Annotated in this window: 90 protein-coding genes, 1 tRNA gene and 1 pseudogene (2 of these 92 running past the window's edge); 33 read left to right on the top strand and 59 right to left on the bottom strand. The window is 53.8% G+C overall.

Annotation, left to right across the window (positions count from 1 at the left end):
• The 4 genes from KCG39_RS00955 to KCG39_RS00940 form a co-directional block, all read left to right on the top strand.
• Positions 1-395, top strand: partial view of a DNA-binding protein gene (locus KCG39_RS00955; RefSeq protein WP_211811514.1) — the 3' portion only. 274 nt of this gene lie to the left of the window's left edge; the window shows 395 of its 669 coding nt (coding positions 275-669); its start codon lies beyond the left edge, outside the window; its stop codon occupies positions 393-395.
• A gap of 85 nt (positions 396-480) precedes the next feature.
• Positions 481-960, top strand: a complete 480-nt coding sequence (locus tag KCG39_RS00950; RefSeq protein WP_211811513.1) for a DUF4756 family protein — start codon at positions 481-483, stop codon at positions 958-960.
• Between the two features lie 159 nt (positions 961-1,119).
• The gene (locus KCG39_RS00945) at positions 1,120-1,524 is read left to right on the top strand and encodes an H-NS family histone-like protein (protein ID WP_211811512.1); all 405 of its coding nucleotides are present in this window, start codon (positions 1,120-1,122) and stop codon (positions 1,522-1,524) included.
• A 106-nt stretch (positions 1,525-1,630) separates the two neighbouring features.
• On the top strand, positions 1,631-2,029 hold the full coding sequence (locus KCG39_RS00940; protein WP_227499128.1) for a hypothetical protein: 399 nt from the start codon (positions 1,631-1,633) through the stop codon (positions 2,027-2,029).
• Between the two features lie 49 nt (positions 2,030-2,078).
• Here the strand turns inward: KCG39_RS00940 and KCG39_RS00935 are convergent, their stop codons facing one another.
• The 9 genes from KCG39_RS00935 to KCG39_RS00895 form a co-directional block, all read right to left on the bottom strand.
• The gene (locus KCG39_RS00935; RefSeq protein ID WP_211811511.1) at positions 2,079-3,206 is read right to left on the bottom strand and encodes an SEL1-like repeat protein; all 1,128 of its coding nucleotides are present in this window, start codon (positions 3,204-3,206) and stop codon (positions 2,079-2,081) included.
• Between the two features lie 46 nt (positions 3,207-3,252).
• Entirely contained in the window at positions 3,253-3,603 is a 351-nt protein-coding gene (locus KCG39_RS00930; RefSeq protein ID WP_211811510.1) for a DUF6404 family protein, read from the bottom strand.
• A gap of 108 nt (positions 3,604-3,711) precedes the next feature.
• Entirely contained in the window at positions 3,712-3,954 is a 243-nt protein-coding gene (locus tag KCG39_RS00925; protein WP_211811509.1) for an H-NS family histone-like protein, read from the bottom strand.
• Positions 3,955-4,054: 100 nt separating this feature from the next.
• Positions 4,055-4,351 carry a hypothetical protein gene (locus KCG39_RS00920; RefSeq protein WP_211811508.1) on the bottom strand — a complete coding sequence of 99 codons (297 nt, stop codon included), beginning with the start codon at positions 4,349-4,351 and terminating at the stop codon, positions 4,055-4,057.
• Positions 4,352-4,403: 52 nt separating this feature from the next.
• A complete protein-coding gene (locus tag KCG39_RS27965; RefSeq protein WP_211811507.1) occupies positions 4,404-4,694 on the bottom strand; it encodes a hypothetical protein in 291 nt (96 codons plus the stop codon).
• 79 nt (positions 4,695-4,773) lie between these two features.
• Positions 4,774-4,980, bottom strand: a complete 207-nt coding sequence (locus tag KCG39_RS00910; protein WP_047057312.1) for a helix-turn-helix transcriptional regulator — start codon at positions 4,978-4,980, stop codon at positions 4,774-4,776.
• A 207-nt stretch (positions 4,981-5,187) separates the two neighbouring features.
• Complete coding sequence (locus KCG39_RS00905) at positions 5,188-6,033, bottom strand: DUF6387 family protein (protein WP_211811506.1); 846 nt, start codon at positions 6,031-6,033, stop codon at positions 5,188-5,190.
• A 348-nt stretch (positions 6,034-6,381) separates the two neighbouring features.
• Positions 6,382-6,469, bottom strand: a tRNA-Ser gene (locus KCG39_RS00900).
• A 141-nt stretch (positions 6,470-6,610) separates the two neighbouring features.
• Positions 6,611-8,239, bottom strand: a complete 1,629-nt coding sequence (locus tag KCG39_RS00895; protein WP_087828862.1) for an ABC transporter substrate-binding protein — start codon at positions 8,237-8,239, stop codon at positions 6,611-6,613.
• Between the two features lie 267 nt (positions 8,240-8,506).
• Here KCG39_RS00895 and yccA point away from each other — a divergent pair, with 267 nt between their 5' ends.
• The gene (gene yccA / locus KCG39_RS00890; RefSeq protein ID WP_004100829.1) at positions 8,507-9,166 is read left to right on the top strand and encodes an FtsH protease modulator YccA; all 660 of its coding nucleotides are present in this window, start codon (positions 8,507-8,509) and stop codon (positions 9,164-9,166) included.
• Positions 9,167-9,255: 89 nt separating this feature from the next.
• On the top strand, positions 9,256-9,585 hold the full coding sequence (gene tusE, locus KCG39_RS00885; RefSeq protein ID WP_004131058.1) for a sulfurtransferase TusE: 330 nt from the start codon (positions 9,256-9,258) through the stop codon (positions 9,583-9,585).
• Here the strand turns inward: tusE and yccX are convergent.
• From yccX to KCG39_RS00870, 3 genes are read right to left on the bottom strand one after another with little or no spacing between them, the layout of a single operon-like run.
• Positions 9,582-9,863 (bottom strand): acylphosphatase, encoded by a 282-nt coding sequence (gene yccX / locus KCG39_RS00880; RefSeq protein WP_004131057.1) that lies wholly within the window; start codon positions 9,861-9,863, stop codon positions 9,582-9,584. The genes tusE and yccX overlap by 4 nt on opposite strands.
• 51 nt (positions 9,864-9,914) lie before the next feature.
• Positions 9,915-10,703, bottom strand: coding sequence for a helix-turn-helix transcriptional regulator (locus tag KCG39_RS00875; RefSeq protein WP_004131056.1), 789 nt, complete (start codon positions 10,701-10,703; stop codon positions 9,915-9,917).
• 15 nt (positions 10,704-10,718) lie between these two features.
• Positions 10,719-11,273, bottom strand: coding sequence for a YbhB/YbcL family Raf kinase inhibitor-like protein (locus KCG39_RS00870; protein ID WP_004131055.1), 555 nt, complete (start codon positions 11,271-11,273; stop codon positions 10,719-10,721).
• A 191-nt stretch (positions 11,274-11,464) separates the two neighbouring features.
• Between KCG39_RS00870 and rlmI the strand changes: the two genes are divergently transcribed.
• Both rlmI and hspQ read left to right on the top strand, forming a co-directional pair.
• Positions 11,465-12,667, top strand: coding sequence for a 23S rRNA (cytosine(1962)-C(5))-methyltransferase RlmI (rlmI, locus tag KCG39_RS00865; RefSeq protein WP_123828294.1), 1,203 nt, complete (start codon positions 11,465-11,467; stop codon positions 12,665-12,667).
• A gap of 60 nt (positions 12,668-12,727) precedes the next feature.
• Positions 12,728-13,045 (top strand): heat shock protein HspQ, encoded by a 318-nt coding sequence (gene hspQ / locus KCG39_RS00860; RefSeq protein WP_004131053.1) that lies wholly within the window; start codon positions 12,728-12,730, stop codon positions 13,043-13,045.
• 35 nt (positions 13,046-13,080) lie between these two features.
• Here hspQ and KCG39_RS00855 read toward each other — a convergent pair whose 3' ends face one another.
• From KCG39_RS00855 to KCG39_RS00825, 7 genes are all read right to left on the bottom strand, one after another.
• Positions 13,081-14,013: a peptidase gene (locus tag KCG39_RS00855; protein WP_087828864.1), complete on the bottom strand. Its 933-nt coding sequence runs from the start codon at positions 14,011-14,013 to the stop codon at positions 13,081-13,083.
• A gap of 42 nt (positions 14,014-14,055) precedes the next feature.
• The gene (locus KCG39_RS00850) at positions 14,056-17,199 is read right to left on the bottom strand and encodes a glycosyltransferase (RefSeq protein ID WP_211811505.1); all 3,144 of its coding nucleotides are present in this window, start codon (positions 17,197-17,199) and stop codon (positions 14,056-14,058) included.
• 197 nt (positions 17,200-17,396) lie between these two features.
• Complete coding sequence (locus KCG39_RS00845) at positions 17,397-18,602, bottom strand: beta-barrel domain-containing protein (protein ID WP_049114989.1); 1,206 nt, start codon at positions 18,600-18,602, stop codon at positions 17,397-17,399.
• A complete protein-coding gene (locus KCG39_RS00840) occupies positions 18,599-20,746 on the bottom strand; it encodes a type I secretion system permease/ATPase (protein ID WP_004131041.1) in 2,148 nt (715 codons plus the stop codon). Before KCG39_RS00840 ends, KCG39_RS00845 begins: the two co-directional genes overlap by 4 nt.
• On the bottom strand, positions 20,743-22,179 hold the full coding sequence (locus KCG39_RS00835) for a TolC family outer membrane protein (RefSeq protein WP_004131040.1): 1,437 nt from the start codon (positions 22,177-22,179) through the stop codon (positions 20,743-20,745). The genes KCG39_RS00840 and KCG39_RS00835 overlap by 4 nt, the downstream gene beginning before the upstream one ends.
• 170 nt (positions 22,180-22,349) lie before the next feature.
• Positions 22,350-33,539, bottom strand: coding sequence for a BapA/Bap/LapF family prefix-like domain-containing protein (locus KCG39_RS00830; RefSeq protein ID WP_211811504.1), 11,190 nt, complete (start codon positions 33,537-33,539; stop codon positions 22,350-22,352).
• A 602-nt stretch (positions 33,540-34,141) separates the two neighbouring features.
• Complete coding sequence (locus KCG39_RS00825; RefSeq protein ID WP_004131030.1) at positions 34,142-34,555, bottom strand: CoA-binding protein; 414 nt, start codon at positions 34,553-34,555, stop codon at positions 34,142-34,144.
• Between the two features lie 154 nt (positions 34,556-34,709).
• Between KCG39_RS00825 and mgsA the strand changes: the two genes are divergently transcribed.
• Positions 34,710-35,168, top strand: coding sequence for a methylglyoxal synthase (mgsA, locus tag KCG39_RS00820; protein WP_024360052.1), 459 nt, complete (start codon positions 34,710-34,712; stop codon positions 35,166-35,168).
• A gap of 28 nt (positions 35,169-35,196) precedes the next feature.
• On the opposite strand, the gene helD is transcribed toward mgsA, so the two are convergent.
• Positions 35,197-37,251, bottom strand: a complete 2,055-nt coding sequence (helD, locus tag KCG39_RS00815) for a DNA helicase IV (protein ID WP_049112827.1) — start codon at positions 37,249-37,251, stop codon at positions 35,197-35,199.
• A gap of 122 nt (positions 37,252-37,373) precedes the next feature.
• Here helD and KCG39_RS00810 point away from each other — a divergent pair, with 122 nt between their 5' ends.
• Together KCG39_RS00810 and yccS are read left to right on the top strand one after the other, a co-directional pair.
• Complete coding sequence (locus tag KCG39_RS00810; RefSeq protein ID WP_004871560.1) at positions 37,374-37,820, top strand: YccF domain-containing protein; 447 nt, start codon at positions 37,374-37,376, stop codon at positions 37,818-37,820.
• A 17-nt stretch (positions 37,821-37,837) separates the two neighbouring features.
• Positions 37,838-39,973, top strand: a complete 2,136-nt coding sequence (yccS, locus tag KCG39_RS00805) for a YccS family putative transporter (RefSeq protein WP_142467762.1) — start codon at positions 37,838-37,840, stop codon at positions 39,971-39,973.
• On the opposite strand, the gene KCG39_RS00800 is transcribed toward yccS, so the two are convergent.
• Positions 39,961-40,584 carry a TfoX/Sxy family DNA transformation protein gene (locus KCG39_RS00800; RefSeq protein ID WP_049112818.1) on the bottom strand — a complete coding sequence of 208 codons (624 nt, stop codon included), beginning with the start codon at positions 40,582-40,584 and terminating at the stop codon, positions 39,961-39,963. The genes yccS and KCG39_RS00800 overlap by 13 nt on opposite strands.
• A gap of 462 nt (positions 40,585-41,046) precedes the next feature.
• Here KCG39_RS00800 and sulA point away from each other — a divergent pair, with 462 nt between their 5' ends.
• Together sulA and ompA are read left to right on the top strand one after the other, a co-directional pair.
• The gene (sulA, locus tag KCG39_RS00795) at positions 41,047-41,556 is read left to right on the top strand and encodes an SOS-induced cell division inhibitor SulA (protein ID WP_049112816.1); all 510 of its coding nucleotides are present in this window, start codon (positions 41,047-41,049) and stop codon (positions 41,554-41,556) included.
• A gap of 353 nt (positions 41,557-41,909) precedes the next feature.
• Entirely contained in the window at positions 41,910-42,980 is a 1,071-nt protein-coding gene (ompA, locus tag KCG39_RS00790; RefSeq protein ID WP_004131016.1) for a porin OmpA, read from the top strand.
• A gap of 94 nt (positions 42,981-43,074) precedes the next feature.
• Here the strand turns inward: ompA and matP are convergent, their stop codons facing one another.
• A complete protein-coding gene (gene matP / locus KCG39_RS00785; RefSeq protein ID WP_004131014.1) occupies positions 43,075-43,527 on the bottom strand; it encodes a macrodomain Ter protein MatP in 453 nt (150 codons plus the stop codon).
• Positions 43,528-43,712: 185 nt separating this feature from the next.
• Between matP and KCG39_RS00780 the strand changes: the two genes are divergently transcribed.
• Together KCG39_RS00780 and fabA are read left to right on the top strand one after the other, a co-directional pair.
• Entirely contained in the window at positions 43,713-45,470 is a 1,758-nt protein-coding gene (locus KCG39_RS00780; protein ID WP_139529739.1) for an AAA family ATPase, read from the top strand.
• 69 nt (positions 45,471-45,539) lie between these two features.
• Entirely contained in the window at positions 45,540-46,058 is a 519-nt protein-coding gene (fabA, locus tag KCG39_RS00775) for a bifunctional 3-hydroxydecanoyl-ACP dehydratase/trans-2-decenoyl-ACP isomerase (protein ID WP_004131011.1), read from the top strand.
• A gap of 66 nt (positions 46,059-46,124) precedes the next feature.
• Here fabA and rmf read toward each other — a convergent pair whose 3' ends face one another.
• The 6 genes from rmf to rlmKL all read right to left on the bottom strand — a co-directional run bounded on the left by rmf (position 46,125) and on the right by rlmKL (position 54,046).
• Positions 46,125-46,292, bottom strand: coding sequence for a ribosome modulation factor (gene rmf / locus KCG39_RS00770; RefSeq protein ID WP_004871568.1), 168 nt, complete (start codon positions 46,290-46,292; stop codon positions 46,125-46,127).
• Positions 46,293-46,547: 255 nt separating this feature from the next.
• Positions 46,548-47,111 (bottom strand): membrane integrity-associated transporter subunit PqiC, encoded by a 564-nt coding sequence (pqiC, locus tag KCG39_RS00765; RefSeq protein ID WP_004131009.1) that lies wholly within the window; start codon positions 47,109-47,111, stop codon positions 46,548-46,550.
• Positions 47,111-48,748 carry an intermembrane transport protein PqiB gene (gene pqiB / locus KCG39_RS00760; protein WP_004131007.1) on the bottom strand — a complete coding sequence of 546 codons (1,638 nt, stop codon included), beginning with the start codon at positions 48,746-48,748 and terminating at the stop codon, positions 47,111-47,113. Before pqiB ends, pqiC begins: the two co-directional genes overlap by 1 nt.
• Entirely contained in the window at positions 48,738-50,006 is a 1,269-nt protein-coding gene (gene pqiA, locus KCG39_RS00755; RefSeq protein WP_004131006.1) for a membrane integrity-associated transporter subunit PqiA, read from the bottom strand. Before pqiA ends, pqiB begins: the two co-directional genes overlap by 11 nt.
• 14 nt (positions 50,007-50,020) lie before the next feature.
• Positions 50,021-51,928: an ABC transporter ATP-binding protein gene (locus KCG39_RS00750; RefSeq protein WP_004131004.1), complete on the bottom strand. Its 1,908-nt coding sequence runs from the start codon at positions 51,926-51,928 to the stop codon at positions 50,021-50,023.
• A gap of 12 nt (positions 51,929-51,940) precedes the next feature.
• The gene (gene rlmKL, locus KCG39_RS00745) at positions 51,941-54,046 is read right to left on the bottom strand and encodes a bifunctional 23S rRNA (guanine(2069)-N(7))-methyltransferase RlmK/23S rRNA (guanine(2445)-N(2))-methyltransferase RlmL (protein WP_004131002.1); all 2,106 of its coding nucleotides are present in this window, start codon (positions 54,044-54,046) and stop codon (positions 51,941-51,943) included.
• Positions 54,047-54,144: 98 nt separating this feature from the next.
• Between rlmKL and KCG39_RS00740 the strand changes: the two genes are divergently transcribed.
• Positions 54,145-55,254 (top strand): YcbX family protein, encoded by a 1,110-nt coding sequence (locus KCG39_RS00740; protein ID WP_142467763.1) that lies wholly within the window; start codon positions 54,145-54,147, stop codon positions 55,252-55,254.
• Here the strand turns inward: KCG39_RS00740 and zapC are convergent.
• Positions 55,251-55,793: a cell division protein ZapC gene (gene zapC / locus KCG39_RS00735; protein WP_004130998.1), complete on the bottom strand. Its 543-nt coding sequence runs from the start codon at positions 55,791-55,793 to the stop codon at positions 55,251-55,253. The two genes, KCG39_RS00740 and zapC, sit on opposite strands and share 4 nt — an antisense overlap.
• A 168-nt stretch (positions 55,794-55,961) precedes the next feature.
• Complete coding sequence (gene pyrD / locus KCG39_RS00730; protein WP_004130996.1) at positions 55,962-56,972, bottom strand: quinone-dependent dihydroorotate dehydrogenase; 1,011 nt, start codon at positions 56,970-56,972, stop codon at positions 55,962-55,964.
• Positions 56,973-57,220: 248 nt separating this feature from the next.
• Here pyrD and ssuE point away from each other — a divergent pair, with 248 nt between their 5' ends.
• From ssuE to ssuB, 3 genes are read left to right on the top strand one after another with little or no spacing between them, the layout of a single operon-like run.
• Complete coding sequence (gene ssuE, locus KCG39_RS00725) at positions 57,221-57,796, top strand: NADPH-dependent FMN reductase (protein ID WP_004130992.1); 576 nt, start codon at positions 57,221-57,223, stop codon at positions 57,794-57,796.
• A 57-nt stretch (positions 57,797-57,853) separates the two neighbouring features.
• Positions 57,854-58,645 (top strand): aliphatic sulfonate ABC transporter permease SsuC, encoded by a 792-nt coding sequence (gene ssuC, locus KCG39_RS00720; RefSeq protein WP_004130990.1) that lies wholly within the window; start codon positions 57,854-57,856, stop codon positions 58,643-58,645.
• Entirely contained in the window at positions 58,642-59,415 is a 774-nt protein-coding gene (gene ssuB / locus KCG39_RS00715) for an aliphatic sulfonates ABC transporter ATP-binding protein (protein WP_004130988.1), read from the top strand. Before ssuC ends, ssuB begins: the two co-directional genes overlap by 4 nt.
• 66 nt (positions 59,416-59,481) lie before the next feature.
• Here ssuB and pepN read toward each other — a convergent pair whose 3' ends face one another.
• Positions 59,482-62,097, bottom strand: coding sequence for an aminopeptidase N (gene pepN / locus KCG39_RS00710; protein ID WP_004130986.1), 2,616 nt, complete (start codon positions 62,095-62,097; stop codon positions 59,482-59,484).
• 328 nt (positions 62,098-62,425) lie between these two features.
• On the opposite strand from pepN, the gene pncB reads away from it, so the two are divergent.
• From pncB to KCG39_RS00690, 4 genes are all read left to right on the top strand, one after another.
• Positions 62,426-63,628 (top strand): nicotinate phosphoribosyltransferase, encoded by a 1,203-nt coding sequence (gene pncB / locus KCG39_RS00705; RefSeq protein WP_004130976.1) that lies wholly within the window; start codon positions 62,426-62,428, stop codon positions 63,626-63,628.
• Positions 63,629-63,931: 303 nt separating this feature from the next.
• On the top strand, positions 63,932-65,332 hold the full coding sequence (gene asnS, locus KCG39_RS00700) for an asparagine--tRNA ligase (RefSeq protein WP_004130975.1): 1,401 nt from the start codon (positions 63,932-63,934) through the stop codon (positions 65,330-65,332).
• 591 nt (positions 65,333-65,923) lie between these two features.
• The gene (locus KCG39_RS00695) at positions 65,924-67,009 is read left to right on the top strand and encodes a porin (RefSeq protein WP_004130973.1); all 1,086 of its coding nucleotides are present in this window, start codon (positions 65,924-65,926) and stop codon (positions 67,007-67,009) included.
• Positions 67,010-67,196: 187 nt separating this feature from the next.
• Positions 67,197-68,387 (top strand): amino acid aminotransferase, encoded by a 1,191-nt coding sequence (locus KCG39_RS00690; RefSeq protein WP_004130971.1) that lies wholly within the window; start codon positions 67,197-67,199, stop codon positions 68,385-68,387.
• 59 nt (positions 68,388-68,446) lie between these two features.
• On the opposite strand, the gene KCG39_RS00685 is transcribed toward KCG39_RS00690, so the two are convergent.
• The 7 genes from KCG39_RS00685 to cmoM all read right to left on the bottom strand — a co-directional run bounded on the left by KCG39_RS00685 (position 68,447) and on the right by cmoM (position 79,170).
• A complete protein-coding gene (locus tag KCG39_RS00685; protein WP_142467764.1) occupies positions 68,447-69,094 on the bottom strand; it encodes an MBL fold metallo-hydrolase in 648 nt (215 codons plus the stop codon).
• A gap of 13 nt (positions 69,095-69,107) precedes the next feature.
• A complete protein-coding gene (mepK, locus tag KCG39_RS00680; RefSeq protein ID WP_004130967.1) occupies positions 69,108-69,659 on the bottom strand; it encodes a peptidoglycan L,D-endopeptidase MepK in 552 nt (183 codons plus the stop codon).
• Positions 69,660-69,955: 296 nt separating this feature from the next.
• Entirely contained in the window at positions 69,956-71,749 is a 1,794-nt protein-coding gene (gene ldtD, locus KCG39_RS00675) for a L,D-transpeptidase (RefSeq protein WP_004130965.1), read from the bottom strand.
• 182 nt (positions 71,750-71,931) lie between these two features.
• Positions 71,932-76,380 carry a chromosome partition protein MukB gene (mukB, locus tag KCG39_RS00670; RefSeq protein WP_142467765.1) on the bottom strand — a complete coding sequence of 1,483 codons (4,449 nt, stop codon included), beginning with the start codon at positions 76,378-76,380 and terminating at the stop codon, positions 71,932-71,934.
• The gene (gene mukE, locus KCG39_RS00665) at positions 76,380-77,084 is read right to left on the bottom strand and encodes a chromosome partition protein MukE (protein WP_004100725.1); all 705 of its coding nucleotides are present in this window, start codon (positions 77,082-77,084) and stop codon (positions 76,380-76,382) included. Before mukE ends, mukB begins: the two co-directional genes overlap by 1 nt.
• Complete coding sequence (gene mukF, locus KCG39_RS00660; protein WP_004130959.1) at positions 77,065-78,387, bottom strand: chromosome partition protein MukF; 1,323 nt, start codon at positions 78,385-78,387, stop codon at positions 77,065-77,067. The genes mukE and mukF overlap by 20 nt, the downstream gene beginning before the upstream one ends.
• A 3-nt stretch (positions 78,388-78,390) precedes the next feature.
• Positions 78,391-79,170, bottom strand: coding sequence for a tRNA uridine 5-oxyacetic acid(34) methyltransferase CmoM (gene cmoM / locus KCG39_RS00655; protein ID WP_004130957.1), 780 nt, complete (start codon positions 79,168-79,170; stop codon positions 78,391-78,393).
• A 121-nt stretch (positions 79,171-79,291) separates the two neighbouring features.
• Between cmoM and elyC the strand changes: the two genes are divergently transcribed.
• Positions 79,292-80,071, top strand: a complete 780-nt coding sequence (elyC, locus tag KCG39_RS00650; RefSeq protein ID WP_142467766.1) for an envelope biogenesis factor ElyC — start codon at positions 79,292-79,294, stop codon at positions 80,069-80,071.
• Here elyC and KCG39_RS00645 read toward each other — a convergent pair.
• From KCG39_RS00645 to KCG39_RS00580, 14 genes and pseudogenes are all read right to left on the bottom strand, one after another.
• Complete coding sequence (locus KCG39_RS00645) at positions 80,048-80,941, bottom strand: YcbJ family phosphotransferase (RefSeq protein WP_004130954.1); 894 nt, start codon at positions 80,939-80,941, stop codon at positions 80,048-80,050. The two genes, elyC and KCG39_RS00645, sit on opposite strands and share 24 nt — an antisense overlap.
• Before the next feature lie 141 nt (positions 80,942-81,082).
• Positions 81,083-81,829, bottom strand: coding sequence for a 3-deoxy-manno-octulosonate cytidylyltransferase (kdsB, locus tag KCG39_RS00640; RefSeq protein WP_004130953.1), 747 nt, complete (start codon positions 81,827-81,829; stop codon positions 81,083-81,085).
• A complete protein-coding gene (ycaR, locus tag KCG39_RS00635; protein ID WP_004130952.1) occupies positions 81,826-82,008 on the bottom strand; it encodes a protein YcaR in 183 nt (60 codons plus the stop codon). Before ycaR ends, kdsB begins: the two co-directional genes overlap by 4 nt.
• Before the next feature lie 52 nt (positions 82,009-82,060).
• On the bottom strand, positions 82,061-83,290 hold the full coding sequence (locus tag KCG39_RS00630; protein ID WP_004130951.1) for a winged helix-turn-helix domain-containing protein: 1,230 nt from the start codon (positions 83,288-83,290) through the stop codon (positions 82,061-82,063).
• Between the two features lie 46 nt (positions 83,291-83,336).
• A complete protein-coding gene (gene lpxK / locus KCG39_RS00625) occupies positions 83,337-84,317 on the bottom strand; it encodes a tetraacyldisaccharide 4'-kinase (protein WP_004130950.1) in 981 nt (326 codons plus the stop codon).
• Positions 84,314-86,062, bottom strand: coding sequence for a lipid A ABC transporter ATP-binding protein/permease MsbA (gene msbA, locus KCG39_RS00620; RefSeq protein WP_004130949.1), 1,749 nt, complete (start codon positions 86,060-86,062; stop codon positions 84,314-84,316). The genes lpxK and msbA overlap by 4 nt, the downstream gene beginning before the upstream one ends.
• A 45-nt stretch (positions 86,063-86,107) precedes the next feature.
• Positions 86,108-88,362: pseudogene (locus KCG39_RS00615) on the bottom strand (ComEC family protein).
• A 215-nt stretch (positions 88,363-88,577) separates the two neighbouring features.
• Positions 88,578-88,865, bottom strand: a complete 288-nt coding sequence (gene ihfB, locus KCG39_RS00610) for an integration host factor subunit beta (protein WP_004100704.1) — start codon at positions 88,863-88,865, stop codon at positions 88,578-88,580.
• A gap of 150 nt (positions 88,866-89,015) precedes the next feature.
• Positions 89,016-90,689, bottom strand: coding sequence for a 30S ribosomal protein S1 (gene rpsA / locus KCG39_RS00605; RefSeq protein WP_004100702.1), 1,674 nt, complete (start codon positions 90,687-90,689; stop codon positions 89,016-89,018).
• Between the two features lie 137 nt (positions 90,690-90,826).
• Positions 90,827-91,510 (bottom strand): (d)CMP kinase, encoded by a 684-nt coding sequence (gene cmk / locus KCG39_RS00600; RefSeq protein WP_004130946.1) that lies wholly within the window; start codon positions 91,508-91,510, stop codon positions 90,827-90,829.
• A gap of 171 nt (positions 91,511-91,681) precedes the next feature.
• Positions 91,682-92,449: a metalloprotease LoiP gene (gene loiP / locus KCG39_RS00595; RefSeq protein ID WP_004130944.1), complete on the bottom strand. Its 768-nt coding sequence runs from the start codon at positions 92,447-92,449 to the stop codon at positions 91,682-91,684.
• Between the two features lie 146 nt (positions 92,450-92,595).
• Positions 92,596-93,879 carry a 3-phosphoshikimate 1-carboxyvinyltransferase gene (gene aroA, locus KCG39_RS00590; protein WP_004130942.1) on the bottom strand — a complete coding sequence of 428 codons (1,284 nt, stop codon included), beginning with the start codon at positions 93,877-93,879 and terminating at the stop codon, positions 92,596-92,598.
• 72 nt (positions 93,880-93,951) lie between these two features.
• Positions 93,952-95,040, bottom strand: coding sequence for a 3-phosphoserine/phosphohydroxythreonine transaminase (gene serC, locus KCG39_RS00585; RefSeq protein ID WP_004130941.1), 1,089 nt, complete (start codon positions 95,038-95,040; stop codon positions 93,952-93,954).
• A gap of 186 nt (positions 95,041-95,226) precedes the next feature.
• Entirely contained in the window at positions 95,227-95,919 is a 693-nt protein-coding gene (locus KCG39_RS00580) for a DUF421 domain-containing protein (RefSeq protein ID WP_004130939.1), read from the bottom strand.
• A gap of 114 nt (positions 95,920-96,033) precedes the next feature.
• On the opposite strand from KCG39_RS00580, the gene ycaO reads away from it, so the two are divergent.
• The 4 genes from ycaO (at position 96,034) to pflA (ending at position 102,316) form a co-directional block, all read left to right on the top strand.
• On the top strand, positions 96,034-97,794 hold the full coding sequence (gene ycaO / locus KCG39_RS00575; RefSeq protein ID WP_087830093.1) for a 30S ribosomal protein S12 methylthiotransferase accessory factor YcaO: 1,761 nt from the start codon (positions 96,034-96,036) through the stop codon (positions 97,792-97,794).
• Positions 97,795-98,180: 386 nt separating this feature from the next.
• Positions 98,181-99,038, top strand: coding sequence for a formate transporter FocA (focA, locus tag KCG39_RS00570; protein ID WP_004849465.1), 858 nt, complete (start codon positions 98,181-98,183; stop codon positions 99,036-99,038).
• Positions 99,039-99,089: 51 nt separating this feature from the next.
• The gene (pflB, locus tag KCG39_RS00565) at positions 99,090-101,372 is read left to right on the top strand and encodes a formate C-acetyltransferase (RefSeq protein ID WP_004130933.1); all 2,283 of its coding nucleotides are present in this window, start codon (positions 99,090-99,092) and stop codon (positions 101,370-101,372) included.
• 203 nt (positions 101,373-101,575) lie between these two features.
• On the top strand, positions 101,576-102,316 hold the full coding sequence (pflA, locus tag KCG39_RS00560; RefSeq protein WP_004871674.1) for a pyruvate formate lyase 1-activating protein: 741 nt from the start codon (positions 101,576-101,578) through the stop codon (positions 102,314-102,316).
• A gap of 54 nt (positions 102,317-102,370) precedes the next feature.
• Here the strand turns inward: pflA and KCG39_RS00555 are convergent, their stop codons facing one another.
• The gene (locus KCG39_RS00555; RefSeq protein ID WP_142467769.1) at positions 102,371-103,228 is read right to left on the bottom strand and encodes a MurR/RpiR family transcriptional regulator; all 858 of its coding nucleotides are present in this window, start codon (positions 103,226-103,228) and stop codon (positions 102,371-102,373) included.
• Between the two features lie 122 nt (positions 103,229-103,350).
• On the opposite strand from KCG39_RS00555, the gene KCG39_RS00550 reads away from it, so the two are divergent.
• Genes KCG39_RS00550 through KCG39_RS00530 form a run of 5 tightly spaced genes read left to right on the top strand, consistent with a single transcriptional unit; the run spans position 103,351 to position 107,110 of the window.
• Positions 103,351-103,626, top strand: coding sequence for a PTS sugar transporter subunit IIB (locus KCG39_RS00550; protein ID WP_004100672.1), 276 nt, complete (start codon positions 103,351-103,353; stop codon positions 103,624-103,626).
• A 17-nt stretch (positions 103,627-103,643) separates the two neighbouring features.
• Positions 103,644-104,909 (top strand): PTS ascorbate transporter subunit IIC, encoded by a 1,266-nt coding sequence (locus KCG39_RS00545; RefSeq protein ID WP_004130928.1) that lies wholly within the window; start codon positions 103,644-103,646, stop codon positions 104,907-104,909.
• Positions 104,910-104,921: 12 nt separating this feature from the next.
• Positions 104,922-105,719 (top strand): transketolase, encoded by a 798-nt coding sequence (locus KCG39_RS00540; RefSeq protein WP_142467770.1) that lies wholly within the window; start codon positions 104,922-104,924, stop codon positions 105,717-105,719.
• Positions 105,719-106,630 (top strand): transketolase family protein, encoded by a 912-nt coding sequence (locus KCG39_RS00535; protein ID WP_004130924.1) that lies wholly within the window; start codon positions 105,719-105,721, stop codon positions 106,628-106,630. The genes KCG39_RS00540 and KCG39_RS00535 overlap by 1 nt, the downstream gene beginning before the upstream one ends.
• Positions 106,631-106,672: 42 nt before the next feature.
• Positions 106,673-107,110 carry a PTS sugar transporter subunit IIA gene (locus KCG39_RS00530; protein ID WP_004130923.1) on the top strand — a complete coding sequence of 146 codons (438 nt, stop codon included), beginning with the start codon at positions 106,673-106,675 and terminating at the stop codon, positions 107,108-107,110.
• A 42-nt stretch (positions 107,111-107,152) separates the two neighbouring features.
• Here the strand turns inward: KCG39_RS00530 and KCG39_RS00525 are convergent, their stop codons facing one another.
• The 6 genes from KCG39_RS00525 to rarA form a co-directional block, all read right to left on the bottom strand.
• Entirely contained in the window at positions 107,153-108,301 is a 1,149-nt protein-coding gene (locus KCG39_RS00525) for an MFS transporter (RefSeq protein WP_004130922.1), read from the bottom strand.
• Between the two features lie 273 nt (positions 108,302-108,574).
• The gene (locus tag KCG39_RS00520) at positions 108,575-109,438 is read right to left on the bottom strand and encodes a dimethyl sulfoxide reductase anchor subunit family protein (protein ID WP_049113363.1); all 864 of its coding nucleotides are present in this window, start codon (positions 109,436-109,438) and stop codon (positions 108,575-108,577) included.
• Position 109,439: 1 nt separating this feature from the next.
• Entirely contained in the window at positions 109,440-110,057 is a 618-nt protein-coding gene (locus KCG39_RS00515) for a DMSO/selenate family reductase complex B subunit (protein WP_004130920.1), read from the bottom strand.
• A 10-nt stretch (positions 110,058-110,067) separates the two neighbouring features.
• Positions 110,068-112,506 (bottom strand): dimethylsulfoxide reductase subunit A, encoded by a 2,439-nt coding sequence (gene dmsA / locus KCG39_RS00510; protein ID WP_139529727.1) that lies wholly within the window; start codon positions 112,504-112,506, stop codon positions 110,068-110,070.
• 200 nt (positions 112,507-112,706) lie between these two features.
• Positions 112,707-113,999: a serine--tRNA ligase gene (serS, locus tag KCG39_RS00505; protein ID WP_004130915.1), complete on the bottom strand. Its 1,293-nt coding sequence runs from the start codon at positions 113,997-113,999 to the stop codon at positions 112,707-112,709.
• Positions 114,000-114,089: 90 nt separating this feature from the next.
• A protein-coding gene (gene rarA, locus KCG39_RS00500) for a replication-associated recombination protein RarA (RefSeq protein WP_004130913.1) crosses the window boundary here: on the bottom strand, positions 114,090-115,343 show its 3' portion. Its footprint extends 90 nt past the window's final position; 1,254 of the gene's 1,344 nt are visible here — the last part of the coding sequence; its start codon lies off the right edge, out of view; its stop codon occupies positions 114,090-114,092.

Below are 115,343 nucleotides of genomic sequence, written 5' to 3'. Positions count from 1 at the left end.
TAAATATCATGGAGTTTGGAAACTGCTTTCATATCTCACAAGCAAAGCTATGCCGAGATTTAGATATTAAAAAATCAAATATGTCTCTTGTCTTTAAAAAGCTCAAAAAGAAAGGGATCATTATTGATAAAGACGGAGACCTTTTTATGAACTCCAACATATTTCTTAAGGGACAAGCACATTCTATCAATGCTAAACAACGACCTAATGTCAAAAAGGCACAGGGATTTGTTGTTGATGAGAAAGGAAGGTTTGAGAACGTTTATACTTTTCGTTCAGATACTGATGAAAGCAATAATATGGACAGAAATAGTGAACCATCTACGGATGGTGAAGATTTGAAACAAAAGACCCCTGAGAAGATGCCCAAATACCTATTTGAAAAGACAGAATAATCGATAAAATATTTCACTGTAATTTGACACTTACACTACATTTCGTAATATAAATATATCCACTATTTTATTAACGAGGTCTTATATGAGAAAAGTAAAAACAGACAACAGTGATTTAATCGAATACGTAAATACAGTCAAAGAACTAAAAAATCATATTACGATTGAAGAATACAGAAATGAATATCGTAGACTACGCTCTGATGATATTCCTTTGATTAAAGCTCAGAAATTTAAGTCTGAACATACTGAACTTCGCAGACTGGATAAAAAGAGAGAATCCCTTATTGAATGTTTTATTGATGAATTAAATCCTATCAGTAGTTCAAAAGCTAACACATCTGCGAAATCATCAGGTAATTTTGATCTATTTAACGAACGTGTATTATACCGTAAGGCCATTTCAGAAAAGAGTGATGAAGAAATAATATCCCTAATCATAAAACAGCGTACAGAAGCCGCCGTTGAGTCCCAGCGTTCCATAGAACAAAGTCTTGAGCAACTCTCTCACATCTCGTCAGAGTTCGAGCCATCAAGCCAAAAGCGCAGGAAGATGTCTCTTTAAAACTGGCCTATGCTATTTAGTGTAAAATGAGATTTATTGTATTGCTTAAGCGATAATATTTACTATATTATTTACTGACAGTTATGCTTTTGGCTGTTCAAAAACATTATATACATTGACCTCATTAATCACCCCTTTTAAAACACCGGATAACATACTATGAGTGAAGCTCTCAAGGCACTGAACAATATTCGTACACTTCGCGCACATGCTCGTGAAACAGATCTGGCAACTCTGGAAGAGATGCTGGAAAAACTCTCCGCTGTCGTTGAAGATCGTCGTGAGGAAGAAAGTGCTGTCCGTAAAGAACAAGAAGAACGTCAGGCTAAGCTGGAAGCCTTCCGTCAGAAACTGTTAGAAGATGGTATTGACCCGGCGGAACTCCTTGCTGCTGTTGGCTCATCTCAGCCTAAAGCCAAATCGACACGCGCTCCTCGCCCTGCTAAATATAAATATACAGATGAAAACGGCAACGAGCAGACTTGGACAGGTCAAGGCCGCACTCCTAAAGCAATAGCTGCTGCTATTGAGTCTGGTAAAGCACTGGAAGACTTCACGCTCTGATCACAGTAAAACCGTCAATCTAATTTGGCGGTTTTAAACCCAAGCGTCTTACGCTCTACCTTAGACGCTTCCACTGAAAAACCTACGATTAGAACGGTATCGTAATGTGGATCAGCATTTACTGTTTCACGCTACTAAGGTTAAGAATGTGACGTTTAGATACTACCTCAGACATTGTTTATGGAGTTTAGTCGGTTGCGGATACTTGGTTTACAACATCCTGACTGATTTGTCTAATGGGCAAATATATCCTTCTTATGTTCCTTATATGCCTTATGTCGCAGCCTACCTTACTATTGGTGCTGTAGCATATCCATTTGCATATTACGCTTTAGAAAAATCAGCGCACAAAATAATGTCAAAAAAATCTTGGGAAGAGCATTTCAGTGATATTGGTTCATCAAGAAGTTTATTCTTGTTCGTTTATATGTTCTGTATAATATTTGTTGCTCCTCTCCTCACACTATATTTTTGGATATCAAAAAAGGATCAAAATAAATTATAAAGCTAAAATTAAACTTAGTTATGACAAAAAATCCCCCTATAAAACCATTTCAGTTATTTTCATAACGTTCGCAACCTTCCTTATGCCCATTCTTACATGCCAGCCCAAACCAAGTTCTTGCTTGTTTCAGATTTATACTTCCCCCTTGACCAAGCTCATTCATAACGCCAAGATCGAACTGTGCCTGCGCATCGTTTTGAGCAGCAGCCTTTTCATACCAAGCCCTCGCCTGATGAAAGTCCTGCCCAACCCCTTCACCATTTTCGTATATTACGCCAAGGTTATATTGGGCATCAACATGACCTTCCCCAGCTGCTTTTTCGAACCATTCCTTAGCCTTTCGATAGCTCTGAGTTACGCCCTGACCGTAGTAATAGATCTGACCTAAATTATATTGAGCATTCAGCTGATTTTGAGACGCGGCTTTTTCAAACCATTCTCTGGCTTGCTGAAAGTTTTGATTAACTCCCTCACCTTTGTAATAGAGCATACCAAGATTAAACTGAGCATTGGCGAAATTTTGTTCTGCTGCTTTCTCATACCAGTCTTTTGCCTGCTGATAGTCCTGCTCTACACCATTAGCATTGGCATACAGAATTCCAAGGGCGAACTGCGCATCAGGGCTATTTTGAGCTGCAGCCTTTTCATACCAGCTTTTGGCCTGACTATAATCTTGTTCTACCCCGTTACCCTTTGCGTATAGAACAGCGAGATTGACCTGAGCATGCTCATCATTTTGAGCAGCAGCTTTTTCATACCACATCTTTGCCTGTTGGTAGTCTTGGCCTACCCCGAGACCATCGTCATACATCTCTCCAAGCAAAAATTGCGCATCAACATCATTTTGATCCGATGCTTTTTCATACAAAGATTTGGCCTGTTGATAATCCTGATTTACCCCGAGACCATTTGCATACATCAAACCGAGTTTAACCTGCGCACGCGGATCATTTTGGGCAGTGGCTTTTTCATACCAAATCTTTGCCTGCTGATAATCGACATCCAGTATTTCTCCATATAAATACATGAGACCCAACGCATACTGAGCTTCTACATCTCCGTTTTCACCTGCTGATTTCAACCTAGAAAGCGTAGAATCCCTGTCACTGACAGCAGCATAAACGATCGCAAGAAGGATAATAAATCCCGCTATTAACCAATATTTCATTTTTCCCATGTCACACCCAGTCCATTTAAAGGCTATATAGCCACTACAGAGATCTTTACTCCAGACTATCCCAGTCAGGCAGATTGTTAACTACCTTTCGCCACCAATGATACGCAGCCATAAGAACACCAAAGCAAATACCTGCGACTATGCTTGAGACAAATGCAACGCCCGGTTGCATACCACTGTCCTTCCATGAATAAAACCACATACAAATCCCCCATGCCGGACCAAACCAACCTCCCATCAGTAAGGTTATTTGCCAGAACGAGGCAAAAGGCAACGGTGGGATCTTGAGGCCAGCTTTCCATGCGAGGCGTAGCAAAGGAGGCGCATAGTTACTACGCCACATTTTCTTGCTTTCCATGATGGCAATGGCATGTTCCTTTTTAGCTTCAAAGCTCATACAGTTCCCTCCAGATTCACCTTCGCTCACCTATCTATCGACAAAAAAACACAATAGACAATAATGATTATCATTTTCATATAATTATGTCAAAAATATCTTTAATAGTCATACCCTTAAATCTTCTGGCGAAACTCGGTCACACGCCATTTTCTCAAGCAATCTTTGTGCTCTTTTCATTTTCAACTTACGTGCTTTTTTCTCACCTATTTCCTGATAGTATTCTTCCCGGCGCTCCGCAACGACTTTACGGAACTTCTTCAAAAGCTGTTCAAGTGTTTTCATATCTGTTGTTGCGGCTTCTGCTTGGATTTTTTTATACATATACATCACATGAAATTCATCAATCATTTTTGGCTCCTTAGATAGAGTATGTTTTCACTATCATTTTTAGCTTTCAAATCAGGTTTGTTATCAGCCCCATGAAGGGGCTGATAGACGTCAGAACACATCAACATATTGATTCTGCCAGAACAGTGTAATGCATTTTGGCTAATGCCTGCTTAACCTCTTTAAAGTCCACCTCAGACAGTTTTCCAGCAGCGTTCTTTTTCCATGCTTTTTTCAGAAGATGCTTCTCCGCATTTCTCATAGCCAGATCGATTAGTTTACAGACAAACTCATGGTCCATTACATGCGTTATAATCATATTACTGGTCGTTTTATCCTTTGAGTTAAAAAGCTCCGCATAGATATGCAAAGACACAACATAAAATATTTCAGTAGATTTATTTTTAAATGTATTCATTTTTATTTCCTCTTTAGTTTAATATTAAAATAGCCAAATGCTTATAGCACCATCAGCGGTATACACACTGATAGACAATCCAAAGCCGACGAAGATGCTGTTTTACTTTCACATAGTTAACACTCCCGGAGATCCGTTCCGCTTTTTGTTCGCCTTCATCCCCATAAAAACGGACTTTTGTTTTCTCGATAATATTTTCAATCACTTCGTTCATATCCTCCTTATTTTTCAGAAAATGGTAGGAATGCACTGACTGGTTTCGTAGTCGTTTATTCATATAATGGTTATACAAACATTCGGCTTCACTAATAAACTGCTCTGTCGTATTAAGTTCTATTTTCATATATCGCCTTTTTATTGTTTAAGATAATAAGAGTCCCTGAGCGAAAAACATCTATTCGCCCGGAAACAGTATTTATATTTTATGCTGCGTTCTGACGTGAGTTCCGAATAGTGGTTTCAATCCATTCATCTATCTCACTCTCGACAAAAGCTACACACCTTGGACCTATTTTTACCCTGTCTGGAAAGTTCCCTTCCTTAATACGCTCATATAAGGTAGTGCGACTGAATCCTACCCGATTAAGCACTTCAGGCACCCGAATAAATCGTTTAATATTATTTTTCATTGTCTGTCCTCTGTTGTTTTACGTAATCTCGATGAGATTTCGTTTTTCTCTATGTTGTTTCGACGAGAACAATAATAGCGAATTCGCTTATGACGTTTTAGGGGCGTTCATAAAAGAGTTTTATGAAAAAATCGAAGGGAGGTGAACGGAAAGAGGTTCGTTAAGGCTGGATGCGATCACGTTCGCTCACGGCGAACGTAACCCTTTTTACTTGGCTGCTTTTTTCTTCTTCTTATCATCCTCAACATGCTTATCAACCGGTGAGTCTTTTAAGTGATTGTTTTGCATGATGTAATCTTCAAGCGATTTTAGATAGCTTTCATCAGTCAGAAAAGCCATTGCCAGCGGGTAGTCCGTTGCCTTTAGCATTCCTTCGTCACGATCGTTATCGCTGTCTTCGTGAAGCAGCGAAGAAATCAGTGAAAGCGGGATTTTGACGCCATTGTCTTCACCCCAGAAAATCAGGTCCATCATCGGGATAAGACGATATTCAATAATTTTTCTGAACGTGCTTTTACCAAAACGATACTCCCGTTCCGCAGGAGCTTTCATCTTTAGCTGCCTCTTCCATTGGGGGATTAGCACTTTCAGATGTTCAATGATCTCTTCAGTTGATGCCTCTTCCAGATGAATATCAACAGTGATACGTGAAAGGTTTTTCAGCGATGTCTCTTTTAGATACTCAGACAGAAATTCGGATTCGCTTAACGCGGAAAGCTCAGGAGTGGCTTCGGTTAATGCTAGCGTTTTCGCATAAAATTGCGCATGGCTTCGTGTCGTAGGATTTACTGCGTAGGTTCTGGCAAGCTCATGTCCAAGGGTCGCGGTATCACCACTGAAAAAGATTTCGCCTCTCAAAATTTTATAGCGGTAGTCATCCAGCAATAATCGATTAAAGGTCGGGATGGTATTCCGGCTCAACAACATCCTGTAGGCCAAGATACGCCGCTCAATCTCCACATAAAACTGTTGAAGGCTTAGCTTCTCTATCGCCTCATAGCGCTCAACATCAAACCATGCTTCCAGTGCTTTCCTGATTTCACTTCTTTTCATCCATCCTCCTGCAATCCATTACGCTCTTTTTAGCTGTTTTAACCGACAGAACAATCGGTTGTCCAGTAAACCATTAGCGCAACACGTTTGGGCTACAGGCATGTAGCTTGACCTGCTCAAAGTATGTTAGAGGACTTAACGCTGAGAGGATTGTTCCCTGATTTCTTCACAGAGCACGGTTCGAAATGGATTTGCCCTCATCCGAAAGATGAGTATCTGAAAGGATTTTTAGTGAGAAAGGACGGATTTTAGATGTAAAAAAAGCCCGTATAAACGGGCTTTTTTTGTACCACTTTATGCACCATAAAATCAAAACCATGTCTTAAGTTATTGATTTTATTACAAATTTGGCGGAAGCGTAGAGATTCGAACTCTAGAACCCTTTCGGGTCGCCGGTTTTCAAGACCGGTGCCTTCAACCGCTCGGCCACGCTTCCAATGAGGCGCACTATAAACACCTCTGTTCCGGCTGTAAAGCACCAATTTATTCAACTGCCTTAAAATTAAACAAAAACTCGTTATTCGTCTGAAATTCAGGCAGTTTGCGCAGATTTTCAGCGCAAACTGCCCTCTGCGGGTTAATGTTTTTTGATATACATATCTTTGCTGTAGTAATACCCCAGCTTATCCGGCGTAAATCCGCCTACCCATGGCTTGACCAGATGGGTGCGCACATAGTGGTAGACCGGAATCGCCGGGACATCCTGCCCTAACAAATCCTCCGCCTGCTGGTAGAACTTGCCCCGCGCCATCGTGTCAGAAGCTTTTGCCGCATTGCGCAGCGCCTCATCGTAGGCCGGGTTGCTGTATTGGCTGGTATTTTCACTGTCGCCGGTGCGGAAGTTGTTGAGAAACGTCGCTGCATCGTCGTAGTCAGCGATCCACGCGTAGCGCACGGCGTCAAAATTATGCGTATGCATGGTGTCGAGCATGGTCTTCCACTCCTGGTTTTGCAGCTTCGCCTCCACGCCAAGATTCTTTTTCCACATCGAGCTGGCGGCTATGGCAATTCGCTGGTGAGATTCGGATGTGTTATAGAGCAGATTAAAGACCAGCGGGTGTGACTCGTTATACCCGGCCTCGCTCAGCAGCTTTTTCGCCTCGGCGATACGCTTATCGCGCGGCCAGTTGGCGTACTCGGGATTGTGCAGCTCTACCCCGCCGATGTCAGGCTGGCTGATAAGCCAGGCCGGACGCTGTCCCTGCCCCAGCACCTTCTCCGCGATAATGTCTTTATCGAGAGCCATATTGAGCGCCCGTCGTACGCGGGAGTCGTTAAACGGCGGCCGGGTGGTGTTGAATTCGTAATAGTAGGTGGCCAGCTGCGGTGAAACATCCAGCTGATCGCCCATGGTTTTTTTGAGCTGGGCAAACTGATTAATCGGCACCGTATACACGATGTCGATCTCTCCCGCCTTATAGCGGTTGACGTCGGCGGTTTCAGAACTTATCGGCAGGTAGGTCACCTTATTGATGACCGTATGCGCGTTATCCCAGTAGCGCGGATTGCGCTCGGCCACAATGCGCTCATTCACCACCCACTGCGACAGCTTATAGGGCCCGCTGGTCACCATATGCTCCGGTTTGGTCCACTTGTCGCCGTAGCGCGATATCAGCACTTTATCGAGCGGAACCAGAGACGGGTGCGCCAACATCGCCAAAAACGCGGCATTCGGCTGAGTTAAGGTCACCACAAGGGTGGCATCATCCAGCGCCTTGACGCCCAGCGTCTCGGGCGCTTTTTTGCCCTGCGCTATCTCTGCGCCGTTGACGATATGCATATTGCCGGGGTAGCTCGCGTAAGGGGACGCAGTAAGCGGCGACACCAGACGCTGCCAGCTCCAGACGATATCCTGCGCCGTAATCGCCGTACCGTCGGACCAGGTCACTCCGGGGCGCAGGTGGAACGTCCAGACGGTGTTGTCTTTATTCTCCCACTTCTCCGCCAGCCGGGGCTCAATCTCTCCTGTTGGCGATACGCTGACCAGCCCCTCGAAAAGATCGCTGATAATGTTGTTTTCAACGTCGCTTTCCACTTTATGCGGATCCAGCGATGACGGCTCGCTGCCGTTATTTCTGACCAGCTCCTGCTTCTCGGCCAGCACCGTTCCCGGCGGCACCTGAGCGGCCAGCGTCGGAATAGCCATGGAGAACAGGCCGATGGTCAGTAGTACGCGTGTGATGTGATTATATTTTTGTGATTTCATATCCCTTGCCTTTGTTACGCTTCGTTTGTACCCTCTCCAGAGTTAGCCGCAGAATGGATATAACGCAATATTTTTCAGTGAGTTATCAGATTTCGATCTGACTTCCGAAGGCGAACAAACAAACATACTGTGTATTTTTGTTTTTCTGGAATTAAATGCTGCATTCAGCCCGTAGCCCTTGAGTAAAGATGGGTAAAAGCACTATGGCTTCGGCCTTGATTTTTTTATGCTTCGTTATTAATTACATCTGTCATAAGAGAGTGACTCATGGATCGTATCATTACATCGTCGCGTGACCGTTCATCGCTGCTTAGCACGCACAAAGTTCTGCGGAACACCTATTTCCTGCTTAGCCTGACGCTGGCATTTTCGGCCATTACGGCGACGGCCAGCACCGTGTTGATGCTGCCTTCTCCGGGTCTGATTCTGACGCTGGTCGGTATGTACGGCCTGATGTTCCTGACCTATAAAACGGCGAATAAGCCAACGGGTATCATTTCCGCGTTCGCCTTTACCGGTTTTCTGGGCTATATCCTGGGGCCAATGCTTAACGCCTACCTGTCTGCGGGCATGGGAGACTTGATCGGCCTGGCGCTGGGCGGTACCGCACTGGTGTTCTTCTGCTGCTCGGCCTACGTGCTGACCACCCGTAAAGATATGTCCTTCCTCGGCGGCATGCTGATGGCGGGCGTGGTGGTCGTGCTGATCGGTATGGTCGCCAACATTTTCCTGCAGCTGCCGGCCCTACATCTGGCCATCAGCGCGGTGTTTATCCTGATTTCTTCAGGCGCGATTCTGTTTGAGACCAGCAATATCATCCGCGGCGGTGAAACCAACTACATCCGCGCGACCGTTAGCCTGTACGTCTCGCTGTACAACATCTTCGTCAGCCTGCTGAGCATCCTTGGCTTCGCCAGCAGAGACTAATTCTCTCCCCCGGTTGTTCTGAGGCCCCGCTTATGCGGGGCCTTATTTTTTGCTACACTGCCGCCATTTTCAGCGGTATGTGAAGAATCATGTTTATCTTTGACGGTAATGAAATAGAGACCGATAGCGAAGGCTATCTGAAGGACACAACCCAGTGGAACGAAGCGATGGCGGCCGTTATCGCCGAGCAGGAGGGCATCAGCCTTTCCGTTGAACACTGGGAAGTGGTGCGCTTTGTGCGCGACTTTTATCTGGAATTCAACACCTCACCGGCGATTCGTATGCTGGTGAAGGCGATGGCGAACAAGTTCGGCGAAGAAAAAGGCAACAGCCGCTATCTCTACCGCCTGTTTCCGAAAGGCCCGGCTAAGCAGGCGACAAAAATCGCCGGTCTGCCCAAGCCGGTAAAGTGCATCTAATACAAAATGGCGAATTTTTGCCACTCTCTGGTGGGCTGATGGGGCTCGGTCAGAACCCTGTCAACTCGCGCGCTGCGCGGCCCGCCGGCTTTCAGCCAGGCGATAAGCTTCTCCACCTGTTCAGCCTCTCCGCAGGCCAGCACTTCCACGCCGCCGTCGTCGAGATTGCGTGCGTATCCGGTTAATCCAAGCTGCAGCGCCTCGCGCTGGGTCGAATAGCGAAACCCGACGCCCTGAACGGAGCCGTATACCCACGCCATCGTGCAAACCGTTGCCATATTCTCTCTCCTTTCCGGACAATGACTCACTACAGAGGATAGCAAATTCCGTCAGCGTACATGCTTAGGTAATAATCCATAGTGCTGGCGAAAACGGGCGCTAAAGCGCGAGCCTGACAGGTAGCCGCTGCTTTGCGCAATGTCGCCAATAGGTCGCGACGTCGACTGTAATTGCCCCAGCGCGTAGGCCATACGGACCTCTTCCACGATCTGGCGGAAACTGCGGGACTCCAGCTGCAAACGGCGGCGCAGCGTCGACTCCCCCAGAAACAGCATCTTAGCCACTTTCGCTACGCTCCACGCATCGCCAGGCGACAGCATAATAATTTGCCTGACCTGGCCGGTTATGTCTTCGCGCCGTTCGTTGAGCAGCGGTCCGGCGTATCCGGCCTGATACAGCGCCAGCAGCAGTCCCATTGCCTGATGATGCTGCAGTTCGCCGCTGAGCCCCTCCCGTACCGCCTGCAGCACGCTTTGCCACATAAACGACAGTTCCGCCCCCAGCGGCGCGCAAAGCGACGTCAGGCGGCCAGCCTGCGGTTCGCTCATATAGCGATTCTTAAAATCCGCCAGCAGTTCCGGAGTTAATGAGAGCAGATCGGAGCAAAACAGTCCGTTTTCCGGCTGATTAATCACCTCGAGCTCAACCTCGGCGGGCAAAATAATCAGCTGCTGCGGCGTTGCCAGCATCTCGCTGACGCCCTGTACAATCACTTTGCTGCCGCGGTTTACCCGGCAGATCGCAGGTGAGAACAGCGTGACGCGGTGCAATTTGCATAATCGTCGGGTGGTAATTTCCGCCGCCGTTAACGCGTTATGGTGAAAATTGATGTTCCGCATCAGGCTGCCCTTATTTTATCTTCCGGCCATCGCCGTTATCTGCGCGCTGGCGATGGCATGGCTATGCAACATAAAACCGACTAACGCCCCGCTGGCGTCGCCATCAATGGGCAGCGTCGGGGTATCCAGCGCCCATACCGTAAAGCGGTAGCGATGCGGTTTATCCCCGGCCGGCGGACACGCACCGCCAAAGCCCGCATAGCCAAAGTCATTGCGCCCCTGTACCGCCCCGGCAGGCAGTTTAGCGTTATTTTTGTCTCCGGCGCCAGCGGCTATGCTTGTCACCTGTTGGGCAATATTCACCACCGTCCAGTGCCACCAGCCGCTCCCGGTCGGCGCATCAGGATCGTAAGCGGTCACCGCGAAACTGCGGGTCCCTGCCGGGGCATTTTGCCAGGCGATTTGCGGTGAGATATTGCCGCCGGTGCAGCCAAAACCGCCAAACCAGTGCGTCTGCGCCAGCGTCTGGCCGTCGCGCATATCCGCGCTGCTGACGCTAAACGGCGCGGCAATCGCCGTTCCACTTATCATGACCATTATCGCGGCAGCGAATTTCAATCCTGTTTTCATCGTATTTTCCTCCGTCAGGTGAGGAAATACTGTAAGATCCCGGCGTGATTTTTATTGTGCCAAAGCGCCTGCGTTTTGTGCCGAAACGCTCACCTGTCGATACCGGTGGAATGGTGCTTGCCTCAGCCACTTGTGCTAACCTACGCGCCATTTTTTCGGTGCCGACATTCCCGTTGCTTAAAGGTAGCCCCATGACAGACTCCATTTTCCCCCGCTTAGTGTTAACCAAAGGACGCGAGAAATCCCTGCTGCGTCGCCATCCGTGGATTTTCTCCGGCGCCGTCGCCCGGATGGAAGGTAAAGCCCGTTCAGGTGAGACCATCGATATCGTTGATTCGCAGGGAAAATGGCTGGCCCGCGGCGCCTATTCGCCGTCTTCGCAGATCCGCGCCCGCGTCTGGAGCTTCGATCGCGATGAAGCCATTGATAACGCCTTTTTTGAGCGTCGTCTTCAGCAGGCGCAAACCTGGCGCGAGTGGCTGGCGGCACGCGACGGGCTTGATAGCTATCGCCTGATAGCCGGTGAATCCGACGGTCTGCCGGGCGTGACCATCGACCGTTTTGGCGACTTTTTTGTTCTGCAGCTGCTGAGCGCCGGTGCCGAATACCAGCGGGCGTCGATTGTTAGCGCGCTGCAAACGCTGTTCCCGAACTGCGCTATCTACGATCGTAGCGACGTTGCGGTGCGTAAAAAAGAGGGGCTGGAGCTGGCGCAGGGGCCGGTTGTCGGCGAGCTGCCGCCTGCCCTGCTGCCGATTACCGAGCACGGTATGCAGCTGCTGGTAGACATTCAGGGCGGCCATAAAACCGGCTATTACCTTGACCAGCGCGACAGCCGTCTGGCGACGCGTCGCTACGTCGCCGATAAGCGCGTGCTGAACTGCTTCTCCTATACCGGCGGTTTTGCCATCTCCGCGCTGATGGGCGGCTGCCGCCAGGTTGTCAGCGTTGATACCTCCCAGGAGGCGCTGGACGTCGCCAGACAGAACGTTGAGCTGAATAAGCTGGATCTGTCAAAAGCGGAGTTCATCCGCGACGACGTCTTCAAGCTGCTGCGTAAATATCGCGACGCCGGGGAAAAGTTCGATGTTATCGTAATGGATCCGCCGAAGTTTGTGGAAAATAAAAGCCAGCTGATGGGCGCCTGCCGCGGCTATAAGGACATCAACATGCTGGCGCTTCAGCTGTTGAATCCCGGCGGCGTACTGCTGACCTTCTCCTGTTCCGGCCTGATGACTACCGATTTATTTCAGAAAATCGTTGCCGATGCCGCCCTGGATGCCGGACGTGATGTACAATTTATAGAACAGTTCCGCCAGGCTGCCGATCATCCGGTGATAGCAACCTACCCGGAAGGGCTGTATCTGAAAGGGTTTGCTTGCCGCATCATGTAACTTGAAAAATGGAGAATCGGCCCGCATATAGCAGGTAATCATGTCTCCCGGGAGGTGCTTATGATAGCCAGCAAATTCGGTATCGGCCAACAAGTTCGCCACACGCTTCTGGGCTACCTGGGCGTGATCGTCGATGTCGATCCAGAGTACTCGCTCACGGAGCCGGAAGAGGACGAGATCGCCGCTAACGACGAACTGCGTCTTGCGCCCTGGTATCACGTGGTGATGGAGGACGATGATGGCCAGCCGATTCACACTTATCTTGCAGAAGCGCAGCTAAGCAGCGAGCCCAGCGACGAACACCCTGAACAACCTTCAATGGATGAGCTGGCGAGAACGATCCGTCAGCAGCTCCAGGCTCCAAGGCTGCGTAACTGATCTAAAAACCCGCGCTGCGGGTTTTTTATTGCCTGTCATTTTATTACGGTATCTGCCAGGGCCTGGCAAATCAGACTGTTGAACTGTCCGTCACGCTGCTGTTTCTCAGTCCAGCGGGTATTAGCCAGCTTCATTTCGCGGGAAATACCTGCACTGCTTTGCGCTAACTGTTGAAAAAATGGCCGCAGCATCTCTCCCCCTGGCAGCGACTGGAGTTTAAACACCGGGCTGCCATCAACATAGCGATATGCCAGCACCTTATTCGGCAAGATTATCGCCGGGAAAGCGTGCTGTGCGTAGCTAGCCCAGAAGGCCGCCGCATTATAGCCACGAGAAAAGTTACTCTCGCAAGCAGGAAGTTCAGCTGACGGCGCGATTCTTTTCTCAGCGGGTCTGAAGGCATTTTCCATCCAGCGCGCCATACCCTCCAGGTACCATTTCTGTTTAAAAACCGCGTAACCATACTGGTATAAATGGAATAATTCATGGGCTGGCGTAACGTTGCGCGCGGGTTGCAGCCCGGCGTTGAGGACAATTTTTAAGCCGCAGGGCAGCGCCGTTCCATCGCTCATCGTTTCTGCCGCCACGCGATCGAAGGCCAGGCCATGACCTTTAGGTAGCGCCAGCAGATAGAGGTTAATCTGTCGGGCCTGGGCATAAATTTTCTGCCGTAGCGGCGAGCGCAGGCCCAGCAGCGAGGTGTAGAGATATTGCGCTGCCTGTAGCTGACGACCAATATCTTTTATGACGTCCGGCACGCCATCGCCGGTACTATCCTGCGGATATCGCAGGGCATCTTTGCCCTGCAGGCTGTAGTAAATGTGAAAGTCATCCACCACGTGCGTTTTTTCCAGGCGGTGCTCATGAAGCAGGGAGCCGGGAACGCAGCGCGAAACCTGCACGACATCGCTGGCCAACAGCGGCGAACTGCAGCAGGACGCCAGCAGCAGCGTGATGACTCGCCTCATCGCCGCTCCAGGGGGCCGGGCAAAGGGAAAAGGCGCTGATGGTTATCCAACCTTAGCCGCCTGATGACGCTTTTTTTCCAGCCCGCTCGCCTGCTCCGTTCCGGTATCCAGCAGACGTTCGCTTGCCTGCCGCCACGCCGCCCAGCGTCCGGCGATCGCGCTGGCGTAGTAACGTTGCGCGTTGCGCAGCGCGGCCTGCTGCATACTTTGCTGTAGCGTCTGGTCGGAGATGACCTTGATCATCGCCGCCGCCAGCGCGTCCTCATCGCCGCATGGCACCAGAATTCCCGCCTGCCGGTCCTGCAGGATGTCGCGCGGGCCATATTTAATGGCGAAGCTAATTAACGGCGTACCGTATGCCATCGCCTCGACGGCGGAAATGGACTGCCCCTCCTGAGTCGAACAAAGCACCGTGCAGCAGGCCGTCTTGTGTGCCAGCGCGATGTCGGAGGTGAAACCGTTGATATGGATCGCATGCTCCAGCCCCCACTCCGCCACCTGCGCGCTTAAGCCGCGCCGCAGCGGCCCTACCCCATAAGTGTGCAGCTGCGCGTCAGGGATCGCCTTCACGACCTGACGAAACGCGCTCAGCAGTAAAGCGTGCTGTTTCTCTTCCGAGTAGCGCGCCAGGTAAATGACCGTTTGCGAAGGCGTCTTCTGCGGATTCGCCGGTATAGCGCCGTTATCAAGATGGTTGGGGATCACCGCCATCCGGGCGGCCGGAAATCCCTCCTGCTGCAGGTCCTGCCACTGTTCATCAGTCAGGACAATCAGCTGGTCTACGAGTTCCGGCTGTTCCAGGATATGCCGGTATGAGCTTTTCAGCGCCCCGTTAGACAACTGATGATGGGAGTGAATAATCGCGCTCAGCGTGCATGCCATACGCTGGGCGGGCCGTGAGCAGACGAAGCTTTTCCACGTTTTATTTTTATCGACGATAAAGTGCCAGCGCCCTTTTTCCGCCAGCCGGGTTTCCAGCATCCACGCATAAAACGCCTCTTCCTGAGCAAAGCGTTTGACCTCCCCTCCCGCCAGAGCGATTTCAAGATGGCTTAGCTGCACGTTGCCTTTTTTTTCGTCAAAGCTTTTGCGCAGCAGAATATTGCCGGCGCGATCAATATAGTCTTCGATGATTCTCCCCTGCGGACGCAGCAGGAAGTTGTGTTTACCCACCGGTAGATCCGCGGTGGGATTCACGGCATGCCTGAGCTCGATATTGCCCACCAGCGGCGCCAGCGCAGAGATCGCATTCATCTCAAGACAATCGCTTAGCCACGCATACAGGTTATAAACCGGCACCTCTTCGGGCAGTGCGCCGCGGGCTTTCAGCGCCTTAACCGCCGTGGAGAGTTCGGGATTCCACGTCGCGGTAATCAGCCAGGGTACGGTGCCCAGATGTTCGGTGAACAGCTTCGCCCTGCGCATGGCCGCCACCTCAATACCGTTGCCGACGTCACGCAGAGTCTCCAGCAGAAACACGGGGGTCGCGCTATTCGCCGGCGGCGCGTCGTCCTGCTGGAGCGGCGGCTTTTTTGCCGCTAAATGGTATTTCTGGTAGGCGATAAAGCCGGAAAGATAGTGCTCGACGTCATCGATTCGCACGCGGTAGCTGTGATGGCGAATAAAGAAGCTGTTGACGATCCGCGCGGGATTTTTAAAGAACATCGCCAGCTCGGGCCAGAAAAAGCCGTTCAGCAGATAGCGGGCGCGGGTCTCCAGCGCCTGCCAGAACTTCTGCTGGTCAAAATCCGCCAGCAGATGGCGATGCTCGGGCGAGGCGTCCAGGCGGGTCACCATTTCAGACGCCGCCATCATTAATTCCAGCAGCGTGGGATAGGTGGTGACGCGATGCAGCACGAAATCAAGATGATCGCGCACGTTGTTCAGGCCAAAGCGAAAGTACTTCTCTTGCGGGCGAAAGCGGGTTAATTCATTCACGCAGTAGCTCAGCCAGTGGTCGTGATGCTGCCAGTGTTTATTTTTAATGAAATAGGCGAAGGCTTTTTCCACCATCTCCAGCCACTGCGGCGCGTTGGTCAGGCCGTACAGGCGCATCAGGGCAAAAGCCGCTTCGCCATCGTAATAAATGATGCGGAATTTGGCTTTTAGCGACAGATCGCGGCTATTTAATACATGAACAAACTGGCCGCTGAGCGGATCCTGCATAAAGGCAATGCCGGTCGCCAACTGCGCCATCAGCGGCAGATATTGCCGGTCTCCGGTCGTTTCGGTGTATTTCACCAGCGCCAGGATGCTGACGGCGTTGCCGCCGAGCTTGATCTCATCGCCCACGTCGCAGAGAAACGCCGCCTCGCGGCCATCGTCCAGCGTCCGTACTTCAATCAGCGTGTTAACCAGGTACGCAATCGCGCGGTCTATCGCCTGACGAACCGACGACTGACGCGTCGCCTCCCAGCCCTCGATCAGCGAATAGGTCGAGCTGGCATGGCGCAGCGCGTTATAGGAGCGGACCGGACGATCGAAACAGGGAAACCAGCCATAATGGTAGAGGCCATCTTGCTTTACCTGACGGGCCAGATAATCGGTGCCTTTTTTAATCACCTCGGCGAGGCACTCGTCCTGCCACTCTTCCCCAATGACGCGATAGCCGGAACCCCGTCCGGTATGTTCAATCACTTTTGTCCCAAAACGATCGCAGAAGACGCCCTGGGTTTTAAAACGCCAGAGCGGCTGCTGCGGATCTTGCGGCCAGCTCAGCGTCTGCTTAAACCGCCGCTGGGCATAGTTTTCCAGATTGACGCTATTCGGCGCCACGACGCCGTTATCCCCGTCGTAGAGCAGCGCGTTACCGGTAATTTCCTCCTCAAGCATTGCGCAATTAAACTGCGGATCAAACGCAAGGCCAAAGCGAAAATAGTTACGCTTGGTGACCATGAATTTTTCGTTGAGGGATTGCCAGCTGAGCTTTTCAACGCTGTCCACGACGTCAATCCGTAACCACTGCGGTTCGCTGTCCTGTTTTTTACGCCACTCCTGTAGCGCTCTGGCCCCTGCCAGCCACGCGAGATCGAAGCTGGTTCCGCTGGAGATATGAGTATGCGCGCGTGATTTTCCATCGCTGACGCTAAAGAAAATGACCCATGCCGGATAGTCAGAGGGCAATACGGTGGATTTTAATTTTTTCGCCTGAAAGCAGGCTTGTTGCAGTAAGTCACTTAGCGCCATCTTTCCCTCTCCGTTTATTCAAGAATGCGTTGAATGTTTAAAAATTATTATCAGAGACTGCAAACAAACCGGTTTTAGATATTGCGGCGATGTCTCTGCCCGGCACACTCCCCGGAGGCGGCGCTCGACGCGTCTTGTCCGGGCTACCGGACCGCAAACGGCGGTGACCCGTAGCCAATAAGGAGCTCGCACATTGATTAACGTTCCCTTAATGCTTCTTTTGCCCGATTAAACGGTTTGACCAGATAATCCATGACCGTTTTTTCCCCGGTCTTAATATCAACGGTGGCAATCATTCCCGGGCCGATTAAAAAGCGCTTACCGCTTTTATTTTCCAGGTAATCGTAGTCAGTACGAATAAACACCCGATAGTAGTAAATATCGGGTTTAGCTTCGTCCTGGGTCGTATCCGGCGATATGGTTTCCACCACGCCGTTAAGCGCGCCATAGATGGCATAATCATAGGCGGTAATTTTCACCAGCGCCTGCTGGTCAGGATGAATAAAAGCGATATCGCGCGGTGAAATCCGCGCTTCAATTAATAATCGGCCATCTACCGGAACAATTTCCATCAGCTCGCCGTTCGGCGCAATAACCCCACCAATGGTGTTGACCTTGATATTTTTTACGATCCCCTGAACCGGCGAGCGAACGGTTAAGCGCGTGACCGAATCGGCGCGGCCTTTAATCACTTCCGCCAGGCTGGCCACGTCGGCATTGGCTTTTGACAGCTGTTCACGTGCGTCAACAAAATAGCGGGTATTAAGATCAATCTTTTTAAAGCTAATATCCGCGACCTGTTGGCGAAGACGTAGCACTTCAACATTGCTCGCCGCTCCGGTTTTCGCCAGCCTTTCGGTGATGGCCAGTTCGCTATTGACCAGTTTTAGCGATTCATCCAGTTGGCGCGTCGATTTGCTCAACTGCTCCTTGCGGCTATGGTAGAGGCGAGTCTCTTCGGCCAGCAGCGCGGGCCAGGCTTTCAGGGAGTCGGGAAACGCCAGCGGCTGATTGTTGACTTCGGCAGTTAAACGAATGCTCGCCGCCAGCGAGGCGCGATATTTCGCCTGGCTTTCGCCGACATTAGATTCGCTGCGGGTGGGGTCGAGACGGGCCACGACCTGTCCGGCTTGTACCTTGCTGCCTTCCCGTACGTTCAGCTCGGTTAAAATACCTCCGTCGAGGGTTTGTATCACCTGCTCGCGGGAGCTGGGGATCACTTTCCCGGTGCCCGTTGAGACTTCGTCCAGTACCGCGAACCATGCCCAGACGCCGCCCACCAGCAGCATCACGGTCAGCAGGAGAATCAGCCGTCGCGATTTTACGATCTGCGCTTCGTCTTGTTCGCTCTCCGGCAGCAGCGCCACCGGGTCATTGTCGGCCAGCAGGGGAAATTTACTCATATATTCACCACCTGGCCGCGGGCTTTCTCTTGTTCAAAGACCGTCGCTTTGGGTTTATCCAGCGCCAGCTGCCCGTCCTGGATAACCAGGATCCGATCAACGATATTGAGCACCGCCGCTTTGTGCGTGGCGATAATCATCGTTCTCTCACCGGCCCACTGCGCCAGCTGTTCCACAAAAGCTTTTTCCGTTCGCTCGTCGAAAAACGAGGTCGGTTCATCGAGCAGGATAATGTTCGGATCGCGCAGCAGCGTTCTGGCCAGCAGCAGCGACTGCCGCTGGCCGCCTGACAGCCCCAGTCCGCCTTCCATAACGACGTGTTCAAGACCAAGGGGCAGTTTGCGCACGAACTCCAGCGCGCCGCACAGGGTAAGCACCGAGAAAATTTCATCATCCGTCGCCGCCGGACGCCCGAGGATCAGGTTCTCGCGCAGGGTGCCGTGAAACAGCCGTGCTTCCTGGGTCAGCAAGGTGGCGTTGCGGCGAATATCCGCGAGGTCGATCTGCGGCAGGCTTAAATCATCCAGCCGCAGCTCGCCGGAGACCAGCTCGATGTTGCCCATCATCGCCTGCAGTAAGGTCGATTTACCGGCGCCGATTCGTCCAAGAATAGCGATTCTCTCCCCGGCTTTTATCGACAGTTGGTTAATCCGCAGCGGGATGGCGGCGTCGTTAAGGCCATAGCGGAATTCCGCCTGGCGGAACTCGTAGTTGCCGTGCAGCACGGCGCGATGAACCCGAGGTTCGTCCTGCCCCCCTTCGACCGGCAGCGCCATCAGCGTATCGAGGCTGGCCTTCGCCGTTTTCACCTGCTGCCAGCGCGCAAGTACCCCGCACAGCGCGGTCATCGGCGCCACCATGCGGGTCGATAGCATCGATGCCGCCACCATCGCCCCGGTGGTGATGTCGCCATTAATTACCAGCGGCGCGCCGACCACCACCACCGTGGCGTACAGCAGGTTTTGCACCGACATTCCCCAGCTGACAAGGCCGTGGGTGAGCCTGCGCGTTTTGACCCCTGACTCGGCGGTAATCGCGATATAGCTATTCCACTGATGCAAGAAACGGCTTTCCGCCTGCATCATTTTGATGTCCTGCAATCCCTGGATGCTTTCCACCAGGATGGCGTTACGCAAGGTATTTTCGTGCTGGTTTTTATTGGCCAGCGCCGCCAGCTTGCGCTGCAAAAGCAGGCCGGGGAGGATCATCAGGACCGTCGCCACCGGCGCAATCCAGCTTAGCCACGGCGAGACAATAAACAGCACCACCTGAAACAGGAGAAAGAACGGTAAATCCGCCACGATGGTCATCATCGTCGAGGTCATCATTTCTCGCACCTGCTCCAGCTCGCGGATTTGCGAAATAAAGCTCCCCGTCGAGCGCGGCACGGCGCTGTTTTTCAGGCGCAGCGCGTGGCCGAAGACCCGGTCAGAAACGCGAATATCCCCGCGTTTGCCGAGCAGATCCGTGACGTGCCCGCGCATAATTTTCAGCACAAAAGCAAAGACCGCCGCCAGCAATACGCCGCTGAACAGAACATAAAGCGTGGGATAAGACTGCGCCGGGATCACCCGATCGTAAACCTGCATCGAAAACAGAATACCGCTCAGCGCAAGAACGTTTATCGCAAAAGACGCCAGCATCACGTGCATATAGGGGCGAATATCTTTCAGCACAATTTTGCGCAGCCAATCCGGCTGAAAACGGGCCAGATAGCTCTCGGTGCGAATATCCCTTTCCGGCGCCGCCGGGCGAAAAGCAATGGTCTTTTCAATTTCCGGCAGCAGGGTTTCCAGCGGGCAGTAGCTGAGCAGCGCGAGCTCCTTCACAAACCGCACCCCGACGGCGTTATTGACGTCAACGCTTTCAACCACGGCGATTTGGCCGTCGCGAAGCTGGATGACTAGCGGTAGCCGCCAGGCCGACATTTTCTGATCGGCGGCGGATAAAAACTGGCAGTTTAGCCCGGCGTGGCGCGCCAGGTGCCGGAGCGCCTCCGGCAGGGTTTTCTGCGTCGCCCATTCGGCGGCGGCATGCAGCGTTCCGGGCGAAAAGCTTTGTCGATAGTGGTTGGCAATAAAGGCTATCGCATTGGACCAGTCGATCAGATGCGGTATCCCGGCGCGTTCATCTTGTGAGGTCATGGGCGGATCTCCACGCCCTGGATATTTTGTTTTTCCAGCGCGAACACCGTGCGCATCTTGCCGGTGCTGAACAGGCAGTCCAGCTCCAGGGAGCGCAGTTGCGATTCCGTCAGGACCTGGCTAAATCTGGCCTGGTAAATTTCCTGATCGACGTTGAGCAGATCCAGCAGCGGGCGCGAACCGAGCTGAAGGTACTGATCCTGATACAGCGCCCGGGTTTGTTCGCCCAGCTGCTGCTGGCGCTTTTGAATACCCAACGACTGAGCCAGATTAACCGCTTCATCGCGCGAGGCGTTGAGTTTCTGGCTGGCGTCCAGCTGCGCGGTTTTGATCGCCGCATTCGCCGCCGCCAGGCTTTGCTGGGCGGCGTCGCGGGAGGCGGTCATCGCCCCGCCCTGATAGATGGGCATCTGTACTTTAACCCAGGCGGAATATTGCGTTTTATTGAGCACCGCGCTGTTGGCGTAGTTATCGTTGAGGTAGTGGGTAACTTCCGGCTCAAGGGAAATCGTCGGCAGCATTTGCGCATTGGCGTTATCCAGCTGCGCCTGCGCCTGACCGGCCTGGGCCAGCGCCGCTAATACCGCAGGCACTGAGCGATAATCGATTTTGGCTACCGCGCAGGCGGCATCCATCCCCTGCGGGACGTCATCCGTTACCGTGGCGATTCCGCCGATGCCAATGTAGGTCGCGAGCGTGGCTTTCCAGCGCTCAAGGGCCGCCTGATATTGCAGGAGCGTGGATTGTGCGCCTTCCACGCGGGTATCGGTCTGCACGACGTCCGATAAAGACGACGCCCCCGCATCGTTGCGCTGGCGAATAAGATCGCCAATCTGTTTGAGCGAATTGACCTGCGCTTTGGCGATTTCCACCAGCTTCTGATAGCCCTGAACCTGGACTACCGCCGCCGCGGTGTCATGAGCGACCTGATCGATGCTCAGCATGACGGTAGCCTGCTGTTGGGCAACGCCGGAGTCTGCGGCTCTGACCGAGCTGGACACTTTGCCGAAGTCGTACAGCATTTGCGATACCGACACCACCAGCGATGGCGTATATCCGGCATCAGAATAGGTATTACTATAACCATTATTCATACCCGCACTAACTTGCGGGTAATATTTGGCTTTCGCCACGTCGACTTTCTGCGCCATCTCCTGGAGTTTACTCACCTCCTGGGTTATAGACGGATGCCAGTTCACCGCATTTTTTACCGCTTTTTTAATATCCAGTGGGCCGGATATTCGGCTTTGGCTATTAATAATATCCTCATTATACCCCGCGACCTGTTGGCTATCAGTTAAGCGCTGGCTGCTAATATCATTCGGCATTAAATATGAATTTTCCGCATGAGCAGAAAATGCCGGATTGAAAGAAATAAAGAGGGCTGTATAGCCGCAGGTTATGACATTCCTTTTTTGTTTAAATAGACGCATCAAATTTACCCTTCAGAAAACACGTACTGAAAAAACGGATATAATCATTCCCGCATCATTATTTTTATTAAATGATAGTCGGCTATCTACCGGTTCACTGACCGATTCATTCCTCCGCAATGAAATAACCTCGACGGCGCTTCCCTGCGCCGTCAGCGTTATAACGCCAGTTAGTTGGAGTTATTCGTATCAATCAGCTCGTTGAGCGAATTGATATGCACCCCTTCCAGCGTAATTAAGGTTGTTGATTGATGGTCTCCGGCCCCGCCGTCGCGGTCGATGGATACCACCGTGTTATTGCCAACGTAGCTCAGGGTCACATAGTTGCCCAGGCTGCTGCTGTTCCCATCCCAGTCAACCAGCAGCGCAGACACATCGATATGATCCCCTTGCGCAACCGAGAAATCCTTCCAGGTATCGCTGCCGTTACCGCCGGTATTGTCATCGGCCAGCAGGTTGTAAACCACCGTGTCGGCCCCGATACCCAGGGTGAAGGTATCGTCATAAGCGGTGCTGTGGACATCGTCTCCGTTCACGCTGCCGGTCATCTGCGGATGCAGATCGATGGTCAGCGTCGCCGCGGAAGAAACGCCATTGCTGTCGTTTACCGTGTAGGCGAACACCTCCTTGTGCGTGATTGTCGACACATCCATCCCTGCCTTCAGACTGTAGGTATAAGAACCATTATTCGCCATCGTCAGGGTGCCATAGTCACCGTAAATTGTGACGCTGCTTCCGGTTACTGCGCTACCGTTGCTGGTGGTGATACTGCCATTACTGTTGAAGGTCCAGGATTCGGCACTGCCAGTGGAAGTATGTCCGGCGACGGTGTATGAGGCATACAGTACGCCATGGAAATCTTCCGTACCGCCTGAATTGTTTCCGTTCTGGATATTCCCGCTGACGTTGGTTCCGGCCACCGTATAGTGGGTGGCGGTGTCGAACGTTGTACCGGCGATAGAAGCTCCAACCGTATAATTCGGCGCTGGCGTTAAGAAAGTATCCAGAGTGGCGGTGGCTTTCGAAGCCAGGACCATCTCGTAATTTCCTTCACTCAATGCCACACCCGTTAACGTTAGCGTATCCGTAGCGCTAGCTGTTGCGCCTATAATCGTGGTCAAATTTTCTGTCGGCGTCCCTTGCCATACCAGGACCTTACTGCCATCGGTGAGCACGTGATAAATGCTGACCGTGCTGTCAATCCTGACGGTGTTGACCACCGAGCCACTCGCGGTGTAGTTCACTTTCACCGAGAGGGTATCCATTTCACGATCGGCTCCCACGCTAAAGTTAATCAACTTACTCGCTGATACTCCGCTCCCGCTCGACTTACCGCTTGTGTTCAGTCCAGAGGTGTCAATCGCTGGAACATTCACCGTTGCCAGCGCCGTTGCCACGTTCAGCGCAACCACGTCATTCACCGCCAGCGAAGCCGGGCTGTCGATATCGAACGTCAGCGTCGTGCTCGCCGTGTGGCCCAGACTGTCGGTTATGGTGTAGGTAAAGACTTCCGATTGGCCGACGCTATTCACTCCGCCATAAGGCTGATAGGTATAGCTACCGTCGCTAAGGATGGTCAGCGATCCCCAGGCACCGGCTATCGTCGTTCCGCTGCTGGTGACCGCCACCGGATCGGCGTCGGTTACCGAGGTGGCGGTAACGCTGGTCACCTTAATATTTACCCCGGTGTCCGCCACATCGCCGTCGCCATCGCTTTGCAGGACGTTACCCGTCAGGCTGTCGGTGTGATAGCCCTCAGAGTCGGTGACCTCCACGTTGATAAAGGTGCCCAGGTTCAGGTCCAGCAAGGCGCCCAACAGGCCGCCGGTATTCGGTGAAGAGACCACCGCCGTGTACGATCCTGAAGGTAACATTGAGGACCAGCCGCCGCCGCTGTAGTCAAGGCTGAGACCCAGTCCGTCAACATTAATATTGACGGCGTTGGTCAGAACCTGCACCACTTCGCCGGTCGCCTTATCGACGATTGAGAGATCCGCCGTAAAGGACGATGCGCCGCCCAGCAGGCTCAGCAACGTGCTCAGGGCCGCGCCCAGGCTCAGGCCAGTGCTCCCCGAGACAGTGAGCAGCACTTTTTCGTTCGCGCCGGCGGCGACATCAAAGTCAAAACTATTGCCGTTGAGCAAACCAACGTTGACGGAACCGAGTAACGAGACGCCGACAAGTTGGCCAACGGTACCGCTTTCTCCGTTGAGCGTATCGAACGTCGCGGTCAGATCCGTTTCCTGCGCATCCGGATTGGCCTGCGCCGGTTCGATGTTGCCGCCGATATTAATCGTCAGGTTAGTCGTCGAGGTATTGCCCGCTTCATCAGTAATGGTATAGCTAAAGACATCCGATTGACCGATAGCGGCCCCGCCTTTGGTCAACTGGTAGCTATAGCTGCCATCAGAGTGAATCGTCAGTACCCCATAAGCCCCGGTGATATTGACGCCAGCGCTGGTCACGGTAACCGGGGTCGATCCGTCGACGGAGTCCGAGACCGCACTGGTGACCGAGATGCCCTGACCGCTATCCTGCATATCGCCGCTGGCGGTGGTATCCAGCACGTTACCTTCAATGGCGCCGACGCTATAGCCAACGGAATCCGTCACGTCCACGTTGACAAAGCTTGCCACCTGGGCCGCCGCCAGCGCGTTGATCAACGATACCAGGGGGCCGTTACTTTCCGGCGCAGAGATAATCATGGTGTAGTCACCCGCCGGCAGATTGGCGAAGGAGACCGTGCCGTTATAGGAGAGTCCGCCAAGCAGGCTCGCCGAGATATTGACGCTGTTTTCGGCAATCGCCACGACTTCGCCGGTGGCCGTATTTACCACCGACAGATCGGCTGTCAGGGTATTTCCTGCCCCCAGCAGGTTGACGATAGTGGTCAGCAATCCGCTCGCCGTCAGCAGCGAGTTGCCGTTCACCGATACCGTCATATCTTCAACGGTTCCGGAACCCACGCTAAAGCGCAGATTATTGCCCGACAGCAGCGAGACATCGACGGTGCTGAGTAACGTCAGGCCAACCAGTTGGCCGCTGGTACCGCTGACGTTGTTCAGGTTACCTTCCAGCGCGACAACGTCCGGGCTGTTGCTATCGGGGATGGCCTCGATATCGCTATCGGAGTCCGAGTCGCTGTCGCTATCCGAGTCGCTGTCCGAATCGGAGTCGCTATCGGAATCCGAGTCGCTGTCCGAATCGGAGTCGCTATCGGAATCCGAATCGCTATCGGAATCGGAATCGGAGTCACTGTCAGAGTCAGAATCGCTGTCCGAATCCGAGTCGCTGTCGGAATCAGAATCACTGTCCGAATCGGAGTCGCTATCGGAATCCGAATCGCTATCGGAATCGGAGTCACTGTCAGAGTCAGAATCGCTGTCCGAATCCGAGTCGCTGTCGGAATCAGAATCACTGTCCGAATCCGAATCGCTATCGGAATCGGAGTCACTGTCAGAGTCAGAATCGCTGTCCGAATCCGAGTCGCTGTCGGAATCGGAGTCGCTATCGGAATCCGAGTCACTGTCAGAGTCAGAATCGCTGTCCGAGTCCGAGTCGCTGTCGCTATCCGAATCACTGTCTGAATCCGAATCGCTATCGGAATCCGAGTCGCTGTCAGAGTCTGAATCGCTGTCCGAATCAGAATCACTGTCGGAATCCGAGTCACTGTCAGAGTCAGCATCGCTGTCCGAATCCGAGTCGCTGTCGCTATCCGAATCACTGTCTGAATCCGAATCGCTATCGGAATCCGAGTCGCTGTCAGAGTCTGAATCGCTGTCCGAATCAGAATCACTGTCGGAATCCGAGTCACTGTCGGAGTCGGAATCGCTGTCAGAGTCGGAGTCGCTGTCGGAATCCGCATCGCTATCCGTATCATCAGCCAGACCAATATTGATAGTCAGCGTCGTGGTAGCCGTATCGCCATCCGCATCCGTAATGGTGTAGGTAAAGACCTCCGTTTGACCGACAGAATCAGCGTCCCCGATCGCATGATAGGTGTAAGAACCATCGGCATAGATCACCAGCGTACCGTAGGCGCCCTCAACGATCGTTCCACCTGAGCTAACCGTTTCCGCCGCTGCCCCCGGCACCGAAGTCGCGATGATGCTGGTCACGGTAATACCCGTACCAATATCACCAACATCCCCGCCAGCATCCGTCTGCAGGACGTTACCGCTGATAATCGCGGATTCGTAACCTACGGAGTCGGTTACCGCAACATCCACCGCAGTCACTACGCTGGTATTTGCCAGGAAGTTCACCAGCGTCGGCAGCAGTCCGGTATTCGTCGGCGACGAGATCACCACCGTATAGTTACCTTTCGGCAGATCGCTGAAGCTGGCGCCGCCGCTGTAATCCAGGCTGACGCCTCCCGCCGTGATAGTCACCGCATTCGACGCCAACGCAACCACTTCACCGGTCGCCGTATTCACCACCGCGAGATCGGCCTGGAAGGTATCGGTACCGCCCAGCAGAAGCAGCAGCGTATTGATCAGTGCCGCCGAACTCAGCGTTGTCCCGCCGGAAATATCCAGCACCACATCCTGAGTCGTTCCACTCGCGACGGTAAAGTCAAAGTTGTTGCCGCTAAGCAGCGAAACATCAACCACGCCAAGCAAGTTCACGCCAGTCAACTGGGTAATCGTACCGTTTACACCATCGAGATTGTCATGGTTCTCAGATATCAGTGCGGTATTGGTATCCGCGTTGGCCTGCGGAATATCCGAGTCGCTGTCCGAGTCGGAATCGCTATCGGAATCCGAGTCGCTGTCGGAGTCCGAGTCACTGTCAGAGTCCGAATCGCTGTCAGAGTCAGAATCACTGTCGGAATCGGAATCGCTGTCGGAATCCGAGTCACTGTCAGAATCGGAGTCGCTGTCAGAATCGGAGTCACTGTCGGAATCAGAGTCACTGTCGGAGTCGGAATCGCTGTCGGAGTCAGAATCACTGTCGGAGTCAGAATCACTGTCGGAGTCAGAGTCGCTGTCGCTGTCCGAATCCGAGTCACTGTCTGAATCCGAATCACTGTCGGAGTCGGAATCGCTGTCCGAGTCAGAGTCGCTGTCAGAATCGGAGTCGCTGTCGGAATCGGAGTCACTGTCAGAGTCCGAATCACTGTCGGAGTCCGAGTCGCTGTCAGAATCCGAATCGCTGTCGCTATCCGAGTCGCTGTCAGAGTCCGAGTCACTGTCAGAGTCCGAATCGCTGTCAGAGTCGGAGTCGCTGTCGCTATCAGAATCGCTGTCAGAATCGGAATCGCTGTCAGAGTCGCTGTCGGAGTCCGAATCACTGTCAGAGTCCGAGTCACTGTCTGAATCCGAATCGCTGTCAGAATCTGAATCACTGTCGGAATCGGAGTCACTGTCGGAATCGGAATCGCTGTCAGAGTCGGAGTCGCTGTCGCTATCAGAATCGCTGTCAGAGTCGGAATCACTGTCGGAATCCGAGTCACTGTCAGAATCGGAGTCGCTGTCAGAATCCGAGTCGCTGTCCGAGTCCGAATCACTATCGGAATCCGAATCGCTGTCGGAATCTGAGTCGCTGTCCGAATCGGAGTCGCTGTCGCTATCCGAGTCGCTGTCCGAGTCAGAGTCGCTGTCAGAATCGGAATCGCTGTCGCTATCCGAGTCACTGTCCGAGTCGGAGTCGCTGTCGCTATCCGAGTCGCTGTCGGAATCGGAGTCGCTGTCGGAATCTGAATCACTGTCCGAATCGGAGTCGCTGTCGGAGTCTGAATCGCTGTCAGAATCGGAATCACTGTCAGAGTCCGAGTCGCTGTCGGAATCTGAATCACTGTCCGAATCGGAGTCGCTGTCGGAGTCCGAGTCGCTGTCAGAGTCCGAGTCGCTGTCGGAGTCCGAGTCGCTGTCAGAGTCGGAATCGCTGTCCGAGTCAGAGTCGCTGTCAGAATCGGAGTCACTGTCGGAGTCCGAATCGCTGTCAGAGTCAGAATCACTGTCGGAATCGGAGTCACTGTCAGAATCGGAATCGCTGTCAGCATCCGAGTCGCTGTCAGAGTCCGAGTCACTATCGGAATCCGAGTCACTATCGGAATCCGAGTCACTATCGGAATCCGAGTCACTATCGGAATCCGAGTCGCTGTCAGAATCCGAGTCACTGTCTGAATCCGAATCACTGTCGGAGTCGGAATCGCTGTCCGAATCCGAGTCGCTGTCAGAGTCGGAATCGCTGTCCGAGTCAGAGTCGCTGTCAGAATCGGAGTCACTGTCGGAGTCCGAATCGCTGTCAGAGTCAGAATCACTGTCGGAATCGGAGTCACTGTCAGAATCGGAATCGCTGTCAGAGTCAGAATCGCTGTCGGAGTCCGAGTCGCTGTCAGAATCGGAGTCGCTGTCGCTATCCGAGTCGCTGTCCGAATCAGAATCACTGTCGGAATCGGAATCGCTGTCAGAGTCCGAGTCGCTGTCAGAATCGGAGTCGCTGTCAGAATCCGAGTCGCTGTCGGAGTCCGAGTCACTGTCAGAGTCCGAGTCGCTGTCAGAGTCGGAATCGCTGTCCGAATCCGAGTCGCTGTCAGAGTCGGAATCGCTGTCCGAGTCAGAGTCGCTGTCGGAGTCCGAGTCACTGTCAGAGTCCGAGTCGCTGTCGGAGTCCGAGTCGCTGTCAGAGTCGGAATCGCTGTCCGAATCCGAGTCGCTGTCAGAGTCGGAATCGCTGTCCGAGTCAGAGTCGCTGTCAGAATCGGAGTCACTGTCGGAGTCGGAATCGCTGTCGCTATCCGAGTCGCTGTCAGCATCAGAGTCGCTGTCGGAGTCTGAATCGCTGTCAGAATCGGAGTCGCTGTCGGAATCCGAGTCGCTGTCCGAGTCGGAGTCGCTATCGGAATCCGAATCGCTGTCGGAATCCGAGTCGCTGTCCGAGTCACTGTCCGAATCAGAATCACTGTCGGAATCGGAATCGCTGTCGCTATCGGAATCCGAGTCGCTGTCGCTATCCGAATCACTGTCGGAATCCGAATCACTGTCGGAGTCGGAATCGCTGTCAGAGTCCGAATCACTGTCGGAATCGGAGTCACTGTCAGAATCGGAATCGCTGTCAGAGTCAGAATCGCTGTCGGAGTCCGAGTCGCTGTCAGAATCGGAGTCGCTGTCCGAATCAGAATCACTGTCGGAATCGGAATCGCTGTCAGAGTCCGAGTCGCTGTCAGAGTCGGAATCGCTGTCAGAGTCGGAGTCGCTGTCGGAGTCCGAATCGCTGTCAGAATCGGAGTCGCTGTCGGAGTCCGAGTCACTATCGGAATCCGAGTCACTATCGGAGTCCGAGTCGCTGTCGCTATCCGAATCACTGTCAGAGTCCGAGTCGCTGTCTGAATCCGAATCGCTGTCCGAATCCGAGTCGCTGTCAGAGTCGGAATCGCTGTCGGAGTCCGAGTCGCTGTCAGAATCGGAGTCGCTGTCGCTATCCGAGTCACTGTCCGAATCAGAATCACTGTCTGAATCCGAATCGCTGTCAGAGTCTGAATCGCTGTCAGAATCGGAGTCACTGTCAGAGTCCGAGTCGCTGTCAGCATCCGAGTCGCTGTCAGAATCGGAGTCGCTGTCCGAATCAGAATCACTGTCGGAATCGGAATCGCTGTCAGAGTCCGAGTCGCTGTCAGAGTCGGAATCGCTGTCGGAATCCGAATCGCTATCAGAGTCTGAATCGCTGTCGGAATCCGAATCGCTGTCAGAATCGGAATCGCTGTCAGAGTCCGAATCACTGTCAGAATCGGAGTCGCTGTCGGAGTCGGAATCGCTGTCCGAGTCGGAGTCGCTGTCGGAATCCGAGTCGCTGTCGGAATCCGAGTCGCTGTCGCTATCCGAGTCGCTGTCAGAGTCGGAGTCGCTGTCGCTATCAGAATCGCTGTCAGAATCAGAATCACTGTCGGAGTCCGAATCGCTGTCGGAGTCGCTGTCGGAGTCGGAGTCACTGTCTGAATCCGAGTCGCTGTCGCTATCCGAGTCGCTGTCAGAATCTGAATCACTGTCGGAGTCCGAGTCGCTGTCCGAGTCGGAGTCGCTGTCAGAGTCTGAATCACTGTCGGAATCGGAGTCACTGTCAGAGTCCGAGTCGCTGTCGGAGTCCGAGTCACTGTCTGAATCCGAATCACTGTCGGAATCGGAGTCACTGTCGCTATCCGAGTCGCTGTCAGAGTCCGAGTCACTGTCAGAGTCCGAATCGCTGTCAGAGTCGGAATCACTGTCAGAATCGGAGTCGCTGTCGGAATCCGAGTCGCTGTCGGAATCCGAGTCGCTGTCCGAATCCGAGTCACTGTCGGAATCCGAATCACTGTCGGAATCTGAATCACTGTCCGAATCGGAGTCGCTGTCGGAGTCCGAATCGCTGTCGCTATCCGAGTCGCTGTCGCTATCCGAGTCACTGTCAGAGTCCGAGTCGCTGTCAGAGTCGGAATCGCTGTCGGAGTCCGAGTCGCTGTCGGAATCCGAATCACTGTCGGAATCGGAGTCACTGTCGGAGTCGGAATCGCTGTCAGAATCCGAATCGCTGTCAGAATCGGAGTCGCTATCGGAATCCGAATCGCTGTCGGAATCCGAGTCGCTGTCCGAGTCGGAGTCACTGTCTGAATCCGAGTCGCTGTCGCTATCCGAGTCGCTGTCCGAATCGGAGTCACTGTCGGAGTCCGAATCGCTGTCAGAGTCCGAGTCGCTGTCAGAGTCCGAGTCACTATCGGAGTCCGAGTCGCTGTCCGAATCGGAGTCACTGTCGGAGTCCGAATCGCTGTCAGAGTCCGAGTCACTATCGGAGTCCGAGTCGCTGTCGCTATCCGAGTCGCTGTCCGAATCGGAGTCACTGTCGGAGTCCGAATCGCTGTCGGAGTCCGAATCGCTGTCAGAATCGGAGTCGCTGTCCGAGTCGGAATCGCTGTCCGAGTCAGAGTCGCTGTCAGAATCGGAGTCGCTGTCCGAGTCGGAATCGCTGTCCGAGTCAGAGTCGCTGTCAGAATCGGAGTCGCTGTCAGAGTCGGAGTCGCTGTCGCTATCAGAATCGCTGTCCGAATCGGAGTCACTGTCGCTATCCGAGTCGCTGTCCGAATCAGAATCACTGTCGGAGTCCGAGTCACTGTCGGAATCCGAATCACTGTCGGAATCTGAATCACTGTCCGAATCGGAGTCGCTGTCGGAGTCCGAGTCGCTGTCAGAGTCGGAATCGCTGTCGGAGTCCGAGTCGCTGTCGCTATCCGAGTCACTGTCCGAATCCGAATCACTGTCGGAATCGCTGTCAGAATCCGAATCGCTGTCAGAATCCGAGTCGCTGTCCGAGTCCGAATCGCTATCGGAATCCGAATCGCTGTCGGAATCTGAGTCGCTATCCGAATCGCTGTCAGAATCAGAATCACTGTCGGAGTCCGAATCGCTGTCGGAGTCGGAGTCACTGTCGGAATCCGAGTCGCTGTCTGAGTCCGAATCACTGTCAGAATCAGAATCGCTGTCAGAATCAGAATCACTGTCGGAATCCGAATCACTGTCGGAATCGGAGTCACTGTCGGAGTCAGAGTCGCTGTCGGAGTCCGAGTCACTGTCAGAGTCGGAATCGCTGTCGGAGTCAGAGTCGCTGTCAGAATCGGAGTCGCTGTCGGAATCGGAGTCACTGTCAGAATCGGAGTCGCTGTCAGAGTCGGAGTCGCTGTCGCTATCAGAATCGCTGTCCGAATCGGAGTCACTGTCGCTATCCGAGTCGCTGTCCGAATCAGAATCACTGTCGGAGTCCGAATCACTGTCGGAGTCGGTGTCATCGGTAAGATCGACAGTTAATATAAATATCGGGGATCGTCCGCTGACGTTGCCGGCCAGATCGGTCACCGTGGTGCTCAGGCTATGGGATCCTTCCTCCAGTGCTTCAGGAGTAAAGCTCCAGTTCCCGTCAACACCCGCAATTGCGGTGCCCAGTACGGTATCACCGTCATAAATTGTGACCGTGGCACCCGCTTCCGCCGTGCCACTCAGGGTTGGCGTATCATCATCCGTTACGCTACCGCTGTTCAGCGTGCCCGTGTCTTCTCCTGCATTATCAGTTACCTGCAGATCGCTAACCGGGTCCACTATAGTGTCTACCGTCAGCTCAAACGCCGGCGAACTTTCACTGACGTTCCCGGCTTTGTCCGTTACCGTAGTACTCAGGCTGTGGGTGCCTTCGTCCAGACTATCTGGCGTGAAGCTCCAGCGTCCATCCTCGCCGGCAACCACTGTGCCCAACACTGTGTCGCCGTCATAGATCGTCACCGTGGCTCCCGCTTCCGCCGTGCCGTTCAGAGTGGGCGTCGCATCGTTGGTCAGATCCCCACTCTGCAGCTGGCCGGTGTGCTCTGCAACATTGTCAGTTACCTGCGGAATGCTGGCAGCGGGCGCAGTGGTATCTATCGTCAGCTCAAACGCCGGCGAACGCTCGCTGACGTTGCCGGCTTTGTCCGTCACCGTCGCGCTCAGGCTATGAGACCCCTCGCTCAGCTCCGGTAACGTGAAGCTCCAGTTGCCATTTTCATCCGCGACGACAGAACCCAGTATGGTATCTCCGTCATAAATCGTTATTGTTGCCCCAGCTTCTGCCGTCCCTTTAATCTCTGGGGTCGTATCGTCAGTGACATCTCCAGAATGCAGCACACCAGTGATGGGGCCCACATTGTCAATGACTGCTATGTTCTGTGCCGCGGTGGGTAGCTCGGTATCAGTATCGGAGTCGCTGTCAGCATCAGAATCACTATCCGCGTCGCTGTCAGCATCTGAATCACTATCTGAATCTGAATCCGAGTCGGAATCACTGTCAGAATCGGAATCACTATCCGAATCTGAATCCGAGTCGGAATCACTGTCAGAATCGGAATCACTATCCGAATCGCTGTCAGCATCCGTATCACTGTCGGAGTCTGAATCACTGTCAGCATCTGAATCGCTTTCAGAAACCGAAGAGTGGTGGTCTTTGTTTGAGGTGCCGGCAAACATCGCCGCAATGCCCAGCAAAGCTGCGCCCGCCATGACCCAACCAGCAATACTTTGTCCTGCGCCACCGGTCGCAATGACTTCAGAGAGATCGCTAATTAGCGAATAGTGTGCTCCATCAGTACCCGCTCCTTCCAACCACCATAATGCGCCAGTGTCATCATCCATAAGAACCAAATCACTGTGCTGTCCATGTTCATCCACAACGAAAAAGTTTTTAATTGTAACGGTGTCACCGTTATGGAGTTTTAGAACAAGATCATTACCTTGGCGGGTATACGAACTTATATCCTCACGCTTAACGTGCAGGACAACCACTGACTGCGTATTGAGATTAATTTGATTGCCATCAACGGTGTATTCAACACCTGTTTCTTTCACTGTCACATTTATATTTTTCATCAGGTTGCACCCTTGAGATGAAGACGCAGTCAGAGGTATGAGATAATTCTTAATTATGCACCTTATTAGATATACCAGTTCCTGGCGTCCCGCAAGGTTAAATAAAAACAGAAACCTTACATTCTGAAATAAATAAAAAACATTAAATTACAATCACTTAAAATAATAAACTTACATTTTTAAATGTTAATTAAGGCTATAATTAAAATCGTTACTCACGGTTATTACAATGAAGATAAAATCATGGATAATACATTTCTCATATCGTTAAACCTCCATTTAAGTACCAGGTGAAAAATTTCCGTGATATTAATCATAAAAATCACACAAGAAAAAACAAACATTTTTGAAAGATTCAAAAAAATTATCGCCGTTCCCCATGTATTTACCAGGGGGTTATTTATAAAAAATAAATTATCTATTGGAGAAGATTTTTCGTAATAAGGGAGATAAAGCCAGGAAGGTGTCCGTTAAATCCACAAAGATAATGCGCTTTATTTTTAAATAAAGAAACGTTTCGATGTAGTTTTAATTAAAATACTGTCCCTAAATAACTTAATTTATATTGATAATAAAAAACCCCGTCAGGCGGGGTTTTAGGTTTATCGGGCTAATCCCAATCGAGGGATCTCAATCGCCGGACAGCGATCCATCACCACGTTTAGACCGGCGTCTCGGGCGAGAACAGCCGCTTGTTCATTGATTACACCCAGCTGTAGCCAAAGCGTTTTCGCACCGATAGCCACCGCTTCCTGGGCAACGCCCCAGGCCGCTTCCGAATTACGGAAAACATCGACCATATCCACTTTTTCCGGCACGTCAGCAAGCGTGGCATACCCTTTTTGCCCCAGCAGCGTGGTACCCGCAACCTTAGGGGAAACGGGAATAACGTGATATCCCTGCTCCAGAAGATACTTCATCACCCGATAGCTTGGGCGATCAGGTTTGTCACTTGCCCCCACCAGGGCGATAGTCCGCGTCGAGGTCAAAATACCTACGATATCGTTTTCTTTCATCATCATCCTCCTGCTATTTAGCCCAAGTGTATGCTAATCCGGATGAACCCGCATGAGTCCTGACCTGCAGATGCGTCAAATTTTTTCATCCCGACGCTTGCAGCAACAGTCACTTCCAGTAATCTGTCTACAGGCCAAAATGTGGAATGAAATGATGGAACTAACAACACGTACCTTGCCAGCGCGCAAGCATATTGCGCTGGTTGCACACGATCACTGTAAAGATATGTTGATGAAATGGGTCGAGCGCCACCAGCAACTGCTGGCGCAACACACGCTATCGGCGACAGGAACGACCGGAAATCTGGTATCACGCGCGACCGGGCTGGAGGTACAGGCGATGCTAAGTGGTCCCATGGGCGGCGATCAGCAGGTAGGAGCGCTGATTTCAGAAGGTAAAATCGATGTATTGATTTTTTTCTGGGATCCGCTGAATGCCGTACCGCACGATCCGGATGTGAAAGCGTTATTACGTTTGGCGACGGTATGGAATATCCCCGTCGCCACCAACGTTTCGACCGCCGACTTTATTATCCAGTCCCCGCATTTCAACGACCCTGTTGATATCCTGATCCCTGATTATCAACGCTACCTTGCAGAGCGTCTGAAATAAGCCCCGCTGGCGGCCATGCCGCCAGTCATTATGGTTTTCTTGCTACCGGGACACTCAGCGCCTCTAACATTTCAACAAACGGGGAAGGTTGTTCTTTATTAAACAATAACCATACGCGCAGACGTGCGCGGGTGATGGCGACATACAGTAACCGCCTCTCTTCGGCATCGGGAAAATCCTCCGGCTGCGGTAATAGCGCCTGCTCCATAATCGACTCGCGTGCCGGTGCGGGAAACGCATCATCCCCCTCCTTAAGGCCAAGAATAATGGCGTAATCGGCTTGTTGCCCTTTGCTGGCATGAATAGTCATAAAATCGAGCTGCAGATGCGGCCAGCGCGTGGCGGCTTTCTCAAGCGCCACCGGCTTCAAATGATGATAACGAGCTAACAATAAAATCCGCTGTTCTCGTTTGACATAACCGCTCATTTTATCAAGCAGATCGTCGAGTTTGTCCTCCGCTAATAACGTCACCGCTTTTTTGTCCCCTGCGACAAGGCTGTTTAGCGGTTTCGTTAACTGATGCGGATTTTGTTGGATAAACCCGTTGGCGACCTCTCCTATCCGACTATTAAATCGGTACGTCGTATCCAGCGCACAGCAATCTCCTTCGCCAAAATAGTGATTAAAGGCTGTTGTTAAAGAGAGCTGAGCACCGCTAAAACGGTAGATAGCCTGCCAGTCATCGCCAACGGCAAACAGCGTAGTCTGCGTGTTTTGCCGACGTAACGCGGCGAGTAGGGACGCCCGCTGCGGGGAAATATCCTGAAACTCATCTACCAGAATATGCTTCCACGGGCTGACAAAGCGCCCCTTATCCAGAATATTAATCGCCTGATGAATCAGGCCGGAAAAATCGACGGCGTTTTCATCTTTTAATGCCGTTTTCCACGCTTTTAGCAAAGGGGCCATCAGCTTGACGCGCTTGCCAAAAAGATCGCGTACCTCTTCAGGTGCTCCAGCAATCATTTCCGCCTGCGAGCCGCCATGCATACGCATCAGGCTAACCCAGCGGTCAAGGCGACTGGCGATACGACGCTGCAGCGTTTTATCCTGCCAAAAATCCCCTTCCGGGATCTGCCAGTCCATTTCTTCTTCCAGCCACAGTCGCCAGCCTTTCGCCTGCGCTTTTTTCTCCTGGCACTGCTGCTGCCAGCTCTGGACTAAAAGTTTTTGCCGTGCGGCGCTGTCGTTCTCCAGCTTGCTGATCGTCGGAGCTTTTTTACTGCCCTGCTGAATAATATGCAGAGCCAGGGAATGAAAAGTTCGCGCAGAGATCTCTTCAGTTCCCAGACGCTCGCGGATGCGCTCATCCATCTCCTGCGCGGCTTGTCGACCAAACGCCAGGAGCAGAATCTGCTCGGCCGCCGCTTCGCCACGGGTCAATAGCCAGCCAGCGCGCGCCACTAACACGGAAGTTTTACCGCTTCCGGCGCCTGCCAGAACTAATAACGAACGCTCGCCGTTTACGACTGCGCGCGCCTGAGCCGGATTCAGCGGCGATGATTCTACCGCGGCAAAAAAGCCGCGGTATTGTTCCAGCATTGATTCAGTAAACGTTTGATTATGCTCGAGCCTGGCTTTCTCGGTGTTGCTCAACCAACTTTGACATTGCCGCCATAACTCGCGGCAGTTATCGAAAGCGTCAAGACGGGCTGTTGGTACAGGTAATCCGCCAAGCGCATGGCGGATTTTACGCTGGATATCGCTCACCTGCTGACGCGTCAACCATTTCCCCTCTGCGCTGGAACGCGCCACGTCAGCCAGCTGCTGGCGAAGGACATCAGCGGCGATATCGCTCATTTCCGCGCTCCACTGCTGCCAGAGCGTGTTCAAATGATGGTAAAAACGCTGGGTTTCATTCCATTCGGTGCCATGCAAACGCACAACTTTCTCGCCCGGCAGGATAAATTCCAGCTCCCCCCATACCAGACCACGCTTGCAATGGATTGATAATAACTGATTGAAAGGTATAAGATATTCATGGCTATCACCGGAAACCTTTACTCCGGCATTAAGAAGTTGCACCCTATCATAAGGATGCTGAGCCATGCGCTTGCCCAATGTTGTCGCTCTAAGTTCCATATAATGTCGAATTTCAATCAGGTTGGATGTTTTTAAGTTTAACCGCCAGCGACCGGGTGCTCCAGCGTAAAAAACGCTACAATGGCCAGGCCTTATTATCCACGGAATTAAACAGAGGGTTTATGCGTACCGTTCTGAATATTTTAAACTTTATCCTTGGCGGATTCGCCACCACGCTCGGCTGGCTTCTGGCGACGTTGGTCAGCATCGTGCTGATCTTTACGCTACCTCTCACCCGCTCCTGCTGGGAGATAACAAAACTCTCTCTTCTACCCTATGGTAATGAAGCCGTTCATGTTGATGAACTCGATCCTCAGGGAAAGAATAGCCTGCTAAACGCGGGTGGGACACTACTGAACATTTTATGGTTTATTTTCTTTGGCTGGTGGCTATGCCTGATGCACATTTTTTGTGGCATCGCACAATGCCTGACCATCATCGGCATTCCAGTTGGCATCGCCAATTTCAAAATCGCCGCTATTGCTTTATGGCCAGTAGGCCGTCGAGTCGTCTCCGTCGAGACTGCTCGTGCTGCGCGTGAAGCCAATGCGCGCCGCCGCTTTCAGTAACTGAATGGAACACAGAAATGCTCACCCCCCTGCTACGCCGCTATACCCGGAACAGCGCCTGGTTATATAACATCAGGATTTTTATCGCACTTTGCGGCACGACCGCGTTTCCCTGGTGGCTTGGCGAAGTAAAACTCACGATTCCTTTAACGCTTGGGGTCGTGGCAGCGGCGCTGACCGACCTTGATGACCGCCTGACAGGACGTCTGCGTAATCTGGCCATTACCCTCGTGTGCTTTTTTATTGCTTCGGCCTCGGTGGAACTGCTCTTTCCCTGGCCTTGGTTATTCGCAGCAGGATTAACCGTTTCTACCATCGGCTTTATTTTGCTCGGTGGGTTGGGCCAGCGCTATGCCACAATCGCCTTTGGCGCCTTGTTAATCGCCATCTATACCATGCTGGGGGTAACGCTTTATGGCCACTGGTATCTCCAGCCGCTGTTTTTGCTGGCCGGGGCGGTGTGGTACAACTTACTCACCCTCGCAGGGCATCTTATTTTCCCCATCCGTCCCCTACAGGACAACCTTGCACGCAGCTACGAGCAGTTAGCGCACTATCTGGAACTTAAATCGCGCCTGTTCGATCCGGATATTGAAGATGAAAGCCAGGCGCCTCTGTATGACCTGGCAATAGCCAACGGTCAGCTAGTGACAACCCTAAATCAGACCAAAGTTTCCCTGCTGACGCGCCTGCGCGGGGATCGCGGTCAGCGCGGAACGCGTCGCACCCTGCAGTATTACTTCGTGGCGCAGGACATCCACGAACGCGCTAGCTCTTCGCATATTCAATACCAAACGCTGCGCGATCGCTTTCGTTACAGTGACGTGATGTTCCGCTTTCAGCGCATGCTGTCAATGCAGGCGCAGGCATGCCAGAAACTGTCCCGAGCCATCCTGCAGCGCGAGCCCTACCTTCACGATACTCACTTTGAGCGCGCTTTTATGCACCTTGACGCCGCGCTCGATCGTGTAAAGGCCAGCGGCGCGCCGGCGGACCAGATCAAGGCATTAGGGTTTTTGCTTAATAACCTACGCGCAATTGACGCCCAGCTGGCGACAATTGAATCTGTCCAGACCACCGCGCAGTTCAGTCACAACACGGAAAACCTGTTGGCTGACGACCAGCCTGGCGGTTTTGGCGATGTCTGGCTGCGCTTGCGCAGTAATATGTCCCCCGAGTCCGCCCTGTTTCGCCATGCGGTTCGAATGTCATTGGTCCTGTGCGCTGGCTACGCTTTTATCCAGTTGACCGGGCTGAATCATGGTTACTGGATATTGCTGACCAGCCTGTTTGTTTGCCAGCCAAACTATAACGCGACTCGCCACCGGCTGGCGTTAAGGATAATCGGTACCCTTATCGGCGTGGCGATAGGTCTCCCGGTGCTGCTTCTCGTTCCATCCGTTGAAGGCCAGCTGTTTTTAATTGTTTTGACCGGCGTGCTGTTCTTCGCTTTCCGTAATGTGCAGTACGCCCATGCAACAATGTTCATTACCCTTCTGGTTTTGCTTTGCTTCAACCTCCTGGGTGAAGGTTTTGAAGTCGCCCTACCGCGTATATTTGATACGCTGATCGGCTGCGCTATCGCCTGGGCCGCTGTCAGCTTTATTTGGCCTGACTGGAAATTCCGCAATCTGCCGCGAGTACTTGAACAAGCAATCAACGCTAACTGCCGGTATTTAGACGCCATACTTGAGCAATATCATCAGGGACGCGACAACCGCCTTGCCTATCGCATTGCGCGAAGAGCAGCGCACAACAGGGACGGTGAATTGGCATCAGTAGTCTCAAACTTATCAACTGAACCAAGAGCGGGCTCGCAAATTCGAGAAACCGCTTTTCGTTTGTTGTGCCTGAACCACACTTTTACCAGCTATATTTCAGCCCTGGGCGCCCACAGGGAAAAGCTGACAACGCCAGATATCCTGGCGCTGCTGGACGATGCCGTTTGTTATGTTGATGACGCGCTGCACCACTCGCCGGCCGATGAGCAACGGGTACAGCAAGCTCTATCAAGCCTGCAGACCCGGATACAGCATCTCGACCCCCGTGCCGAGAGCAAGGAGCCGCTGGTACTTCAACAAATCGGGCTGCTACTGGCGCTGCTGCCAGAGATTTGTCGGCTACAGCGACAGGTTGAGATTCAACCTGAGTAGGCCTCCCTCTCCTGCATTTGTTCCGCCGCCCACTCCTCAAGCTCCTGACGCTGTTGCGTCGGGAGCGTGGCTGCATGAACGCCAGCAATAGCTCCCTGTAAACAATAAAGAATATTAACCGTTAACGCTTTATTCATTTTCCGTAACCTCAGCCAGGCTTCTTTGGCCCCAATCTTACGCAGCGTTAATTCATCTGTGATGCCTGAATTAATCAACTGTAGCTCCATGTGAAAACTGATATTTGGCAAATTTTTCAATCTCCCTGAATGCCGCTGCCGATGTTTTTCATAGCGAGCGCTCTGTAATGACAGCGCTGATAAATGAAAAAGCATTTTGCTATCCTGCCAAAGCCCTTCATCAATATGATAATACTTCAGCGCGACCAGACGACCATTCTTCTGCATCTTCAAAAGCGGGTTTTTATGCGCCACGCGGTACTCCGCGCTCTGCTCACAGACCCGAAGATAGATTTCCCCCTCGGCCATCATGGCAAATACGGTGTTATCTATCGCCAGGCTATAGCCACCAAATAAGGGCCGACAGCTTATTTTTCCTAATGGAGACAAACATGCCCGAAACTGATGGATCCTAAAACATACAAGTTTCTTCATGATTATTCCTTTGTTAATCATGTAAATAAGACATAAATTTGCTAACGGATCCGTTAATAAAGAAAATAAGTGACTTCTCTTCATGCGGCAACATGAATTATCTCTTTATTTTAATCAGCTTGTTTTTTTGCGAGCGGCTTTCAGAAAATAGCCTTTTGATGAAGTCAAAAGCAGGGAAAGTAAAATGCTTAATTAATATTAATCACATTAGAGCACAAAGTGGAGGGTATCTCTGGTCACTCGTATACGGTTAACATCATCATTTGTGAGAAGAATTTATCCAGGTAAAAAGCGCAACAACGATGAATTCACATTATGTACGCGCTGACATACGACGCTATCGGCACTTGCTTATTCCCAGAGATGTACAAATTTCATCCAGAAACAGAGAAAATAGTGTTGATCTTTCACCCTGCCGCATATACTGTATATGCATACAGTAAGCCACAGGCGGGATAGACTATGTTTACATCAGCTCACGCAAATCGTTCACCACTGACTTCTACTTCAGTACGTCGTCGCTCTCATGACGCTGCCGAACAGCCAGCTAACGGGCTGATCAGTGAAATAGTCTATCGAGAAGATCAGCCTATGATGACGCAGCTACTATTGCTTCCTTTATTACAGCAGCTTGGTCAGCAGTCACGCTGGCAGCTCTGGCTGACTCCACGGCAGAAGCTAAGCCGTGAATGGGTGCAGTCATCCGGTTTACCGCTGTCCAAGGTTATGCAGATCAGCCAGCTCTCCCCCGCTAATACCCTGGAGTCAATGGTTCGCTCACTGCGCACCGGAAATTATAGCGTCGTTATTGGCTGGCTATCAGAAGAACTGAGCATTGAGGAACATGAGCGACTGGTTGCCGCTGCAGAAGAGGGTCACGCAATGGGCTTTATCATGCGCCCGGTAAGAAATAACGATCAGCCAGGCAGACAACTTTCTGGGCTAAAAATTCACTCAAACCTGTATCATTAACCGAGTTTAGGATTAATCCTGGAATTTTTTTTGCCCTGACGCGAGATGGGCTTTCTTGATGGGCATTTTTGTTAAAATGCTTGTCTGATGCGGCTTCGCGACTTTTTTTGCCCCGAATAAGTTCAACCGTATTTGTTAAACATAGCGTACACAACCCTTTTTTTTCATATGCCTGACGGAGTTCACACTTGTAAGTTTCGAACTAAGTTGTAGACTTTACATCGCCAGGGGTGATCGGCTTACGCTGCATGTATCAGCATAGTTAACAACAAGTCACGCCCCGGGTGAAGGATTTAACCGTGAGGTCTTCTGAACCTTCATGGCGAATTTTGGATGATAATGAGGCGCAAAAAATGAAAAAGACAGCTATCGCGATTGCAGTGGCACTGGCTGGCTTCGCTACCGTAGCGCAGGCCGCTCCGAAAGATAACACCTGGTACGCAGGTGCTAAACTGGGCTGGTCCCAGTATCACGACACCGGTTTCTACGGTAACGGTTTCCAGGGCAACAACGGCCCGACCCGTAACGATCAGCTGGGTGCTGGTGCGTTTGGTGGTTACCAGGTTAACCCGTACCTCGGTTTTGAAATGGGCTACGACTGGCTGGGCCGTATGGCTTATAAAGGCAGCGTTGACAATGGCGCTTTCAAAGCTCAGGGCGTTCAGCTGACTGCTAAACTGGGTTACCCGATCACTGACGATCTGGATATCTATACCCGTCTGGGTGGTATGGTTTGGCGCGCAGACTCCAAAGGTAACTACGCTTCTACCGGCGTTTCCCGTAGCGAACACGACACTGGCGTATCTCCGGTATTCGCGGGCGGCTTAGAGTGGGCTGTTACTCGTGACATCGCAACCCGTCTGGAATACCAGTGGGTTAACAACATCGGCGACGCTGGCACCGTTGGTACCCGTCCTGATAACGGCATGCTGAGCCTGGGCGTTTCCTACCGTTTCGGTCAGGACGATGTTGCTCCGGTTGTAGCTCCGGCTCCGGCTCCGGCTCCAGAAGTGACTACCAAGCACTTCACCCTGAAGTCTGACGTTCTGTTCAACTTCAACAAATCTACTCTGAAACCAGAAGGCCAGCAGGCTCTGGATCAGCTGTATACCCAGCTGAGCAACATGGACCCGAAAGACGGTTCCGCAGTTGTTCTGGGCTACACCGACCGTATCGGTTCCGATGCCTACAACCAGCAGCTGTCTGAGAAACGTGCTCAGTCCGTTGTTGATTACCTGGTATCCAAAGGTATCCCGGCTAGCAAAATCTCCGCTCGCGGTATGGGTGAATCCAACCCGGTTACTGGCAACACCTGTGACAACGTGAAAGCTCGTGCAGCTCTGATTGACTGCCTGGGTCCGGATCGTCGCGTAGAGATCGAAGTTAAAGGCTACAAAGACGTCGTAACTCAGCCGCAGGCTTAAGTTATATCGTCAATAAAAAACCCCGCAATGCGGGGTTTTTTTTGGCTTAAATTCCGCATTCAAAAAAAACAGCAGAATCCCGGCGCCAGCATCGCTACTCTTTACCTAGCAGCACCTGCAAATCATGCTTCAGGCTGGACATCTTGCTGGCATACTTCTCTTTATGCTCAGCATCCTCAATTAACTGCACGATAGTTTCCGACAGCGTTTTACCCCGTCTTTGCGCCAGACCTGCAAGGCGCTGCCAGACCACGAATTCAAGGTCGATAGACTTTTTACGCGTATGCTGATGCTCCGCGTTGAAGTGACGCTTACGTCGAGCGCGGATAGTCTGCTTCATGCGGTTCACTAGCTCTGGATTCATATGCTGCTCAATCCAGGTATTCACCAGCACGGGTTCATTTTCGAGCGTCAGTAATACATCGACCGCGGCTTGCGCAGCGCTGGCTTCAATGTAGCGGGTAATAAGCTCACCTTCCCGATGCTTTTTTACCAGATAAGTCCATTTCCAGCCGCTTTCAAGATTTTCCAGTTGTTGATATTTCATTGCGATCTCAATGTGACCGTGTAACTCATTTCAGGATATCAGTTTTTTCCTGATGTGCTGAGAATAAATCATCTTTAGTGATGTTGGTAGATTCGTTATCACCACGACAATCGCAATCCCCCGTGTGCTCAGACGCCGCATAATGTATAATCGCGCGTTTTACATCTGACTAAAAAACAGCGACTTTGACCATTACGAAACTTACCCGAAACGACCTTGCTCCTGATACGGAAAGTTATCAGGCGCTGTTTGCACAAGCCGACCTGGCGCACGCAGAGGAATCCCTCTCAGGCGAACTGCAACCCCGTCTCTTTTATGCCCTGGAGCAGCTACTGGTCACTCCAGCCATTTCGCCATTTATGCTGGTTAAAATTCCGGAAGAACCGGAGTACCTGCAATGGTTAGCTAACGAAACCCGAACTTTACATCAACCGGCAGCAACACTCTGTGGCGTTCACTATCAGGTTGATGGCGGAAAAATCTCTCTTACGCCGGCGCAGACTGCTGAAGATAATTTCGCCAGCGTTGCCCCGGTAGAAGCCGCTGACTGGATCGAAGCAGAACAGCTGTTTGGCTGCGTGCGCCAGTTTAATGGTGAAATCACCCTACAACCCGGTCTGGTCCATCGCGCCAACGGCGGCGTATTGATTCTCTCCCTGCGCGCCTTACTGGCTCAGCCCCTACTGTGGATGCGGCTAAAAAACATGGTGGCCCGCCAGCGTTTTGACTGGCTGTCATTCGATGAGTCTCGCCCTCTTCCGGTGAGCATCCCTTCTATGCCCCTGAGCCTGAAAGTGATCCTCGTGGGCGAGCGGGAATCCCTGGCTGATTTCCAGGAGATGGAACCCGAGCTTTCTGCGCAGGCTATCTACAGCGAATATGAAGATAACCTGCAAATTGCTGATGCAGATACGCTGAAGCAATGGTGCCAGTGGGTCTGGCAAAATGCTCAACAGCTTGAACTTCCGGGACTGTCCGCTAACGCCTGGCCGCTGCTGATTCAGGAAGGCGCGCGTTATACCGGCGATCAGGAAACTTTGCCGCTGTGCGTTCTCTGGATTGCCCGCCAGCTTAGAGAAGCCGCCGCGTTCTGTGAAGGTGAAGAGATTCGCGCCGAAGAGATACAAACCATGCTGGAGCGTCGTCTGTGGCGCGAGGGCTATCTTGCTGAGCGCATCCAGGATGAAATCCTGCAGGAGCAGATCCTGATCGAAACCGAAGGCGAATGCGTAGGACAAATCAACGCACTCTCTGTCATTGAGTTTCCGGGTCACCCTCGCGCGTTTGGCGAGCCTTCGCGTATCAGCTGCGTCGTGCATATTGGCGACGGCGAATTCATCGACGTTGAACGCAAGGCCGAGCTGGGCGGCAACATTCACGCAAAAGGCATGATGATCATGCAGGCGTTTCTGATGTCCGAGCTGGAGCTCGAACAACAGCTTCCCTTCACCGCCTCCCTGACCTTCGAGCAGTCCTACAGCGAAGTGGATGGCGATAGCGCCTCCATGGCCGAACTGTGCGCGCTAATCAGTTCGCTGGCCAATGTACCGATTAATCAGAGCATCGCCGTTACCGGCTCTGTCGATCAGTTTGGTCGCGTACAGCCGGTTGGCGGGCTCAACGAGAAAATTGAGGGCTTCTTCGCTATTTGCCAACAGCGTGGGCTGACCGGCAAACAGGGCGTCGTCATCCCCTCCGCCAACGTTCGTCATCTGAGCCTGGCACAAGAACTGCAGCAGGCCGTTGCGGATGAGCAGTTCTTTATATGGGCAGTCGATGACGTGTCGGAAGCGCTGCCCATTCTGACCCAGTTGCTCTGGGACGGCGAAGGACAAACTTTACGGCAAACCATTCAGGAACGAATTGCGCAGGCGACACAGCAAGAGAGTCGTCATCGCTTTCCGTGGCCGCTACGCTGGTTAGGCGGTTCAGGTTCGAACTGATCGGACTTGTTCAGCGTACACGTGTTAGCTATCCTGCGTCCCGAACTCAAAATAAGGCTTACTGAAAACATGGTAGATAAACGCGAATCCTATACAAAAGAAGACCTTCTTGCCTCTGGTCGTGGTGAACTATTTGGTGCAAAAGGCCCCCAGCTGCCGGCACCAAGTATGCTGATGATGGACCGCGTCATCAAAATGAGCGAAACCGGTGGTAACTATGACAAAGGTTATGTTGAGGCAGAACTCGATATTAACCCGGACCTGTGGTTCTTCGGTTGCCATTTCATTGGTGACCCGGTAATGCCGGGCTGCCTGGGTCTGGATGCCATGTGGCAGCTGGTTGGTTTCTACCTGGGCTGGTTAGGCGGTGAAGGTAAAGGCCGTGCATTAGGCGTGGGTGAAGTTAAGCTCACTGGCCAGATACTGCCAACGGCGAAGAAAGTGACCTACCGTATTCATTTCAAACGCGTGATAAACCGTCGTTTGATTATGGGCCTGGCGGATGGCGAAGTGCTGGTTGACGGTCGTCTGATTTACACCGCAACCGACCTGAAAGTGGGCCTGTTCCAGGACACTTCCGCATTCTGATAAGCAGTGACCCGTTAGAAAAGGCGAAGCCCCCGCGCAGCGGAGGCTTCTTTTTTAAAGAGACAGTCAGGCAGTTTGTACCCTGTCCTCCATGGCTTCTCGCCAGCCTCCTAGCCAATAAGACCTTTGGTTTAAGGTCTGGTAAGGACACATTTCCTTCGACCTTCCGGTAATACCGGCCTGGTACCCACGCTGATGTGCCCGTTCCAGGCGATCTCGTTTTTGTCTCTTCATGCCTCGTTTCCCTCATTCTTTGATCTGGTGGAAAAGAAAACAATGGTCACTTAATGCGCAACCACGGTTAACGAATACCGCGAATCAGAGATAGCGTCAATGCGCAAAATTCACGCCATTGTCATATTTGTGAGCTACATGAAAGTTCGTTTGTACAAAAACTGTGAACCAGCACAAGTAACAATCTGATGAGACAAACAAAAAGCCACTGCGATTTTCATTCTCGCAGCGGCCTTTTACTCTTATGAATTTTACTTATGGCAGACGATTAAGCTCGCTGGCAATCGCGGTTGCTTCCTGAGTCCAGGCCTGAGCTAACGTTTTCACCATCGCGTCGTAGCCATCCTCTTGCTGCTTAAGCTCAATATGGAACGGCCGCTTGATCAGCTGCCCTTGATGCTTCAGCAGCCACTCGCCGCTGACGATTACCCGGCCATCGTAACGACCGTGAAAACCACTAACGGATACGTTCAGCGTATCTTGCTCGCTACCCAGCGGTTGAGAAGCGACAACCCATCCCGGTAGCTGGTTGCTAAGGTTCGCCACCAGCGTTGTTCTCAGCTGTTGATCGAGCGGGCTAGCCCATAGATTGTTGTTGGCAATCACATACTGAACATCGGTGGTCTGATAAACCACCCCGTTACCGGCCAGATAATCTGGAATGCTAACCTGCTCAACCCACAGCAAATTTTTGCTTTGATGGGCGGCGCTTTGCGCGCCTCCCTGCGCCACCGGAAGCTGATAGTAAGTTTTACTCTCGCCGCCGCTGCTGCATGCCGTCAGCGCGCATACCGCCGCCGCTATTAGCCATTTCTTCATTATTTCGCTCCCTTCGGCTGTGGATCTTTTTTATCCTTCGCCTCAAATACCAGCGCATTGCTCTTATCATTGAGCGTTTTCAGTACCGGCTGCAGTTCGCGAAGAACCTGGTCGAGACGCTGCATGTCCGCAACCATCTTATTGTATGCCGCAGATCCCGGCTGGAAGCCTTGCATACTACGATTAAGTTCACGCAACGTATTCTGCATATCGCCCGGTAGCTGCTGCATCGACTGACTTGACGTTATCTTGTTCAGACTATCCAGCGTCGCCTGTACGTGCTGCATCGTTTTTTCACTTTGCGCCAGCGTACTGGTTGCCTGCTCCAGCAGCGGGTTAATTGGCAGATTATTAATCTTATCCAGCGCATCCATCAGCCGCTGCTGGATCTGCGCCAGGCCACCGCTCACGGTTGGAATAATCGGATATCCGCCAAACTCCTGGAACTTGCCGCGCGCTGGCGCTTTCGGGTAGAAGTCGAGATCGATATACAGCGCCCCGGTGACCAGGTTACCGGTTTTAAGTGAACCACGCAGTCCACGGTTCATCAGATCATCGATATGCTTACGAATGTCAGGATCGGTGCCTAACTGATTGATCAAGCGTTCAGGCTCAATCCGCACTTCGACCGGAATACGATAGTCATCGTTTAAGCTCTGCTTCAGACCGGGGATAAAGAACGGTACTTTACCCACGGTCCCAAGGCGGATACCGCGGAACTCAACCGGCGCGCCGGGTTGCAGACCGCGAATCGAATCTTTAAAGAACATCACGTAGTCAATATGCTGAGTAAACACTGAATCCTGAATGCTGCGCTGGTCGTCAAACAGATGATATTCGGTTTTATTCGCCACCGGCTCACCTAACGGCAACCCTTCGGGAATATCAAAGCTGACGCCGCCGCCAAACAGGGTCGACAGCGATCCCATTTCAACGCGCATACCGGCAGCGGTCAGATCCACCGCAATACCGCTATCCTTCCAGAAGCGCACGTTATTGGTTACCAGCCGATCGTTAGGCGCACTGATAAACAGTTGATAAGTAATGTTCCGTTTTTGCGCATCGAAAGTGCTGGTTTCAACTGAACCTACGCGATAGCCGCGGAAAAGCACCGGATCGCCGGGTGAAAGCTGACCCGCTTTGCTGCTTTCCAGCAGGATGCGAATACCTTTAGCATCAGGGGATGCCAACGGTGGTGAATCCAGCAGCGGATACTGCGACGGGACAGAACCTTTGGTACCGGGCTGCAGTTCGATATAGGCGCCGGATAACAGCGTCCCCAGACCGCTAATCCCTTCACGACCGACCTGCGGTTTAACCACCCAAAAAACCGAATCCTGATGCAGCAGTTTTTCCATGCCTGAATTCAGCCGGGCTTTAACTTCCACGTGGGTCAGGTCATCCGTCAGCGTTGCGCTTTCAATCACGCCGACATCAACGCTGCGGCTTTTGATCCGGGTTTTCCCCCCTTCAATTCCCTCAGCGTTAGTCGTAATCAGGGTCACTTCCGGCCCCTGGTGACTATAGTGATAAAAAAGAATCCAGGCACCAATGAGCGCCGTAACTATCGGGAAGATCCACACCGGTGACCAGTTTTTCACCTTTTGCACCTTCGCTTCTCCGCTCTTATTTTCCATGCTGCAGTCTTTCCTCATGGCTTGAATCTGGCTCACGATCCCACAATAAACGAGGGTCAAACGTCATGGCCGAAAACATTGTCATTACTACGACCAGCGCAAACATCACAGCTCCTATCGCCGGATAGATATTCATTAATCCACCGATGCGTACCAGAGCGGAGAGGACTGCGATAACAAACACATCAATCATTGACCAGCGGCCAACAAACTCGACGACTTCATAGATCAGATGCATGCGCTCCGAGTCGCGATCTCCCTTGCCGCTTGCGTTCCAGCATAGCCAGCCAATGGCGATCATCTTTAACGTCGGCACCATAATACTGGCGATAAATATCACCATAGCAACCGGATACGATCCTTCACTCCATAGCAGGATCACCCCCGCCATAATAGTGGAGGGCATTTTATCGCCCAGCAGGTCGGTAATCATGATCGGCAAAATATTGGCGGGCATATAGAGGATCAATGAAGTCACCAGCAGCGCCAGCGTCCACTGCAGGCTGTTTTTACGCCGGGCGGTTCCCTTGGTACGGCAGCGTGGACAAACAGCCTCATCCACGGGCAAAACCGCCGTGCAGCATGAACACGAGCGTAGACCCTGGCGCAAACCGGAAACGCCGACTTTCAACGGCTGTTTAATCGGCGGCATTGGCGCAATATCATCCCATAACCAGCGGCGATCCACGCACTGGAACGTTCGCAGCTGTAACAGGCAGAACATACACCAGGGAATAAAACTCAGGCCGATGCCGATATCGCCGTATGCCATCAGCTTAACGAAGCTAACCAGTACTCCGGCGAGGAAGATCTCCGCCATCCCCCAGGTTTTAAGGTGAAACAGGATCCGCGCCAGAAAGGCTTTTAACCCGGAAGGCATGCTCACCCGGTTGACCAGTAGCAGTATAGTGACCAGGCAGAATGCCGGCACCAGCTGTACGAACAGTAAAAAGAAAGTCCCGAGGCTGGCGTAATCCTCGGTAAACAGCACATTTGGAATTTCCAGTAGCTCAATTTCGCTGCTGATCCCCCCAACCTTCATATAGATGAAGGGAAACAGATTGGCCAGCAGCAGCATGAACAACGCGACCAGCGCGTAGGCTGTGGGACGCTGCCGGGGAGCGTCCCATGACGTTGTTAATGTCGTTCCGCAACGCGGACACGTAGCTTTCTGGCGATGCTCCAGCTGCGGCAAAGCCACCAGCAGATCACATTGTCGACACAGGATATGCCGCGCAGCATGATGATGATCGCACATGAAAACTCCTCAGCTTACGCGCCGTTTTTTAATCCTTCGAGATATTCCCAGCGTTCGAAGGCGGTTTCTAGCGCCTGCTCCGCTTCACTCAGCTGCGCAAGCACCTGCTGCGTATGGTCATGCGATTGCCCAAAGAAAGAAGGGTCGGCAACCTGCTCCTGCAAATTCTGCAGCTGGGCTTCCAGCTCTTCCAGTTTCTGCGGCAGCTGTTCCAGCTCGCGCTGCAGGTTATAGCTTAGTTTGCTGGCAGCGCGTTTGACACTTTCTGCTTTCGGTTGAGCAACTTCAACAGTCTTTTTAGAAACCGACTGCTTTTTCGCCAGATACTGGGCCTGCTGACCGCGTGCGTCATGATAGCCGCCAACGTATTGACCAATTTGTCCCGCGCCTTCGAAGATCCAACACTCCGTTACCGTGTTATCAACAAATTGACGGTCGTGGCTAACCAGCATCACCGTTCCCTGATAGCCGTCAACCAGCTCTTCCAGCAGTTCCAGGGTTTCGACATCCAGATCGTTTGTCGGTTCATCGAGAATCAACAGGTTACTGGGCTTGAGAAACAGACGCGCCAGCAACAGACGGTTACGCTCACCGCCCGACAGCGCGCGCACCGGCGTCATCGCGCGTTTCGGATGGAACATAAAGTCCTGCAGATAGCCCAGGACGTGGCGCGGCTTGCCGTTCACCATCACTTCCTGTTTACCTTCCGCAAGGTTATCCATCACCGTTTTATCCGGATCAAGTTCCGCGCGGTGCTGGTCGAAGTAAGCCACCTCCAGCTTGGTACCCACGTGAATACGTCCGCTATCCGCCTGCAGTTGACCGAGCATCAGCTTTAGCAGCGTGGTTTTGCCGCAGCCGTTCGGGCCAATCAGCGCAATTTTGTCACCTCGCTGGATTTGGGCGGTGAAATCTTTCACCAGCACCTTGCCATCAACCTGGTAGTTGACGTTCTCCATTTCGAACACGATCTTGCCCGAACGCGCGGCCTCTTCGACCTGCATCTTCGCACTGCCCATCACTTCACGGCGCTCACCGCGCTCGCGACGCATGGCTTTTAACGCCCGTACGCGCCCTTCGTTACGGGTACGACGCGCTTTGATCCCCTGGCGGATCCACACTTCTTCCTGCGCCAGCTTGCGATCGAACTCCGCGTTCTGTAATTCCTCCACGCGCAGCGCTTCTTCTTTATCCAGCAGATACTGATCGTAGTTACCCGGATAGGTGACCAGCTTGCCGCGATCGAGATCGACAATGCGCGTCGCCATATTGCGGATAAAGGAACGGTCGTGCGAAATAAAAATAATAGTGCCTTTGAACATCTTCAGGAAACCTTCCAGCCAGTCGATAGTTTCAATATCGAGGTGGTTGGTCGGTTCGTCGAGCAGCAGCACGCGCGGCCCGCTGACCAGCGCGCGGCCAAGGGCCGCTTTACGCAGCCAGCCGCCGGAAAGCGAGGAGAGCTCGGCGTTAGGATCGAGACTGAGCTGTTCCAGCACTTCATTAATGCGGCTATCGAGCTGCCACAGGCCTAAGTTATCCAGTTGCTCCTGAAGACGCGCCAGTTCGTTCAGATTCTTATCACTCGGATCGGTCATCACCAGCTGCGAAACATCGTGATAGCCCTTGAGATAAGCCGCTTGTTCCGCAATCCCTTCGGCCACAAAGTCGTAAACGGTGCCGGTTACATTACGCGGCGGATCCTGCTGTAAACGTGCCACAACCAGATCCAGTTCATAGATAATGCGCCCGTCATCAAGACCCTGTTCACGATTGAGGATCTTCATCAGGGTCGATTTACCCGCACCGTTGCGCCCTACCAGGCAGACGCGTTCGTTATCTTCGATATGCAGTTCAGCATTATCCAGCAGCGGCGCATCGCTGAAAGAGAGCCAGGCGCCGTGCATACTAATTAAAGACATTCTTTATTCCTTTCAGGCTGCGGTAATCAGCCAGCAGTTGTGAATCTGACGGTTGCGGGCAAAATCCTGAGACAGCGTTTTTTGCGTGATCTCCTGCGCCTTCAGGCCCAGTTGCTCCAGCCCGTCATGATCCATACGGAAACCGCGTTTGTTGTTCGAGAACATAATCGTGCCGCCTTTACGCAGCAGACGTTTTAAATCGGTCATCAGGCGCAAATGGTCGCGCTGAACGTCAAACGCATCATCCATACGCTTGGAGTTGGAGAAGGTTGGCGGATCGATAAAGATCAGGTCGAACTGCTCGGTCGTCTCCCGCAGCCAGCCCAGCACATCGGCCTGCATCAGGCGATGCGCGCGGCCGGTTAAGCCATTGAGGCGCAGGTTACGTTCAGCCCATTCAAGATAGGTACGTGACATATCGACCGTCGTCGTGGAACGCGCGCCGCCAAGGCCGGCATGGACGCTGGCGCTGCCGGTGTAGGAGAAAAGGTTGAGGAAGTCTTTGCCTTTACTCATCTGGCCCAGCATGCGGCGAGCGATACGATGGTCGAGGAATAGCCCGGTATCCAGGTAGTCGGTCAGGTTGACCCACAGACGCGCGTTATACTCCTGTATCTCAATGAACTCACCCTTTTCGCCCATTTTTTGATACTGGTTTTTACCTTTCTGCCGTTCGCGAGTTTTCAGTACCAGCTTGTTCGGCGCAATCCCCAGTACGGCAATGGTGGCGGCAATAATATCAAACAGGCGCTGGCGGGCTTTATGCGCATCAACGGTTTTCGGCGGCGCATACTCCTGCACCACCACCCAATCGGCGTAGCGGTCGATAGCGACGTTATACTCCGGGAGGTCGGCATCATACAGGCGATAGCATTCAATACCTTCCTGACGCGCCCACTTCTCGTATTTTTTCAGGTTCTTGCGCAGACGGTTGGCGAAATCTTCCGCCAGCATAGCGGTTTTGCCGCCTTCGTTTTCCGCAAGATGGTAGTTCTTCTGTACGCAGTCGAGCGGGCCGTTTTTCGCTTTAAACTGTTTATCAGCACGAAGCTGCAGGCAGCTTAGCAGATCCGGCGAGGCGCTAAACAGCGACAGGTTCCAGCCGCCAAACTGGTTTTTCATGATCCGCCCCAGCAGGCTATGCAGGGCAATCAGCGCCGGTTCACTCTCCAGACGCTCGCCGTACGGCGGGTTGCTAATCACCGTGCCATAAGGGCCCTTCGGCAGTGGGTTGCTAAGCTGGGCAACATCTTTCACTTCGAAGGTAATCAGTTCGCCAATACCGGCTCGGCGGGCGTTACGCTGCGCGCGTTCGATAACGCGGGCGTCAACGTCGGAACCGTAAAAGCGCGATTCATACGCCGCAAGTCCCTGACGGGCGCGGGTTTGCGCTTCGGCTTTCACTTCTTTCCAGATAGCATCGTCATGCTGCGCCCAGCCGCCGAAACCCCAGTGACCACGGTGTAAACCCGGCGCACGATCGGTGGCCAGCATCGCCGCTTCAATCAGCAGCGTACCGGATCCGCACATCGGATCGAGCAGCGGCGTACCCGTAGCCCAGCCGGAACGCATCACTATCGCCGCGGCCAGGTTTTCTTTGATTGGCGCCATGCCGGTCCCATCGCGGTAGCCGCGCAGGTGCAAGCCCTCGCCGCTGAGATCCAGGGAAATATGCGCGGTCTCTTTATTCAGCCAGACGTTAATTCGTAGATCGGGGTTTTCACGATCGACGTTGGGACGCGGCAGATTCTTACGCGTAAAGCTGTCTACGATGGCGTCTTTAACCTTCAACGCCCCGTACTGACTGTTACGAATCTCTTCGTTCAGCCCGCTAAAGTGCACGGCAAAAGTGGCATCCTGGGTGAAAATCTCCGTCCATGGAATAGCCTGTACGCCAAGATACAGATCCAGGTCGCTGTAGACGCTGCACTGCCCCAGCGGCAGCATAATCCGCGAAGCCAGCCGGCTCCACATCAGGCTTTGATACAGCAACCGCGTATCTCCCTGAAAATGGACCCCGCCCTGGACCAACTGGCAGTCCACCGCGCCCAGCCCTTCCAGTTCAGTTTTTAACAGCTCTTCCAGCCCACGAGCCGTACTGGCAAACAGAGAATTCATATCGTCACTTTTACTAAAAGAAAATTGGTGCGCATTATAGCCAATATGCGCCCTATGTCATAAAGTTAAAGGCTTATTTTTAAAGCCAGGGGCAGCGTATGGTCACCCTTTCGCGTCTTTTCGTTCATCCCGTCAAATCAATGCGGGGAATTGGGCTCAGCCACGCTTATGCAGATATCAGCGGGCTAGCCTTCGATCGTATCTTTATGGTGACGGAAACCGATGGCACCTTCATCACCGCCCGTCAGTTTCCGCAAATGGTTAAGTTTATTCCGGCGCCGCTCCATGATGGTCTGCATCTGACCGCGCCGGACGGCAGCAGCGCGGTGGTCCGCTTCAGCGATTTCTCGACGCAGCAGGAGCCTACCGAAGTCTGGGGTAACCACTTTACCGCCCTGATTGCCCCATCCGCGGTCAACCAGTGGCTAAGCGGATTCTTTAACCGCAGCGTTCAGCTCCGCTGGCTGAGTCCGCAGCTCAGCCGCAGGGTGCAACGTCACGATGCCGTGCCCCTCTCCTTCGCCGACGGTTTTCCCTACCTGCTGGCCAATGAGGCTTCACTACGCGATTTGCAAAAACGTTGCCCGGCCAGCGTAAGCATAGAACAATTTCGCCCGAATCTTCTGGTGACCGGCGCGGCCGCCTGGGAGGAGGATACGTGGAAAGTGGTGCGCATTGGCGAGGTCATTTTTGATGTCGCTAAACCGTGCAGCCGCTGCATATTGACGACCGTCAGCCCGGAGCGCGGGCAAAAGCATCCTGCCGGCGAGCCCTTAAGCACGCTGCAGAGTTTCCGCACGGCGCTGGATAACGGCGATGTCGATTTCGGCCTGAACCTGATCGCGCGAAATAGCGGCGTAATCCGCGTGGGCGATGAGTTAGAAGTGCTGGCCCGCGGCCCGGCGAAGGCCTACGGCGCAGGCGAGAGTGATAATACGCCGGCACCTGAAGCGCAGCAGAACGCGACGGTAGAAATAGTCTGGCAGGGAGTGAGCTTTACCGGTAATAATCAGCAAATCCTGCTGGAGCAGCTGGAACAACAGGGAATTCGCATTCCTTACTCATGTCGGGCAGGAATCTGCGGCAGTTGCCGCATCCGGCTGGAAGAAGGGGAAGTCAGCGCGCTGAAGAAAAACGCGGTAGCCGCCGATGGCACTATTCTGTGCTGTAGCTGCGTACCGAAAACCGCGGTGAGGCTGACGCCTTAAACCGCCTGGCCCAGGCTGTAGCTGGCGACACCTGGCGCTGGCTGCAGTCTGTCATTCATAATTTTAATCACATCGCCCAGTTGCATCACGCGGCCGGCAAGCGTCAGACCGGGCTGAGCTAACAGGCATAGCGCGGCGTTTTCGCCGGGCTCAACCACCAACAGATTGACCTGCTGGCCGGTATCGCTGAGCCATGCGCTGGCGGCATCGCCAACGCCGGGCTGCCAGCTCTCTTCATGAGTATTGAAGTGCCAGCTTTTCGGCATTTGCGGTTTGAGAAAACGAATGGCGACCAGCGCATTAAGCACTAATTCTGCACGCTGTTCTTTTGTTAATTCGAGGTCGCGGCATTTTTCTTCAAAGGAAAAATAGAGCGCGGCATCATCAACGCAAAATCCGGAAGGCGCGAAGGCGTCGGGCGTCAACATTCGGCGGGCAAAACGCGACCTGAATAACATACCATTAGCCAGATCGAGCATCATGCGGTCATGCTCTTCATCATAATACCAGCGCCAGTTATCGTCAGGTTTGATCCGCATTTCTACCCCCGTCCTCTTCCACTTCCATCTGTAATTAACAGGTAAACTGCTACAGAATATTTCCAAAATTAAGAAAAGACTAAAATGTTTAAATAAGCAACAATGAAGGAATATAAAACAACCAGGGCTATAAATAAAGCCCTGGTGAAGTATCAGAAGGGGAAAAGATTAGATATGGGTAACAATTTCTTTAATCAGCGGCGGACCTTTAAAAATAAATCCGGAATAAATCTGCACCAGCGTCGCTCCGGCGGCTATCTTTTCCCGGGCGGCAATCACCGAGTCAATACCGCCGACTCCGATAATGGGCAGACGGCCATTTAATTCCGCAGACAGCATACGGATAATTTCCGTACTCTTTAGCTGCAAAGGACGTCCGCTAAGCCCACCGGTTTCATCACAATGTTTCATCCCCTGTACCAGCGATCGATCCAAAGTCGTATTGGTGGCAATCACGCCATCTATATTATGCCGGACTAAACTGTCCGCCACCTGGATCAATTCTTCGACGGAAAGATCCGGTGCGATCTTTACGGCCACAGGAACATATTTCTGGTGCTTCTCTTGTAGCTCACGTTGCTTATTTTTAATACCAGAGAGCAAATCATCCAACGCGTCTCCGTATTGTAAAGTACGCAAGCCTGGGGTATTCGGCGAAGAGATATTAATGGCGATATAGCCGGCATAAGCATAGATTTTTTCCATACAAATCAGATAATCATCTTTACCTTGTTCTACCGGGGTATCTTTATTCTTGCCGATATTAATCCCCAGAATGCCGTCAAAATGCGCCTTTTTTACGTTCTCAACGAGGTTATCAACACCGTGGTTATTAAAGCCCATGCGGTTGATCAACCCTTCAGCATCGACCAGGCGGAAGATCCTTGGCTTATCGTTGCCCGGCTGCGGGCGTGGGGTCACGGTGCCAATTTCAATGGAACCAAAACCCATCGCGCCGAGCGCATCAATGCACTCGCCATTTTTATCCAGCCCGGCGGCCAGGCCCAGCGGATTCTTAAATGTGAGCCCCATACAGGTCACCGGTTTTGTCGGCACCTTCTGGCGAACCAACATTTCCAGCGGGGTACCCGAAACACGGCGTAATTGTTGAAAAGTGACTTCATGAGCGCGCTCAGGATCGAGCTGAAAAAGGGCTTTACGAACGAAGGGGTAGTACATGAACTCTCCTGGATTCCCGGTGTGCAAACCGGGGGCGTATTATGTGCGATCCACCCCTGAAAGGGAATTGACCTACGACAAAAAATCTCATCTCCGACGCAAACGTTTACCTTTCTCCCACTCGTTATGCACTTTCTGACAATCCAACGCCGGATAAATCATTTAGGGAAATAAAAGCGCTCTGTCACACTGCAGCTAAATGTTATCAATTATAGATAAATGCGAATATTTAGTTATAAGGAGTGAGTATGCGAGTCATCACACTTGCGGGCAGCCCGCGTTACCCTTCCCGCTCCAGCGCGCTTCTGGAATATGCCAGAGAGACGCTCTCCGCGGCGGATATTGAAGTCTGCCACTGGCACCTGCAGAATTTTGCCCCGGAAGACCTGCTCTACGCTCGCTTTGATAACCCCGCCCTCCATGCGCTGAATGAACAGCTTGCCGGCGCCGATGGGCTGATCATCGCGACCCCCGTCTATAAAGCCTCTTTTTCTGGTGCGTTAAAGACGCTTCTGGACCTGCTGCCGGAGCGCGCGCTGGAGGGAAAAATCGTTCTGCCGCTGGCTACTGGCGGAACCATCGCCCATATGCTGGCGGTGGATTACGCCTTAAAACCGGTACTCAACGCGCTGAAAGCTCAGGAGATCCTGCACGGCGTTTTTGCTGATGATAGTCAGGTCACGGATTATCAGCATAAACCGCAATTTACCCCGAATCTGCAGGGTCGCCTCGACCAGGCGCTGGAAACCTTCTGGCAAGCGCTGCATCGTCCCAGCAGCCGCGCGCCGGCGCTGAAAAATTTACAGCAGGTTGCGCATGTTTAAAAATCCCGCGTTGATGCCCGTATCCAGGCAAAACGGTCAAGAATAAAGGAACACTCTATGGCGACGCTTTCGCAAAAATTCCTGATCCGCGTAGCCCCTTGGCTTTTGCCGGTCGGCAGCGTGATCGTCTGGCAATTCGCCTCCTCCGTCGGTTGGCTATCGACTCGTATTTTACCGTCGCCGGAAGGAGTGCTAAAAGCCTTCTGGACGCTCTCCGCCAGCGGCGAGCTTTGGCAGCATCTGGCTATCAGCTCATGGCGGGCGCTTATTGGTTTCAGCATCGGCGGTTCTATTGGCCTGGTTCTCGGGCTGATTAGCGGCCTGTCGCGCTGGGGCGAACGCCTGCTGGATACCTCCATTCAGATGCTGCGCAACGTGCCGCACCTCGCGCTGATTCCGCTGGTGATTTTATGGTTCGGCATCGATGAGAGCGCCAAAATCTTCCTCGTGGCGCTGGGAACCATGTTCCCGATTTATATCAACACCTGGCACGGTATTCGAAACATTGACCGGGGACTGGTCGAGATGGCTCGTAGCTACGGCTTATCGGGTTTTGCTCTGTTCCGCCATGTGATCCTGCCCGGCGCCCTGCCCTCAATTATGGTCGGCATCCGTTTTGCGCTCGGCCTGATGTGGTTAACGCTAATCGTGGCCGAGACCATCTCGGCTAACGCCGGTATCGGCTACCTGGCGATGAACGCCCGCGAATTTCTGCAGACCGATGTCGTGGTCGTCGCCATTATTCTTTACGCTATTCTCGGCAAACTGGCCGACTTCAGCGCCCAGCTGCTTGAACGCGTCTGGCTACGCTGGAATCCGGCCTATCACCTTCAGGAGGCCAACGCATGACCACCGCGCGTCTTAATCCGGGGATCCCACTGCTGCTTAACGGCGTAAGCAAGCGTTACGGCAGCAAGACGATTCTGAATGAACTCGAGCTTCATATTCCCACCGGGCAATTCGTCGCGGTGGTCGGGCGCAGCGGCGGCGGTAAAAGCACCCTGCTGCGTCTGCTTGCCGGGCTGGAAAAACCCAATGCCGGACAGCTGCTGGCGGGTTCGACGCCGCTGGCGCAAATCCAGGATGATACCCGGATGATGTTTCAGGATTCCCGCCTGCTGCCGTGGAAAACGGTGATCGATAATGTCGGCCTCGGGCTGAAAGGCCAGTGGCGCGAGGCCGCGCTCAGGGCGCTGGCAAGCGTCGGCCTTGAAGACCGCGCCGGTGAATGGCCCGCGGCGCTTTCCGGCGGGCAAAAGCAGCGCGTGGCGCTGGCTCGCGCGTTAATTCATCGCCCCGGATTATTGCTGCTTGATGAACCGCTGGGCGCGCTGGACGCGCTCACCCGCCTGGAGATGCAGGATCTGATTGTCTCGCTGTGGCAGGAACATGGATTTACCGTCCTGTTGGTCACTCACGACGTCAGCGAGGCGGTGGCGATGGCCGATCGCGTCTTGCTGATTGAAGAGGGGAAGATAGGGCTGGATCTGCTGGTGGACATTCCACGTCCGCGGCGCACGGGTTCGCCGAAGCTGGGCGAACTGGAAGCGGAAGTTTTGAATCGGGTAATGCAGCGCGGCAAGAACGAGTCTGCGCCGCGCTTAGCGAGACACGGCTGAACCGTCGTCGTTTTTATAACATCCGGCCACAGCGCAGCTGCGCCCTGGCCGGAAATCACGTCACTGTTACGCCAGCGCTTTACTGATTTTCTCGAACAGATCCCCGGAAAGATTCTCCAGCCCCTTCAGTTGCTCCAGCGCCCCGCGCATCAGCGCCTGACGCTTCTCGTCGTAGCGCTTCAGGCGGATCAGCGGTTCAATGAGACGCGAAGCAACCTGCGGGTTGCGGCTGTTCAGTTCAGTCAGCATCTCGACCAGGAACTGATAGCCGCTACCGTCTTCAGCGTGGAACGCCGCCGGGTTGCTGCCGGCAAAGGCACCGATCAGGGAACGGACGCGGTTCGGGTTACCCATGCTGAACGAGCGATGATTCAACAAGCCGCGAACCGTCTCCAGGACGTTATCCGCCGGGCTGGTGGACTGCAGGATAAACCATTTATCCATGACCAGTCCGTCCTGGTGCCATTTGTCGTCATACTCCTGCATCAGCGCATCACGGCACGGTAGCTGAGCCGCTACGGCCGCCGCCAGCGCCGCCAGCGCGTCGGTCATATTGTCCGCATGATGATACTGCGCGCTAACCAGTTTATCCGCCAGTCCGGCATCGCCAAACGCCAGATAGCGCAGGCAGGTGTTACGCAGAGAACGCTTGCCGATATCGGCATGCTCAACGCGGTAGCTGTCGAGCTTGTTGGCGTGGTAAACCGCCAGGAACTCGTCCGCCAGCTCTTTCGCCAGCGTGCGGGTAAGCGCTTCGCGCACCGCGGCGATGGCGATCGGATCGATAATCGCAAACAGCTCCGCCATTTCATTTGCCGAAGGCAGGGTCAGGATCTCCGCCGCCAGCGCCGGATCGATCTTCTCATCCAGCAGAATCGCACGGAACGCATCGGCGACGTGGATCGGCAGCGACAGCGGCTGCCCTTGCTGGTGACGGTTGACGTTGAGTTTGATATAGGTCGCCAGCAGGCTCTGCGCCGCGTCCCAGCGGGAGAAATCATTCCGCGCGTGACGCATCAGGAAGGTCAGCTGCTGATCGCTCCATTTATACTCCAGCTTCACCGGCGCGGAAAACTCGCAAAGCAGCGCCGGTACCGGCTGGAAGTAGACGTTATCGAAAACAAAAGTCTGCTCCGCCTGGGTCACGTTCAGTACGTGATGCACCGGATGGCCGCCCTTCTGCAGAGGGATCACTTTGCCTTCGTTATCGTACAGCTCGATATCGAACGGGATATGCAGCGGCAGCTTCTCCGCCTGTTCTGACGTCGGCGGCGTGCGCTGGCTGATGGTCAGGGTGTACTGCTCCGTTTCCGGATTGTAGTCGTCATGAACGGTGACAATCGGCGTACCGGACTGGCTATACCAGCGGCGGAAATGGGACAAATCGACGTTGGAAGCGTCTTCCATCGCCTGGACAAAATCATCACAGGTCGCGGCGCTACCGTCGTGGCGTTCAAAATAGAGCTGCATTCCTTTCTGGAAATTCTCTTCGCCCAGCAGAGTATGCAGCATGCGGATCACTTCCGCGCCCTTCTCATACACCGTCAGGGTGTAGAAGTTGTTCATCTCAATCACGCTGTCCGGGCGAATCGGATGCGCCATCGGGCTGGCGTCTTCGGCGAACTGCAGGCCGCGCATGGTGCGTACGTTATTGATGCGGTTGACCGCGCGTGAGCCGAGGTCGGAGCTGAACTCCTGATCGCGGAAAACGGTCAGGCCCTCTTTCAGGCTAAGCTGGAACCAGTCGCGGCAGGTAACGCGGTTGCCGGTCCAGTTATGGAAATATTCGTGACCAATGACCCGTTCGATATCCAGATAGTCTTTATCGGTCGCGGTATCGGTACGCGCCAGTACGTATTTGGAGTTAAAGACGTTAAGCCCTTTGTTCTCCATGGCGCCCATATTGAAGAAGTCGACGGCGACAATCATATAAATGTCGAGGTCGTACTCGAGACCAAAGCGGGTTTCGTCCCACTTCATTGAATTTTGTAGCGAGGTCATCGCCCATGGCGCGCGGTCAAGGTTGCCGCGGTCAACGTACAGCTCCAGCGCGACTTCACGCCCCGAACGTGTTTTAAAGGTATCACGCAGGACGTCGAAATCGCCGGCCACCAGCGCAAACAGGTAGCACGGTTTCGGGAACGGATCCTGCCACTGGATCCAGTGGCGGCCGTTTTCCAGCTCGCCCTGGGCCAGGCGGTTACCGTTGGAGAGCAGGAACGGGTATTTTGCTTTATCGGCGATGATTTTGGTGGTGAAGCGCGCCAGAACGTCCGGGCGGTCCAGATACCAGGTAATATGGCGGAAGCCTTCCGCTTCGCACTGGGTACACAGCGCTTCGCCGGACTGATACAGTCCTTCCAGCGCGGTATTCGCCGCGGGGCTAATTTCGTTGACGATGGTCAGGGTGAAATGTTCCGGTAAACCGCTAATGACCAGTTGGTTATTTTCTTCTTTGTAGTCGCTCCACGGTTGGCCGTTAACCTGAAGAGAGACCAGCGTCAGGTCTTCGCCATCCAGACGCAATGGCACATCAGACGTAGCCGCCTGGCGGGAGACCTTGCTCTCAGCCGTCACTACGGTTTTCGCGGCATCCAGGTCAAAGGTCAAATCGATATCGCTAATCAGATACTCCGGCGCACGATAGTCGTGGCGGTATTTGGCTTGGGGCTGTTGTGTCATAAAAAACCTTTAGCGTGTCCTGTAAAGTGTCGACTCAGTCTATTCCTGTTGCGCAAATCTCGCTATGCAGAATCTTCATCTTTTCAATGCTAAACATAAAAATTGCTACATTTTGATAACACAAGAGGCACGAAATGCGCTCGACCAGGCGCAAACCTTGTGGTGTGATGCGTGTTCAATATATTAAACTAGGCCTCGCAAATGACCGTCTGCGTCGCCATCAGCCGTCGCCGCGGGACAGAGTCGGGTATTACAGGTATACTCCGCCTCCTTTTTACCGCTTTGGTTTTGATGGAAACGCTCCAGTGAGAGGATGCTACTGCGCACCATGACCCAATTCACTTCTCCTGTACTGCACTCGTTGCTTGATACGGATGCCTATAAGCTGCACATGCAGCAGGCTGTCTTCCACCGCTACAATGATGTACAGGTTGCGGCGGAGTTCCGCTGCCGTGGGGATGATTTGCTCGGCATCTACGCCGATGCGATTCGCGAGCAGGTTGAGACGATGCGCGACCTGAGGCTACAGGACGATGAATATCACTGGTTGTCGAGCCTGCCCTTCTTTGCGCCAGACTATCTCGAATGGCTACGCGGCTTCCGCTACGACCCGCGCCAGGTTACCGTCATCAATGACAACGGCAAGCTGAATATCCGCCTTTCCGGGCCCTGGCTTGAAGTTATTATGTGGGAAGTTCCGCTGCTGGCGGTGATAAGCGAGCTGGTGCATCATTATCGCTCGCCGGAAGTCAGCGTCGATCTCGCGCTGAATACCCTTGAGCATAAGCTGACTGACTTTAACCGCCTCACGGCTGATATCGATATGTCGGGCTTCCGCCTGATGGATTTCGGTACCCGCCGCCGCTTCTCCCGCGAGGTGCAGCAGGCCATTGTTGAGCGTCTTCAGCAGGAACCCTGGTTCACCGGCACCAGCAATTACGATCTGGCACGTCGTCTGAATCTGACGCCGATGGGAACTCAGGCGCACGAATGGTTCCAGGCGCATCAGCAGATCAGCCCGAACCTGGCAAGCAGCCAACGCGCCGCCCTCGCGGCCTGGCTGGAAGAGTACCCGGATCGGCTGGGGATTGCCCTGACCGACTGCATTACGATGGACGCTTTTCTGCGCGATTTCGGACCGGAGTTTGCGACCCGCTATCAGGGGCTGCGCCACGACTCCGGCGACCCGGTGGAATGGGGCGAGAAGGCTATCGCCCACTACAAAAAGCTGGGCATCGACCCGCTGAGCAAAGTGCTGGTATTTTCCGATAATCTCGACCTGACAAAAGCGGTCGATCTCTATCGCCACTTCTCCTCGCGGGTGAACCTGAGCTTCGGTATCGGTACGCGTTTAACCTGCGATATTCCTCAGGTGAAGCCGCTGAATATTGTTATCAAGCTGGTGGAGTGCAACGGTAAGCCTGTCGCCAAACTTTCTGACAGCCCGGGTAAAACGATTTGCCACGACAAAGCGTTCGTTCGCGCTCTGCGCAAAGCCTTCGATCTCCCCCCGGTTAAAAAAGCCAGCTAGGTCATATAAAGACAAAATGCGTCCGCCAAAACGGGCGCATTTTTATTCGCCTCCGCTTATCACCCCGAGACGTTATCAAGCGTTAAGAATCCCGTTCGCCCCGCATGGGATAATCGCGATGAACGAATCCCTCTTAATATCAGGCTCTCACACAGCAAAGAAGGCGATCTCCTTATTTATTTCCTAAAAGCCCCCTTTCTTGTGCGAAATCTACTTGTCTGATGGAAGATGACAGGTAACATAGATATCCCCCTGCTGAAGGGGAATACAGATTTTTCTATTGGACTAACAAGAGAGACTATTATGAGCGTTGTGCCTGTAGCCGACGTACTCCAGGGCCGCGTTGCCGTTGACAGCGAAGTCACCGTGCGCGGATGGGTGCGTACCCGCCGAGATTCTAAAGCTGGCTTTTCTTTCCTCGCCGTCTATGACGGTTCCTGCTTTGATCCTGTACAGGCCGTTATTAGTAATTCTCTTCCCAATTACAATCAGGAAGTCCTGCGCCTGACCACCGGCTGTTCGGTCGTGGTAACCGGCAAAGTCGTGGCGTCTCAGGGACAGGGCCAGAGCTTTGAAATCCAGGCTAGCCATGTTGAAGTCAGCGGCTGGGTTGAAGATCCGGATACTTATCCGATGGCGGCTAAACGTCACAGCATTGAGTATCTGCGTGAAGTTGCCCACCTGCGCCCGCGCACCAACCTGATTGGCGCGGTGGCGCGCGTTCGCCATACGCTGGCGCAGGCGCTGCACCGTTTCTTCGACGAGCAGGGCTTCTTCTGGGTTTCTACTCCGCTGATTACCGCTTCCGATACTGAAGGCGCCGGCGAGATGTTCCGCGTTTCAACGCTGGATCTGGAAAACCTGCCGCGCAACGACCAGGGCAAAGTCGATTTCGATAAAGACTTCTTCGGCAAAGAGTCGTTCCTGACCGTTTCTGGCCAGTTGAACGGCGAAACCTACGCCTGCGCGCTGTCTAAAATCTACACCTTTGGCCCGACCTTCCGCGCGGAAAACTCCAACACCAGCCGCCATCTTGCGGAGTTCTGGATGCTGGAGCCGGAAGTCGCCTTTGCTAACCTGAACGATGTGGCAGGTCTGGCAGAAGCGATGCTGAAGTACGTTTTCAAAGCCGTTCTCGAAGAGCGCGCGGATGACATGCAGTTCTTTGCCGAACGGGTTGATAAAGACGCCATCGACCGCCTGCAGCGTTTTGTTTCCGCTGATTTTGCCCAGGTTGATTACACCGACGCGGTCACTATTCTGGAAAATTGCGGTAAGCAGTTCGAAAACCCGGTCTACTGGGGCGTGGATCTCTCCTCCGAGCACGAACGCTATCTGGCGGAAGAGCACTTTAAAGCGCCGGTTGTCGTGAAAAACTATCCGAAAGATATTAAGGCGTTCTATATGCGCCTTAACGAAGACGGTAAAACCGTCGCTGCTATGGACGTGCTGGCACCGGGCATCGGTGAAATCATCGGCGGCTCCCAGCGTGAAGAACGCCTGGACGTGCTTGACGCGCGTATGGCGGAAATGGGTCTTAATAAAGAAGACTACTGGTGGTATCGCGACCTGCGCCGTTACGGCACCGTGCCGCACTCTGGTTTCGGTCTGGGCTTTGAACGTCTGATCGCTTACGTGACCGGCGTGCAGAACGTTCGTGACGTCATTCCGTTCCCGCGGACTCCGCGTAACGCGACATTCTGATTTTTTTCTGCAATTTTTGTCAAAGGCCAGCGCAAGCTGGCCTTTTTTTATGTCAATTTACGTTAATGAATATCAGGAAACTTAAACATCAACCAACATGATTCACAATTATGTTACGCACTATTTCATTAGTGAGCGCTAATTAAAACCGCACCTTTTGTTCATAAACTGGCAAACACGCTGATTATATTGCTCGTTTTTTAACCACACGCAGCACAACTTGCAACGACAAGATTTGAATAAAAATAAAGCAAAATGCTGATGCAAAATGCACAAACCCTCTCTTATCTAAATTATTCATAATTAATTCATATAGATATATAAAGAAAGGCGATTTTGTCAGCAAACGGGACCGGAATGTTGATTGAGTTCACAAAGTTCCCAAAAATACACATTTAGTTACATAGAATTTCCTTTTGTTACTCATATGCGATATTGGTAGCATTTTCAGGCTAGCGAAACGTTGTTCTGAATGGAAAGATGCCTCCAGACACCAAACTATCATCAATAGTTCCGTAAATTTTTATTGACGAAACTTATTGGCGGCAGTGGCAAGTGTTCATAAAAAAATATAAATGAGGGTAATAAATAATGATGAAGCGCAAAATTCTGGCAGCGGTAATTCCTGCCCTGCTGGTAGCCGGTGCAGCTAACGCTGCAGAAATCTATAACAAGAACGGCAACAAACTGGACTTCTACGGGAAAATGGTTGGCGAGCACGTTTGGACCACCAACGGCGACACCAGCAGCGATGATACCACTTACGCCCGTATCGGCCTGAAAGGCGAAACCCAGATCAACGATCAGCTGATCGGCTACGGTCAGTGGGAATACAACATGGATGCGTCCAATGTTGAAGGTAAACAGACCACCAAAACTCGTCTGGCTTTCGCAGGCTTAAAAGCCGGTGAATATGGTTCATTCGACTACGGTCGTAACTATGGCGCCATCTACGACGTCGAAGCGGCAACCGATATGCTGGTTGAATGGGGCGGCGACGGTTGGAACTACACCGACAACTTCATGACCGGCCGTACCAACGGCGTAGCCACCTATCGTAACTCTGACTTCTTCGGTCTGGTTGACGGTCTGAGCTTCGCGCTGCAGTACCAGGGTAAAAATGACGCTTCTAGTCGTGATGTTAAGAAACAAAACGGCGACGGCTTCAGCACCGCGGCAACCTACGCGTTTGACAACGGCGTTGCGCTGTCTGCAGGCTATGCGAACTCCAACCGCAGCGGCGATCAGAAAGCTGACCGTCAGGGCGAAAAAGCTGAAGCATGGGCAACCTCCGCTAAATATGACGCGAATAACGTCTACGCTGCGGTCATGTACTCTCAGACCTACAACATGACGCCGGAAAACGAAGGCAACTACTTCGCCAACAAAACTCAGAACTTCGAAGCCGTCGTTCAGTATCAGTTCGACTTCGGTCTGCGTCCGTCCATCGGCTACGTACAGACTAAAGGTAAAGACCTGCGCTCTCGCGCTGGCTTCTCCGGCGGCGATGCTGACCTGGTTAAATACGTCGAAGTGGGTACCTGGTACTACTTCAACAAAAACATGAACGTCTACGCTGCGTATAAATTCAACCAGCTGGACGACAACGACTACACCCGTGCTGCGAAAGTCGCGACCGACGATCAGGCAGCGGTTGGTATCGTTTACCAGTTCTAATTTGCAGTACACCCCTTCGTGATATGCCTAAAAAGCAGGACTTCGGTCCTGCTTTTCTGCGTTCCTGAGAGGAAGATCGTAACTTTCAAAAACCTTCTCGCTTTTTGTCGCAAACGGTTGGCAATTAACATAACTCCCGTTAACCTGATAGCGGATTTCCCTTCAGTAATCACAATGGAACCTCGTCATGTTTGAGAACATTACCGCCGCCCCTGCCGACCCAATTCTGGGCCTGGCCGATCTATTTCGTGCCGATGACCGCCCAACAAAAATTAATCTTGGAATTGGTGTTTATAAAGATGAAACGGGTAAAACACCGGTCCTGACTAGCGTGAAAAAAGCAGAGCAGTATCTGCTGGAAAATGAAACCACTAAGAATTACCTGAGCATTGATGGTATCCCCGAATTTGGCCGCTGCACCCAGGAGCTTCTGTTTGGGAAAGGAAGCGCAATTATCAATGATAAACGCGCCCGCACCGCTCAAACGCCGGGCGGTACAGGCGGCCTGCGCGTCGCTGCCGATTTCCTGGCGAAGAACACCGATACAAAACGTATTTGGGTGAGCAACCCATCCTGGCCGAACCATAAAAGTGTATTCAATTCAGCCGGCCTGGAAGTTCGCGAATATACCTATTACGACGCCGCTAACCACAAACTCGACTTCGACGGTCTTCTGGCCAGCCTGAACGAAGCCCAGGCCGGCGACGTGGTACTGTTCCACGGTTGCTGCCACAACCCTACCGGTATCGATCCGACGCTTGAGCAGTGGCAACAGCTGGCGCAGCTGTCGGTAGAAAAAGGCTGGCTGCCGCTGTTTGACTTCGCTTATCAGGGCTTTGCCCGCGGTCTGGAAGAAGACGCGGAAGGCCTGCGCGCTTTTGCTGCGCTGCATAAAGAGCTGCTGGTTTCCAGCTCCTACTCGAAGAACTTTGGCCTGTACAACGAGCGCGTAGGCGCCTGCACGCTGGTTGCCGCGGACCAGGAAACGGTAGACCGCGCGTTCAGCCAGATGAAGTCCGTCATTCGCGCTAACTACTCTAACCCGCCGGCTCACGGCGCCTCGGTAGTGGCGACGATTCTCAGCAATGACGCGCTGCGCGCTATCTGGGAACAAGAGTTGACCGACATGCGTCAACGCATCCAGCGTATGCGCCTGCTGTTCGTTAATACTCTGCAGGAAAAAGGCGCCAGCCGCGATTTCTCTTTCATCATTCAGCAAAACGGGATGTTCTCGTTCAGCGGTCTGACAAAAGATCAGGTGCTGCGTCTGCGTGAAGAGTTCGGGATTTACGCGGTGGCGTCCGGACGTATAAACGTCGCCGGTATGACGCCTGACAACATGGCGCCGCTGTGCGAAGCGATTGTCGCCGTGCTGTAACCTCAGCGCAGGGCAAACAAAAGGCCGCATTTGCGGCCTTTTTTACATTCTGACTCCGGTCACCAGACCGGCATTTCATCCTGCAGGAAAGGGTTATGCAGACGCTCATAGCCAAGGGTCGACATCGGTCCATGACCCGGAATAAACGACACGTCATCGCCCAGCGGCAACAGCTTGCGTTTAATCGCATCGATCAGTTGATTATGGTCGCCGCGAGGGAAGTCGCTACGCCCTACTCCGCCTTTAAAAATCACATCGCCAGAAATCAACAATCGGCTAGCAGGATCGAAGAAGACCACGTGCCCCGGCGTATGGCCTGGGCAGTGCAGCACCTGCAGGGAAATATTCCCCACGCTGACCGTATCGCCTTCGTTCAGCCAGCGATCCGGCTGCAGCGGCTGGCAATTTTCCAGACCGAACATCCGGCTCTGTGCCGGTAATCCTTCCAGCCAGAACTCATCTTCTTTTTCCGGCCCAATAATCGGCACGCCATAATGTTGTGCCAGCTCTGCCGCCGCACCAACGTGATCGAGATGACCGTGCGTGAGCAGAATCTGCATCAGGCTAACACCTGCCGCCGCGACTTCCTGTTTGATTCGCTCAGCATCACCGCCGGGATCGACCAGCGCCGCCAGTTTGGTTTGTTCGCACCAGATTAAAGAACAGTTCTGCGCGAACGCGGTAACCGGAATAATACGATAGTTCATGAGGCTCCTTTCGTTACCAGTGCCGTACCGGCCCGGTATCAATATGCACAAAGTTGCTACGTGGGTAGTATCCTACACCACCTGTGCGCATAGATAACGCCGCTTTGCGAACATTGCTTAACGAAATGCCTTCAATATGGAAATCCATAGCCTGGCCTTTAGTGTGGTAGCTGTGTTTCGCCACCCCTCGGCTGCGGGCACGAAGCTCATTATTGGTATCAACAGAACGATAACCGGAAATAAGCTGGACAGGCTTGTTGGTGCCAAGTAATCCCTGCAAACGATAGAGTTGATCGAACAAACCGGGATCGATGGATTTAATCTTATTCGCGCGATAGTCACGGAAAAAATGATTAAGTCTTGCTAATTCATCCTGAATATAGCCTCTGCCATCGAAAAACTCCGCCTTGAGTGATTCACCAGTATGCAGGTTGTTCAGCGTCAAAATACGCGGTCGGGGGGTCGAGAGGGTGGCAAATGCCGGCGCAGGCAGAATGGCAGCAGCACCGAGCGCGGCTCCACCTAACGCCAGCAGTTTGCGGCGATTAGCGTCAAATTTGTCCATGATAATCAGGTCTACAGGTAAATGAATCGTAATATACTTTTCCCGCAATCCGCCCGTTGGCCGCCAGCGCGCTCCCCCCTACGGCTAATAAATATCAGCTATAGAGAATGGGCTGCTTACTGCCACAGCGCCTTTGCAGGATTATATGTATATGCACTTCTGGCGCACGAAAGGCACCTTACCGGGCATTATTGCCAACGTCAAGGTAGCCTAACCCCAGTAAACTCGGGCCTTGCAGCGTGCAAGGCCCGTTTTCACACACAGGTAGGACAGCCAAATCCGTTGAACTACTTCATTTATCTGATTAATTGTTCAGCTTTAGGTAGAATTTGTGCGCTGGATCGCGCGGTGAGATCGTAATTGTAAATATCTGTTCGATATTGTGTACGTCCATCAGCGCCGACAAACGCAGTCAAATAATAGAGATTAACCGGGATATTCTGGCGAATATTAACGTAGCGGGTGTTGCCCTGTTTAAGCGCATCTGAAATACGCGCGTCATTCCAGCCAGCATCTTGCAGCAGCATATTCGCCAGTTCAGAGGCTTTATTGACGCGTACGCATCCGGAGCTCAACGCGCGCCCGTCCTTCTGGAACAGATTGTGATTTGGCGTATCGTGCAAATAGATCGCGTCCGAGCTTGGCATATTGAATTTATAGCGCCCCAGCGAATTGCGCGCCCCGGGAGCCTGCTGGAAGCGGAACGGCAGATTCGACGCGGTTATCGTTTCCCAATCGACCTGATAAGGATCGATTGTCTCTTTGCTATTCCAGCCGCGCATCATCGTATAACCGTGCTGCTCAAGGTAGCCAGGGTTATTGCGCACCTTAGGTAGAATATCGTTTCTCGCCAGCGTCGGCGGCACGTTCCACGGTGGGTTGACCACGACATTGTTCAGAGCGCTGCTCATCATCGGCGTTTTGCGGTCCGGACGACCAACGATAACCCGTGATGCCAGCACCTGACTGCCGTCCTGGTAATAGACCAGCGAAAAGGCGGGAATATTCACCATGATGCCGGTCGCCAGATTACCCGGCAGCAGTCGCAAACGCTGAATATTCAATGCCAGTACGCCGGCACGCTGCGCGGGAGAAACGTTGAGCCAGTCGCGGGTCGCCTGACCAATCACGCCGTCAGCGCCCAGCCCCTGCCAGGCCTGGAAGCGCTTAACGCCCTCGACTAACTGGCGATCGTAAACGCCGCGGCCGCTACTTTTGGCCTTTTTCCCGGCAGATGGGCTCACTGCCTCATCGCCCGGCAAAGCAATCTTTGCCGATTCATCCAGCATACCGGTGCGCTGTAAAATTTCGCGCAGCGCGCCGGCATCATTGCTCCATTCGCCCGGGCGCAGCGACGTCTTGCTGGTAAGCTGCGGCCATGGACGGGAATCGGCAACCTGCGCTAATAGCGCCTGATGCATTGCGGCATACTGCGGATGCTGCGGGGCGAGCCCGGCAATAAACTGCGGCAGCGAACCGTTATCCAGCGCCACCTGCCACTGGTTAATGACCGACAGAGGCGGCGTCGACATCGCATACGGTTTTGTGCCGTACAGCCAGCGGTTGCCCTGAGTCGGAATACCGCTAATAAAATGCAGATAGCCCATCATGGCGTCAGAAAGAACAACATCCCGCGCCAGACCATTCACTGCCGGGTCGGTCAACAGCTCAACCCAGGTGGTGAACTGCGGCTGGAACCCGGCGATAGCCACTTCAGCCAGCTGCTGTTGAAACGCCTGCACTGCCTCGCGGTTATCCCACATCGGTTTCATATCCCTGGCCGCATACAGCGATACCAGCGGATTCATAAATACGGGTTGATAACCGGACGGCAGCACCGCCTGAATATCGCCACGGCTTTTTGCCGCCGCCTCGGCAGGAAGCGCCTGCTCGCCGACCATTTTGGCGACCGTCGCAGATTGGTTCGCGCTTTGGCTCAACGCGGAAGAGAGCTCGCTGATGGTTGCAGCGCTATCCGATGGTACAACTTCAGGCTCTTCGGCCTGGACATTGAACAGTGGAGCAAATGCAAAAGCCAGGCTCAAACTGAGCGCAGACAATTGACGACCATACCGTTTCTTTAGCAACATCCCTTGCCCCCTGTTAACACATTGCTGCCCGCTAAATTGGGGCTTACTTTCAGTATATGAAGACGAAAACGCTTTTGCCTTCCCAAATGTAAAGAAGTTAAAAGATTATACAATCCTAAAATACAGTAACGGATAACAAAAAGGGCGACATCGTGTCGCCCTTTGGCTACTTAGCGCCCCTCTTACGAAGCGTTTGCCGTTCCCGGCAGCGTTTCGGGAAGCTGCGGCGCAAAGCCACGCAGCCCCACCACGTGCACGTGCTCGTGGTTATTCACGACTTTACGCACAAGTTTATAGGTGGTGCCTTTTTCCGGACTGATATTTTCCGGCGCCGCGATAATTAACTGCATTTCCAGACGATCGCAGAGCTCGAACAGCGTCGCAATAGAGCGGGCATCCAGACGCGCCGCTTCATCAAGGAACAGCAGACGACACGGCGAAATGTCCTTACCGCGAAGACGCATGGATTCATCTTCCCAGCTCTGTACCACCATTACCAGAATCGACATCCCGGTACCGATAGCCTCACCGGTCGATAGCGCACCGGATTCCGCGCGCAGCCAGCCGTCGGAACCACGGTTAACTTCCACTTCCATCTCCAGATAGTTGCGGTAGTCCAGCAGCTCTTCACCGATGGTCTGCGGCGTACGCTGCCCCATATCAATTTGTGGATTCAGGCGCTGATACAGCTTTGCCAGCGCTTCCGAGAAGGTCAGACGATTGCTGTTGAACAGATCCTGATGCTGTTCATGCTGTTCAGACAGCACGTCCAGCAGCATCGAGTGGGTTTCCCGCACGTTGACGTTTAGACGCACGCTGTTAACCTGGCCGAAGGAGACGCTCTGCAGCCCCTGGTTGAGCATGCGAATACGGTTTTGCTCGCGCTGGATAGTCTTGCGGATAATATTGGCCACGCTGCGGGAGCTGATGGCCAGCTTCTGCTCGCGGTTGGTCAGCTCTTCCGTCAGACGGCTAAGTTCGATCTCCATCTGCTCAATCGCTTCCACCGGATCGTCGGTGCGAATGATATCCTGGCGAATACGCTCGCGCAGATGCTGATAAACGGCGACAAAGAACTGGATTTTACGCTCCGGGCGTTTCGGATCTTCAGAAATACGCAGCACATCGCGCAGATGTTCGTTATCCGAGACCGCCAGACGAAGCGCGCCAAGCGCCTTATCCGACATTGAGCGCAGCTCATCTGCAGACAGGTAAGCCAGCTCGCGACGATGCAGGCGACGCTCCACGCCGTTGTCTTTTACCAGGCGCATGACCGCGCACCAGCCCGCTTTGGCGCTGACCACCTGTTCGCGCATTTCGCAGTAATCGCGCTCCAGCTTGCGGAGCCTGCGGGTCAGGTTATCCATTTCCGCTTCGCAGAAGGTCAATGCTTTTTCGAGCTGATTGCGGCGCGCACGGTTATTGCTGAGCTGAGCGTGGAGCTCATCGCGGCGCAGGCGGGCGCGCTCTTCGGCTCCGGCATCGGCGTGTACGCCAATATCCTTAAGCTCTTTATGCAGGTCGTTGAGCAGCTCTTTTTTGGTGTCATACGAGCTTTTCAGCGATGCCAGCACCTGATGGTACTGATTAAGCTGCGCGGCGTGGGTACGCAGCGCGTCGCGGGTACGGGCGCGTTCCGCTTCCGCCTGCTCCAGGCGATGGCGCAGTTTCTCATTCAGATCGCTATTACCGCTAAGCATCTCTGCGGAATCAGAGTAGCTAAAGTGGGCGCGGCGCTGCACCACTTCGGTCAGCGCAAACGCCTGCTGACGCGCGTCGCGCTGGGTCTGCTGCGAATATGCGTAATCTTCTTTCAGCTGTTCAAACTGCTCCGGGTCGCTTTGAAGAACGGAAACGATCGGCTCCAGCTTTGCCAGTTGATTCCCATGCTGCTGCACGAAGCGAGCGGCTTCCTGAGCTTCGTCAAGGCGTTCCTGGATCTCATCCACGCGATCGGCCAGCGAGTCATCGGCCAGCAGATTCAGACGCGGCAGCAGGCGATTGAGTGCGGATACGCCCTCTTTAGCCTGCTCATACTGCGCCCGGTTCTGCTGGTTATCGCTCTCATGGGCGGTTAGCGCCCGCTCCAGTTCGCCGCGACGCGTATTCAGTTTGCGGATTTCTTCTTCCGGGTCGTCCTCAAAGGCCACCGCCAGATGGTTACCGATAAAGCGGCTGAAGGCCTGGTGGAGGCGCTGAGTTTTCTGAACATCAAACGACAGCGTCGCAAAGCGCTCGGACAAACTTTCGCGCTCGGCGTGCAGCGTTTCAACGCGGCTTTCGCGGGCGGCACGACCAAACAGCGGCAGCGTTGGGAAACGTGAATAGCGCCACTGGCGATCGGCAATCTTGACAACCACCGCCTTTTCCAGCTCATCGACGCTGAATACGCTGTCATCAAACGACTGCGGATCGCCTTCGATCAGGTAGAGATCTTCAGGGCAATCTTCGAGACCTTCCAGCTGATCGGCAATCAGCGACAGATCCGGTACCACAATGGCGTGGCGGGAAGGACCGTAGAGCGCAGAATAATACGGCGCATCATCGAGACTCACGTCATCGTAGATTTCCGACAACAGTACGCCGCCAAAACGTTCCGCCAGCGCGTTCAGGCGCTGATCTTCCGCACCGCCCGGCTGGCTAAGACGCTCAATTTCATCATCGATAGCGCGCTTGCGGGCGCCGACTTCATCGCGCTCTACGATAGCTTCGCGTTCACGCTCCAGCAGCTGCTGGAGATATTCGGTGACTTCCTGGCTGGACTCAAACTGCTCGCCGCTCTGCTCGCACAGCTGGTTAAGGCTGTTCTGCGCCGCCAGCCAGATGGGCGCGCGACGCATCAGCGTTTGCGTCCGCGACTGCAGCTGTTCCAGCTCCTGGCGTAGGGTCATCCGCCGTTCGCTGGCGGAGGAGACGCTGTCGGAAAGCGACGCGATGCGGGCTTCCAGTTCCTGGTGCAGGGCTTCCAGCTCGTCGATATCGTAGCGTTTGCCCTGCCGCTTACAGAACTCATTGAGCTGGCGTTCGGCCTCCTGCTGTTCACGCAGGCGCTGTTCGAGCTCGGTCAGGCGGCTGCGGAGTCCGTGAGCCTGTTCAGCCTGATGGCGTTGATTAACGCCCTCGCGCAGCAGTTCGCGCGCCACGTTCCAGGCTTCATTACGCGCCAGCGGGCCGTTGATCTCAGCCACCAACTGGTATGCCTGCTCAAACTGGCTGTGCGCAGTTTGCGCCACGCTCATTTTCTGTTCCAGCGACAGCATTTTTTCCGTCGCTTCCTGCTCTTTCGCCTGGAACGTTTCCAGCCACTCGTCGGCGCTTTCCGGCGTTAAATCCGGCAGATGGCAGAGGGCTTTTGCCCGCTCCAGTGCCTGCAGCGCCTGGGTGTACTGAATCGCGCGAGTCTGCTGCACATCCAGCGCCTGCTGATAGTCGGCAAGCTGGTTTTTCAGCTCATCCACTTCCAGCTCGGCGGCTTCGGCGCGGGCTTCGTTCTCTTCCTGTAGGTCAACCGCTTCCGCGACGACTTCATTTTGCTCTTCGAGGCGAATCTGCAGTTCATCAAGATCCGCTTCATAGCGCTCGATTTTTTCCTGCTGGCGCAGCGCGGTCTGTACCAGGTTCAGGTGGTCGCTGGCAGCCTGGTAATCGGCTTCCAGATCGCCTTCCGCGCCGTTATGTTCCTGCAGTTCGCGGGCCATATCGACGTGCTTATACTGTTCCGCCGCGAGCTGAGCGCGGGAGGTGAACAGATCCCGGCGATATTCCAGCGCCTTGTCGAGATGAATGCGTCGTTCATTGGCGTGACGCATATAGTCGGCGGCAACGTAGTTGGTGGCTTCGCTGATCAGATGCTTGAAGAGATCGCGGTCCGACTGCGTCACGCGGATGGCTTCCAGCGTCATGCGGTTTTCACGCAGCGCCGCTTCCATATCCTGGAAGGCCTTACGCACGCCGCTGTTTTCCGGCAACAGGTAGTCGCGCAGCGAGCGGGTGATGGTGCTCGAAATACCGCCGTACAGCGAGGCTTCGATCAGGCGATAGTATTTGCTACGGTCCGAAGCCGAACGCAGGCGACGGGCCACCACGCCGAGGTCGAACATCAGCGAGTGATATTCGGTAATAGAGTTAAACTGCTTGAACTGCACCCCTTCCATCGCTTCAAGCTTATCTTTCAGCTCGTTGAGCGTCACCACGCGCGCCTGGCGCTCGTTAAGGGTTTCGGTCAGCAGCTGGGTTGGCTGGATGGAGGTTGGCAGGCCCTGGATCGCAAACGGCTTGATATCGACTTTACGATCGCGACCGGCCACCTGCTGTAGGCGAACGCCGACCACCACGCGCTGGTGGCGGGAGTTGATCACGTCCAGCACCGAGTAGCAGACGCCAGCGCGCAGCTTACCGTGCAGGCCTTTATCGCGCGAGCCGCTGGTGGCACCTGCTTCCGTGGTGTTACGGAAGTGCAGCAGCGTCAGGTCTGGGATCAGTGCGGTGACAAAGGCGGCCATGGTCGTGGATTTACCGGCCCCGTTACCACCGGAAAGCGTGGTCACTAATTCATCAAGATCAAAAGTCCGGGCAAAAAAACCGTTCCAGTTAACCAGCGTTAGCGAGCGAAATTTACCGCGTTCAATCATTACTCTTCCTCCCCGCTATCCGGCTGATTCTCTTCATTCTCATCATTGAGCTGCAGGCGATTTTCCAGCGCCATCGCTTCACCGTCGCGGATCATACGCAGTTGGGCTTCGCGCGGATCGTCACCGGCGCGCACGTCGGCACCAAAGCGAAACACCGATTCGGTAATGCGGAATTTGCTGCTGTCGTGGCCCATAAACCACACCATGCCAAGGCGGCGCAGGCGGTTGAGCGAAGCGCGCATTTTTTCCTGCAACTTCTGGCGGTCAAGGTCGGAGCCGGTCGAACGGTTATTGACCAGCTTCAGCAGCTTGGCTTCGTCCGCCAGAGTCAGCAGCTCGTCGTAAAGCTCTTGCTGGGTGAAGATGCCTTCATTCGCCAGGCGCTCCGGGCTGAGGTAGAGATAGCAGAGAATTTTACCCACCATCATATCCAGCTCGGAGAGCACCGAGCGCGGGATCAGCGTGGTCGACCGCGGACGCAGATAGAAAAATCCTTCCGGGGCGCGAATCAGCTCGACGTTGTAGCGAGCATAAAATTCTTCCAGGTAATCCTGAAAATCCATTAAAAATGCGTGATTATCCAGCTCGTCGAGGCCGATATGGCGGCCCGCGCGCAGGGCGCTATCCAGCGCCGGAAATAACGGATTAGCCAACGCTTGCGCCAGTTTAACCGGCATCACTTGTTCAATATTTGTCGATGACATGCGCCTGTACCTTGGCTCCGTAATCATTAATCGGCTGCCATTTTGCCGGCAGTCCGGTGAAATCTGCTTGCGCTACGCCCAAACGTACCGCCTGGTCGACCACAATGCGCGCGACATCAAAGTGGCGTGCGCGCGGATATTGCGACAGATATTCGCGAACGACCAGGCCAAGATCCAGCGGTAGTCCCTTCTCTTTATAGACCACCAGCTGTCCTTCAATCAGCGCCGCCAGCTGTTCGCGAATTTCATTAAACTCTTCGTACTCCAAATCCGCCGGAAGTTCCCCGGTAACCTCTTCATCATGCAGCGCCATCTCTTCATCGCGCATATCAAGCAGACGATCGGCATTCGCATGGGTGAGCGCCCATGGAGCGTCGAAGTAGGTTTGCACCGACTGACGCAGACGCTGCGCGAAGACGCGGTTTTTATCCATATCGATGGCGGTGCGGATAAATTTATGCACGTGGCGATCGTAGCCGATCCACAGGTCAATCGCCTGCTGGCCCCAGCTGACGATGCGGTCCAGCTTGCTTTGCAGATCGAACACCAGACGATCGATAAAATTCAGATCGTCGCGCGCTATGGTCGAGTCCTGGATACGCAGCAGGTTTGCCTGCAGCTTATCGCCCGCCGCGTCCAGGGTATCCTGCAGTTCGCGCAGGGTACCGGACGTTTCCGACAACAACAGCTCACAGCTGGAGATCGCCGCCCGCCAGTCCTTGTTCAGCAGTTGAGCAATATCATCTTTCACCATCTGCTGCTGCTCATCCATGATCCGCTGAGTCAGGTCGATGCTGTCAAAAATTTCCGCTACCGAGTACTTCAGCGGGGCGAAAACGTTGCGATGCCAGTGGAATTCATCGCCGCCCTCTTCTGCCGAATCGGCGGCGCGCTTGAGTTCGCCGGCAACGATGGAGAGCTGCATCGACAGGCGCAGGGTGGAGAACTCGCGCTGGCGAATATAGTAGTCGGTGATCCCGATGCCCAGCGGCGTCAGGCGATAAATAGCATTACCCTCGGTGATTTCGCTGGTAAAGCGGTTCAGCAGACGCTGGCGCACCATATCGTTTATGGCATTATTGGCGCGCTGGCTGATGGTTTCGCTGGTCTGCTCAAACGCATCACTCACGTGGCGGAACGCGTCCACCAGTTCTCCCTCGGTCATTTCCCCTTCCATCCGCTCGCCGTTTAGCGTGGCGATCGCCAGCAGAAAAGAGAGTCTGTCGACCGGTAGCGAAATAGAAAAATCATTTTTCCTGGCCCAGGCAACCAGTTCGGGGACTGTCTGGGAAAATTCACTCATAGTTTATCCTTGCATCTGCGGCTTAAGCGCGGTGACGTGAATATAACGGCCTAAGCTAATATACGGCTCCTGGCGACAGTAGCGCGTTTCCAGCTCCAGCAGCGCCGCAAATTTGTCGTGCTGTTGGTGTTTTTCACGCAGATAATCATGAAACACCCGTACGCCTGTCTTACCGGTAATCTGCCAGCCAATCTCTTCCAGCCAGCCGTAAACCTGCTGCGGATCGCGCGGATAGTCCGGCGACAGCGTGCGTTTTTTCTTTTTCGGCATGCCGATTTGCACATAGTCGAGATTTCCGGCGACCATATTGTGCATCAACAGACCGTTAGCATTGTAGAACATCAGCGACAACGCGCCGCCGGGACGTAGCATCGCCCACAGCGTACGCAACATCGCCTGAGGTTCGGCTACCCATTCCAGCACCGCATGAAACAGTATCAGATCGACCGGACTTTCCAAATGCTGCTCAATATCCTGAGCCGCGCATTGTACAAAATGCATGTTGTCGATCACACCTTTATCGGCAGCCGCTTGCCTGGCGCGAGCCACCATTTCACCGGAAAGATCGCATAACGTGACGTGATGGCCCATTTCCGCCACTTTGATCGCCGTCTGCCCTTCGCCGCCGCCCGCGTCAAGAACTCGCAATGGCCCTGGTCCCAGTTGCTTCAGCAGCGGTTGCAGATCCTGCCAGAGGATCGCCTGCCGCAGCTGGCCTTTGGTGGTGCCATATATATTGCGCGAAAACTTTTCAGCAATATCATCGAAATTACGATCCTGCACGGGTGACTCCACACGCCAACACAAAGCCGCTATTTTGTCATACCCGCGCGGAGAATGAAGCGATCTGTTGTAAGATCCGGGTATATCTTTGGTTAGATGGTTAAAAAAGGAACCGTACGGCATGCTTTTTACGCTGAAAAAGGTTTTAGGCGGTATGCTGCTGCCGCTTCCCCTGCTGCTGTTGCTGATTGCACTCGGGATTGCGCTTCTGTGGTTTAGCCGTTTCCAGCGCACCGGCAAGCTCTGCGTCAGCCTCGGCTGGCTACTGTTACTGCTGTTGAGCCTGCAACCCGTAGCCGATAGCCTGCTAAAGCCGATTGAAGATAAATACCCGACGTGGAGAGATGAAAAGCGTGTGCAGTATGTCGTCGTGCTTGGCGGCGGCTACACCTGGAACTCGAGCTGGGCCCCCAGCTCAAATCTCATCAACAACAGTCTGCCACGGCTGACGGAAGGAATCCGCCTGTGGTATGAAAACCCGGGCTCGAAACTCATTTTTACCGGCGCCGCGGCAAAAACGAATCCGGTCAGCACGGCGGAAGCCGGGGCCAGAGTTGCCGAGAGCCTGGGGATACCGCGCAGCGAAATCATCGTTCTGGATAAACCCAAAGATACCGAAGAAGAAGCCGCCGTGGTGAAGGAGGCGATAGGCGATGCGCCGTTCCTGCTGGTTACCTCCGCTTCGCATCTGCCACGGGCGATGATTTTCTTTCGCCGCGCCGGGCTAACCCCCCTGCCCGCACCGGCTAACCAGCTGGCGATTGAGTCACCGCTCAACCCATGGGAACGGGCAATCCCTTCGCCCGTTTGGCTCATGCATAGCGATCGGGTGGGTTACGAAGCGTTAGGCCGTATCTGGCAATGGCTGAAAGGATCCTCAGGCGATCCAGGGCAGGATTGATTTTGCCGCCAGATCAAACCGGGTGCGGTCAAAGCGCCCGGTATTCACCAGATTATCCACTTCGTCCCACAGCAGATACAGCCAGCGCCGCCAGAGAAACGCTTCCGCCACCGGCGCCCGCCGGAGATAGTGCCACAGCAGCTCCTCTTCCTGACCGCTATCGGCCAGACGGAATAGCTCATATTCCCGCGGCGCCCAGAGCATCATGCCCGGCCCTACCATCGCCAGCAGCTGATCGCTGCGCGGATCTTTAAGCATGCTGCGCAGCGTGAAGCTACCGTGTACCAGCACGCAGTTATCATTGAAATCTTTAAACAAATCCATAAGGCATTCGCGGGTGCGGAACAGAATGCGTTTATCCTGCATCGTCAGGCCGGTATCCTGATAAAGATTCAGCGTGCTCCATAGCACCTCCACACGCTGGCGATACCAGTACGGCCAGAGGTTTTCCTGAGTACTATCGACCATCCCGACGCAGCCGCCGCTGTCCTGGCGGTGCCAGGCCAGCAGCGCTTCAACGATCTGCTCCTGCAGCTGCTCCCAGCGCTCTGGCGTACGTGCGGGGGCTTCAACCGAGACGCCGCGCAGCCGTTCGATCAGCAGAACATCGGGGCCGGGATGCTCTTCATGCGTCATTACGCCGTAGACAACCGGCATACGCACGGTGCCGCTTCGCGCGAGGGTCGATATTTTCCACGCCAGCTGCCGCGCTATCCCCGGCGTCGTAAAGCTGCGCGCCAGCAGCGGCATTGGGTTTCCCTGTGCATCATATAGCGACCACAGCGCCGACGAGGGTTTCTCGCTGACGCACTCCACGCGGCTTAGTTTTTCACCCAGCAGGTGGCTCAGCTCGGTACGCAACTGTTCCATTTCTGATTACCCCTATGAAAACTACCGGTTTCATAATGAGCGCCTGCGCAGGGGTTGTCATCGGGTGAGATCAAAATTGACGTAAAAAAGTATGGAATAACGGCCTGGGGATATCCCCTCCTCGCGGAGGGGATGGGGGGATTAACGCAGCTCCGCGCGAACGCGCTCCAGATCTTCCGGTGTATCGACACCTGTACCGGGAACCACTTTCGCCACCGCGACATGGATTTTTTCGCCGTACCACAGCACGCGCAGCTGCTCGAGCATCTCTATTTGCTCCAGCGGGCTCGGCGTCCAGCTCACATAGCGGCGGATAAATCCGGCGCGATAGCCATAAATACCGATATGACGCAGCAGCGAATCACCGATAGTCTCGCGGGATTTGGCGAAACGGTCGCGATCCCACGGAATGGTGGCGCGTGAGAAGTAGAGCGCATAGCCCTCAGCATCCATCACAACCTTCACCGCATTCGGATTAAACGCTTCTTCCGCATCGTGGATTGGCACCGCTAAGGTCGCCATACCGCTCGTACTTGCCGCCAGATTTTCGGCTACCTGACGCACGATAGCTGGCGGGATCATCGGCTCGTCGCCCTGAATGTTAACGATGATGGTATCATCGCTGAAGGCGCATTTTTCGACCACCTCGGCAAGGCGTTCGGTACCGGACTGATGATCTTCACGCGTCATGCAGACTTCGCCACCGGCGGCTTCCACCGCGCGTGCCACGTCTGGATGGTCGGTAGCAACGATAATCCGCTCGGCCCCGGATTCGCGAGCGCGTTCCAGAACATGGACAATCATCGGCTTGCCGTTGATATCCTGGAGCGGTTTCCCTGGCAGGCGGGTAGAAGCAAAGCGCGCGGGGATGATAACCACGAAACTCATGACTGGCTCTCTTCTACAGGAAGCGGGCGGGCTTCGGTTTCCAGCAGTACGGGAATGCCTTCACGCAGCGGAAAAGCCAGGCGATCAAGTTTGCAGATCAGTTCTTGCTTATCCTGGCTGTAATACAGCTTACCGTTACAAACCGGACAGGCGATAATTTCAAGTAAACGGTGATCCATGATTCCTCCAGATGGACCGAATAGATTCTTCAGCAGCATACCACACGTGGGCTCAGGCGGCGTCAATTTCCCAACCCTGTTGCAGGCCGGCAAAAAGCGCCGGAGGTAGTCGTCCGCAGGACACTCGCGTGGCGTCCTGCCAGAGGGCAAAATCATCGATTGCACGTTTAAGCCCTTTCTCCAGCCCGGACGTCACCTTTACCCCCTCCTCCAGCCACAGGGCGATAATTTCCAGAACGCCGGTTTTGCGGTGCATTTTGCTATCCATTCTGCCAACCAGTCTTCCCTGGTGCAGCAGCGGTAATACGAAATAGCCATACTGCCGTTTCGGCGCGGGGGTATAGCACTCCAGCCGATAGGTAAAGCTAAACAGCTGTTCAGCTCGTTTGCGATCCCATACAACCGGATCGAAAGGCGAAAGCACGGCGCTGTGACTTGCGGCGAGCCTACCGGCGGGAGAGGACTCCAGCAGCGTCAGGGCATCACGGTGGAGCCACATTTCGCCCAGCGTCTCAACGTTAACCGGCACCACCAGCTCCTCGTCCTGCCAACTCGCCAGCAGCAGCGGTAGCGAGGGCTGACGCAGACGATAATAATCCGCCAGCCACTGCGCACGAAAAATCCCCAGGCTACGAGCGCTATTGCGTAACATAATGGCTTCGGCCTGCTCCTGAGATAGCCCGTCTCGCGCATCGTCCCAGTTAGGCATGACCCGATTCGTCAAATCGTAAACGCGCTGAAAATTACGCCGCTCGATAACCATCACTTCACCGGCGGTGAATAAGCCTTCGAGATGGCGCTTATGCGGCTTCCACTCCCACCATCCGCTGGCGCCTTTGCGAGGATGCTCGAAGTCGGCCGAGCGAACCGGGCCATTTTCGGCAATATAGGCCAGCAACTCCTGAATGCCCTCGGCGTGCTCGGTCATCCATGCCTGGTGATATTTCCAGCCCATTTTATCGGGCGTCAGCATGCGGTGACGCACCAGCGAAAAGTCGCTGCGCGGTAAAAAGCAGGCTTCGTGCGCCCAATACTCCATCAGCTCACCGGCGCGGAGCGCCTCGTCCAGCCAGCGCTGCGGATAGTGGCCGAGGCGGCTGAACAGCACCAGATAAGGACTGCGCGCAACAACGTTGATGGTATCGATTTGCAGCAGGGACATCTGCTTAATGGTCTGCAGAATATCCCCGGGCTTTGCGCGGCGACGGGGCTTTTTTAGCAGCCCCTGTGCGGCAAGGTGGAGATGGCGGGCTTCTTTGAGCGAGAGGGACAATACCGGCATGCAGCTTCTCCGTTAAGGGTTCCGGCGCAAGCGGTGATGGTCAAAATCAGCGTTGCGCCAGCGTAATTAAATCAGTGAGCAACCGCTGCGCGCGTTCATCAGTCATTATCGCGTCGACCGGGAGATACCACCAGTTTGCCTGAGCAAACTCGCGGCACTTCACCGCATCTTTTTCGGTCATCAGCAGGTTTTGCTGCAGCGTCGCCAGAGCGGCAACTGCGCTCGGCGCCAATGCCTGATGATCGGCTAAGGCGACAGTTTTTACCGGCCTGACGCCGCAGCTTTCAAGAGTGGCGAAGAAGCGCGGCGGGTGGCCGATTCCGGCCATCGCCACCACGTTGCCCAATGCCGCCGCATCCCGGCGTTCACCGGTCAGCAGATTTACCGCCTGCCCGGGGCGAAGCTGCATCGGGATCTCTCCCTGACGGGCGAGACCGCCGTTAACGATAACCGCATCCACGCTGCGTAACCGCGAAGCGCGCTCTCGCATGGGGCCGGCAGGCAGCCACCAGCCATTGCCAAAACGGCGCACGCCGTCAATCACCACAATTTCTTTGTCGCGTGCCAGCTTATAGTGCTGTAGGCCATCATCAGTGACGATAAGCTGAAGATCGTGAGCGGCGAGCAGGGCCTGTACCGCATCGCTGCGTACCGGCGAGACGGCAACCGGCGCGCCGGTACGCTGGTAAATCAGTACCGGCTCATCCCCCGCTTCCCCGGTGCGGGTATTCGGATTAAGCAGCAGCGGATAGCTCGCCGCTTTACCGCCGTAGCCGCGAGAAACGACGCCAACGCGAATACCGTGCAGCTGGAGCTGTTCCACCAGCCAGACGACAACCGGCGTTTTACCATTGCCGCCTGCGGTCAGGTTACCCACCACCACGACCGGCACCGGCGCTCGCCAGGCTTTTCGCCAGCCCAGTTTATAGCTAAGCCGTATCAACCCGCTCACCAGGCCATAGAGCCAGGAGAGCGGAAGCAGCAGCCGCCATAATGGCGACTCGCCGGACCAGATGCGAGCAATCATGCGCCGAACTGCATCTTATGCAGCTGAGCGTAGACGCCCTTGTGCTCAAGCAGATCGGTATGACTACCGCGTTCAACGATCTGGCCATCTTCCACCACCACGATCTCATCAGCCTGCTCAATCGTCGACAGACGGTGGGCAATAACCAGCGAGGTGCGGTTTTTCTGCAGTTCGTCCAGCGCGGCCTGAATCGCGCGTTCGGATTCGGTATCCAGCGCCGATGTGGCTTCGTCGAGGATCAGGATCGGGCTGTTACGCAGCAGGGCGCGAGCGATTGCGATACGCTGACGCTGGCCGCCGGAAAGCATCACGCCGTTTTCACCGATAATCGTATCCAGGCCATTGTCCATTTTGTTGATAAAGTCCATGGCATAAGCCATACGAGCGGCTTCTTCTATCTGCTCGCGGCTGTACTCTTCGGTACGCGCATAGGCGATGTTATTCGCTACGGTATCGTTAAAGAGATGAACATTTTGCGACACCAGCGCAACCTGATCGCGCAGGGAGCTCAGGGTGTATTCACGCAGGTCGTGGCCGTCCAGCAAGATCTGCCCATCATCGACATCGTAGAAACGCGTAATCAGGCTGGCGATGGTCGATTTACCCGAACCCGAGCGCCCTACCAGCGCCACGGTTTTCCCTTCAGGAATATTCAGGTCAATATTGCGCAGCGCGGCGACTTCACGTCCCGGGTATCTGAAGGTGACGTTTTTAAATTCGAGGTTGCCCTTCGCACGTTCGATAATCCGCGTGCCTTCATCTTTCTCCTGCTCGGAGTCAAGGATAGCGAAAAGCGTCTGACAAGCGGCCATCCCGCGCTGGAACTGCGCGTTGACGTTAGTCAGCGACTTCAGCGGGCGCATCAGCGCGATCATCGAGGAGAAAACAACGGTGATAGTCCCGGCCGTCAGCGTCTCCATCACGCTCGGGAAGCTGGCAGCATAGAGCACGAAAGCCAAGGCCAGAGAGGCGATCAGCTGAATAATCGGGTCAGAAATTGACGACGCGGAGACCATTTTCATCCCCTGCAGGCGCATTTTATTGCTGACTTTATCAAAACGTTTGGTTTCGACGGCCTGACCGCCAAACATCAGCACTTCTTTATGCCCTTTCAGCATCTGCTCTGCGCTAGTCGTCACCTGGCCCATGGTGTTCTGCATATTTTTGCTGATATTACGAAAACGCTTCGATACCACGCGAATAGCAATAGACACAATCGGCGCCAGCACGATCAGAATGACCGACAGTTGCCAGCTGTAGTAGAACATCATGACGAACAGACCAATAATCGATGCGCCTTCACGCACAACGGTAATCAGCGCGCTGGAGGAAGAAGACGCGACCTGCTCAGAATCATAGGTAATACGCGATAAAAGCGTTCCGGTGGACTGTTTGTCAAAAAAGGCAACCGGCATCCCCATCATATGGCTGAATAAACGACGGCGCATCGTCATCACGACTTTGCCGGATACCCAGGAAATACAGTAGCTTGAAACGTAGCTGGTAATGCCGCGCAGAATCATTAACCCGATCACCACCAACGGCATCCATATCAGCACGGAGCGATCCGTTTTACCAAAACCATCATCCAATAACGGTTTAAGAAGCGATAGCATGAAGGTATCACTAGCCGCGTTAAGCACTAACGCTACCGCTGCAACGATTAGCCCGGGTTTAAACGGCGCTATAATCGGCCAGAGTCGGCGGAAGGTCTGCCACGTGGAAAGATCTTTATCGTTCTGCATTCAATAAACCAGCTTGTGTTGAAATAGCCGCATATTCTACCCGTTCTACGCCTTCCCGCCAAACCACTGATGATACCAACGAGGTAAAACTTGATCCCTTAAGCCATAGATTTGCCAGCCGTCCGGGGAAAAAACAACCGTAATTTGCCCCTGATGCGGCGTATCGAACCATTGATAACTCTGATTTCGGTAGCGCTGAATCACTTTCGTTGATGGCATACGCCAGGCGTTATAGCGGGAAGCGGAAGCAAGCGCCGCCTTGCCACCAACGCTCCGCAGCAGGGCTATCCCTGACGAGGTATTACTGCCGTGGTGCGGAACCTGGATAAGTGTAGACGCAAGATGCTGCCAGTAGTGGCTAATCATCGCCAGCTCCGCCGGCGTTTCAATATCCCCGGTCAGCAGAATACTGTACTTCCCGTCATCAATTCGCACCACGCAAGAGCGATTGTTTCCCGTTTTTGTCGCGCCGGGCAGCGGCCAGAGCGCGCGGAAGGTTAAGCCTCGCCACTGCCAGGTTTCCCCGCGCCGGCACGCTAAATGACCAGCCCAGCCCAACGGACTTCGCACCTCTGTCTGCGGCCATGCTTTTAACACTGAGTTGAGCCCACCGCGGTGATCGAGATGCTCGTGGCTGAGAACGATCCCCTCCAACTGCAAATGATGCCAGCGTAACCAAGGGATAATAATCTGCTGGCCGCTGTCGCCATCAGGCCAGGCAAGCCCGGTGTCATAAAGAAACGCTGCGCCCTGACGTTCGATGACCACCGCCAGCCCCTGCCCTACGTCCAGCATAGTGGCTCGCCATTCGTCAACTGAGGCGCTTCGCCAGAACGGCCTGCTCAGCAGCACGAGGCAGGTTAAGCAAAATGCGGGCGCCGTCCGCCAGGCATGAAATCGCCAGACGATCAACGCCAGCCACGGCACTATGCTTATCCCAAGCCAGCGAGCGTCGAGCCCCAGCCAGCCGGGCGGCAGCTGGCGTAATAACCAGAATAAGGCAGCCAGGATCCTGTCCGCTGATTGCCAGACCGCCATCTCAATGATAGACGGCGCGCAGAGGTGTAAAAACATGGCAGCCAGGATCAACGGGACGACGACAAAGGTCACCAGAGGCACGGCGATAAAGTTGGCGACCACCGACGTTAAGCTTATACCGTGAAACAGAGCAATCTGTAGAGGAGCGAGCAGGAACATCAATCCGATCTGCAGGTGGCATAACGCCAGGCTTTGACGCAGTAGCCAGTTCTTTTTGCCGCCCGGCATCGGCGCCAGTTGATACAAAAAAATAAGCGCCGCTACGGCGAACGCGGAGAGCCAGAGGCTTTCGGATAACATCGCCAGCGGATCGGCAAACAGTATTGCGCCAATGCAGCAGACCCATAGCTGCCATGGCGACCAGCGTTTTCCGGATAGCCTTAGCGCGCAGCCCGCAGCCAGCGCAACGCAGGTGCGCAGCGCGGGCGGCTGCATGCCGGTCAGCCCGGCGTAAAATATCGCGCTCGCCAGGCCAACGAGCAGCGGCGCTCGCCAGCCAAGCCAGCGGCACGGGAGAAAGAATTGCGCGCCCCTGAGCAGCAACCAGCCCAGAGAAGCCCCCAGCGCGATATGTAAGCCAGAAATCGCCATCAGGTGCGATATGCCGGTTTCCTGCATCAGGGATTTTATCTCGCGCGGTATCGCCAGACGCTCCCCCTGCCTAACCCTAGCATCACCGATTGCCATGGCAACGCGGCCAGGGTGTGATTCAGCGAAGCCAGATAACGCGCTCGCAAACTGCAGTTCCGCTCCCGGATTTCAGCCGTGATAAAGCGCCCGGTTAACGGACGATGCTGCGATAATGCGTAGCGTTGGCTATCAAACCCACCATCATTGAGCTGACCGTGGACCGGACGCGCCCGCAGCGTCATGGCCCAAACCTGGCCTGCGCAGGGCGTTTCTGGCAGATAGTTGCCGTAGAGGCTAATCCCCGGAGCAGGAAACAGCCGCCGCCCATCCAGACGAATAATTTTGCCCTGATGCGTTGTCTGCCCGTCCGTTGCTGTCAGCTCAACTTCAACCCGCAGATTTCTGTCCGTTAACCTCTCTGTCGGCCATAGCGTCTGGCGGGCGCTGAGCACTCCCCAGACAAAAAACAGCGTTATCAATGCCGCGTATTGCGCAGGTCTGCATCGACATTGCGCAATGAGTAGAGCCAGGACCATTAACCCCCAGGTAACCCACCGCCCGGGCAGAATGGGCAACCAGAGCAGCGGCAGGATTGCGATAATCACGCAGCCCGCAAGTTGTGGTAAACGCATGAGCACCTCCCTGTCAGAGGGAGTGTTACGCTAAACAGGAAGGCTGTCTCTGAGGACGGCGAGAAACTGCATCGCGCTATCCAGAGAATTTACTTTTCTGGTGCAAAAGGACCTGGGTTTTGCGAGGTAGCTTCAAAGAGAGATTTAAAGGCATAAAAAAAGCACCCGAGGGTGCTTTTTTAACGTTTAAGTAGGTTGTCGCCAATCGGCGAAACTTACTCTTCGTAAATATTGGCGCGGTCACGTAATTCTTTGCCCGGCTTAAAGTGGGGAACGTATTTACCTTCCAGTTCCACTTTATCGCCAGTCTTTGGGTTACGCCCGGTGCGAGGTGCTCGATAATGCAGAGAGAAGCTGCCGAAACCGCGGATTTCAATACGCTCGCCTTGAGCAAGCGTTGAGGCCATATGCTCCAGCATTTCTTTAACAGCATCTTCCACTGCTTTCGCAGGAATGTGAGATTGCTGGCTGGCAAGTCTTTCTATCAATTCTGACTTGGTCATTATTCCTCCGGTTTCCTTCAAGGCAAAATTAGCTAACAGCTTAAACAAGGGCGGCCGTAGCCGCCCTTTGTGCTTGATTACAGGACGAATCCCGCAATCTGTCAAGTAAACTCGTCATAATTCAGGTTGTTGTAACCCGAAAGACTGAGATTACTCGCCTTTAGCTGCTTTGAAAGCTTCAGCCATTGCGTTGTTAGAGAAGTTTGCATCTTCCTGTTTGTTAACAGTTGCGATTGCATCTTTCTCATCAGCTTCGTCTTTCGCACGAACAGACAGGCTGATTGCGCGGTTTTTACGATCAACGCCGGTGAATTTAGCTTCAACGTCGTCGCCAACGCTCAGAACCAGAGTTGCATCTTCAACGCGGTCACGGGAAGCTTCAGAAGCGCGCAGGTAACCTTCAACGCCGTCAGCCAGCTCTACGGTTGCGCCTTTAGCGTCAACTGCAGTAACTTTACCGTTTACGATTGCGCCTTTCTTGTTCAGTGCAACCCAGTTGTTGAACGGATCTTCTGCGAGCTGTTTAACGCCCAGAGAGATACGCTCACGCTCTGCGTCAACCTGCAGAACAACTGCTGCGATTTCGTCGCCTTTTTTGTATTCACGAACTGCTTCTTCGCCTGCAACGTTCCAGGAGATGTCAGACAGGTGAACCAGGCCATCGATGCCGCCGTCCAGGCCGATGAAGATACCGAAGTCAGTGATAGACTTGATTTTACCTTCAACACGGTCGCCCTTGTTGTGGGTTTCCGCGAACTGCTGCCATGGGTTGTTTTTGCACTGCTTCAGGCCCAGAGAGATACGACGACGTTCTTCGTCGATATCCAGAACCATAACTTCCACTACATCGCCAACGTTAACAACTTTGGACGGGTGGATGTTTTTGTTGGTCCAGTCCATTTCGGAAACGTGAACCAGGCCTTCAACGCCTTCTTCGATTTCAACGAAGCAGCCGTAGTCGGTCAGGTTGGTCACGCGACCGGTCAGCTTGGTACCTTCCGGATAACGTTTAGCGATAGCTACCCACGGATCTTCGCCCAGCTGTTTCAGGCCCAGAGATACACGAGTACGTTCGCGGTCGAACTTCAGCACTTTAACAGTGATTTCATCGCCAACGTTTACGATTTCGCTCGGATGCTTAACGCGTTTCCATGCCATATCGGTAATGTGCAGCAGGCCGTCAACGCCGCCCAGATCAACGAATGCACCGTAGTCAGTGAGGTTCTTAACGATACCTTTAACTTCCATGCCTTCCTGCAGGTTTTCCAGCAGCTGATCGCGCTCTGCGCTGTTTTCGGATTCGATAACGGCACGACGAGAAACAACAACGTTGTTACGTTTCTGGTCCAGCTTGATGACTTTGAATTCAAGCTCTTTGCCTTCCAGGTGCAGCGTATCGCGCACCGGACGAACGTCTACCAGGGAGCCCGGCAGGAACGCACGAATACCATTCAGCTCAACAGTGAAGCCACCTTTAACTTTGCCGTTGATAATACCGACTACAGTTTCAGCGTCTTCGTAAGCTTTTTCCAGCGTGATCCAAGCTTCGTGACGTTTAGCTTTCTCACGGGACAGCAGGGTTTCACCGAAGCCGTCTTCTACTGCATCCAGAGCAACGTCAACTTCGTCACCAACCTGGATTTCCAGCTCGCCCTGGGCGTTTTTGAACTGCTCTGCCGGAATGGCAGACTCAGATTTCAGACCGGCGTCAACCAGTACTACGTCTTTGTCGATAGCAACAACAACACCACGAACGATGGAACCCGGACGGGTTTCGATTGTTTTTAAGGATTCTTCAAATAGTTGAGCAAAAGATTCAGTCATGTTTAATCTTCAGGTTTCATATTTAACGTCCACCTGGCTCCATGCCGGATGGGGTTGTTTAACATACCCGCTAACACTCCATTGCTGCGGGGGTACTGCTATAATTCGGAGGCTGTTGTGCTTTATCGATAAGACGATTAAGCGGAAGCCAGTTTTTCGCGCGCATAGTGTAGCGCTTTTTCAATCACTTGCTCAATGTTTAGTTCTGTTGAATCAAGAACTAAAGCATCGACAGCCGGGATCAGGGGCGCGACTGTACGATTGCGGTCGCGATCGTCGCGCTCTTTTATCTCGGATAAAAGGCGATCAAAGTTAACACTAAAGCCCTTCTCCTGCAACTGGAGCATGCGGCGATGAGCACGTTCCTCCGCGGAGGCGTCAAGGAAAATTTTCACTGGCGCATCAGGGAATACGACAGTTCCCATATCGCGCCCGTCGGCGATCAGGCCAGGCAATTCGCGGAAGGCCCGCTGACGACGCAGCAACGCTTCACGCACGCGCGGAAAGGCAGCCACTTTAGATGCCGTGTTGGCAACATCCTGCGTGCGAATTTCAGCGCTGACGTCCTCTCCCTCCAGCACCACTTCCAGGCTGCCGTCAGTGGAGACAAAACGAACATCCAGGTGCGCAGCCAGCGGCACCAGCGCCTCTTCGGATTCCACATCAACATGGTGATGCAGCGCAGCGAGAGCAAGCACGCGATAAATCGCCCCAGAATCGAGCAGATGCCAGCCCAGCGTTTCTGCCATTGCCTTGCATAACGTGCCTTTGCCCGCACCGCCAGGCCCATCAATGGTGATTACCGGAACTGTTGCCGTCATCTTTTTCTCCTTCAGCAAGGCGCATAAATATATAAACGCCGCGCATTATACGCATCTCTACGACGGAAAGTGAGTATTGCTTTTAAATTACGGATAAGTGGAAATCTAATGCGGAAGAATTGTGCAATTATAGCGGGCTGATGGAGTATCAGCCCGGAAGATAACGCAGTTTTACTTTTTATCTTCAGCGATACGGTCACGGATATGCTGCGCGCGTTCAGCTGAAGGCGGGTGTGAATCGAACAGAGATTTACTGTGGCCGGCGTCAAGGCTGGCCAGTTTGTCGAAGCTTCCCACCAGCCCCTGAGTGCTGATGTTGCGCTTTTTCAGCAGATCGTAGGAGAAATCATCAGCATCCGACTCTTGAGAGCGGGAGAAGGCAGAGTTAACCATCCCCTCAGCGATATCGCCCAGCTGCGATTTAGACAAGCTTGCAGCCGCTTCGCTGGTAGATGAAATTGCATCGCGCGCGGCAATAGTCGCATACGCGGTTTGCATCGCTTTGCGCGAATGTCCCAGCGCTACGTGGCCCAGCTCATGGCCCAGAACCGCTTCAACTTCATTATCGGTCATCATGTCCATCAGGCCGCTATAGACGCGAACGCAGCCGTTGGCCATTGCCCAGGCGTTGACGTCTGATGTCATGTAAACCTTATAGTTTACCGGGGTTCCATTGATATTATTTCCTAACGCTTTGGCAATTTTATTCAGGCGTTTGGTGTACTTACTTGAAGCGCCGGCCTTTTTATTTTCGCTATCCATTTGCTTACAGGCATCGTCGGAAAGCGTTTTGACTTCAGCGTCAGAAAGCGTTGCCGCTTTATAGGCCGTCATCCCTGAACTTACGAGGGCGTTGGCGTCCATCCCCTGCATATTTTTACAACCTGCCAACAACGTGGCGGAAACCGCTAAAGCCAGCATTAATTTTGTATTTTTCATATCAATCATCCATTGATTACCATAATAAATGCTTATAAATCCTGCATTTACAAGCAGCCAAGGCTAGCATTTAGATTCCCGCCCGACAAGCAGGCATAAAAAACGCCGACACGATGGTCGGCGTTTTTACCTTAAACGCGCGTTACTCAGGCCAGCGTACTGATTCGCGCCAGCTGCTCGAAGTAGTCCGGAAACGTTTTCGCCGTACACTTCGGGTCAAGGATGGTGACTGGCGTATCGGAAAGCGCCACTAGCGAGAAGCACATTGCCATACGATGGTCGTTATAGGTGCCGATCTCAGCAAACTGAAGCTTCGCAGGTGGAGTAATGCGGATGTAATCCTCCCCCTCTTCAACCTCTGCTCCCACTTTACGTAGCTCCGTGGCCATAGCAAACAGACGGTCAGTCTCTTTGACACGCCAGTTATAGATGTTGCGTAGAGTCGTGGTGCCTTTTGCAAACAGGGCTGCCGTGGCGATCGTCATCGCCGCATCCGGAATATGGTTCATATCCATATCGATGGCGTTCAGTTCACCATGAGTGCAGGCAATGTAGTCATCGCCCCAGGTGACGGTTGCGCCCATTTTTTCCAGCACATCGGCAAAACGGATATCGCCCTGTACGCTGTTACGGCCAATACCGGTGACCTTCACCGTACCGCCTTTGATCGCGCCAGCGGCGAGGAAGTAGGATGCCGAGGAGGCATCGCCTTCAACCAGGTAGTCGCCCGGCGAGCGGTAGTGTTGATTGCCACGCACGATAAAGCGCTGGTAAGACTGGTTTTCAACCTCAACGCCAAAGGTTTTCATCAGATGCAGCGTGATATCGATATAGGGTTTGGAAACCAGATCGCCTTTAATCGCGATGACGGTATCCTGAGGCGCCAGTGGGGCGGTCATCAGGAGCGCGGTCAGAAACTGGCTGGATACGCTGCCGTCCACTTCAACCTGGCCGCCGCTGAAACCGCCACGCAGACGCAGCGGCGGGTAGTTTTCCTGCTCCAGGTAATCAATCTGCGCCCCGCCCTGACGCAGCGCGTCAACCAGGTGGCCAATCGGCCGCTCTTTCATTCGCGGCTCGCCGGTCAGCACAATATCGTTACGGCCTAAACATAACGCAGCCGCCAGCGGACGCATCGCCGTTCCGGCATTACCGAGGAACAGTTCTAATGCTTCAGCCGCCTGCAGAGGGCCACCGTTGCCGATGACTTCACAGCGGGTACGATCGGAAGACAGGGTATAATGAACTCCCAGTGCGCTCAGGGCATTCAGCATGTGGCGTACATCGTCGCTATCCAGCAGGTTGGTCAGCACCGTAGTGCCACGGGCCAAAGCCGCCAGCAGCAAGGCACGATTAGAGACACTCTTGGACCCGGGCAGGTTAATCGTGCCATCTACGCGTGCGATGGGTTGTAACGTCAGGGATTCCATTAAACTCAACTCTCAAACAAACAGAATAAAAACCCCGCAGAGCGGCTGCGGGGATGAAAAACACGACAGCGATTAACCGTGACGGCGTTCGAAGTCCTGCATAAAGTCGGTCAGCGCCTTCACGCCCGCCAGCGGCATAGCGTTATAGATGGAAGCACGCATGCCGCCCACGACGCGGTGGCCCTTCAGCGCATGCAGACCGGCGGCAAATGACTCTTCGAGGAACAGTTTATCAAGCGCGCTGTCCGCCAGCTGGAACGGCACGTTCATGCGCGAGCGGTTCGCCGCAGCGACATCGTTGCGATAGAAACCGCTGTTATCGATGGTGCTGTAGAGCAGGTCGGCTTTCTGCTGGTTGATTTTATCCATAACGGCAACCCCGCCCTGCTCTTTCAGCCACTTAAACACCAGACCTGACAGGTACCAGGCAAATGTCGGCGGCGTGTTAAACATGGAGTCATTGGCGGAGAGAATGGAGTAATCCAGAATCGATGGACAGGCTACACTGGCTTTACCGAGCAGATCTTCGCGCACAATAATCAGCGTCAGTCCTGCAGGACCGATGTTTTTCTGCGCGCCCGCGTAGATCACGCCATAGCGGCTAACGTCAATTTCACGAGATAAAATCGTCGATGACAAATCCGCCGTGACGACCACATCGTCGCCAAAGTTTGGCGCTTCTTCAATGGCAATACCGTCAATGGTTTCGTTCGGGCAGTAGTGCAGGTAGGCAGCGCCCGGGGTCAGTTGCCACTCGCTCATCGGCTTAACCGCGCGCAGGCCGTCAACGGTGATTTTGGCGTCGATCACGTTCGGCGTGCAGTATTTATGCGCTTCTTTTACCGCGCTGGCCGCCCAGTAGCCGGCATCGACGTAGTCGGCAACGGTTTTATCGCCAAGCAGGTTCAGCGGGATACCAGCAAACTGTCCGCGACCGCCGCCGTGGCAGAATAAAACTTTATAATTGGAAGGAATATTGAGCAGGGAGCGAAAATCCTGTTCCGCTTCTTCAGCCACCTTAATGAACTCTTTACCACGGTGGCTGATTTCCATCACCGACGTCCCCAAACCGTTCCAGTCGCACAGTTCCTTTTGTGCCAGTTTGAGTACTTCCGCCGGCAGCATTGCCGGGCCTGAACTGAAGTTATAGACCTGAGCCATTTCCCCTCACCACTTGCTATGTTATTTACCCGCGAACCGTCGCGGGCATAAGTTATTCCTGTGGCTATCGGTTTTATCATTCAGTGACACACACCGCAATGGCTAAAACTGAGCGTCAGGGAAATGCGGTCTCGCTCACACAAAAGAATCTGCCAGCTTGACGTCATAAAACCGACATAATTGCTGTCAGGTGACTCTTTTTGCCCGGCTGACCTTCGACCATTCTGCATTTGCGCAGCGAGGGCATAATTGTTTATCCCCGGCTCGTAGCGTAAGGATTGCACTGCAGCGGACGCAGGCATACTCGTCGTCCCGGGGTATAGTGGTAAAACGCTCGGTAAAGCGAGAAGGAAGAATGGAGAGTCCGGCTTTAACATCATCATCCTCATAGAAATAGAGGCTGATCTGGCCGTTGGTTTCCAGAATAGCCAGCCGCACCTGCCCCAGTTGCTCAACCCCGCTGGTTCTTAGTTCCATAAAAAATTCAAATTCGGTCATGTTTTCCGCCTGCAGTTTCTCCCAGGCCAGCTCGCCGTTTTCCACAACAATAATCGGCTTACCTTCAAGCAGATCCTCCAGTTTTTCGCTATGCCCCATCAGCCACATAATCAATCGATACAACAGCGCCAGCGTGATAAAAACCGCCAGTACCGGCAGCATAGGGACGTCATCGTAAAATGCGACGTCGCCCGCGGCCGAACCGAGAGTCAAAATGATGAGGACTTCGAACAGAGACATCTGACGAACGCCCCGCCGCCCGGTTATCTTGAGAAAAATAAATACCAGTACGAAGGTGTAGAGGCTCCGTAATGCCACCTCGGCCAAAAATTCCACGGGCACTTTATCCAGTGCCATACGATGCCAGTCAAATGTCTTCATGATTAACGCCTGAACAGTTATTGAGTGACATAAGCATAGCCAGACGATGAAGATAGCACCCGTCATCTAAAACCCGTATCATTGCGCGCTTTACGTACGATAAAAGTGACTGCCATGACTCAAACATTTATACCCGGCAAAGATGCCGCCCTGGAAGATTCCATCGCTCGCTTCCAGCAGAAGTTGCTCGACCTCGGATTTGATATTGAAGAGGCCTCATGGCTCAACCCGGTACCGCACGTCTGGTCAGTGCATATCCGCGATAAAGAGTGCGCCCTGTGCTTCACCAACGGTAAAGGCGCCACCAAAAAAGCCGCGCTGGCCTCCGCGCTCGGTGAGTACTTTGAGCGCCTCTCAACTAACTATTTCTTTGCCGATTTCTGGCTGGGCGAGACCATCGCGAACGGCCCTTTCGTCCATTACCCTAATGAAAAATGGTTCCCGTTAACCGACGATGATGAAGTGCCGGAAGGCCTGCTGGATGCTCGCCTGCGCGCGTTCTATGATCCTGACGAGCAGTTAACCGCCAGTATGCTGGTCGATCTACAGTCTGGTAATGACGAGCGCGGCGTCTGCGGCCTGCCGTTCACCCGTCAGTCTGATGGTGAAACGGTCTATATTCCGATGAATATTGTCGGCAACCTGTACGTTTCTAACGGGATGTCCGCGGGCAACACCCGCAACGAAGCCCGCGTTCAGGGGCTTTCGGAAGTGTTTGAACGCCATATTAAGAACCGTATTATCGCCGAGAGCATCAGCCTGCCGGAGATCCCTGCGGAAGTGATGGCGCGCTATCCGGGCGTAGTAGAATCGATCAATAAGCTGGAGGCCGAAGGCTTCCCGATTTTCGCTTATGACGGTTCGCTCGGCGGCAAATATCCGGTTATCTGCGTCGTGCTTTTTAACCCGGCTAACGGCACCTGTTTCGCCTCTTTCGGCGCGCATCCCGATTTCGGCGTGGCGCTGGAGCGTACCGTTACCGAACTACTACAGGGCCGCAGCCTGAAAGATCTCGACGTCTTCACGCCGCCAACCTTCGATGATGAAGAAGTCGCCGAACATGCGAACCTTGAAACGCACTTTATCGACTCCAGCGGCCTGATCTCCTGGGATATGTTTAAACAGGATGCCGACTATCCGTTCGTGGACTGGAACTTCTCCGGGACCACGGATGAAGAGTTCGCCACTCTTATGGCTATCTTTAAACAAGAAGATAAAGAAGTTTACATCGCTGATTACGAACACCTGAGCGTCTACGCCTGCCGCATCATTGTCCCGGGCATGTCTGATATCTATCCGGCAGAAGACCTCTGGCTGGCGAATAACAGCATGGGCGCGCCTCTGCGGGAAACGATTCTTTCCCTGCCGGAAAGCGAGTGGGAAAAAGAGGATTATTTAGCGCTTATCGAACAAATGGACGATGAAGGCCTCGATGATTTCACCCGCGTGCGCGAACTGTTGGGTCTGGCGACCGGTAAAGACAACGGCTGGTATACCCTGCGCATTGGCGAGCTGAAAGCAATGCTGGCGCTGGCGGGCGGCGATCTCGAGCAGGCGTTGATCTGGACCGAGTGGACGATGGAGTTCAACGCCTCCATCTTTAGCGCCGAGCGCGCCAATTACTACCGCTGCCTGCAAACCCTGCTGCTGCTGAGCCAGGAAGAGGAGCGTCAGCCGCTGCAGTATCTGAACGCTTTTGTACGCATGTACGGCGCCGATGCCGTAGAAGCCGCCAGCGCCGCGCTGAGCGGAGAAGCGCCGTTCTATGGCCTGCAGGCAGTGGACAGCGATCTGCTTGCGTTCCCGGCTCATCAGTCGCTGCTGAAAGCTTACGAAAAGCTGCAGCGCGCAAAAGCAGCATTCTGGGGTAAATAAGCGCACTTTACCGCCGCAATAACCCTATGATGGGGGCCAGTAAAGGCCCCCGTTTTTTATGCTTTCCGCAACCCCAAAGCCAAGTTGTAGCCATAAAGTTAATTAGTAGTGAGAAATAATAAAATCCCACCGCAAATATTGTTAATTTTAATAAAAATACCCCATTTTAATTAACCGAAAAACGGGGGCAAAATGAAAATAATCAACATTATTTGTAAATTTTAAAATTTATTTTTCCATTAAAAAACAAAAAGTTAACTCAACAAATATGCAAATCCACACACTAAAAAGGCCTATAGTTCCGGTAGGATATGATCTACATCAAATTCCCTTCTATAATGCTTTGTTAGTATCTCACCGCCAACTTACATAAAGAGAGAGTTAGTGTGAAAGCTGACAACCCTTTTGATCTTTTACTCCCTGCTGCCATGGCGAAAGTCGCCGAAGAAGCAGGTGTCTATAAAGCGACAAAACATCCGATAAAGACGTTTTATCTGGCTATCACCGCAGGTGTCTTCATCTCTATCGCTTTTGTTTTCTATATTACCGCGACAACCGGCACGGCCGGGATGCCATTCGGGGTTGCCAAACTGATTGGAGGCATCTGCTTCTCACTGGGTTTGATTCTCTGCGTTATTTGCGGTGCCGACCTGTTTACCTCAACCGTTCTTATCGTTGTCGCGAAAGCCAGCGGAAGAATCACGTGGGGTCAACTGGCGAAAAACTGGCTCAACGTCTATGTTGGTAACCTGATTGGTTGCTTACTGTTTGTATTGCTGATGTGGCTTTCAGGCGAATATATGACTGCCAACGGTCAATGGGGACTTAACGTTCTGCAAACCGCCGACCACAAAATGCACCATACTTTTGTTGAAGCCGTGTGCCTGGGTATCCTGGCAAACCTGATGGTCTGCCTTGCGGTATGGATGAGCTACTCCGGCCGTAGCCTGATGGATAAAGCCATGATTATGGTTTTACCGGTGGCAATGTTTGTTGCCAGCGGGTTTGAGCACAGTATCGCGAACATGTTTATGATCCCGCTGGGTATCGTTATCCGCGACTTTGCAAGCCCGGAATTCTGGACCGCAGTTGGTTCAACTCCGGAAAGTTTTTCTCACCTGACCGTCATGAACTTCATCACTGATAACCTGATTCCGGTAACTATCGGGAACATCATCGGCGGTGGTCTGCTGGTTGGGTTGACATACTGGGTCATTTACCTGCGTGGCGACGACCATCACTAAGGGTTGTTTCAGGCAGTAAATAAAAAATCCACTTAAGAAGGTAGGTGTTACATGTCCGAGCTTAATGAAAAGTTAGCCACAGCCTGGGAAGGTTTTGCGAAAGGTGACTGGCAGAACGAAGTCAACGTCCGCGACTTCATCCAGAAAAACTATACCCCGTACGAAGGTGACGAGTCCTTCCTGGCTGGCGCAACTGACGCGACCACCAAGCTGTGGGACACCGTAATGGAAGGCGTTAAACAGGAAAACCGCACTCACGCGCCTGTTGATTTTGATACTTCCCTTGCATCCACCATCACTTCTCATGACGCTGGCTACATCGAGAAAGGTCTCGAGAAAATCGTTGGTCTGCAGACTGAAGCTCCGCTGAAACGCGCGATTATCCCGTTCGGCGGCATCAAAATGGTAGAAGGTTCCTGCAAAGCGTACGATCGCGAGCTGGACCCGATGCTGAAGAAAATCTTCACTGAATACCGTAAAACTCACAACCAGGGCGTGTTTGACGTTTACACCAAAGACATCCTGAACTGCCGTAAATCTGGTGTTCTGACCGGTCTGCCGGATGCCTATGGCCGTGGTCGTATCATCGGTGACTACCGTCGCGTTGCGCTGTACGGTATCGACTTCCTGATGAAAGACAAATACGCTCAGTTCGTTTCTCTGCAAGAGAAACTGGAAAACGGCGAAGATCTGGAAGCAACCATCCGTCTGCGCGAAGAAATCTCTGAACAGCACCGCGCGCTGGGTCAGATCAAAGAAATGGCGGCTAAATATGGCTGCGATATCTCTGGTCCTGCTACCACCGCTCAGGAAGCTATCCAGTGGACCTACTTCGGTTACCTGGCTGCCGTAAAATCTCAGAACGGCGCGGCAATGTCCTTCGGTCGTACCTCCAGCTTCCTGGACATCTTCATCGAACGTGACCTGAAAGCCGGTAAAATCACCGAGCAAGACGCACAGGAAATGATTGACCACTTGGTCATGAAACTGCGTATGGTTCGTTTCCTGCGTACCCCTGAATACGATGAACTGTTCTCTGGCGACCCGATCTGGGCAACAGAATCTATCGGCGGTATGGGCGTTGACGGCCGTACTCTGGTCACCAAAAACAGCTTCCGTTTCCTGAACACCCTGTACACCATGGGGCCGTCTCCGGAGCCGAACATCACCATTCTGTGGTCTGAAAAACTGCCGCTGAGCTTCAAAAAATACGCCGCGAAAGTGTCCATCGATACCTCTTCTCTGCAGTACGAGAACGATGACCTGATGCGTCCTGACTTCAACAACGATGACTACGCTATCGCTTGCTGCGTAAGCCCGATGGTTGTTGGTAAGCAAATGCAGTTCTTCGGCGCGCGTGCTAACCTGGCGAAAACCATGCTGTACGCAATCAACGGCGGCGTTGATGAAAAACTGAAAATGCAGGTTGGTCCTAAATCTGAACCGATCAAAGGCGACGTTCTGAACTTCGACGAAGTGATGGACCGCATGGATCACTTCATGGACTGGCTGGCTAAACAGTACGTCACTGCGCTGAACATCATCCACTACATGCACGACAAGTACAGCTACGAAGCTTCCCTGATGGCGCTGCACGACCGTGATGTTATCCGCACCATGGCATGTGGTATCGCAGGTCTGTCCGTTGCGGCTGACTCCCTGTCTGCAATCAAATATGCGAAAGTCAAACCGATTCGTGACGAAAACGGTCTGGCTGTCGACTTCGAAATCGAAGGCGAATACCCGCAGTTTGGTAACAACGACTCTCGCGTCGATGATATGGCCGTTGACCTGGTTGAACGTTTCATGAAGAAAATTCAGAAACTGCACACCTACCGCAACGCTATCCCGACTCAGTCCGTTCTGACCATCACCTCTAACGTTGTGTATGGTAAGAAAACCGGTAACACCCCTGACGGTCGTCGCGCTGGCGCTCCGTTCGGACCAGGTGCTAACCCGATGCACGGCCGTGACCAGAAAGGCGCTGTTGCCTCTCTGACCTCCGTTGCAAAACTGCCGTTTGCTTACGCGAAAGATGGTATTTCTTACACCTTCTCTATCGTGCCGAACGCGCTGGGTAAAGACGACGAAGTTCGTAAAACTAACCTCGCCGGCCTGATGGATGGTTACTTCCACCACGAAGCGTCCATCGAAGGCGGTCAGCATCTGAACGTCAACGTTATGAACCGCGAAATGCTGCTCGACGCGATGGAAAACCCGGAAAAATATCCGCAGCTGACCATCCGCGTATCCGGCTACGCAGTACGTTTTAACTCCCTGACTAAAGAACAGCAGCAGGACGTTATTACTCGTACCTTCACTCAGACCATGTAATGGTATTGACTGAAATCGTACAGTAAAAAGCGTACAATAAAGGCTCCACGCAAGTGGGGCCTTTTTAGCAATATCATCCTGCCCCAGTCTCTTTTGTCTGCTGTCTATACTTTATGGATAACAGCCAAAACAGACTCGACATAGCCTTTGAGCTGTGCATCTACATAGGCCCCGGATGGGCCAAATTCGGAGATATCACCGCAATGTCAACAATTGGTCGCATTCACTCCTTTGAATCCTGTGGCACCGTCGATGGCCCGGGGATTCGCTTTATCACCTTCTTCCAGGGCTGCCTGATGCGCTGCCTCTATTGCCACAACCGCGATACCTGGGATACCCACGGCGGCAAAGAGATTACCGTTGAAGAGCTGATGAAAGAGGTGGTGACCTATCGCCACTTTATGAACGCTTCCGGCGGCGGCGTGACGGCATCCGGCGGCGAGGCTATCCTGCAGGCCGAATTTGTTCGCGACTGGTTCCGCGCCTGTAAGAAAGAAGGTATTCATACCTGTCTCGATACCAACGGCTTTGTGCGCCGCTACGATCCGGTTATTGATGAACTGCTGGAGGTCACCGACCTGGTGATGCTCGATCTCAAGCAAATGAATGATGAGATTCACCAGAACCTGGTCGGCGTCTCTAATCATCGGACGCTGGAGTTTGCCCGCTATCTGTCAAACAAAAACATCAACGTCTGGATCCGCTACGTTGTGGTTCCGGGCTGGTCCGACGACGACGATTCCGCACATCGCCTGGGCGAGTTTACCCGTGACATGGGCAACGTCGAGAAGATCGAACTGCTGCCGTACCACGAGCTGGGCAAGCACAAATGGGTAGCCATGGGCGAAGAGTACAAGCTGGACGGCGTCCATCCGCCGAAGAAAGAGACCATGGAACGCGTGAAGGGCATTCTGGAACAGTACGGTCATAAAGTGATGTACTAAAACCCCCGCCCGGTAGAGATTGCGCTACCGGGTGTTTCCCCAACAAAATCAGCGTCAGGACATAAAATATTCCGACAGCTTATTCGCCACGCTCTCAATCGAGAAAATGCGCTTCTGATGCGCTTTTCGGTATTCCGCATAGCGTTCATCCTGCTCTTCCAGCGCGCTGAGGATCCGGTCGGCCACCATCATTGCGCCGGCGATTTCCGCAAACCCCGACTCCCCTTCCCCCTGTAAAGCCACCGCCGCCTGAAGATTCCAGTCAGATAAACGGGCCAGCGGCGCAAACGTCCCGCGGGTCAGCGACAAAATTTTAACGCCCTGCTGCTTTGCCAGCGACAGGGCCTGCATCATATCCGCCGATGCCTGTTCGCTGTGAACGACGATGATGCCGGTTTTTTGACTGTCAGCCAGCAGCGGCATCGCCGCCGGATAGGAGCGATCGATAAAGCTGGCCGCCTTACCCATATTGATTAAATTCATCTGCAGGAATAACGCCACCGGCACCGCCGTGCCCACGGCATAGATAGCAATGCTGTTCAGGGAGTTAAGCCAGTCAGCCGCGGCTTTCAGCTCCTGGCTATCGACAATGGCATTACTGTCGCGAATGCTCGCCAGCACCGGCGCAATCTCTTCGCTCTCGTTGCTAGCGCTGTCTTCCGAGCGCGCGGCGCCCTGCTCCATCGCCAGCGCCGTTCTGAAATCCGAGAAACCTTTAAAACCAAAGGCCCGACAAAAACGGGTGATGCTCCCCTCACTGGTATCAATGGAGTCGGCCAGTTCTGAAATCGTGTGACGCATCACAAAGTCAGGATTTTCCGTGATAAAACGGCCCACTTTCTCCAGTATCGGGCTTAGCCCTGAAGCTCCATTTCTTATGCTAATCAACAAGTTATTGTCTATATGGCTCATTTTTTGCCCTATTTGCTCAAAATGCAATCACAATCACATCTTTCGGCCTGCGGTAAAGATAATAATTATTATCTCACACAAATAAATAAAAATAATTATTTTTACACGCAGGAGAACATCGAATGAAAGGTCTCATAGTCTGTCGTACCGGTATGGGCAGCTCCTTAATGCTCAAAATCAAAGCCCAAAAAATCATCGACAAACACGGCTGGGATATCGAGCTGGAACATGACGTCCTCTCAGGCTTACGCACCTGGCGAGATATTGATTTTGTCATCACTATGCGCGATCTCACCGACGAAGTCGAAGCCGCCGGATTCAGAGCGGTCGGCATCACCGACCTGATGAACAGTGAAGAGATGGAGTCTGCGCTCACCGACATCGTTCAAAGCAACTAACCTCTCCCGGAGGCAATATGGATTTCCTCAGATTTATTGTATTCGACATTCTGGGCGTAACCCCACTTTTAGTTGGCTTTATTGCATTAATCGGCCTGTTAATCCAACGCAAGCCGATTGAAAAAGTCCTTTCCGGCACCTTCAAAACCATCGTCGGCTTTCTGGTTTTTGCCGGCGGCGCCGGTCTGGCGGTCACTTCCCTGGGTAACTTTCAGACCTTATTCAGCGATGGATTTGGCCTGAAGGGCGTCATGCCGCTGGCAGAAGCGCTAACCGGACTGGCGCAAACCAAATTCGCCATGTGCGTGTCGCTGATCATGGTGATTGGTTTTGGCTGGAACCTGTTTTTTGCCCGCGTGACGCCGTTTAAATACATCTTTCTTACCGGGCAACATAATCTTTATCTCTCCGCGCTGCTTACCGTAACGCTGAAGGCGCTGGGCTACAGCGACATGACGACCATCATTGTCGGCTCCATACTGCTGGGTCTCGCCGCCTGCCTCTATCCGGCTATTGCGCAGCCGTGGATGCGAAAAATTACCGGTAACGATGAGATCGCGATGGGGCATTACGTCACCCTGGCCTACGCCGCATCCGGCTGGATCGGCTCAAAAGTCGGCGACCCTAAACAGTCTACCGAAAAGCTGAATCTCCCCGGCTGGCTGGGGATCTTTAAAGACTACATCGTCTCGGTGTCGATCTCGGTAAGCATTTTCTATTACATCGCCGCGCTCGCCGCCGGGAAAGCCGCGGTCACCGCTGCGGCCGGCGGGATGCACTGGCTGGTTTACCCGCTCTTTCAGTCGCTGACCTTTACCGCCTCGCTGTACATCATTATTACCGGCGTACGCCTGCTGCTGTCAGAAATTGTTCCGGCCTTCCTTGGCATCTCGGAAAAGTTTATCCCTAACGCCAAACCCGCGCTCGATTGTCCGGTGGTATTTCCCTACGCCCCGACCGCCACGGTGCTGGGGTTTATCTCTTCGTTTATCGGCGGGCTGGTGGTGATGGGCTTTCTGGCGATCCTTGGCCAGACCGTGATTATCCCGGTAGCCATCCCCTACTTCTTCATTGGTGCGACCGCAGCGGTGTTTGGCAATGCCTCCGGCGGCTGGAAAGGCGCGATTGCCGGGAGCTTCATCACCGGGATCCTGATTGGCATCGGCCCGGCGCTGATTTACCCGATTATGGAATCCGTCGGTCTTTCAGGCACCAGCTTCCCGGAAACCGACTTCGTCGCTCTGGGTCTGGTCGTGTACTACATCGGTAAAATGCTGCCCTAAGAAGGAATGAACATGAACATTGATGAACTGAAATCCCACGCGCTTGCCGCCCGCCGCGAGATCGTCACCATGATTTACGAGTCCGGAATTGGTCATCCGGGCGGGGCGTTATCGATAATCGACATTCTAACCTGGCTCTATTACCAGGAAGTCGATCTGGCCGCCTCCCCCCGCTCGCGCGTGGTGATGAGTAAAGGCCACGCTGTCGCCGCGCAGTACGCCATGCTGTATCAAAAAGGGAAGATCGATCGTAGCGAGTTCTCTACGTTCCGGCAGATCAACTCGCGCCTGCAGGGGCACCCGAGCATTAAGTCACTGCCGGAAGTCGATGCGACAACCGGACTGTTGGGTCAGGGGCTGTCGATTGCTTTTGGTATGGCGGCCGCCAAAAGGCGGCGCAACGATCCGCACCGGGTATTTGCCATCGTGGGCGATGGTGAAATGCATGAAGGCCAAATCTGGGAGACCCTACAGCAGGCCGGGCATATGAAAATGGATAACCTGGTCGCCATCATCGATTACAACGGCTTCTCTTCCCACGATCCGGTCAATGAAGTCGTTAACCTCGAGCCGCTGGCGGACAAAATCCGCAGCTTTGGCTGGCATGTACTGGAACTGCACAACGGCAATGATATGGATCAGGTTGCCGATACCCTGATGCTATCCCGCCACCTGAAAGGTAAACCTGTCGCCATTGTAGCGCGCACCACCAAAGGTTCCGGCGTCAGCTATATGGAAAACAACGGCGACTGGCACTCAAAAACCCCGAGCAAAGAACAATTTCAGCAGGCGATGGAGGAGTTACAGTGATGAAAGCACCCCGTGATGAGATCGGGCATGCCCTGATTGCGCTAAAAGAAAAGGGCTATCCCGTTGTTGTTATCGACAGCGATTTAGCCAGCTCTACCCGTACCGACCAGTTTCAGGCCGTCTATCCTGAGGCCTTTTTCGAAATGGGCATTGCGGAAGGTTCCGCCATGAGCTTCGCGGTCGGCCAGGCACTAGAGGGCTTTATGCCCTTCTACGTCAACTTTGCCATGTTCGTAACCGGTACCGCCTGGACCCAGCTGCGGCAGGCGTGCTATGCCAAAGCCAATATTAAACTCGTCGGTAGCCACCCCGGTATGGACGATGGCCCGGATGGCGCTTCACACCATGCGCTGGAGGATTTAGCGCTGACCCGCATCCTTCCGGGGTTAACCGTCCTGACCCCGGCAGATGCGGAAGAAATCGCCGAAGCCTTTGAGCAAGCGGCCAAAATAAAGGGACCCGTTTATATTCGCGTGGCGCGCGAGCCGATGCCGATTCGCGATAAAAGCGTCGTTCCGCGGGTCAGCGATATCGCCGCCATCGCCGATAGCGGCGCCGATTTCGCGATTCTGTTTGAAGGGACGGTGCTGGAGCAGGCTACCGATGGCTATGAAAAGCTGCTTGCCAGTGGCAAAAAGGGCAAGCTTATCCACGTTGCAACCCTCAAGCCCTTTAACGAGCAGGCATTTTATCAGCTGGTTGAAGGCTGCCCGCTTATCGCTACGCTTGAAAATCACACGGTAAACGGCGGTCTCGGCGGACTGATCGCGGAAACCCTGGCGCAGAAGGCGCATCCGGCCCGCCTCACTCGGTTGGGAACGCCGGACACATTTACCGAGTCGGGTAATAGCAGGCAGCTAAAAGCGAAATACGGCATCTCAGGAGAAGCGTTATTTGCCGCTCTACGCTAACCACCAGGCGAGCCGGTCAGCTCGCGCGTAAAGGGAATATATATGGAAGAGACGCTATTTTCCGCCTGTCAGTTCTCGAGCGACAGCCTGAACTGGCGCAGCGCCGTTCAGCTCGCCTGTCGACCGCTTGAGCAGCAGGGAAAAATCACCGGAGGCTATGCCAGGGCTATTATCAGCGCCACGGAGCAGGATGGTCCCTGGTATATATTGAGCCCGGGGTTTGCGCTACCGCACGCGCGTCCGGAAGCCGGAGTGCTGAGCAGAAACAGCGCGCTTTCGCTGCTTTGCTGTCGCGAGGCCGTTGATTTTCCGGAGCATCCCGGCATTCGGCTGATAGTCGTACTGGCGGCGGCTGATAGCGAACAGCATATCCAGACTATCCAGCGGTTAGTCTGCTGGCTGGATGAGGGGGAGAGACTACGGCGATTCACCGAGATCCACAATCAGGCCCAGTTTGAAGCGCTTCTCGCTTCGCATTAATCGATAGCCAGGGACATCTCTCCTGGCTATTTTCGACCAAAATCAGGCGTGAGCCACCGGCGTAGGATGATGCCCCGCTTTACGCAGCAGCGACAGCAGGTAGATGAAGGACACGCTGGCTATCATGATAAACAGCAGATTGTCAGAGAAATTCTGCATCAGCATCGCGGTCAGCGTTGGCCCAAGCAGGCTGCCCACGGTATAGCTCATTAACAGCGCCTGGTTCATCGCCACCAGCTGATGGCGCTCCACTTTTTCGCACGCCCAGGCCATAGCGACCGGATAGAGCGTGAAGCCGGAAGCGCCCAGCACGAATAGCGCAGGCGCCATTGCGGCCTGGCTTAACATCGCCAGACAGCCGAGAATTACCACAAACACCTGAACGCGCAGAACCAGCAGGCGGCCGTAGCGATCGGCGAGCCGACCAATCGGCCACTGCCCAACGATGCCTGCGCTCACCATCACCGCCATCCAGAAGCCGATGCCGGAATCGCTGACGCCCTGGTGGTTAAGCCACAGCGGCATCAGGCCATACAGCGAACCGAGCACGATACCGGAAATAATGCAGCCATTGACCCCGTGACGGGCCTGACGCAGCCTTAACATTGGCCAGATACGCGCCGGTTCGTGCGGCTCATCGCCCTGAGTCGTCACGCGAGCAAACAGCAGCGGCAGAATGGCCGCCAGAGCCAGCGCCGTCACCCACGGCAGGACGCTCATCAAATCAGTCGGCAGTTTGCTGACCATTAACTGGCCCAGCACCGTGCCAACGTAATAAATCATCATATACGCCGCCAGCAGGCGACCGCGGCTCCGCGAAGTGCCGCTACAGACCAGCGCGCTCTCCACCACCACCCAAATCATCGCGCAGCCGACGCCCGCAATAAAGCGCCAGCTGAACCAGCTCCAGAAGCCAAGCGTAATGCCGAGACCAACGCAGCCCACGGCAAAAATAATGGATGCCAGATAATAGCTACGATTAAAACCCAGACGCTTAATCACCCATCCGGCGAGCAATGTCCCCACCAGATTACCGGTGAAGTAGGACGACCCTACCATTCCGACCTGCCAGGTCGGCATATTTTCATGGGCGAGCCAAAGCGGGACGAGCGTATTTAAAACCGCTATCGCCAGGGTCAACAAAAGCAGGCCACAGAGCAACATTTGCACTGGCCGGGTGTAGATGGTCATGGATATAAACCGTGATGGAGTTCAGATTTTGTGCGCATCATGCCACTGCTGTAAACATTGTCAATCCACCTGAAATCAGGCGTGACGCGGTTTGCGGGCGTACGATAGAAGTTTTTTATCCAGCGGATCGACAACAGAATAGTTGTTTATATTATTCCATTGTTTTTATTAATTTATTAGGAAAATGAGGTGGGAGTATCGGTAGAAATATTTCATGAATCGACAGCACTTTTTATCGCGCCAGAAAGCATTATTCTGGCGCGATAAAGGGCGTTAGCTGGCGATTGCCATCCCTACGGTCATATGCAGGCCGTAGAAGACGCCGCGGCCGATCATCTCGCCAACCAGTATCAACACAAAAGCCAGCACCAGCATCGGCAATGCGGGCTGATAGCCTTTGAGCTGCGGGGCGATCCAGCAGACCAGCGCCAACGCCAGCGCAACCAGACGCCAGGCCATTAGCGCGCCGTAGTCCGGCACCAGCGCGGAAGCTTGCTGGATGGAGCTATGAATTGTCGCTAGCTCGCTTCCCTGCATTAGCGCTACGATCGCACTAATCACCAGCGCCAGCAGGGTCACCGCCGGCAACAGGCGCATAGCCCATCCGGTAACGTCCGCAACGCGCAGCAGCAGATACCCCAGCAGCGGACCGCCGATAAACATCGTCAAGAAGAAACTCAACGGCGTCCAGACCGTATACCAGGTGGGGACCGTATCAATAGTGTTATAGACGCGGACCATCATCCAGACAAAGATAACCCCCAGCACCATGGTAATAACCAGCCAGAGATGACGCAGTCCCGCCGGTAGCTTATTGAGCGCCGCCAGAAGCCAGCCAATACCTCCGACAGCAAAGAAAAGCGCCCCGCTGGCGATTTCATTACTGAGCGACGAGGCCCCTACTCGATTGAGCGAGTTAAACGCGCGCATTGGCGACCCAAGATGCAGGGTGGAGGCAATAAAGCCTACGCCCATCAGCACCCACAGGCCAAACATACTCACCACCACGCGCTGCTGCTGTTCACGCGATAAGTCGCCTTTCATGAGCGCCAGAGCCAGTACAATAAAGCCGCCCACTACACACTGACCAAAGACCGTGAAAATAATCAGCGGCCATTCATGCCATCCACTCCCCATCTCACACCTCCTTCGGGTTAGCCAGATAGCCGGTGGTATCTCCACACGGACGGCTGTTGGCGTTAGGTTTAATCACAATACTTGGTTTAGTGAAGTGGGCCGAAGGCAGCGGCGCAACGGCAGCCAGCTGTCCGTGTTTTTTACGCAACTCTTCAATCGGGCCAAAATCAAGCGCGCGGAGCGGACAGGACTCTACGCAAATCGGCTTTTTGCCATCGGCTACGCGCTCGTGGCAGCCGTCGCATTTGGTCATATGACCTTTTGTCGCATTGTACTGCGGCGCGCCGTACGGGCAGGCCATATGGCAATAGCGACAGCCGATACATACCTCTTCATCCACGACCACAAAGCCATCTTCACGTTTATGCATCGCCCCGCTCGGGCAAACTTTGGTGCAGGCCGGATCCTCACAATGGTTGCAGGCGATAGAGAGGTAATAGGCAAACACGTTCTGCTGCCAGACGCCGTTATCTTCCTGCCAATCGCCGCCCGCGTATTCGTAAATACGACGGAAACTCACCTCCGGCGTGAGGTTTTTGTAGTCTTTGCATGCCAGTTCGCAGGTTTTGCAACCGGTGCAACGGGCGGAATCAATAAAAAATCCATATTGAGTTGTCATCGGTTACTCCTTACAGCTTTTCAACCTGGACGAGGTTGGTATGCGATGGATTACCTTTCGCCAGCGGCGATGGGCGTTGGGTGGTCAGCACGTTAATGCTGCCAGCCTGATCCACGCGACCGGCGTCCGGGTTATACCAGGCCCCCTCACCCAGCGCGACCACGCCCGGTATCATCCGCGGGGTCACTTTGGCTTCGATATGCACTTCACCGCGATCGTTAAAAATGCGGATCCGATCGCCATTGGCGATACCGCGTTTCTGTGCATCAAGTGGGTTGATCCACATCTCCTGACGGCATGCGGCTTTCAGCACGTCAACGTTGCCGTAGGTGGAGTGAGTACGGGCTTTGTAGTGAAAGCCGGTCAGCTGCAGCGGATATTTTTTAGCCAGCGGATCGTCATAATTTTCAAACCCAGGGCTGTAGATCGGCAGCGGGTCGATAACATCCTCTTCTTTCAGCTCCCAGGTCCCTGCGATTTCCGCCAGCTGCGCAGAGTAAATTTCAATTTTCCCTGACGGCGTCGTTAACGGATTGGCGGCGGGATCTTCGCGGAAAGCCTTATAGGCAACGTGGTGGCCTTCCGGATCGCGCTGTTTGAAGATCCCCTGCTTGCGGAATTCATCAAACGGCAGTAGCGCCGGGATCGCTTTACGGGATTGCTCATAGAGGTGACGCAGCCACTCTTCCTGAGTGCGGCCTTCGGTGAAGCGTTGCTCAACGCCCATGCGCTTCGCCAGCTCCGTCGTCATCTCATAGATGGTTTTGCACTCAAAACGTGGTTTGATGGCCTGGTCGGCAAAAATCACGTAGGACATGTTGCCGCAGGAGGCATCGAGGGCAAAATCCATCTGCTCCGAAGCCGTACAGTCCGGCAGCAGAATATCGGCATATTTCGCAGACGAGGTCATATGGCAATCAATGACCACAATCATCTCGCACTTCTTGTCATCCTGGAGGATGTCATGGGTACGGTTGATTTCTGAATGTTGGTTGATCAGGCAGTTACCGGCATAGTTCCAGACCATTTTGATGGGGACGTCAAGCTTATCTTTGCCGCGCACGCCGTCGCGCAGTGCGGTCATTTCCGCTCCGCGCTCAATCGCATCGGTCCACATAAACATGGAAATACTGGTTTCAACCGGGTTATCCAGCGTCGGCATGCGCTCAAACGGCAGCGAGTAAGAGCCTTCACGCGCGCCGGTATTCCCGCCGTTGATCCCGACGTTGCCGGTTAAGATCGCCAGCATGGAGATCGCGCGGGAAACCAGCTCGCCGTTGGCATGGCGCTGCGGACCCCATCCCTGAGAAATATAGGCAGGTTTAGCGCTGGCGATTTCGCGCGCCAGCTGCACGATACGCGCCTGGGGAATGCCGGTAATCGTCGACGCCCACTCTGGGGTCTTCGCGATACCGTCTTTGCCCTGGCCAAGAATATACGCCTTATAGTGGCCATTGGCTGGCGCGCCTTCCGGCAGCGTTTTCTCGTCGTAGCCTACGCAGTACTTGTCGAGGAAAGGCTGGTCAACGAGGTCTTCGGTAATCATCACCCACGCCAGCGCGGAGACCAGCGCGGCGTCGGTTCCCGGGCGAATAGGGATCCACTCGTCTTCGCGTCCGGCACCAGTGTCGGTATAGCGTGGATCGATAATAATCAGCCTGGCGTTGGATTTCTCCCGCGCCTGCTCCAGGTAATAGGTTACCCCACCGCCGCTCATCCGGGTTTCCCCGGGGTTGTTGCCAAACAGCACCACCAGCTTGCTGTTTTCGATATCCGACGGGCTATTGCCATCGGCCCAGCCGCCGTAGGTGTAGTTCAGGCCAGCGGCGATTTGCGCTGTAGAGTAGTCGCCATAATGGTTGAGATAGCCGCCGCAGCAGTTCATCAGGCGGGCAATCAGAGTTTTTCCCGGTGGCCATGAGCGAGTCAAAGTTCCACCGAGGGTACCCGTTCCATAGTTCAGATAGATGGACTCATTGCCGTACTCTTTTATCAGGCGCTGCATATTGCTGGCGATAGTATCGAACGCTTCTTCCCAGCTGATTTTCTCGAATTTGCCCTCGCCGCGTTTGCCTACGCGCTTCATCGGATATTTCAGGCGGTCCGGGTTGTAGACGCGTCGACGCATCGAGCGGCCGCGCAGACAGGCGCGAACCTGATGCAGGCCGTCGTAGCTATCATCGCCGGTATTATCTGTTTCTACATATTTGATCTCACCATCGACAACATGCATCCGCAGCGGACAGCGGCTACCGCAGTTAACCGTACAGGCGCTCCAGGTAACGGTTTCGCTGGCGGGACTCAGGCTATCCGCAGCGTAGGCAATGCGCGTGAAGGGTAAGGTAAAAGCGCTGCTGGCCATTGCCAGCCCGCCAATCGCCGTGGTTTTCATTAAACCACGCCGGCTCACCTCGGCAGCCAGTAAAGCATCGGGGGTTTTGGTTTTCATAGATACTCGCTTTGGTTGCTCACAATTAACTTAAACCCGCTATATAGTTTGATATATAGCGAAATTAGACTTTATTAGTTTTTTATGCTGGTTAATCCAAAGGGAGTATCTGCGTAATCGAGAAGTCGATTATTGCCCGGTATCAAGAAGGGGGTAAAAAAAAAGCGCCCGCAGGCGCTTTTGAGAAAAGAGTCGAAAAATCAGCCGATAAACTCAAGGCCGCGCATATATGGGCGTAGGACTTCCGGGATCGCAATGCGACCATCCGCCTGCTGATAGTTTTCCATCACCGCGACCAGCGTACGACCAACCGCCAGGCCAGAACCGTTCAGCGTGTGTACGAGGCGAGTTTTCTTGTCAGACTTACTTCGGCAGCGCGCCTGCATACGACGCGCCTGGAAATCCCAAACGTTAGAGCAGGAAGAGATCTCACGATAGGTATCCTGCGCCGGTACCCACACTTCAAGATCGTAGGTTTTGCATGCGCTGAAGCCCATATCGCCCGTGCACAGAGCCACTTTACGATACGGCAGACCCAGCAGCTGCAGCACTTTCTCGGCGTGGCCAGTCATCTCTTCCAGCGCCGCCATGGAATCTTCCGGACGTACAATCTGCACCATTTCGACTTTGTCGAACTGATGCATACGGATCAACCCGCGGGTATCGCGGCCATAGGATCCGGCTTCAGAGCGGAAGCACGGCGTATGCGCGGTCATTTTGATCGGCAGATCGTCTTCATCAATGATTTCATCGCGCACCAGGTTGGTCAGCGGAACTTCCGCCGTCGGGATCAGCGCGTAGTTGCTGCTGTCGGCTTCTTCTTCAAGCGGACGGGTATGGAACAGGTCGCCGGCAAATTTAGGCAGTTGGCCGGTACCGTACAGCGTGTCCTGGTTAACCAGATACGGGACGTAGTTTTCGCTGTAGCCGTGCTGTTCGGTATGCAGATCCAGCATAAACTGCGCCAGCGCGCGGTGCAGACGTGCCAGCTGGCCCTTCATGACCACAAAACGAGAACCGGTCAGCTTCACGGCGGCGGCAAAATCCAGCCCTCCGTGCATTTCGCCCAGCGTCACGTGATCGCGAACGTCAAAATCAAACTCGCGCGGCGTACCCCAGCGACTGACTTCAACGTTGTCATTTTCGTCGCGGCCGGCCGGAACGTCATCGTGCGGAATGTTAGGGATGGTCAGCGCGATATCGCGGATTTCAGCCAGCAGCGCGTCCAACTCGGTCTTAGCGGCATCAAGCTGCTCGCCGAGTTTGTTCACTTCCAGGCGTAATGGCTCAATATCTTCCCCGCGCGCTTTCGCCTGGCCAATGGATTTCGATCGGGAGTTACGCTCCGCCTGCAGGTTTTCAGTTTGAACCTGCAGAACTTTACGACGCTCTTCCAGAGCGCGAAGTTTATCTACATCCAGCTTAAAGCCCCGGCGTGCCAGTTTTTCTGCGACTGCGTCTGGCTCGGTACGCAGCAGATTGGGATCGAGCATGCTTATCCTGTGCTTATCGAATTAATAAAGAAAAATGGCCGCAGAGCGCGACCACGGAAATAGTGTGACAACCTTACCGCAACGCCTCAATTATCGGTAGCGTTTTATCGGGCTATTTTGATCCTGTTCGGTTAACCAGGCGAGCTTTTCGCCTATTTTGCCCTCCAGCCCCCGGTTTGTCGGCTTATAATAGCGCGTTTGCGCCATTTCCTGCGGGAAGTACTGCTCTCCGGCGGCGTAGGCATTCGGTTCATCATGGGCATAGCGATACTCCTGCCCGTAGCCCATCTCCTTCATTAACTTCGTTGGGGCATTGCGTAAATGTACCGGAACGTCGTAATCGGGCCGTTCGCGGGCATCGGCCATCGCCGCTTTAAACGCGGTATAGACCGCGTTGCTTTTCGGCGCGCAGGCAAGATAAACAATGGCCTGAGCAATCGCTCGCTCGCCTTCCGCCGGTCCGACCCGGGTAAAGCAGTCCCAGGCGGAGATCGCAACCTGCATCGCGCGCGGATCGGCATTGCCGACATCTTCCGACGCAATCGCCAGACAACGGCGCGCTACGTAGAGCGGATCGCCGCCGGCGGTAATAATCCGCGCGTACCAGTAAAGGGCGGCGTCCGGGGCGCTGCCGCGAACCGATTTGTGCAGGGCGGAGATTAAATCGTAAAAGCGATCGCCTTTGTTGTCGAAACGCGCGCTGCGTTCACCGGCAATTTCAGTCAGCAGTTCAACTTTCAGCACGCGATTGCCGGAGGCCTCGGCCTCGGCCATATCGGCCATCATTTCCAGGGTATTCAGCGCCCGGCGCGCATCGCCGTTGACAAGGTCGGCGATGGCCTTACGCGTCTCGTCCGGCAGAACGATATTTTGCCCGCCGTAGCCGCGCGTTTTATCGCTCATCGCCTGGTTGAGCACCTGCTCGATATCATCGCTGGTCAGCGACTTCAGCAGATAGACGCGCGCGCGGGATAACAGCGCGGAATTGAGTTCAAAGGAGGGGTTTTCCGTCGTCGCGCCGATAAAGGTGATGGTTCCGTCTTCAATATGCGGCAGAAAGGCATCCTGCTGGCTTTTATTGAAACGGTGCACTTCGTCGACAAACAGAATTGTGCGGCGACCCGCGTTGCGGTTTTGTCGCGCGCGTTCAATGGCCTCGCGGATCTCTTTAACACCGGAGGTCACCGCTGAAATACGTTCAACGTCGGCGCTGGCATAGCGCGCAATCACCTCAGCCAGCGTGGTTTTCCCCGTCCCTGGCGGCCCCCAAAGGATCATGGAGTGCAGATGACCGGCTTCAATCGCCCGCGGTAAGGGTTTACCCGGCGCCAGCAGATGCTGCTG

Source organism: Klebsiella pasteurii, assembly GCF_018139045.1.
Lineage (GTDB): Bacteria > Pseudomonadota > Gammaproteobacteria > Enterobacterales > Enterobacteriaceae > Klebsiella > Klebsiella grimontii.
The sequence above is the reverse complement of the archived record's forward strand: the minus strand, read 5'-3'. Positions and strand labels throughout refer to the sequence as shown.

Excerpts from the sequence above, each read along its gene's own strand:
- rmf (WP_004871568.1), bottom strand. The coding sequence starts at position 46,292 with ATGAAGAGACAAAAACGAGATCGCCTGGAACGGGCACATCAGCGTGGG.
- KCG39_RS00535 (WP_004130924.1), top strand. The coding sequence starts at position 105,719 with ATGAAAGCACCCCGTGATGAGATCGGGCATGCCCTGATTGCGCTAAAA.
- mukE (WP_004100725.1), bottom strand. The coding sequence starts at position 77,084 with ATGTCATCGACAAATATTGAACAAGTGATGCCGGTTAAACTGGCGCAA.
- KCG39_RS00945 (WP_211811512.1), top strand. The coding sequence starts at position 1,120 with ATGAGTGAAGCTCTCAAGGCACTGAACAATATTCGTACACTTCGCGCA.
- ycaR (WP_004130952.1), bottom strand. The coding sequence starts at position 82,008 with ATGGATCACCGTTTACTTGAAATTATCGCCTGTCCGGTTTGTAACGGT.
- mukF (WP_004130959.1), bottom strand. The coding sequence starts at position 78,387 with ATGAGTGAATTTTCCCAGACAGTCCCCGAACTGGTTGCCTGGGCCAGG.
- KCG39_RS00935 (WP_211811511.1), bottom strand. The coding sequence starts at position 3,206 with ATGGGAAAAATGAAATATTGGTTAATAGCGGGATTTATTATCCTTCTT.
- KCG39_RS00905 (WP_211811506.1), bottom strand. The coding sequence starts at position 6,033 with ATGAAAAGAAGTGAAATCAGGAAAGCACTGGAAGCATGGTTTGATGTT.
- KCG39_RS00545 (WP_004130928.1), top strand. The coding sequence starts at position 103,644 with ATGGATTTCCTCAGATTTATTGTATTCGACATTCTGGGCGTAACCCCA.
- aroA (WP_004130942.1), bottom strand. The coding sequence starts at position 93,879 with ATGGAATCCCTGACGTTACAACCCATCGCACGCGTAGATGGCACGATT.
- rpsA (WP_004100702.1), bottom strand. The coding sequence starts at position 90,689 with ATGACTGAATCTTTTGCTCAACTATTTGAAGAATCCTTAAAAACAATC.
- KCG39_RS00850 (WP_211811505.1), bottom strand. The coding sequence starts at position 17,199 with ATGGCGCTAAGTGACTTACTGCAACAAGCCTGCTTTCAGGCGAAAAAA.
- mgsA (WP_024360052.1), top strand. The coding sequence starts at position 34,710 with ATGGAACTAACAACACGTACCTTGCCAGCGCGCAAGCATATTGCGCTG.
- KCG39_RS00525 (WP_004130922.1), bottom strand. The coding sequence starts at position 108,301 with ATGACCATCTACACCCGGCCAGTGCAAATGTTGCTCTGTGGCCTGCTT.
- fabA (WP_004131011.1), top strand. The coding sequence starts at position 45,540 with ATGGTAGATAAACGCGAATCCTATACAAAAGAAGACCTTCTTGCCTCT.
- KCG39_RS00520 (WP_049113363.1), bottom strand. The coding sequence starts at position 109,438 with ATGGGGAGTGGATGGCATGAATGGCCGCTGATTATTTTCACGGTCTTT.
- KCG39_RS00740 (WP_142467763.1), top strand. The coding sequence starts at position 54,145 with ATGGTCACCCTTTCGCGTCTTTTCGTTCATCCCGTCAAATCAATGCGG.
- ssuC (WP_004130990.1), top strand. The coding sequence starts at position 57,854 with ATGGCGACGCTTTCGCAAAAATTCCTGATCCGCGTAGCCCCTTGGCTT.
- KCG39_RS00870 (WP_004131055.1), bottom strand. The coding sequence starts at position 11,273 with ATGAAAACAGGATTGAAATTCGCTGCCGCGATAATGGTCATGATAAGT.
- KCG39_RS00555 (WP_142467769.1), bottom strand. The coding sequence starts at position 103,228 with ATGAGCCATATAGACAATAACTTGTTGATTAGCATAAGAAATGGAGCT.
- KCG39_RS00825 (WP_004131030.1), bottom strand. The coding sequence starts at position 34,555 with ATGAAAGAAAACGATATCGTAGGTATTTTGACCTCGACGCGGACTATC.
- sulA (WP_049112816.1), top strand. The coding sequence starts at position 41,047 with ATGTTTACATCAGCTCACGCAAATCGTTCACCACTGACTTCTACTTCA.
- pflA (WP_004871674.1), top strand. The coding sequence starts at position 101,576 with ATGTCAACAATTGGTCGCATTCACTCCTTTGAATCCTGTGGCACCGTC.
- tusE (WP_004131058.1), top strand. The coding sequence starts at position 9,256 with ATGTTTATCTTTGACGGTAATGAAATAGAGACCGATAGCGAAGGCTAT.
- yccS (WP_142467762.1), top strand. The coding sequence starts at position 37,838 with ATGCTCACCCCCCTGCTACGCCGCTATACCCGGAACAGCGCCTGGTTA.
- KCG39_RS00930 (WP_211811510.1), bottom strand. The coding sequence starts at position 3,603 with ATGAGCTTTGAAGCTAAAAAGGAACATGCCATTGCCATCATGGAAAGC.
- lpxK (WP_004130950.1), bottom strand. The coding sequence starts at position 84,317 with ATGATTGCTCGCATCTGGTCCGGCGAGTCGCCATTATGGCGGCTGCTG.
- cmk (WP_004130946.1), bottom strand. The coding sequence starts at position 91,510 with ATGACGGCAACAGTTCCGGTAATCACCATTGATGGGCCTGGCGGTGCG.
- pqiB (WP_004131007.1), bottom strand. The coding sequence starts at position 48,748 with ATGGAAAATAAGAGCGGAGAAGCGAAGGTGCAAAAGGTGAAAAACTGG.
- KCG39_RS00645 (WP_004130954.1), bottom strand. The coding sequence starts at position 80,941 with ATGGAACAGTTGCGTACCGAGCTGAGCCACCTGCTGGGTGAAAAACTA.
- KCG39_RS00530 (WP_004130923.1), top strand. The coding sequence starts at position 106,673 with ATGGAAGAGACGCTATTTTCCGCCTGTCAGTTCTCGAGCGACAGCCTG.
- KCG39_RS00920 (WP_211811508.1), bottom strand. The coding sequence starts at position 4,351 with ATGAATACATTTAAAAATAAATCTACTGAAATATTTTATGTTGTGTCT.
- serC (WP_004130941.1), bottom strand. The coding sequence starts at position 95,040 with ATGGCTCAGGTCTATAACTTCAGTTCAGGCCCGGCAATGCTGCCGGCG.
- ycaO (WP_087830093.1), top strand. The coding sequence starts at position 96,034 with ATGACTCAAACATTTATACCCGGCAAAGATGCCGCCCTGGAAGATTCC.
- helD (WP_049112827.1), bottom strand. The coding sequence starts at position 37,251 with ATGGAACTTAGAGCGACAACATTGGGCAAGCGCATGGCTCAGCATCCT.
- matP (WP_004131014.1), bottom strand. The coding sequence starts at position 43,527 with ATGAAATATCAACAACTGGAAAATCTTGAAAGCGGCTGGAAATGGACT.
- KCG39_RS00845 (WP_049114989.1), bottom strand. The coding sequence starts at position 18,602 with ATGAGTAAATTTCCCCTGCTGGCCGACAATGACCCGGTGGCGCTGCTG.
- mukB (WP_142467765.1), bottom strand. The coding sequence starts at position 76,380 with ATGATTGAACGCGGTAAATTTCGCTCGCTAACGCTGGTTAACTGGAAC.
- ssuE (WP_004130992.1), top strand. The coding sequence starts at position 57,221 with ATGCGAGTCATCACACTTGCGGGCAGCCCGCGTTACCCTTCCCGCTCC.
- KCG39_RS00840 (WP_004131041.1), bottom strand. The coding sequence starts at position 20,746 with ATGACCTCACAAGATGAACGCGCCGGGATACCGCATCTGATCGACTGG.
- KCG39_RS00830 (WP_211811504.1), bottom strand. The coding sequence starts at position 33,539 with ATGAAAAATATAAATGTGACAGTGAAAGAAACAGGTGTTGAATACACC.
- KCG39_RS00695 (WP_004130973.1), top strand. The coding sequence starts at position 65,924 with ATGATGAAGCGCAAAATTCTGGCAGCGGTAATTCCTGCCCTGCTGGTA.
- KCG39_RS27965 (WP_211811507.1), bottom strand. The coding sequence starts at position 4,694 with ATGAAAATAGAACTTAATACGACAGAGCAGTTTATTAGTGAAGCCGAA.
- KCG39_RS00580 (WP_004130939.1), bottom strand. The coding sequence starts at position 95,919 with ATGAAGACATTTGACTGGCATCGTATGGCACTGGATAAAGTGCCCGTG.
- ssuB (WP_004130988.1), top strand. The coding sequence starts at position 58,642 with ATGACCACCGCGCGTCTTAATCCGGGGATCCCACTGCTGCTTAACGGC.
- KCG39_RS00750 (WP_004131004.1), bottom strand. The coding sequence starts at position 51,928 with ATGTCTTTAATTAGTATGCACGGCGCCTGGCTCTCTTTCAGCGATGCG.
- mepK (WP_004130967.1), bottom strand. The coding sequence starts at position 69,659 with ATGGACAAATTTGACGCTAATCGCCGCAAACTGCTGGCGTTAGGTGGA.
- pqiC (WP_004131009.1), bottom strand. The coding sequence starts at position 47,111 with ATGAAGAAATGGCTAATAGCGGCGGCGGTATGCGCGCTGACGGCATGC.
- KCG39_RS00800 (WP_049112818.1), bottom strand. The coding sequence starts at position 40,584 with ATGAAGAAACTTGTATGTTTTAGGATCCATCAGTTTCGGGCATGTTTG.
- ldtD (WP_004130965.1), bottom strand. The coding sequence starts at position 71,749 with ATGTTGCTAAAGAAACGGTATGGTCGTCAATTGTCTGCGCTCAGTTTG.
- KCG39_RS00950 (WP_211811513.1), top strand. The coding sequence starts at position 481 with ATGAGAAAAGTAAAAACAGACAACAGTGATTTAATCGAATACGTAAAT.
- loiP (WP_004130944.1), bottom strand. The coding sequence starts at position 92,449 with ATGAAAAATACAAAATTAATGCTGGCTTTAGCGGTTTCCGCCACGTTG.
- KCG39_RS00925 (WP_211811509.1), bottom strand. The coding sequence starts at position 3,954 with ATGATTGATGAATTTCATGTGATGTATATGTATAAAAAAATCCAAGCA.
- KCG39_RS00685 (WP_142467764.1), bottom strand. The coding sequence starts at position 69,094 with ATGAACTATCGTATTATTCCGGTTACCGCGTTCGCGCAGAACTGTTCT.
- KCG39_RS00515 (WP_004130920.1), bottom strand. The coding sequence starts at position 110,057 with ATGACAACTCAATATGGATTTTTTATTGATTCCGCCCGTTGCACCGGT.
- hspQ (WP_004131053.1), top strand. The coding sequence starts at position 12,728 with ATGATAGCCAGCAAATTCGGTATCGGCCAACAAGTTCGCCACACGCTT.
- pflB (WP_004130933.1), top strand. The coding sequence starts at position 99,090 with ATGTCCGAGCTTAATGAAAAGTTAGCCACAGCCTGGGAAGGTTTTGCG.
- ompA (WP_004131016.1), top strand. The coding sequence starts at position 41,910 with ATGAAAAAGACAGCTATCGCGATTGCAGTGGCACTGGCTGGCTTCGCT.
- KCG39_RS00690 (WP_004130971.1), top strand. The coding sequence starts at position 67,197 with ATGTTTGAGAACATTACCGCCGCCCCTGCCGACCCAATTCTGGGCCTG.
- asnS (WP_004130975.1), top strand. The coding sequence starts at position 63,932 with ATGAGCGTTGTGCCTGTAGCCGACGTACTCCAGGGCCGCGTTGCCGTT.
- KCG39_RS00910 (WP_047057312.1), bottom strand. The coding sequence starts at position 4,980 with ATGAAAAATAATATTAAACGATTTATTCGGGTGCCTGAAGTGCTTAAT.
- KCG39_RS00875 (WP_004131056.1), bottom strand. The coding sequence starts at position 10,703 with ATGCGGAACATCAATTTTCACCATAACGCGTTAACGGCGGCGGAAATT.
- pqiA (WP_004131006.1), bottom strand. The coding sequence starts at position 50,006 with ATGTGCGATCATCATCATGCTGCGCGGCATATCCTGTGTCGACAATGT.
- pepN (WP_004130986.1), bottom strand. The coding sequence starts at position 62,097 with ATGACACAACAGCCCCAAGCCAAATACCGCCACGACTATCGTGCGCCG.
- KCG39_RS00855 (WP_087828864.1), bottom strand. The coding sequence starts at position 14,013 with ATGAGGCGAGTCATCACGCTGCTGCTGGCGTCCTGCTGCAGTTCGCCG.
- KCG39_RS00540 (WP_142467770.1), top strand. The coding sequence starts at position 104,922 with ATGAACATTGATGAACTGAAATCCCACGCGCTTGCCGCCCGCCGCGAG.
- elyC (WP_142467766.1), top strand. The coding sequence starts at position 79,292 with ATGCTTTTTACGCTGAAAAAGGTTTTAGGCGGTATGCTGCTGCCGCTT.
- ihfB (WP_004100704.1), bottom strand. The coding sequence starts at position 88,865 with ATGACCAAGTCAGAATTGATAGAAAGACTTGCCAGCCAGCAATCTCAC.
- msbA (WP_004130949.1), bottom strand. The coding sequence starts at position 86,062 with ATGCAGAACGATAAAGATCTTTCCACGTGGCAGACCTTCCGCCGACTC.
- yccX (WP_004131057.1), bottom strand. The coding sequence starts at position 9,863 with ATGGCAACGGTTTGCACGATGGCGTGGGTATACGGCTCCGTTCAGGGC.
- KCG39_RS00835 (WP_004131040.1), bottom strand. The coding sequence starts at position 22,179 with ATGCGTCTATTTAAACAAAAAAGGAATGTCATAACCTGCGGCTATACA.
- KCG39_RS00810 (WP_004871560.1), top strand. The coding sequence starts at position 37,374 with ATGCGTACCGTTCTGAATATTTTAAACTTTATCCTTGGCGGATTCGCC.
- pyrD (WP_004130996.1), bottom strand. The coding sequence starts at position 56,972 with ATGTACTACCCCTTCGTTCGTAAAGCCCTTTTTCAGCTCGATCCTGAG.
- zapC (WP_004130998.1), bottom strand. The coding sequence starts at position 55,793 with ATGCGGATCAAACCTGACGATAACTGGCGCTGGTATTATGATGAAGAG.
- KCG39_RS00895 (WP_087828862.1), bottom strand. The coding sequence starts at position 8,239 with ATGAAATCACAAAAATATAATCACATCACACGCGTACTACTGACCATC.
- dmsA (WP_139529727.1), bottom strand. The coding sequence starts at position 112,506 with ATGAAAACCAAAACCCCCGATGCTTTACTGGCTGCCGAGGTGAGCCGG.
- yccA (WP_004100829.1), top strand. The coding sequence starts at position 8,507 with ATGGATCGTATCATTACATCGTCGCGTGACCGTTCATCGCTGCTTAGC.
- kdsB (WP_004130953.1), bottom strand. The coding sequence starts at position 81,829 with ATGAGTTTCGTGGTTATCATCCCCGCGCGCTTTGCTTCTACCCGCCTG.
- rlmKL (WP_004131002.1), bottom strand. The coding sequence starts at position 54,046 with ATGAATTCTCTGTTTGCCAGTACGGCTCGTGGGCTGGAAGAGCTGTTA.
- KCG39_RS00630 (WP_004130951.1), bottom strand. The coding sequence starts at position 83,290 with ATGCCGGTATTGTCCCTCTCGCTCAAAGAAGCCCGCCATCTCCACCTT.
- pncB (WP_004130976.1), top strand. The coding sequence starts at position 62,426 with ATGACCCAATTCACTTCTCCTGTACTGCACTCGTTGCTTGATACGGAT.
- KCG39_RS00550 (WP_004100672.1), top strand. The coding sequence starts at position 103,351 with ATGAAAGGTCTCATAGTCTGTCGTACCGGTATGGGCAGCTCCTTAATG.
- serS (WP_004130915.1), bottom strand. The coding sequence starts at position 113,999 with ATGCTCGATCCCAATCTGCTGCGTACCGAGCCAGACGCAGTCGCAGAA.
- rlmI (WP_123828294.1), top strand. The coding sequence starts at position 11,465 with ATGACAGACTCCATTTTCCCCCGCTTAGTGTTAACCAAAGGACGCGAG.